At 68.7% G+C, this 93,605-nt stretch carries 83 protein-coding genes and 2 pseudogenes; 32 read left to right on the top strand and 53 right to left on the bottom strand.

The window, feature by feature from the left end; genetic code table 11:
- Positions 1–124 precede the first annotated feature (124 nt).
- On the bottom strand, positions 125–2,479 hold the full coding sequence (locus JJB11_RS23860) for a DUF3482 domain-containing protein (RefSeq protein ID WP_201177512.1): 2,355 nt from the start codon (positions 2,477–2,479) through the stop codon (positions 125–127).
- A gap of 128 nt (positions 2,480–2,607) precedes the next feature.
- Positions 2,608–2,787 (bottom strand): DUF3606 domain-containing protein, encoded by a 180-nt coding sequence (locus tag JJB11_RS23855; protein WP_201177510.1) that lies wholly within the window; start codon positions 2,785–2,787, stop codon positions 2,608–2,610.
- Positions 2,788–2,996: 209 nt separating this feature from the next.
- Between JJB11_RS23855 and JJB11_RS23850 the strand changes: the two genes are divergently transcribed.
- The gene (locus JJB11_RS23850) at positions 2,997–3,200 is read left to right on the top strand and encodes a hypothetical protein (protein ID WP_201177508.1); all 204 of its coding nucleotides are present in this window, start codon (positions 2,997–2,999) and stop codon (positions 3,198–3,200) included.
- Between the two features lie 207 nt (positions 3,201–3,407).
- On the top strand, positions 3,408–4,028 hold the full coding sequence (locus JJB11_RS23845) for a DUF2059 domain-containing protein (protein WP_201177506.1): 621 nt from the start codon (positions 3,408–3,410) through the stop codon (positions 4,026–4,028).
- A 71-nt stretch (positions 4,029–4,099) separates the two neighbouring features.
- Here JJB11_RS23845 and JJB11_RS23840 read toward each other — a convergent pair whose 3' ends face one another.
- Positions 4,100–6,253, bottom strand: coding sequence for an AAA family ATPase (locus JJB11_RS23840; RefSeq protein ID WP_201177504.1), 2,154 nt, complete (start codon positions 6,251–6,253; stop codon positions 4,100–4,102).
- A 430-nt stretch (positions 6,254–6,683) separates the two neighbouring features.
- Here JJB11_RS23840 and araD point away from each other — a divergent pair, with 430 nt between their 5' ends.
- The 4 genes from araD (at position 6,684) to JJB11_RS23820 (ending at position 10,242) form a co-directional block, all read left to right on the top strand.
- On the top strand, positions 6,684–8,414 hold the full coding sequence (araD, locus tag JJB11_RS23835) for an L-arabinonate dehydratase (protein ID WP_201177502.1): 1,731 nt from the start codon (positions 6,684–6,686) through the stop codon (positions 8,412–8,414).
- Between the two features lie 293 nt (positions 8,415–8,707).
- The gene (locus tag JJB11_RS23830; protein WP_201177500.1) at positions 8,708–9,034 is read left to right on the top strand and encodes a hypothetical protein; all 327 of its coding nucleotides are present in this window, start codon (positions 8,708–8,710) and stop codon (positions 9,032–9,034) included.
- 103 nt (positions 9,035–9,137) lie between these two features.
- Complete coding sequence (locus JJB11_RS26240) at positions 9,138–9,608, top strand: J domain-containing protein (RefSeq protein ID WP_201965072.1); 471 nt, start codon at positions 9,138–9,140, stop codon at positions 9,606–9,608.
- Positions 9,609–9,723: 115 nt separating this feature from the next.
- A complete protein-coding gene (locus JJB11_RS23820; RefSeq protein ID WP_201177498.1) occupies positions 9,724–10,242 on the top strand; it encodes a YXWGXW repeat-containing protein in 519 nt (172 codons plus the stop codon).
- Here JJB11_RS23820 and JJB11_RS23815 read toward each other — a convergent pair.
- From JJB11_RS23815 to JJB11_RS23785, 7 genes are all read right to left on the bottom strand, one after another.
- Entirely contained in the window at positions 10,199–10,678 is a 480-nt protein-coding gene (locus JJB11_RS23815; protein WP_201177496.1) for an SRPBCC family protein, read from the bottom strand. The two genes, JJB11_RS23820 and JJB11_RS23815, sit on opposite strands and share 44 nt — an antisense overlap.
- Positions 10,576–11,010 carry an ArsR/SmtB family transcription factor gene (locus tag JJB11_RS23810; protein WP_201177494.1) on the bottom strand — a complete coding sequence of 145 codons (435 nt, stop codon included), beginning with the start codon at positions 11,008–11,010 and terminating at the stop codon, positions 10,576–10,578. The genes JJB11_RS23815 and JJB11_RS23810 overlap by 103 nt, the downstream gene beginning before the upstream one ends.
- 7 nt (positions 11,011–11,017) lie before the next feature.
- Positions 11,018–11,410 carry a VOC family protein gene (locus JJB11_RS23805; RefSeq protein ID WP_201177492.1) on the bottom strand — a complete coding sequence of 131 codons (393 nt, stop codon included), beginning with the start codon at positions 11,408–11,410 and terminating at the stop codon, positions 11,018–11,020.
- A gap of 59 nt (positions 11,411–11,469) precedes the next feature.
- Positions 11,470–11,817 (bottom strand): GFA family protein, encoded by a 348-nt coding sequence (locus JJB11_RS23800; RefSeq protein ID WP_201177490.1) that lies wholly within the window; start codon positions 11,815–11,817, stop codon positions 11,470–11,472.
- A 76-nt stretch (positions 11,818–11,893) separates the two neighbouring features.
- Positions 11,894–12,361 (bottom strand): tellurite resistance TerB family protein, encoded by a 468-nt coding sequence (locus JJB11_RS23795; RefSeq protein ID WP_201177488.1) that lies wholly within the window; start codon positions 12,359–12,361, stop codon positions 11,894–11,896.
- Between the two features lie 5 nt (positions 12,362–12,366).
- Positions 12,367–13,530, bottom strand: coding sequence for an acyl-CoA dehydrogenase family protein (locus tag JJB11_RS23790; protein WP_201177487.1), 1,164 nt, complete (start codon positions 13,528–13,530; stop codon positions 12,367–12,369).
- A 69-nt stretch (positions 13,531–13,599) separates the two neighbouring features.
- On the bottom strand, positions 13,600–16,044 hold the full coding sequence (locus tag JJB11_RS23785; RefSeq protein WP_201177485.1) for a DUF6351 family protein: 2,445 nt from the start codon (positions 16,042–16,044) through the stop codon (positions 13,600–13,602).
- 214 nt (positions 16,045–16,258) lie between these two features.
- On the opposite strand from JJB11_RS23785, the gene JJB11_RS23780 reads away from it, so the two are divergent.
- The 6 genes from JJB11_RS23780 to JJB11_RS23755 all read left to right on the top strand — a co-directional run bounded on the left by JJB11_RS23780 (position 16,259) and on the right by JJB11_RS23755 (position 22,882).
- A complete protein-coding gene (locus JJB11_RS23780; RefSeq protein ID WP_201177482.1) occupies positions 16,259–17,464 on the top strand; it encodes an acetyl-CoA C-acetyltransferase in 1,206 nt (401 codons plus the stop codon).
- A gap of 8 nt (positions 17,465–17,472) precedes the next feature.
- Positions 17,473–19,620 (top strand): 3-hydroxyacyl-CoA dehydrogenase NAD-binding domain-containing protein, encoded by a 2,148-nt coding sequence (locus tag JJB11_RS23775; RefSeq protein WP_277988875.1) that lies wholly within the window; start codon positions 17,473–17,475, stop codon positions 19,618–19,620.
- Positions 19,621–19,894: 274 nt separating this feature from the next.
- On the top strand, positions 19,895–20,821 hold the full coding sequence (locus tag JJB11_RS23770; protein WP_201177478.1) for a bifunctional helix-turn-helix transcriptional regulator/GNAT family N-acetyltransferase: 927 nt from the start codon (positions 19,895–19,897) through the stop codon (positions 20,819–20,821).
- Positions 20,803–21,714: a DMT family transporter gene (locus JJB11_RS23765; RefSeq protein WP_242529097.1), complete on the top strand. Its 912-nt coding sequence runs from the start codon at positions 20,803–20,805 to the stop codon at positions 21,712–21,714. The genes JJB11_RS23770 and JJB11_RS23765 overlap by 19 nt, the downstream gene beginning before the upstream one ends.
- A gap of 8 nt (positions 21,715–21,722) precedes the next feature.
- On the top strand, positions 21,723–22,310 hold the full coding sequence (locus JJB11_RS23760) for a chromate transporter (protein WP_201177474.1): 588 nt from the start codon (positions 21,723–21,725) through the stop codon (positions 22,308–22,310).
- Positions 22,307–22,882 carry a chromate transporter gene (locus JJB11_RS23755; RefSeq protein ID WP_201177472.1) on the top strand — a complete coding sequence of 192 codons (576 nt, stop codon included), beginning with the start codon at positions 22,307–22,309 and terminating at the stop codon, positions 22,880–22,882. Before JJB11_RS23760 ends, JJB11_RS23755 begins: the two co-directional genes overlap by 4 nt.
- Here the strand turns inward: JJB11_RS23755 and JJB11_RS23750 are convergent.
- The 3 genes from JJB11_RS23750 to JJB11_RS23740 are packed head-to-tail and all read right to left on the bottom strand — an operon-like array spanning position 22,879 to position 25,035.
- On the bottom strand, positions 22,879–23,601 hold the full coding sequence (locus tag JJB11_RS23750; protein ID WP_201177470.1) for an NAD-dependent protein deacylase: 723 nt from the start codon (positions 23,599–23,601) through the stop codon (positions 22,879–22,881). The genes JJB11_RS23755 and JJB11_RS23750 overlap by 4 nt on opposite strands.
- The gene (gene rlmB, locus JJB11_RS23745; RefSeq protein ID WP_201177468.1) at positions 23,598–24,332 is read right to left on the bottom strand and encodes a 23S rRNA (guanosine(2251)-2'-O)-methyltransferase RlmB; all 735 of its coding nucleotides are present in this window, start codon (positions 24,330–24,332) and stop codon (positions 23,598–23,600) included. Before rlmB ends, JJB11_RS23750 begins: the two co-directional genes overlap by 4 nt.
- A 7-nt stretch (positions 24,333–24,339) precedes the next feature.
- Positions 24,340–25,035, bottom strand: coding sequence for an ABC transporter ATP-binding protein (locus JJB11_RS23740; RefSeq protein WP_201177467.1), 696 nt, complete (start codon positions 25,033–25,035; stop codon positions 24,340–24,342).
- Here JJB11_RS23740 and JJB11_RS23735 point away from each other — a divergent pair.
- Positions 25,034–25,711 carry an arylesterase gene (locus JJB11_RS23735; RefSeq protein WP_242529092.1) on the top strand — a complete coding sequence of 226 codons (678 nt, stop codon included), beginning with the start codon at positions 25,034–25,036 and terminating at the stop codon, positions 25,709–25,711. The two genes, JJB11_RS23740 and JJB11_RS23735, sit on opposite strands and share 2 nt — an antisense overlap.
- Positions 25,708–26,763, top strand: coding sequence for a tRNA 2-selenouridine(34) synthase MnmH (gene mnmH, locus JJB11_RS23730; protein ID WP_201177465.1), 1,056 nt, complete (start codon positions 25,708–25,710; stop codon positions 26,761–26,763). Before JJB11_RS23735 ends, mnmH begins: the two co-directional genes overlap by 4 nt.
- 27 nt (positions 26,764–26,790) lie before the next feature.
- Here mnmH and JJB11_RS23725 read toward each other — a convergent pair whose 3' ends face one another.
- From JJB11_RS23725 to JJB11_RS23620, 22 genes are all read right to left on the bottom strand, one after another.
- On the bottom strand, positions 26,791–27,585 hold the full coding sequence (locus JJB11_RS23725; protein ID WP_201177464.1) for a DUF2189 domain-containing protein: 795 nt from the start codon (positions 27,583–27,585) through the stop codon (positions 26,791–26,793).
- A gap of 54 nt (positions 27,586–27,639) precedes the next feature.
- A complete protein-coding gene (locus JJB11_RS23720; RefSeq protein ID WP_201177463.1) occupies positions 27,640–28,857 on the bottom strand; it encodes a PLP-dependent transferase in 1,218 nt (405 codons plus the stop codon).
- A 176-nt stretch (positions 28,858–29,033) separates the two neighbouring features.
- Positions 29,034–29,558, bottom strand: coding sequence for a phosphoribosyltransferase (locus JJB11_RS23715; RefSeq protein WP_201177462.1), 525 nt, complete (start codon positions 29,556–29,558; stop codon positions 29,034–29,036).
- A gap of 16 nt (positions 29,559–29,574) precedes the next feature.
- Positions 29,575–30,906, bottom strand: a complete 1,332-nt coding sequence (locus JJB11_RS23710; protein WP_201177461.1) for an adenylosuccinate synthase — start codon at positions 30,904–30,906, stop codon at positions 29,575–29,577.
- Positions 30,907–30,939: 33 nt separating this feature from the next.
- Entirely contained in the window at positions 30,940–32,103 is a 1,164-nt protein-coding gene (locus JJB11_RS23705) for an ATP phosphoribosyltransferase regulatory subunit (RefSeq protein WP_201177460.1), read from the bottom strand.
- 327 nt (positions 32,104–32,430) lie between these two features.
- The gene (locus JJB11_RS23700; RefSeq protein WP_201177457.1) at positions 32,431–32,619 is read right to left on the bottom strand and encodes a DUF2065 domain-containing protein; all 189 of its coding nucleotides are present in this window, start codon (positions 32,617–32,619) and stop codon (positions 32,431–32,433) included.
- A gap of 3 nt (positions 32,620–32,622) precedes the next feature.
- A complete protein-coding gene (gene hflC, locus JJB11_RS23695; protein WP_201177455.1) occupies positions 32,623–33,546 on the bottom strand; it encodes a protease modulator HflC in 924 nt (307 codons plus the stop codon).
- Between the two features lie 85 nt (positions 33,547–33,631).
- Positions 33,632–34,966 carry an FtsH protease activity modulator HflK gene (gene hflK, locus JJB11_RS23690; protein WP_201177447.1) on the bottom strand — a complete coding sequence of 445 codons (1,335 nt, stop codon included), beginning with the start codon at positions 34,964–34,966 and terminating at the stop codon, positions 33,632–33,634.
- Between the two features lie 54 nt (positions 34,967–35,020).
- The gene (hflX, locus tag JJB11_RS23685) at positions 35,021–36,196 is read right to left on the bottom strand and encodes a GTPase HflX (protein WP_207190127.1); all 1,176 of its coding nucleotides are present in this window, start codon (positions 36,194–36,196) and stop codon (positions 35,021–35,023) included.
- Positions 36,197–36,260: 64 nt separating this feature from the next.
- The gene (hfq, locus tag JJB11_RS23680; protein ID WP_417715653.1) at positions 36,261–36,509 is read right to left on the bottom strand and encodes an RNA chaperone Hfq; all 249 of its coding nucleotides are present in this window, start codon (positions 36,507–36,509) and stop codon (positions 36,261–36,263) included.
- A gap of 161 nt (positions 36,510–36,670) precedes the next feature.
- Positions 36,671–38,008: a ribosome biogenesis GTPase Der gene (gene der, locus JJB11_RS23675; protein ID WP_201177432.1), complete on the bottom strand. Its 1,338-nt coding sequence runs from the start codon at positions 38,006–38,008 to the stop codon at positions 36,671–36,673.
- 11 nt (positions 38,009–38,019) lie between these two features.
- Positions 38,020–39,168 carry an outer membrane protein assembly factor BamB gene (bamB, locus tag JJB11_RS23670; RefSeq protein WP_201177430.1) on the bottom strand — a complete coding sequence of 383 codons (1,149 nt, stop codon included), beginning with the start codon at positions 39,166–39,168 and terminating at the stop codon, positions 38,020–38,022.
- A complete protein-coding gene (locus tag JJB11_RS23665) occupies positions 39,165–39,842 on the bottom strand; it encodes a YfgM family protein (protein WP_201177428.1) in 678 nt (225 codons plus the stop codon). Before JJB11_RS23665 ends, bamB begins: the two co-directional genes overlap by 4 nt.
- Positions 39,843–39,900: 58 nt before the next feature.
- Positions 39,901–41,220 (bottom strand): histidine--tRNA ligase, encoded by a 1,320-nt coding sequence (gene hisS / locus JJB11_RS23660; protein ID WP_201177426.1) that lies wholly within the window; start codon positions 41,218–41,220, stop codon positions 39,901–39,903.
- Positions 41,221–41,269: 49 nt separating this feature from the next.
- Positions 41,270–42,565: a flavodoxin-dependent (E)-4-hydroxy-3-methylbut-2-enyl-diphosphate synthase gene (gene ispG, locus JJB11_RS23655; RefSeq protein WP_201177424.1), complete on the bottom strand. Its 1,296-nt coding sequence runs from the start codon at positions 42,563–42,565 to the stop codon at positions 41,270–41,272.
- A 1-nt stretch (position 42,566) separates the two neighbouring features.
- Positions 42,567–43,526, bottom strand: coding sequence for a helix-turn-helix domain-containing protein (locus JJB11_RS23650; RefSeq protein ID WP_201177422.1), 960 nt, complete (start codon positions 43,524–43,526; stop codon positions 42,567–42,569).
- Positions 43,519–44,349 (bottom strand): type IV pilus biogenesis/stability protein PilW, encoded by an 831-nt coding sequence (gene pilW / locus JJB11_RS23645; protein ID WP_201965070.1) that lies wholly within the window; start codon positions 44,347–44,349, stop codon positions 43,519–43,521. Before pilW ends, JJB11_RS23650 begins: the two co-directional genes overlap by 8 nt.
- Before the next feature lie 6 nt (positions 44,350–44,355).
- On the bottom strand, positions 44,356–45,582 hold the full coding sequence (rlmN, locus tag JJB11_RS23640) for a dual-specificity RNA methyltransferase RlmN (protein WP_201177420.1): 1,227 nt from the start codon (positions 45,580–45,582) through the stop codon (positions 44,356–44,358).
- 14 nt (positions 45,583–45,596) lie between these two features.
- Complete coding sequence (gene ndk / locus JJB11_RS23635) at positions 45,597–46,022, bottom strand: nucleoside-diphosphate kinase (protein WP_201177413.1); 426 nt, start codon at positions 46,020–46,022, stop codon at positions 45,597–45,599.
- 205 nt (positions 46,023–46,227) lie between these two features.
- Positions 46,228–47,730 (bottom strand): pseudouridine synthase, encoded by a 1,503-nt coding sequence (locus JJB11_RS23630; RefSeq protein ID WP_242529091.1) that lies wholly within the window; start codon positions 47,728–47,730, stop codon positions 46,228–46,230.
- 2 nt (positions 47,731–47,732) lie between these two features.
- Positions 47,733–48,443 (bottom strand): SMC-Scp complex subunit ScpB, encoded by a 711-nt coding sequence (gene scpB, locus JJB11_RS23625; RefSeq protein WP_201177411.1) that lies wholly within the window; start codon positions 48,441–48,443, stop codon positions 47,733–47,735.
- A 96-nt stretch (positions 48,444–48,539) separates the two neighbouring features.
- A complete protein-coding gene (locus JJB11_RS23620; RefSeq protein WP_207190131.1) occupies positions 48,540–49,580 on the bottom strand; it encodes an RluA family pseudouridine synthase in 1,041 nt (346 codons plus the stop codon).
- Between the two features lie 45 nt (positions 49,581–49,625).
- On the opposite strand from JJB11_RS23620, the gene JJB11_RS23615 reads away from it, so the two are divergent.
- A complete protein-coding gene (locus JJB11_RS23615) occupies positions 49,626–50,429 on the top strand; it encodes an outer membrane protein assembly factor BamD (protein ID WP_201177409.1) in 804 nt (267 codons plus the stop codon).
- A 46-nt stretch (positions 50,430–50,475) separates the two neighbouring features.
- On the opposite strand, the gene yoaA is transcribed toward JJB11_RS23615, so the two are convergent.
- Positions 50,476–52,545, bottom strand: a complete 2,070-nt coding sequence (yoaA, locus tag JJB11_RS23610) for a DNA repair helicase YoaA (protein WP_201177407.1) — start codon at positions 52,543–52,545, stop codon at positions 50,476–50,478.
- Positions 52,545–52,748, bottom strand: coding sequence for a YdcH family protein (locus tag JJB11_RS23605; protein ID WP_201177514.1), 204 nt, complete (start codon positions 52,746–52,748; stop codon positions 52,545–52,547). Before JJB11_RS23605 ends, yoaA begins: the two co-directional genes overlap by 1 nt.
- Before the next feature lie 96 nt (positions 52,749–52,844).
- Here JJB11_RS23605 and JJB11_RS23600 point away from each other — a divergent pair, with 96 nt between their 5' ends.
- On the top strand, positions 52,845–53,615 hold the full coding sequence (locus tag JJB11_RS23600; protein WP_201177405.1) for a PP2C family protein-serine/threonine phosphatase: 771 nt from the start codon (positions 52,845–52,847) through the stop codon (positions 53,613–53,615).
- A gap of 7 nt (positions 53,616–53,622) precedes the next feature.
- Here JJB11_RS23600 and JJB11_RS23595 read toward each other — a convergent pair whose 3' ends face one another.
- From JJB11_RS23595 to JJB11_RS23565, 7 genes are all read right to left on the bottom strand, one after another.
- Positions 53,623–54,312, bottom strand: coding sequence for a PspC-like choline-binding domain-containing protein (locus JJB11_RS23595; protein WP_201177403.1), 690 nt, complete (start codon positions 54,310–54,312; stop codon positions 53,623–53,625).
- Entirely contained in the window at positions 54,309–55,406 is a 1,098-nt protein-coding gene (gene zapE / locus JJB11_RS23590) for a cell division protein ZapE (RefSeq protein WP_201177400.1), read from the bottom strand. Before zapE ends, JJB11_RS23595 begins: the two co-directional genes overlap by 4 nt.
- A gap of 110 nt (positions 55,407–55,516) precedes the next feature.
- The gene (lpdA, locus tag JJB11_RS23585) at positions 55,517–56,935 is read right to left on the bottom strand and encodes a dihydrolipoyl dehydrogenase (RefSeq protein ID WP_201177398.1); all 1,419 of its coding nucleotides are present in this window, start codon (positions 56,933–56,935) and stop codon (positions 55,517–55,519) included.
- A gap of 90 nt (positions 56,936–57,025) precedes the next feature.
- Complete coding sequence (gene odhB, locus JJB11_RS23580; RefSeq protein WP_201177396.1) at positions 57,026–58,291, bottom strand: 2-oxoglutarate dehydrogenase complex dihydrolipoyllysine-residue succinyltransferase; 1,266 nt, start codon at positions 58,289–58,291, stop codon at positions 57,026–57,028.
- 108 nt (positions 58,292–58,399) lie between these two features.
- Positions 58,400–61,270, bottom strand: coding sequence for a 2-oxoglutarate dehydrogenase E1 component (locus tag JJB11_RS23575; protein ID WP_201177394.1), 2,871 nt, complete (start codon positions 61,268–61,270; stop codon positions 58,400–58,402).
- A gap of 191 nt (positions 61,271–61,461) precedes the next feature.
- Positions 61,462–63,354, bottom strand: a complete 1,893-nt coding sequence (locus JJB11_RS23570; RefSeq protein ID WP_201177393.1) for a propionate--CoA ligase — start codon at positions 63,352–63,354, stop codon at positions 61,462–61,464.
- A gap of 84 nt (positions 63,355–63,438) precedes the next feature.
- Positions 63,439–64,047 (bottom strand): isochorismatase family protein, encoded by a 609-nt coding sequence (locus JJB11_RS23565; RefSeq protein ID WP_201177385.1) that lies wholly within the window; start codon positions 64,045–64,047, stop codon positions 63,439–63,441.
- Between the two features lie 198 nt (positions 64,048–64,245).
- Here JJB11_RS23565 and JJB11_RS23560 point away from each other — a divergent pair, with 198 nt between their 5' ends.
- Positions 64,246–65,340: an ATP-binding response regulator gene (locus JJB11_RS23560; protein ID WP_201177383.1), complete on the top strand. Its 1,095-nt coding sequence runs from the start codon at positions 64,246–64,248 to the stop codon at positions 65,338–65,340.
- A gap of 16 nt (positions 65,341–65,356) precedes the next feature.
- Entirely contained in the window at positions 65,357–66,010 is a 654-nt protein-coding gene (locus tag JJB11_RS23555) for a response regulator (RefSeq protein ID WP_201177381.1), read from the top strand.
- Between the two features lie 111 nt (positions 66,011–66,121).
- Here the strand turns inward: JJB11_RS23555 and JJB11_RS23550 are convergent, their stop codons facing one another.
- On the bottom strand, positions 66,122–67,267 hold the full coding sequence (locus JJB11_RS23550; RefSeq protein WP_201177379.1) for a PQQ-dependent sugar dehydrogenase: 1,146 nt from the start codon (positions 67,265–67,267) through the stop codon (positions 66,122–66,124).
- A 134-nt stretch (positions 67,268–67,401) separates the two neighbouring features.
- Here JJB11_RS23550 and JJB11_RS23545 point away from each other — a divergent pair, with 134 nt between their 5' ends.
- Together JJB11_RS23545 and JJB11_RS23540 are read left to right on the top strand one after the other, a co-directional pair.
- Positions 67,402–67,995 (top strand): C40 family peptidase, encoded by a 594-nt coding sequence (locus JJB11_RS23545; RefSeq protein ID WP_201177377.1) that lies wholly within the window; start codon positions 67,402–67,404, stop codon positions 67,993–67,995.
- 56 nt (positions 67,996–68,051) lie between these two features.
- A complete protein-coding gene (locus tag JJB11_RS23540) occupies positions 68,052–68,558 on the top strand; it encodes a pilin (protein WP_201177375.1) in 507 nt (168 codons plus the stop codon).
- A 3-nt stretch (positions 68,559–68,561) separates the two neighbouring features.
- On the opposite strand, the gene lpdA (JJB11_RS23535) is transcribed toward JJB11_RS23540, so the two are convergent.
- The 4 genes from lpdA (JJB11_RS23535) to aceE form a co-directional block, all read right to left on the bottom strand.
- The gene (gene lpdA, locus JJB11_RS23535; protein ID WP_201177373.1) at positions 68,562–70,382 is read right to left on the bottom strand and encodes a dihydrolipoyl dehydrogenase; all 1,821 of its coding nucleotides are present in this window, start codon (positions 70,380–70,382) and stop codon (positions 68,562–68,564) included.
- Between the two features lie 85 nt (positions 70,383–70,467).
- Positions 70,468–71,058 (bottom strand): Ntn hydrolase family protein, encoded by a 591-nt coding sequence (locus tag JJB11_RS23530; RefSeq protein ID WP_201177372.1) that lies wholly within the window; start codon positions 71,056–71,058, stop codon positions 70,468–70,470.
- A gap of 14 nt (positions 71,059–71,072) precedes the next feature.
- Positions 71,073–72,746 (bottom strand): dihydrolipoyllysine-residue acetyltransferase, encoded by a 1,674-nt coding sequence (aceF, locus tag JJB11_RS23525; RefSeq protein WP_201177370.1) that lies wholly within the window; start codon positions 72,744–72,746, stop codon positions 71,073–71,075.
- Between the two features lie 51 nt (positions 72,747–72,797).
- Positions 72,798–75,503, bottom strand: a complete 2,706-nt coding sequence (aceE, locus tag JJB11_RS23520) for a pyruvate dehydrogenase (acetyl-transferring), homodimeric type (RefSeq protein ID WP_201177369.1) — start codon at positions 75,501–75,503, stop codon at positions 72,798–72,800.
- Positions 75,504–75,682: 179 nt separating this feature from the next.
- On the opposite strand from aceE, the gene JJB11_RS23515 reads away from it, so the two are divergent.
- The 9 genes from JJB11_RS23515 (at position 75,683) to JJB11_RS23475 (ending at position 87,699) form a co-directional block, all read left to right on the top strand.
- Positions 75,683–78,220 carry a PAS domain-containing sensor histidine kinase gene (locus JJB11_RS23515; RefSeq protein WP_201177367.1) on the top strand — a complete coding sequence of 846 codons (2,538 nt, stop codon included), beginning with the start codon at positions 75,683–75,685 and terminating at the stop codon, positions 78,218–78,220.
- Between the two features lie 58 nt (positions 78,221–78,278).
- Complete coding sequence (locus JJB11_RS23510; protein ID WP_201177366.1) at positions 78,279–78,905, top strand: response regulator transcription factor; 627 nt, start codon at positions 78,279–78,281, stop codon at positions 78,903–78,905.
- Positions 78,906–79,051: 146 nt separating this feature from the next.
- Positions 79,052–79,903 carry a bifunctional methylenetetrahydrofolate dehydrogenase/methenyltetrahydrofolate cyclohydrolase gene (locus tag JJB11_RS23505; protein ID WP_201177364.1) on the top strand — a complete coding sequence of 284 codons (852 nt, stop codon included), beginning with the start codon at positions 79,052–79,054 and terminating at the stop codon, positions 79,901–79,903.
- A 150-nt stretch (positions 79,904–80,053) separates the two neighbouring features.
- Positions 80,054–81,397 carry a substrate-binding protein gene (locus JJB11_RS23500; RefSeq protein WP_201177363.1) on the top strand — a complete coding sequence of 448 codons (1,344 nt, stop codon included), beginning with the start codon at positions 80,054–80,056 and terminating at the stop codon, positions 81,395–81,397.
- Positions 81,398–81,428: 31 nt separating this feature from the next.
- A complete protein-coding gene (locus JJB11_RS23495; RefSeq protein WP_201177361.1) occupies positions 81,429–82,304 on the top strand; it encodes a branched-chain amino acid ABC transporter permease in 876 nt (291 codons plus the stop codon).
- Between the two features lie 14 nt (positions 82,305–82,318).
- A complete protein-coding gene (locus JJB11_RS23490; protein ID WP_201177360.1) occupies positions 82,319–84,169 on the top strand; it encodes a branched-chain amino acid ABC transporter ATP-binding protein/permease in 1,851 nt (616 codons plus the stop codon).
- 46 nt (positions 84,170–84,215) lie between these two features.
- Positions 84,216–84,914 carry an ATP-binding cassette domain-containing protein gene (locus JJB11_RS23485; RefSeq protein ID WP_201965067.1) on the top strand — a complete coding sequence of 233 codons (699 nt, stop codon included), beginning with the start codon at positions 84,216–84,218 and terminating at the stop codon, positions 84,912–84,914.
- Between the two features lie 73 nt (positions 84,915–84,987).
- The gene (locus JJB11_RS23480; protein WP_201177357.1) at positions 84,988–87,009 is read left to right on the top strand and encodes a M3 family metallopeptidase; all 2,022 of its coding nucleotides are present in this window, start codon (positions 84,988–84,990) and stop codon (positions 87,007–87,009) included.
- Between the two features lie 33 nt (positions 87,010–87,042).
- Positions 87,043–87,699 (top strand): glutaredoxin family protein, encoded by a 657-nt coding sequence (locus JJB11_RS23475; protein ID WP_201177355.1) that lies wholly within the window; start codon positions 87,043–87,045, stop codon positions 87,697–87,699.
- Between the two features lie 72 nt (positions 87,700–87,771).
- On the opposite strand, the gene rpiA is transcribed toward JJB11_RS23475, so the two are convergent.
- On the bottom strand, positions 87,772–88,443 hold the full coding sequence (gene rpiA / locus JJB11_RS23470; RefSeq protein ID WP_201177353.1) for a ribose-5-phosphate isomerase RpiA: 672 nt from the start codon (positions 88,441–88,443) through the stop codon (positions 87,772–87,774).
- Positions 88,444–88,484: 41 nt separating this feature from the next.
- On the opposite strand from rpiA, the gene JJB11_RS23465 reads away from it, so the two are divergent.
- Positions 88,485–89,564 carry a quinone-dependent dihydroorotate dehydrogenase gene (locus JJB11_RS23465; protein WP_201177351.1) on the top strand — a complete coding sequence of 360 codons (1,080 nt, stop codon included), beginning with the start codon at positions 88,485–88,487 and terminating at the stop codon, positions 89,562–89,564.
- Here JJB11_RS23465 and JJB11_RS23460 read toward each other — a convergent pair.
- Positions 89,509–90,630, bottom strand: coding sequence for an NAD(P)/FAD-dependent oxidoreductase (locus JJB11_RS23460; RefSeq protein WP_201177349.1), 1,122 nt, complete (start codon positions 90,628–90,630; stop codon positions 89,509–89,511). The two genes, JJB11_RS23465 and JJB11_RS23460, sit on opposite strands and share 56 nt — an antisense overlap.
- A complete protein-coding gene (locus JJB11_RS23455; RefSeq protein ID WP_201177347.1) occupies positions 90,630–91,481 on the bottom strand; it encodes an N-formylglutamate amidohydrolase in 852 nt (283 codons plus the stop codon). Before JJB11_RS23455 ends, JJB11_RS23460 begins: the two co-directional genes overlap by 1 nt.
- A gap of 222 nt (positions 91,482–91,703) precedes the next feature.
- Between JJB11_RS23455 and JJB11_RS23450 the strand changes: the two are divergent.
- Together JJB11_RS23450 and JJB11_RS23445 are read left to right on the top strand one after the other, a co-directional pair.
- Positions 91,704–92,723 (top strand): annotated as a pseudogene (locus JJB11_RS23450) (D-alanyl-D-alanine carboxypeptidase family protein); the annotation flags it as partial.
- A gap of 459 nt (positions 92,724–93,182) precedes the next feature.
- Entirely contained in the window at positions 93,183–93,425 is a 243-nt protein-coding gene (locus JJB11_RS23445) for a hypothetical protein (RefSeq protein ID WP_201177343.1), read from the top strand.
- 78 nt (positions 93,426–93,503) lie between these two features.
- Here JJB11_RS23445 and JJB11_RS26235 read toward each other — a convergent pair.
- A pseudogene (locus JJB11_RS26235) lies at positions 93,504–93,605 on the bottom strand (IS110 family transposase); the annotation flags it as partial.

The raw sequence follows: 93,605 nt of genomic DNA, 5'->3' as shown, positions 1-93,605 counted from the left end.
CAATCGGAGTCAATGCTGCATTCTTGGGTCTGTTCATCCGTCCTCTCCCGAGATGGTTGGCTGGGCTTGGTAACCACAGCTTCCCAAATCAGGGACGGATGAACAACCTATTGAGACATCACACCTAGCGGCGCGGCGGCCCTTCCAGGCGCGCGAGCAGTCCGCGCGCGATGCCCTCCAGCTCGCGCGCGAGCGCAGCGGACGCGAACTGCGCATCGTCGGCGACACGCAGCTGCTGCCAGAGCTCGCCCAGCACCGGCCGCCGCGCTGCAACGGCAGCGACCACCTCGCTGCGCCAGGCATCTGGCACCCCCGCTTCGCCGGTGCCAATCGTCCGGTGCGCCGTGACGAGATACGCGAGCAGCAGTCCTTCCGCCACGGTCTCGAGCAACTCGTCGCCCAGTTGCACCTGCGGCGGCCCGCTGGCGCTGCCCCGGTTCTTCCAGGCGGCGGCCGCATAGGCGGCACCGCCGCCGATCATCGCGCCGAGGGCCGTGGCCGCGCCGAGCGTCAGCCCACCGGTGAGCAGGTCGATGCCCGCGCCCATGGCAGCGCCGGTCGCCGCGCCGGCCATGCCGGCTTGCGGCGAGTCCACTGCGCGCTGTTCGTGGAAGCCACCGGCCATGCGCCCGGCGGCCAGGGCGGCGACCGGAGCGCCCGCGCGATGCAGTTGCACCAGTTCCGAGAAAACGCGGGACTCGCCCTCGCGCACGCGCACCAGCAGCGCCGCGCGCGCCGCCTCGCGGGCGCGCTGCGTCGCATCGCGTTCGGCGGGGTTCACGAGCTGTCGCAGGCCCACCGGCGCTCCGCCGGTCTCCTCGCTGTCGCGGGCCGCGCGCGTGAGCTCGCCCGCGAGCAGGCGCATCGCGTGCGCAAACCGCGCCGCGTTGCGCTCCTTCCAGGCCGCTGCCACGCGGTCGAATCCCGCGCGCTTGCTGCTCGCCATGCTCTTCGCCATCGCCTGCAGCAGCGCGGGATCACGCAGCCAATGGCCCAGGCTGTGCGCGAGCGGCAGCACTTCGGCGGCAAGGCCGAGCCGCTGCACGGCGGTCCGGTAGGGAACGTCGTCGCCCGCGACCAGCACCAGCGCGGGCTGGGCCACCCAGTGCAGCAGCCGCTTCGCATCCTCCAGGTCCACGGGGCTGCCGGGCAGCAGCAGCACGAGGTCGGTCTCCGCGAGCAACGCGGACACCGGATCGCCTTGCTCGCGCGGCATCGTCTTGAAGCGTCCCAGCAGGTCCTGCAGCCACACCTGGGCCGCACCGGCGCCGCCGGCATGCGCAGCGACCGCCGGCGCGGGAGCCCGGTACCCCGAAGGCACCTCGAAGACCCGCAGCTCGTCTCCGCGGCCCGTGGTGAGCACGCTCCAGGCGCCCTCGCGCGGCGCGGGATGGTCCGCGACTTCGCGCAGCAGGCGCAGCAAGGCCTCGCGGCTCGCGCCCTCGCTCGCGAACACCCCCAGCGTCACGCAGGCCGGACTGACGCGCGCCAGCAGCTGGGCGAAGTACGGGTCGCGCAAGTCGATGCGAACGGCGCGCCCGAGGCGACGGCGCCGCCATGACGTCCAGGCGGCGAGCAGCAGCCGCGGCACGATCACGACGACGAACAGCAGCGCGACGTACATCCAGACCCAGCGCCGCGCCTCGTCGACGCCGATCGCGGCGCCGGAACGGAAGGCCATGCGCTGCAGGTCGGCGACGCTGAATGCATCGAAGGGCAGCAGCGCGACCACCGGGGCGAACAGCGCCGCCAGCAGCGCGTGCACCTGCTGCACGTCCAGCAGCGTGCTTTCCCAGCCGACGCGGTACTCGCGCACCACCCCGCCCAGCACGATCGACAGCGCGAGTCCCAGCGCCCACCCGGCCGCGCATACGTGCAGGAGCTGTTCGCCCCACAGCCATTGCTGCGGGCCCGTGACCTTCAGCCACTGCGCGTGGAAGCCCGCGAGCACCTCGGCGCGCAAGCGGCCCGCGCGTCCGGTGCGCAGGGGCAGGCCGGAGATCCAGCGCTGCATCCGCTCGATGCCGCGACCGCGGTGGGGCTTGCGGGGCCGCCAGACCGTCGCGGCGATGAGCAGGTACACCAGCAGGTTCCACGCCAGCACGCCCAGCAGCGGCGGGGACAGCATGTTGACCTGGTGCGGGTGGTCGATGTGATCGAGCAGCATGCCGAGCACGCACGCCAGCAAAGGCAATGCCACCAGCAGCATGGGGCGCCAGGCTTCCGGCTGCTGAAGGCTCGCGATGCGCGGATTGCGCAGTTCGACCTTGGCGAGCACGCGGCGGGCGCGCTGCTGCAGGTATTCAGCGGGATCGACGCGGCCGCCGGGTTCGCGGCTGGCATCCAGCGCTTCGCGTTCGGCCTGCTCGCGCTCGGCTTCGCCGACCAGCCGGCCTTGCGGGTCGGCGGCCTCGATCGCGCGCACCAGCACCAGGCGACGCGCACCGGGTTCGTCGAGATGCAGGATGCCGTCTTCCACCGTCCCCATGAGTCTAGGCGTCCGCCTGCCCGCCCGTCCCGCGGCGACACAAGCGGTAACCCTTATACGTGCTGCGTTCGGGCGAAGGGACGGCTCGCGTCAGCGGCCGCCCGGGCCGCTGATGCCCCTCAGCGCGCTTGCCGCAGGAAGCGCCGCACGTTGTCCGGGTCGTGCCCCACGTACGTCACCGCGTGCTCCAGTTCGTCTTCGCTGCAGCCCAGCCACTTGCACCAGTTGCGGCGCTCCCAATCCGGTTCCAGGTGGATCAGCAGCGCCTCCGCCGCCATCTTGTTTGCATCTTCCGACATGGTCAGTTCCTCCTTGCCGATGTCTCCAGACTAGGCGTTGGACCGCAAGGCCGCGGCAGGACGACCCTGCGCGATGGCGTGCGTGCGCGCTCGGCGCGGCTGTAGGAGCGAGGACGGCTGACCCGCCGCGCGTCCTGCCCCCGTCATGGCTCTGCGACTACAAGCCGGCGTGACGATCGCCTCGACCATCCCTGGATCGAGGAGACCCCATGTTGCTGCGCAAGCTGATCGTCTACGCTGTCACCGGTGGCCTGGCCCGGAAGGCCTGGAAGCAGGTCCGCAAGGCCCCGCCCTACCTCCCTGTCGACCTCACGGACGTGATCGCGCGTCCGGTCGCCAGCGCCGACCCGGCGCAGCGGCGCGGCACGCTCCGCGTCGGCGCTCGCCGGCGACGCCAGGGGGCGAACGGCTAGCGCAGGCGGCCTGGAGTTCCTCGCCGGCTGCGGGTGCGTGGCAGGCGGACGGTGAGTTGTAGGCTGACGGTGAGCGAGAGCGAACCCCAGCGCTTTCGCGCATCGCTGGGGTTCCTGCGTCACCCCAGCCTACGGGGCCGCAGCCCGCCCGACCGCGCACTGGCTCACGGTCAGGGAGCGGCAAGAGGCAGGGATTACACTGGGACGATGTTCCAGAAATCCCTGTTGATCCTCGCGATCACCGCCGCCTGCGCCGGCGCCCAGGCGCAAAGCGCCACGCCCCAGGCGCCTGCCTCCAATGCTTCTTCTCCCGCCAAGAAGGAACTGGTCGCGCGCATCCTCAAGATCCAGCAACCCGCCATCGACAACATGGCGCAGTCCCTCGTGCAGGAGCCGCTCGGGCCCTTGCTCGAACGCGCGGACGCCGCCCTGCAGCAGCGCGTTCCGCCGGAGAAGCGCGACGCCGTGGCCAAGGGCATCCAGGAGGACACGCGCAAGTTCGTGCAGGACACCGTGCCCATCGTGCGGGACCGCGCGACCAAGCTGGCGCCGACCGTGATCGGTCCGATGCTCGAAGAGAAGTTCACCGAGGACGAACTGAAGCAGGTGGTGGCGATGCTCGAATCGCCCGTGCTCGCCAAGTTCCAGGCCGCCGGCGTGGACATCCAGCGTGCCCTGGCCGAGAAGGTGATCGCCGAGACGCGCCCGCAAGTGGAGCAGCGCTTCCGCAGCCTGGAGGACAGCATGGCCAAGCGCCTCGGCGTGCCCCCGCCCAACGCCTCCGGTGGCGCTCCCGCTCCGTCCACCGGCAAGCCGGCGAAGAAATAGGCAGGGCCCTGCACCCATGAAAAAAGGCGGTCCATGACCGCCTTTTTTCTTGTCGGGCCTGGCCCGGACGCTCAGGACGCCGGATCGGGCGCGGGCAGCGCATTGCCGGCGCCGTTGAGGCCCACGCGGCTGTCGAAGCTCTGGCAGGCAGCCTCGAACGCGCGGATCTCGTGCAGCGCGTCGCGCAGGCTCATCTCGCCCTGCTCCATCAGCTTGCCGGCCAGGTGCTCGGTCAGCGGCTTCAGCCGGGAGAGCGTCGCCTTGGTCTCGCCGTAGAGGCGCTCGCTCTGCATCTCCATGATCGAGCGCGTTTCCTCGTCCACCGTGCGGCTGCCGGAATCGTTCAGCGCCCCGAAGTTCAGGCGGGTCTTGCGGTACATGCCCATCTCGGCGACGGCATGGTGCAGCAGCTTGGTGACGCGCGTGATGTCGTTGTGCGCGCCGTTGGTGGTGCCCTCTTCGCCGAAGAACAGTTCCTCGTTGGCCATGCCGCCCAGCAGCACGCGCACGTCGTGCTCGATGTCGGCCTTGGTCTTGAGCAGGTTGGATCCCTGCTTGTGGAACACGAAGCCCAGCGCGTTGTTGCGCGGGTTGGCCTTCAGCGAGATCTTGATGGTCTTCATCTCGGCCAGGATCTTTTCCCAGTCGCTGCCGGCGCGCTTGCGCTCCAGCTCGAAGTCGACCAGGAAGTGGCCCCACTCGTGCACGGCGATGATGCGGCGGTCGCGCTCGCGTTCCTTGGTCGTGTTCGCGTTGACGTTGCCCACCAGCACGCGCTCGGCCGCCTGCATCAGCGTGTCGGCGTCGATCAGGATGCCGGCCTGCACCGCGGTGATGCCCGCCTGCGTGACGATGGTCTCCAGGTCGGCGGGGCTGCGGCCCTCGGTGATCTCCACCATGTGGCGCAGGTCGAGGTCCGGCGCGACCTTCTCGGAGCGTTCCTGCAGGTAGTGCTCGATGATGGCGCAGCGCTCTTCCTTGTTGGGCAGCCGGAAGTCCACCTTCATCTGGAACCGGCGCAGCATGGCCTCGTCCATGGGCATGGACTCGCTGTTGAAGTTGGACGCGACGATCCAGATGATCTCCGCATCGCTCTTCGTGCGCACGCCGTCCAGGATCGCCAGCAGCATGTTCTGCGTGTCGTCATCGAACTTGCGGTGGCCGCCGCGCTTCATGAACAGGTCCTGCGCCTCGTCCAGGAACACGATGCAGCGGCGGCGGCGTTTGGCCATGGAGGCGATGCGCGCCAGCGTGTTGGAGCCCCCGGCCACGTACCCGGTCTCGAGGTTGGCCGCGGAGTGGAACAGGATCGGCAGGCCCAGCTCCTTGGCCAGGTAGCTGGCCAGCTTGGTCTTGCCGGTGCCGGCCGGTCCGCTGAACATGACGTTGAACGGCTTGTTGATACCGTACTCGGCGTACTCGGCGCGCCGCTCATACTGGTCCTTGATCTGGCGCACCTCGGACTTGATGTCATCCATCCCGACCAGGTCTTCGATCGAACCGTGCACCTGGCTGGGCTCGATGAAGCGCAGCGACTTGAACTGGCCCTTCAGGTGGAACGCCAGGAAGCCGAGCAGGCCCAGCGTCAGCGCAGCGGAGAGCACGCCGCTGACGCCCGCCTTCCAGCCGTCCTTCTCGGACTGAGGACGCGCACCGGAGAAGCGCTCATCCAGCTTTTCCAGCATGTCCTGGTTGACCGCGGAGAGCTCCGAGCGCGGGATGAAGTCGATCTTGCTGCCCCAGGACGCGTTCACGGCCCTCTCGGTGAAGATCTTCGTCTCCATGTCACTGGGGTAGTACGCGTACTGCTTGCCCCCGGACTCGATCAGCACGATCCGCTCGGACACGTTCCACATCAGCGGCTTGTAGACGACCGTGATGCGGTCGACCGGGTGCTGTTCGATGAACCCCAGCACCGAGCCCGAGCCGAAGACGACCGGCAGCTTCTCGTTGAAGGACCACATGGCGTTCGCGCCGGTCTGGCCTGCCATGGCCTTGACCTGTTCGGCGACCGCGGCCTGGCGCTGCCAGATCGTGAAGGAGTAGATCCCCGTGACGGGGATGGCGATCAGCACGGCCAGCACCATGGCCTTGAGCGCGGGTGACTGGATGCTGAACCAGTCGGACAGCCGGGCGCCCAGCTTTTTCAGATTGAGCCACGGGGTGGGCGGAGATGCGCCGGTGGCGGCATCCACGGCGTCTTCCTTGGCGGCGAGTTCGGACATCGTGTTCCTGCTCGAAAGCGGCTGGCGCGACCGGCGCCAGCACGAAAAAGGGTTCAGAGGACCTCCACGAGGGAGGCTACTCTTGTCAGAGTCATCCTACAGAAAGGGTTCCTGAGACGCGAGTTCGAAAATGTTTCGCTGGCTCGGGCGCGAGGGGTCACGTGACAAATTCACGAACGCCCCGTCGCTGGCGCGCTGCACCGTTGCGCTCTTGGCACCCGCAAGGGAACCCAGGCACGGGTTGTGCAGTCTCACGAGGGAGCCGGGTTCTTTTTCAAGTTTCTTTCCCGGCTACTTATCCCCTCGGGGCCCCTGCGGTCCCGGGGGATTTTTTATTGTGCGCCGCGCACCGTGCCGGCGCACCGCGCGGGGGAGGCGCCCCTACACGGCGCCAAGGCTTGCAGGGCATGGCTTGCTACAGTGGCGCGCTATGGCACGCCTGCAGAAACTCCGCAGCCAGCGCTGGCTGGATCGCGACGACTTTCGTTCGTTCAACCATCGCTCGCGCATCATGCAGATGGGCTATGACGCGAAGGACTGGGAAGGCAAGCCCGTCATCGCCATCCTGAACAACTGGAACGACTACAACCCCTGCCACCAGCACTTCAAGCAGCGGGCCGACGAGGTCAAGCGCGGCGTGCTGCAGTCGGGCGGCTTCCCGCTGGAGCTGCCGACGGTCTCGCTCGGCGAAGCGATCATCAAGCCCTCCGCCCTGCTCTATCGCAACTTCCTGGCGATGGAAGTCGAGGAGATGATCCGCGCCTACCCCGTGGACGGCGTGGTCCTCATGGGCGGCTGCGACAAGACCACGCCCGCGATGCTTCTCGGCGCCACCAGCGCCGACGTGCCGGCGATCTTCCTGCCCGCGGGCCCGATGCTGCGCGGCATGGCCCGGGGGCAGACACTGGGTTCGGGGTCGGATGCCTTCAAGTACTGGGACGAGCGCCGCGCCGGCACGATAGCCGAGCCGCAATGGCAGGCGATCATGGGCGGCATCGCGCGCAGCGCCGGCACCTGCATGACGATGGGCACGGCCAGCACGATGACCTCCATCGCCGAGGCGATCGGCATGACGCTGCCCGGCGCCGCCTCCATTCCCGCGGTGGAAGCCGGCCACCAGCGCATGGCGGCGCAGTGCGGCCGGCGCATCGTGGAGATGGTCCACGAAGACCTGCGGCCGTCGATGATCCAGACGCGCGAGGCCTTCCTCAACGCGATCGCGGTCGCGATGGCCCTGGGCTGCTCCACCAACGCGATCATCCACGTCATCGCGCAGGCGCGCCGCGCCGGCCACGAAGTCGGCCTCGACGACTTCGATCGCATCAGCCGCGAGGTGCCGGTGCTGGCGAACATCCGCCCGAACGGCGCGAGTTCCTACCTGATGGAAGACTTCCATTACGCAGGCGGCCTGCCCGCGTTGATGGCGCGCATCAAGCCTTTCCTGCGCCTGGACCAGCGCACCGTGAACGGCCGCACGCTGGGCGAGAACATCGAAGGCGCGCAGTGCTTCAACGACGACGTGATCCGGCCGCTGCACGAGCCGGTGTACGCCGAAGGCGCGCTCGCGGTGCTGCGCGGCAACCTGGCGCCCGACGGCTGCGTGATCAAGCCTTCGGCCATGAGCAGCAAGTTCCTGCGGCACGCCGGCCCCGCGATCGTGTTCGACGACTATCCCAGCCTGAAGAAGATGCTGGACGACCCGGATGCGGACGTCACCGAGGACCACGTGATCGTCCTGCGCAACGCCGGCCCGAAGGGCGGCCCCGGCATGCCCGAGTGGGGAATGATCCCCATGCCCGTCAAGCTGCTCAAGGAAGGCAAGCGCGACATGCTGCGCATCAGCGACGCGCGCATGAGCGGCACGAGCTATGGCGCCTGCGTGCTGCACGTCGCGCCCGAGGCCTTCGTGGGCGGCAACCTGGCGCTGGTGCGCACGGGCGACCGGATCAGCGTGGACATTCCCCAGCGCAGCATCCACGTGGAGATCGACGACGCGGAACTCGCGCGCCGCCGCGCCGCCTGGAAGCCGCTTCCCCCGCGCTTCGCGCGAGGCTACGGCTGGATGTTCACGCAGCACATCCTGCAGGCGGACCAGGGTTGCGACATGGACTTCCTGCGCACCGAGTTCGGCGAGCCTGCGGGTGAGCCGGATATCTTCTGATCGCCTGCCGCGACCACGAACACCAACTACCAACAACCGGACGCAGAGGACGCAGAGGTTGCGCAGAAGACGCAAAAGAAATCCTTTTTCAACTGGCTGTTCTTCTGGGACCTCTGCGTAACTTTTGCGTCTTCTGCGTCCGGTTGTTTGGTTTTTTTACTCCGCGCGGCTTGAGGGCGCTGACGAGCGGCCGAGCGCTGTAGGACCGCGCCGCAAAACGCCGTCCCGTGCACCACGGCCCAGCTCCTGCTGAAGCAGACTCCTGAGCCTGGCAAGCAGGACAGGAGAACGCCATGGAAAGGATCTGGGGGCCGGTGAACGGCTTCTACGTCGCGGCCTACGCGGCGCCCATGGGCGACGGCGGGCGCTATTGCAGCTACGCGAAGGTGTGCTGGACGCAGCCCGAGTCGTACTGGGAAGCGGATTGCGCCTTCAAGATCTTCGGCGGCGAACACCATCAGTCGCTCGAAGGCGCGCTCGGCGCGGTGAGCGACGAAGCGCGCAACGAGATCTCCTACCTGCCGCGGCATGCGCGCAGCCTCGCCGAGCAGCGACAGCACGACTCCACGCCCGTGCCGCGCCTGTTCGTCACCTCCCTCCTGCGCCATCGCTGGACGTGACGCGGGCTCAAGCTGCTGTTTTTGTAGCAGCGAACCCACAGGGCGCACCACGACGCCAGCTTTTGCTGGACGGCGCGGCGGCGAAGCTATGAAAATCGTAGCGATGGCCGAGACCATGCCCACCTACTACGACGTGCTGCAGGTCGAGCGCGACGCCAGCGCGGAGCGGGTGCGCGCCGCCTATCGCAAGCTGGCCCAGAAATACCACCCGGACAAGATGCCGGGCAACCCGAATGCGGCGCGCGCGATGGCCGCCATCAACGCGGCGTACGACGTGCTCTCCGATCCGCACCGCCGCACCGAGCACGACCTATGGATCCGGCGCGCGGAACGGATGGCGCGGCCCCTGCCGGCCCGTCCCGCCGTCCCTGCGCACCTGTGGGCCTACCTGCACCCCGCGATCAGCTGGCCGTGGTACCTGCTGTTCGGCACGCTCGTGGTCGCGATCGGAACCGTCGCCACGGCGATGTACCTCACCGCGATGCCCGCACGTGCCGCGACCGCCGCGCCTGCACTGGTGCCGCCCTGCCAGCAGGTCGCCGAAGCCGCGGCCTGCCCCGTCCCTCGCAGCTGATCCGCACTGCGGCCAAGCGCCAAGCCAGACAACGCCGACGAGCAGAACCGTAGCGGTCCGATGCCGTTCGGGCGAGCGCGGCCGCACCTTGTCACCATACGACAAGGAGTACGACATGAACCGCAAGAAGATGCTCGCCCTGGCCGTGGCCGCCGGCTCGCTGGCCGGCCTCGCCTCGATCGCGCAGGCTACCCCCGCCGTCGTGGCGGGCACCGTTCCCTACACCCAAGGCGCAGCGCCTTACTACGGTGCGCCCGCCTACAGCAACGGACCCCAGGTGATCATGGGCAACTCCGGGTATGTCGTGCAGTCGCCGCCGCCGGCGCCTGTGGTCGAGACCGTGCCGGCTCCCCGCCCGGGCCAGGTCTGGGCGCCCGGCTACTACACCTTCGAGGATGGGCGCTACATCTGGCACGGCGGCGCCTTCGTCGAGGCGCGGCCCGGCTACGCGTGGCAGGCCGCACACTGGCAGCAGCACGCCGACGGCTCGTGGTACCTGCAGCCGGGGCACTGGGTGCGCGGCGACGGCTACGCGGAATACGACAACAGCCGCCGGCGTCGCTATGGCGATCGCGACGGCGACGGCGTGATCAATCGCGACGACCGCTATCCGCGCGACCCGAACCGCTATTGATCCACGCGTCCAGCTTCGCGATGGTGGCAGTCCAGCCGCGACGATGGTTGTCGCCGGCAGCCGCATCGTGGAAGCGGTCGTGCAGCAGCTCCAGCTCCGTGCCGCCCGGCACGGGGCGCAGCGTCACGCTCACGCGGGACACGCGCTCCGGCGTGCTGTGCCACGCCCAGCTGAAGACCAGCCGCGCGTTGACTTCGACGAATTCGTACGTGCCGCCCACTTCGTGTTCCCCGCCGTCCTGCGTGCGGAAGCGGATGCGGTAGTTTCCGCCCGGACGCACGTCCAGCTCCGCGACCAGCACCGAATGCGGTTCGCCGGGCCCGAACCACGCACTCAGCGCCTGCGGGTCGGTCCAGGCTTGCCAGACTTTTTCGGCGGGGACGCCGTAGCGTCGCGTGATGCGGAGCTGCGCTTGCGCGGCGGCCGGGCGGTCCATGGATGTACCTCCTGCTCGTGATACAGGTAGCGGCCCAGTGCGTCGAGCCGGGCGCTCCAGAATGCTTCGTACTGCGCCAGCCACATCGCCGCATCCTCCAGCGCGCGCGGCGCCAGTTCGCAGCGCACCGTGCGCCCTTCCTTCGTGCGCACCAGCAGGCCCGCGTCCTCGAGGACCCGCAGGTGCTTCATGAAACCCGGCAGGGACATGCCGTGCGGGTGCGCGAGCTCCGTGATGCTCGCGCGGCCCTGCGTGAGCCGCGCGATCACGCCGCGGCGCGTGGCATCGGCCAAGGCCCCGAACACCTGGTCGAGGTCAGCTGCGGGCGTCATCCGCCGCTCAGGAGCGCGGCAAGGGCTGCAGCATGCTCACCCGGTTGCGCTCCGTGTCGTGGAAAGCCACGTACTGGCCGACGCCGGGGATCTCCATGGGCGTGCCCAGCACCTCGCCGCCGGCCTGCTTCACCTTCGTCATGGCCGACTGGATGTCGCCGACGGCGATGACTATCGAAGGATGCTGGCCCGGCATCTCCGGACTGCGCGGGAAGAAGCCACCGTTGATGGCGCCCCGCTGGCCGTCCGGCCTCGCATCCGCTTCCGCGGTGGTCGCGAGAACGTAGTGCCCCATCTCGGCCCCGAGCCTCTGCAGCTTCCAGCCGAACGCCTGTTCGTAGAAACGCGCGATGCGCGCGGCGTCGTCATAAGGCATCTCGAAATGGACAACAGGATCCATGGCAATTCTCCTGGGTGCATGCGGCGCGCTGCCGCGAAACCGGAATGGCGCCCGAGGGGTCAGGTCGAACGACCGTCGTAGTGCTTCACCGGCACGCTGTCCAGGTCGAAATTTTCCAGCGTGCGCAGGTTGATGGCGGCCATCGCGCGGCCGTCCGGCCCCTGTGCTTCGCCGAAGGCGTGGATGCCGCACTTCGCGCAGAAGCGGTGCCGGATCACGTGCTTGTTGAACAGGTACGTGGACACCGCGTCCTCGCTCGTGAGCAGGCGCAGCTTGTCCCTGGGCACGAACCACAGCAGCGATGCGCGCCGCGCGCACATGGAGCAGTTGCAGGCAAGCCCGCTGTCGACCTCGCCATCCACCTCGAATCGGATGCCGCCGCAATGGCAGCTGCCGGTGTAGCTCATTCATTTCCCCTGTTACTTAACCATGCGGTTAAGTTTAGGAGCGGCGCCCGCCCCGGTCAAGCGCCGCCCGTCAACCTCAGGGCGCGCCGAGTCCCGCCGCCTGCTTGGCCCGCAGCTTGGCGGCTATGTACTCGCCGTGCGTGACGTGCAGCAAGCCGGCGACGCGCGAGATGACGTGGTTCTCGCCCTCGTCGATGCGGCCATCGGCATAGGCCACCTGCCACATGAATTCGATCACGCCGATCTTCTGCTCCTGGCTGAAGTGCTCGTTCAGCGTGGACGTGAAGGCGAAGAAATCGTTGGCCGTGCGCGAGGTCTGCTCGGCGAGTTGCAGCAGCCGCTGCAACGCATCGGATTCCAGCGGGAACTGCCGGTGCAGCGCGGCCAGGATGGCCGCGCGCTCGGCGGGCTGCACGGCGGCATCGGAGCGCATCACCTCCACCAGCAGGACGGCCGTGGCCAGTTGCAGCTGGTGCTCCTGCTCGGCCGGAGAGAGGGAGGGAGCGACAAACGAATCGAAGAGGTCTTGCAGGGCGCGCAGCATGCGCCCTATTTTCCTCCCAGCCCCATGGCCCGGGTGATCACCTCCTTCATGATCTCGTTGGTGCCGCCATAGATGCGCTGGACGCGGGCGTCGGCGTAGGCCCGCGTGATCGGGACCTCCCACATGTAGCCGTAGCCGCCATGCAGCTGCACGCATTCGTCCATCACCTTGCATTGCAGGTCGCTGGTCCAGTACTTGGCCATGCTCGCGGTCGCGGTGTCGAGCTGGTCCTGCAGCACGAGCTCGAGGCACTTGTCGACGAACACGCGCGCGACCTGCACCTCGGTCTGCAGCTCGGCCAGCTTGTAGCGCGTGTTCTGGAACGCGGCCACGGGCTGGCCGAACACGCGCCGGTCCTTCACGTACTGCACCGTCCAGTCGATCGCCGCCTGCGCCGACGCGACCGCCGTGATCGCGATCTGGATGCGCTCCCAGGGCAGCTGCTCCATCAGCGCGATGAAGCCGCGGTTGACCATGGACTCGCCACCCAGCAGGCTGGCCGCGGGCACGCGCACGTTGTCGAAGAACAGCTCCGAGGTGTCCTGCGCCTTCAGGCCCAGCTTCTTCAGGCGCTTGCCTTTCTCGAAGCCCGCCATGCCGCGTTCGACCAGCAGCAGGCTCGTGCCCTTCGCGCCGGCCGCGGGATCCGTCTTCGCCACCACGATCACCAGGTCGGCATGCCAGCCGTTGGTGATGAAGGTCTTGCTGCCGTTCAGGAGGTAGCTGCCGTCGGCCTGGCGCAGTGCGGTGCTGCGAATGCCCTGCAGGTCGCTGCCGGCCGCGGGCTCGCTCATGGCGATCGCACCGACCATGTCGCCGCTGGCGAGCCGGGGCAGGTAGCGCTGCTTCTGTTCCTCGGTGCCGTAGTGGAGGATGTACGGCGCGACGATCTCGCTGTGCAGCCCGAAGCCCACGCCCGTGAAGCCGCCGCGCGCGAGCTCCTCCATCTGGATCACCGAATACAGCTTGTCCACGCCGGCGCCGCCGTAGGTCTCCGGCATCGTCGGACAGAGATAGCCGTTCGCGCCCGCCTTGTTCCACAGCGCGCGGTCGACGTAGCCCTGCTCCTCCCAGTCCGCGTGGAAGGGCGCGACCTCCTTGTCCACGAAGCGCCGGAAGGCATCGCGGAAGGCTTCGTGGTCGGCGTTGAACAGCGTGCGTTCGATCATCTTGCGCATCCCCGGAAACGAAAAGAAAAGGCCGCCGTCCTCTCGGACAGCGGCCACCAGCTTAAGCGCTTACAGGCGCGAAGACGTCGGTGCGTCGCCCAGCGGTTGACCGCCCGGACCGGCCTTGAACGTCAGCGGGCTCTGTGCGGCCTGCTGGCCCACGCCGGGCTTGCTCCAGTCGCACACGCCGGTGCCGAACACCGCCTGCAGGCGCGAGAACTGCGCCGGGGTGAAGGTGTTGCTCGGGTAGTCGAACTGCGAGAGCGGCTTGAGCTGGCACTTCAGCACGTCCTCGGAGCGCGGGCCGCCGGCCACCTGGCGCGGCGAGGCCGCGGGCTTGAGGAACGGATCGGCGTCGCAGGTCGCCTGGTCGAAGATCTTCGTGCTCTGCGTGGTGTCGCTGGTCAGGTAGCAGAAGTCCTTCGAGCTCGCCGGACGCGCCGCGCGCACCTTCTGCTCGATGGAGCGGTTGCTCGGGTCCGTCACGAGCGTGGTCAGCCACTGGTCCATGTTGTTGAACGCGTCCAGGCTCATGGCCGGCGACGCCGGCATCGCGCCCCGCGCGAAGCGCCACAAGGCCTGGTTGTCGGCGTCGCCCGCATCGCGCGTGATCCGGTCGCGGATCGCCCAGCTGTACCACTGGTGGTGGATGCCGAACAGCGTGACGAAGAGGGTGCTTCCGGGCGGCGTGGTGATCAGCGAATCGTCCCAGCCACGCTCGTCGATGATGGCCGCCTTCGCCAGGTTCTTGCCCGAGGCGACGATGCCGGAGCGGTAGGCGATGGCGAGCGCGTCGGTGTCTGCGCTGGTGCGTGCCGCCGTCGGCGTCGTATCGTGGTCGGTCCCGCCGATCACCTCGTTGAGCGTGACGAACTCCTCCGCCGAGATCCTGCCGGCCAGCAGCGCGCCCAGGCCGTACTGCACGCCCACGTTGTCACGCGTGTCCTTCGCCGCGGGAGACCCGCTCACCGTGCCCCAGATCGACGCGCCCCAGGACCACGCATTGCAACGCGGCAGCGTGGCCGTCGCGACCGGATTCGCCGGGTCGTACACGGCGCTGTTCGGCAGCTCGCAGTTGTTGGTCGGCGTCGCGGCCTCGCTGATGGCTCCCGTGTTGTTGTCGGTCACCGTCCGCATCTTGTAGAGGCCGGCCTTGCCGTTGCTGCCGAACAGGTTGAACCATGCCTGGCAACCCGTCTGGTCCGGATGGCCGTTGATGGCGGCCTCCTTGGCGTTGATGTCCGACTGCAGCATGCCGCTCCAGAGAGCCTGCATCTGCGGCTTCTGGTAGGCCTCCACCAGCAGCGTGCAGTCCCCGACCTCGAGCGAGGTCGTTTCGGAATCGGGATAGGTGCAGTTCGTGACGACGCCGTCCAGGTTGCCCGGCATGATCGAGAGGTTCATGTTGGAGTTGATCGAGCCGCCGGAGCAGCCGGTGCCGAGCGTGTAGCGGATCGACCCGTAGGTGTCGCCTATGTGCTCCTTCATCATCATCACGGTCTCGGACATGACGACGCGATTGGAGTTGCGCAGCGAGTCGGTCATGCTGTTGGACACGACGATCCAGCCACGCTGCAGTTGCAGCTCCAGCTGGCTCCAGGCCGTAGCCGTGGAGCGGGCCTGCCGCCGCGGCTGGCCGGTGCTGGCGCCGAAGCTGTAGAACACCTTGCCGTTCCACTGCGCTTGCGGGGCCACGGGAGTCCAGGGCTTGGCAGGATCGAACAGCACCGCGAGGTCATAGATGCCGCGGTTCATCGTGCCGCGTTCGAGGCGCACGATGAAGGGAACGATCTGGCCGTTGTCGGTGGTCGCCGTCGCCATGTCCGCCGGCGTGGTGCCGGGCGTGTACGGCTTCCAGCACGAGTTCGCCGGCGCGGTCGGTGCCGCCGGAATCGCGCCGGTGAGGCCATTGCTGTTCCAGACCGGGTCGGGCAAGGCCGTGGAGCAGGCGCCCGTGCCGGTGCTGGCCGCGGTGGTGCGGTAGTAGAGCTTGGTTTCGGTCGCGATGTTGCAGTTCGCGTCGGGCTGCCCCGAGAGCCCGCTCGCGTTGGTCGCCGGGGTGGTGCCCGACTGCGGCTGCGGCGTCGGCGTGGCGCAGTAGTAGGGAGTGATCTGCGCACCCGACAGCACCGGCCCGCTGCGCGGCGCATTCGTGATGGTGAGCCTGGCGCCCGGCGGCGAGCCCCTGTTCGTTTCGGCTTCCACCACGTTGGCCCCCGTCTTCAGGCCGGTGACCACGCCCAGCATCTTGCCGTGGCCCTGGTCGGTGAAGGCGCTCGTGACGTCGCTGCCATTGAGCTTGATGGTGAGGTCCTGCTTGGCCAGGCCCGGGGGCGCAGTGACCTCCACGAGCGCATCGCCATCGCTGATCAGGTCCGCGCGGTTGGACACGGTGCGAATGCTCAGCGGCGTGCCGTGGTCGCCGTTGCCGCCGCCGCACGAGCTGAGCGCGACGGACACGATCACCAGGCCGAGCGCATGCCAGACCGCGGCCCGCGGTCTCCTTTTCTGCAATTGGGGTACCACAGATGTCTCCTTGAACGGCCCGCGTGACATCGCGGGCTCGGTGGCAATCTAGGCCTGCGCGTTCCCGCGTCGGTCTGAGGCAAACCCGCAGAGCGTCACGTGAGCGACATGCAGCAGCGCGACCGTTACCCGGCGCTCCTGTTCCTGCCGAGCAATCGCCGGATGCGACCCCTATACTGCGGCGCATTGCCAGGAGGACCCCATGAGCGAAGCTTATGTGTACGACGCGATCCGCACGCCGCGCGGCAAGGGCAAGAAGGACGGCAGCCTGCACGAGGTGAAGCCGGTCAACCTGCTGGCCGGCGTGCTGTCCGAACTGCAGAGGCGCAACGACTTCGACACGGGCCAGGTCGATGACGTGGTGATGGGCGTCGTCTCGCCCATCGGCGAACAGGGTTCGGTGATCGCCAAGGTCGCGGCGCTCAAGGCCGGCTGGGACTGGCGCTGCAGCGGTGTGCAGCTCAATCGCTTCTGCGCCTCGGGGCTGGAAGCGGTGAACATGGCGGCGCAGAAGGTGCGCTCCGGCTGGGAAGACCTGGTGGTCGCCGGAGGCGTCGAGAGCATGAGCCGCGTGCCCATCGGCTCCGACGGCGGCGCCTGGTCGCAGGACCCGGAAACGAATGCGGCGACGGCCTTCGTGCCGCAAGGCATAGGCGCGGACCTGATCGCGACCATCGAAGGATTCACTCGCGAGGACGTGGACGCATTCGCGCTGGAGTCGCAGCGGCGCGCGGCCCGCGCTCGCGAAGGCGGCTTCTTCGCCGGCAGCGTGGTGCCGGTCAGGGACTTCCTCGACCAGGTGATCCTCGACCAGGACGAGTTCATCAAGCCGCGCACCACGATGGAAGGCCTCGCGGCGCTCAAGCCCGCATTCGAGCAGCTCGGCGCCCTGGGCTTCGACCAGGTGGCGCTCAGCCGCTATCCGCAGGTGGAGCGCATCCACCACGTGCACCACGCCGGCAATTCGTCGGGCATCGTCGATGGCGCGGCGGCGGTGTTGGTCGGCAGCGAAGCGGCGGGCAAGGCCCATGGCTTCACGCCGCGCGCACGCATCGTGTCCGCCGCGCTCTCGGGCGCCGATCCGACCATCATGCTGACCGGCCCGATGCCCGCGGCGCGCAAGGCGCTGGCGAAGGCAGGCATGACGGTGGACCAGATCGACCTGTTCGAAGTGAACGAGGCATTCGCCGCCGTGCCCATGCGCTTCATGAAGGAGATGGGCGTGCCGCACGAGAAGGTGAACGTGAACGGCGGCGCGATCGCCATGGGCCATCCGCTGGGCGCCACCGGCGCCATGATCCTGAACACGCTGATCGACGAGTTGCACCGGCGCCAGCTGCGCTACGGCCTCGCCACGCTCTGCGTGGGCGGCGGCATGGGTATCGCCACGATCGTCGAGCGCATCTGAGAATGGCCATGAAGACGATCCGCTACGAACTCGCCGAGGGCATCGCCACCCTCACCTTCGACGAGCCCGGCTCGCCCGTCAACACGATGTGCGCGCAATGGCAGGAGGACCTCACGGCCGCCGTGCAGCAGGTGGTGCAGGACAAGGACGCGATCCGCGGCGTCGTGCTCGCCTCGGCCAAGAGCACCTTCTTCGCCGGCGCGGACCTGAAGGGCACGATGCGCCTCAAGCCCGAGGATGCGCCGCAGGTCTTCCGCGAGATCGAACAGACCAAGAAAAACTTCCGCACGCTGGAGACGCTGGGCAAGCCCGTGGTGGCGTGCCTCAATGGCGCGGCCCTGGGCGGCGGCTGGGAAGTGGCCCTGGCGGCGCACCACCGCGTCGCCGTCGACAACCCGAAGATCCAGCTCGGGCTGCCGGAGATCACGCTGGGACTGATCCCCGGCGCATCGGGCATCACCAAGATGACGCGCCTGCTGGGACTGCTGGGAGCGCAGCCCTACATCCTGGAGAGCAAGCTGTTCTCCCCGCGCGAAGCGCTGGAGCTGGGCCTGGTCCACGAGCTCGTGCCCGACGCGGCGGCTTTGCGGCAATCGGCGCTCGCCTGGATCGCGGCGAATCCGCAGGCGCAGCAACCCTGGGACGCCAAGGACTACCGGATGCCGGGCGGCACCCCGAGCAACCCCAAGATCGCCGGCATGCTGGCCGTCGCCCCGGCGGCGCTGAAGCAGAAGACGCGCGGCCTGTACCCCGCGCCGGAATACGCCCTCGCCTGCATGGTCGAGGGCGCGCAGGTGGACTTCGACACCGCGCTGCGCATCGAAAGCCGCTACCTCGCCAAGCTGATCGTGTCGCCGGTGGCGAAGAACATGATCAACACCTTCTTCTTTAACATGAACGCGATCAAGGCTGGCCAGTCGCGTCCGAAGTGGGACGGCAGGTACAAGCCGCAGAAGGTCGGCATCCTCGGCGCCGGCATGATGGGCGGCGGCATCGCCTATGCCCAGGCGAGCCGCGGCATCGCGACGGTGCTGAAGGACGTCTCGCAGGACAAGGCCGAGGCCGGCAAGGCCTACTCGGCGAAGATCACGCAGTCGCGCATCGAGAAGGGCCGCATGAGCCCGCTGGAGCAGCAGGCCCTGCTCGCACGCATCACGCCCACCGAGTCGGTGAAGGACTTGCAGGGCTGCGAGCTGATCATTGAAGCGGTGTTCGAGAACCGCGAACTGAAGGCGAAGGTCACGAAGGAAGCGGAGGCCATGCTCGCGCCGGGCGGCTTCTTCGCGAGCAACACCTCCACCCTGCCGATCACGGGCCTTGCGAAGGCCAGCGCCCGGCCGGAGAAATTCGTCGGCATCCACTTCTTCAGTCCCGTGGACAAGATGAAGCTGGTGGAAATCATCCGCGGCCAGGCCACGGACGACGAGACTGTCGCCCGCGCGTACGACTACGTGCAGGCCCTCGGCAAGATCCCCATCGTCGTGAACGATGCGCGCGGCTTCTTCACCAGCCGCGTGTTCGGCACCTTCGTCATGGAGGGCGCCGCCATGGTGGGCGAAGGCATCCCCGCGCCCGTGGTGGAGCAGGCAGGCCTGCAGGCGGGCATGCCGGTGGGACCGCTGGCCGTGCTGGACGAGACCGCCCTGTCGCTCTCGGTGCACGTGCTGGACCAGACGCGCGCCGACGCGCGTGCCGAGGGGCAGACCTACATCGCGACGCCGGGCGAGTTGCTCGTCGAACGCATGGTCAAGGAGTTCGACCGCAACGGCCGCGCCGCGGGCGGCGGCTTCTACGAGTACCCACAGGAGAAAGGCGCGAAGAAGTTCCTGTGGCCGAAGCTGAAGGAGTTGTTCGAGCAGCTGGGCGTCGAGTGGAACCTGCAGGATCTCAAGGATCGCCTGCTGTACCGGCAAGCGATCGAGACCGCGCGCTGTCTCGCCGAAGGCGTGCTCACCAGCGTGCACGACGCGAACATCGGGTCCATCTTCGGCATCGGCTTCCCGGGCTGGACGGGGGGCGCGATGCAGTTCATCTACGGAACCGGCATCGACGCGTTCCTGCACCGCGCGGAGGTTCTCGCGTCGAAGTACGGGCCGGGGTTCGTGGTGGCACCCCAGGTCAAGGACGCGATCCGGCGGTTCGAGCCGAAGTACTGAGCCGCACTCGCGCGTTTGCGTCCGCGCGAGTTTGCCGGACCGGGACGGAGCAACCCGTCCCTGCGAATGTCCCCCGGCTCGGGCTTTGACAAGCCCGAGCTTCCGCCTTTGTTTCGCCGAGCCGGGCTGCCCCCTCCCGATCCTGCGGTGTAGCCCAGGTGTGCTTCGACGCAGAGGGAGCCGACGCTCTCATGCACCATCCCGACGCCAAACACCCCCGACTCCCCAGACCCATTTCGTTGACTCCGGCAAGGATCCCGGCGAAACTGCGCCCATGGTTGCCGGAGTCAACAAATCGCAGGTGAAGGCAGTCCGCGCCTTCAACCGCTTCTACACGCAGCGCATCGGCGTGCTCAAGCGCTACCTCGACACCGACTTCACGCTCACGGAGGTGCGCGTGCTGTACGAGTTGGCGCACCGTCCCCCGCTCACTGCGCGCGAGCTCGTGCGGGACCTCGAGCTCGACGCGGGCTACCTCAGTCGCATCCTGCGGCGCTTCGAGGACCGCGGCTGGATCGCCCGCGAGGCGGCTGCGCACGACGGGCGCCAGCAGTTGCTGCGGCTGACCGAAGCCGGTTATGCGGTGTTCAGCCCGCTGCAGCAGAAATCGCGCGACGAGGCAGCCGCCCTGCTCGCGGCCGTCCCGCGCGAGGCTCGGCCGCGGCTGATCCAGTCGCTGGAGACGGTGCACCGCCTGCTGGACCCGCCGCCCGCCGGATCGCGCCGCATCGTCCTGCGCGACCCGCAACCCGGCGACCTCGGCTGGGTGGTGCAGGTGCATGGCGAGCTGTACGCGCGCGAGTACGGCTTCGACGCCACGTTCGAAGCGCTGGTGGCGGAGATCGTCGCCCGCTTCGTCCATAAGCTCGACCCGGCCTGCGAGAAGGCCTGGATCGCCGAAGTGGATGGGGAGCGCATGGGCTGCATCTTCGTGGTGCGCAAGTCCGCGACGGTGGCGCAATTGCGGCTGCTGATCGTGCGTCCGGAGGCGCGCGGGCTCGGGCTCGGCGGGCGCCTCACTGACGCATGCATCGCCTTCGCTCGGGCCGCGGGCTACAGGCGCATGATGCTGTGGACCCAGAGCAACCTCACGGCGGCGCGCGCCATCTATGCGTCGCGCGGCTTCGCGCTCAAGGAAAGCGAGCCGAACGAGGCGTTCGGGCAGTCGCTGGTCAGCGAAATCTGGGAGCGGCGGCTCTGAACCTCGCCCTCGCCGCGGCCGCCGCCACGGGCGTGCAGGTGGGCGCGGCGATCGTCGCGTCGCGCTTCGTGGTCGGCGAAGTGCCGCCGCTCACGCTGGCCATGCTGCGCTACGCGATCGGCTTCCTGTGCCTGCTGCCCTTCGCCTGGCCCGCGCTGCGCCGGCTGCCCGCGCGACCGCCGGCCCGCGATCTCTGGGCCATGGCAGCCCTGGGCACCGGGCAGTTCGGCATCCTCATCGCGCTGCTGAACTGGGGCCTGCAGACGGTGCCCGCCGCGCCGGCCGCCTTGATCTTCAGCCTGTTCCCGCTGCTCACGCTGCTGCTGGGCGCGGCGCTCGGCCGCGAGCAGGTCACGCCGCAACTGCTCGCGGGCGTCCTGCTGTCCATCGCGGGCGTTGCCGTCTCGCTGCTGTCCAAGCTGCAGGCGCTGCACGCGGGTGCCTGGTGGGGCGAGCTGGCCGTGCTGGCCTCCGCCTGCGTGGGCGCGGTGTGCAGCGTGTTGTACCGGCCGTACCTGCGGCGCTATCCGACCGTGCCCGTGTCGGCGTTTGCCATGCTCGCGTCGGTGCTGTTCCTCGCGGTCATCGCATTGCACGAGGACTGGCCTGCCCGCACGCGAAGCCTGTCGCCGACGGCCTGGGGCGTCGTGGCCTTCGTGGGCCTGTCCAGCGGCATCGGCTACTTCTGGTGGCTGTATGCACTGAAGCACGAGACGCCCACCCGCGTGACCGTGTTCCTCGCGCTCAATCCGGTCACCGCCACGCTGCTGGCGTGGCCGCTGCTGGGCGAGGTCCCGGCGCCACGAACACTGGCGGCGCTGGCCCTCATCGCCCTGGGACTCGCGCTGGCGACCCGCTCGCCGTCGGGCACGAGACAGGCTCGGTCGCGATAATCGCGGCAATGTCGTTTCCTGCCCAAGCCGTGGCCCCCGACGAGGTGCTGCGCCCCCGCAACCTCACGGACCTCTTCCTCTCGTTCACCTGGCTGGCCCTGCAGGGCTTCGGCGGCGTGCTGGCGGTGGCGCAGCGCGAGCTCGTGGAGAACAAGCGCTGGATGACGCGCGAGGACTTCGTCGAGGAATGGGCCGTCGCGCAGATCATGCCCGGGCCGAACGTCATCAACCTGGCGATCACGCTCGGCTCGCGCTACTTCGGCTGGCGCGGCGCGACCGTCGCGCTCGCGGGACTCATCATCGCGCCCCTGCTGCTGCTGCTCACGCTGGCGGTGGCCTACGCGCGGTTCGCCTCCAGTCCGCAGGTCGCGGGCGCCCTGCGCGGCATGGGCGCGATCGCCTCGGGACTGATCATCGCCACCGGGCTCAAGCTCGTGCCCGCTCTAGAGAAGAACGTGCTGGGCATCCCGCTCGCTGCCTTGCTCGGCGCCCTCGCCTTCGTGGCCATCGCCTTGCTGCGCCTGCCGCTCGCGTGGGTGCTGCTGGCGCTGGGCGGCACGGCCTTCACCGTCGCCTTCGTGAGGCTGCGCGGATGATGCCGGTCACGCTGGGCGCCGCCGACTGGCTGTCGCTGTTCGTGCACTATGCCTCGCTCTCGCTGCTGTGCGTCGGCGGCGCGATCACCACCGCGCCCGACATGCACCGGTTCCTGGTGGACGAAAGGGGCTGGCTCACCGATCCGCAATTCAGCGCCTCCATCGCTCTCGCCCAGGCGGCGCCCGGACCCAACGTGCTGTTCACCGCGCTCATGGGCTGGAACGTCGGCCTGAACGCCGGCGGCTTCTGGACCGCGCTGCTCGGCATGCTGCTGTGCCTCGGCGGCATCATGCTGCCCAGCTCCGTGCTGGTCTACTTCACTTCGCAATGGAGCCACCGCAACCGCGACCTGCGCGCGGTGCGCGCCTTCAAGCAAGGCATGGCGCCGCTGGTGATCGCGCTGCTGCTGTCGACGGGCTGGATCCTCACCACCGCCCAGGGTTACGCGCTGGCGCACTGGCGGATGTGGGCGGTGACCGCGGTCGCCGCGGTGCTCGTGTGGCGCACTCGGGTGCACCTGCTCTGGCTGCTGGCCGCGGGCGCGGTGCTGGGCTGGTTCGGCTGGGTCTAGGGCGCACCCAGCAGCAGTTGCGGCAGCAGCGCCGCGGCAGTGCCTCGCAGGACGGCGTGCGCCGCGTCGTCGAGTTCGGACGCGTGCGGATTCACCACCACCACGCGACCGGCCGTGGCACGCGCCAGTCCCGCGGCCGGATAGACCACGCCGGAGGTCCCGACCACCAGCATCAGGTCGCACGCAGCCGCCGCCTCTTCCGCCTGCCGCAGCACCTGCGCCGGCAGCATCTCGCCGAACCACACGACCGCGGGGCGCCGCAGGTTGCCGCAGATCGCGCAGCGCGGCGGCCGACCTGCCTCGATGTTCTCCGGCACGCAGCAGGATCGCGCGCGGTCCAGCCAGCGGTCCTCGGCGATGTTGCCGTGCAGCGCGAGCACGCCGGGCGAGCCGGCCCGCTGGTGCAGCCCGTCCACGTTCTGCGTGACGACGGTGAGCCGGCCGGGATGCCTCCGCTGGAACTCCGCGACGGCGACGTGACCCGCGTTCGGCGTCACCTGCGCAATCATCTCGCGCCGCGATGCATACCAGTCCCACACCCTCTGCGGATTCGCGCGGAAGGCGTCCTCCGTCGCGAGCTCCTCGGGCCGAAAGCGCGCCCACAGCCCGGTCTGGGCGTCGCGGAAGGTCGGCACGCCCGATTCGGCGCTCATGCCCGCGCCGCTCAGGAGCACGATGCGGCGGGCGTCTCGCACCCACTCGGAAACAGCCTGGTTCACAGCCGCTGGCGCACCGCCTCGTACAGGCAGATGCCGCTCGCCACCGAGACGTTCAGGCTCTCCACCGCGCCGCGCATGGGGATGGACACCAGCGCGTCGCAGGTCTTGCGCGTGAGCTGGCGCAGGCCCGTGCCCTCGGCGCCCATCACCAGCGCCGTGGGGGTCTTCAGGTCGGACTGGTAGATCGTTTCCGTGGCCTCGTCGCTCAGGCCCAGGCACCAGATGTTGCGCTCCTTCAGCTCGCCCAGCGTGCGGGCGAGATTGGTCACCATGAAGTACGGCACCGTCTCGGCGGCGCCGCTCGCGACCTTCGCCACCGTTGCATTGATGCCCACGGCATGGTCCTTCGGGGCGATCACCGCGTGCGCGCCGGCCCCGTCCGCCACGCGCAGGCAGGCGCCCAGGTTGTGGGGGTCGGTCACGCCATCGAGCACCAGCAGCAGGGGCGGCTCGGGGATGGCGTCGAGCAGGTCGTCCAGCGAGTGTGTCAGGGCCAGCGCCTCCACGCGCGCGACCACGCCCTGGTGGCCCGCGCTGCCGGCCAGGCGGGCCAGCCGCGAGCCGTCGGCTTCGACCGGCTTCAGCCCGGCCTCCTGCGCCTTCTGCACGAACTGGCGCATGCGCGCGTCCCTGCGCGTGGCGTCGACGTAGAGCTCGAGGATGGTCTTGGGGGCGGTGCGCAGGCGCACGCCCACCGCATGGAAGCCGAACAGGACTTTGGGCGTGGACATGCCCGGATTATCCCGGTGCCGCGACGCGCTCCTGCTGCGCGATGCGGCCGGCCTCGATCGTGATGCGCCGCTCGCAGCGTTCGGCGATGGCGCGGTCGTGCGTCACCAGCAGCAGCGTGGTCCCCTGCTCGCGGTTCAGGTCGAACATCAGGTTCATCACGCGTTCGCCCGTGGCGAAGTCCAGGCTGCCGGTCGGCTCGTCCGCGAGCAGCACGGCGGGGTGGACCACGAAGGCGCGCGCGAGCGCCACGCGCTGCTGCTCGCCGCCGGAAAGCACGCGGGGATAATGGCCCAGCCGCTCGGACAGGCCGACCCGCGCGAGCATCTCGCCGGCGGCCTTGCGGGCGTCGCTGCGCCCGGCCAGCTCCAGCGGCAGCATCACGTTCTCCAGCGCCGTGAGGTTGCCCATCAGCTGGAAGCTCTGGAACACGAAGCCCACCTGCCGCGCCCGCAGTTCCGCGCGGTCGTCCTCGCCGAAGGCGAAGAGGTCCTGGCCGGCCAGGCGCACGGTGCCGCGCGTGGGCGTGTCGAGGCCGGCGATGATGGACAGCAGCGTGCTCTTGCCCGAGCCGGAGGCGCCCACGATGGCGGCGGTTTCCCGCGGCGCCAGGGAGAAATCGATATCGCGGAGAATGTCCAGCGTTCCCGTGGAGTCGGTGACCGACTTGAAGACGTGTTCGACGGAGATGATGGATTCAGACATGCGTTGGGTTTCCTGGCGGCGGCGTGAGCTGCTGGCCTTCTTGCTGGCAGCCGTGTACGCGGCCGCAGCGCCGGCCGCGGCCCCGCCGGTCATCCTGGTGCTCGGGGATTCGCTCAGCGCGGAGTATGGCCTGAAGCGCGGCAGCGGCTGGGTCGCGCTGCTCGAAGACCGCCTGGCGCGCGAGCGCATTCCGGCCCGCGTGATCAATGCCAGCATCAGCGGCGACACGACCTCGGGCGGTCGCGCCCGCCTGCCCGCCCTGCTCTCGCAGCACAAGCCCACGCACGTGATCATCGAGCTGGGTGCCAACGACGCGTTGCGCGGCCTGCCGCTGGCCGGCACCGAAGACAACCTCGCGCAGATGACGCAGGCGGCCCAGAAGGCCGGCGCCCGCGTCCTGCTGGTGGGCATGCAGGTGCCGCCGAACTACGGCTCCGACTACACGAAGAAGTTCGCCGCCCTGTTCGCGCAGGTCGCGGCGCGCTTCCACGCGGGCCTCGTGCCCTTCCTGCTCGCCGGCGTGGCCGATGCGCCGGATGCGCGCACGCTGTTCCAGTCCGACGGCATCCATCCCCGGGCAGAGGCGCACCCGCGCATCCTGGACAACGTCTGGCCCGAGCTGAAGAAGCAGTTGCCCGACGCCGCCCGGCAGCGCCAGCCTGGGTCCGCGTCATGAGCGTGCGTCCTGTTCCGGCCACCGAGGCGATCGCGCGACTCGCCGAGTTCGACGCGATCATCGATGCGCGCAGCGAGAACGAGTACGCCGAGGACCACCTGCCCGACGCGGTGAACTGGCCGTCGCTGGACAACGCGCAGCGGCACGAGGTGGGCACGCTCTACAAGCAGGTCAGTCCCTTCGAGGCCCGCAAGCGCGGCGCCGCGCTGGTGTCGGCGAACATCGCCCGACACATCGAACAGCACGTGATCGACAAGCCCAAGGGCTGGAAGCCGCTCGTGTACTGCTGGCGCGGCGGCCAGCGCAGCGGCGCGCTGTCGCTGGTGCTGGGCCAGATCGGCTTCAACGTGACGCTGGTCGAAGGCGGCTACAAAGCCTTCCGCGCCGCCCTGCTGGCGGAGCTCCCGTCGCTCGCGCAGCGCCTGTCGTTCCGCGTCGTGTGCGGCCCGACCGGCTCGGGCAAGACGCGGCTGCTGCAGGCGCTGGAAGCCGCGGGCGCGCAGGTGCTGGACCTCGAAGCGCTGGCCAGCCATCGCAGCTCGGTGCTGGGCCTGATCCCGGGGCAGCCGCAACCGACGCAAAAGCGCTTCGATACCCTCGTGTGGGAGAAGCTGCGCGGCTTCGACGCGGCCCGTCCGGTGTACGTGGAAAGCGAAAGCCGCAAGGTGGGGAACGTCGCGGTGCCCGAATCGTTGATCGCGGCGATGCGCACCAGTGCCTGCCTGCGGCTGGACCTGCCCGACGACGAGCGCGTGCAACTGCTGCTGGAGGACTACGCCTTCTTCAGCCGCGACCGGGAGCTGTTCTGCCAGCGCCTAGCTGCCCTGGTGCAATTGCGCGGGCGCGAACAGGTGGAACGCTGGCAGGCGCAGGTGCGTGCGGGCGAGATCGAACCGGTCGTGCGCGAACTGCTGTTGAAGCACTACGACCCGGGCTATGCCAGTTCGACGGAGCGCAACTTCCGGCAGTTCGCGCAGGCGAGGAGCATCGCGCCGCACGACCGCTCGCCCGAGGCGATGGCAGCGCTGGCGCAGGAGCTGGCGGCCTCGTGAGAGCGTGGCTGCGCGAGGCCGCCCGCCTCACGCGTCCCAGCCCACGGCTTCGCGATACGCATGCCAGCTGGCATGCCCCAGCCACGGGCCGACGATCAGGATGCCCAGCGCCCACGGCCACAGCGCCAGCAGCGTGAGCCCGACCACCAGCGCGCCCCACAGCAGCATCGTCGCCGTGTTCTGCAGGACCACGCCGAAGCTGGTGATGGCGGCGGTCACCGCGTCGGTGTCGCGGTCCAGGATCATCGGGATCGACACCACCGTGCTGCAGAACACCAGCACGGCGAAGATGCTGCCCACCACCGTGTAGACGGCCAGGAACTCCCAGTTGCGCGGGTTGAACACGGCCTGCAGCACGCTCGCCGTCGAGGGCATGCCGGTGTTGAAGAACACCGCGAACACCACCAGCGAGGCGCGGCCCCACAGCAGTTCCAGCACCGTCAGCACGAGCACCAGCAGGCCCATGCTGCCCAGGTGGCGGTCCCAGCAGGTGAGCGAGTCGGGCAGGCTGGGCGGCTCGCCGCGTTCGCGCTTGCGGCTCACCTCGTACAGGCCCATCGCCAGGAAGGGGCCGACCAGCAGGCAACCCGACACGATCGTCATCGTGTACTCGGGACTGTGCTGGAACACGAGCGCCAGCGTGACGGCCATCATCCAGAAGGCGACGCCGTAGAACGCCGCGATCCAGGGGTGCGCGCGCAGGTCGCGCGCGCCCCGCGCCAGCCAGCGCAGCGGCGCGGCGAAAGCGAGATCACGCACCTGCGGCCGGGGCGGCGCGGCGACCGGCGCCCCGCCTTCGCTGTCGGGAACGGGATGCTCCATGCGGTGCTCCTCCGGGCCCAGCGTAGCTCCGGCGCGAGCCCGCGTCCTCGGGGTTCACCCGCGCTGCAACGCCTCCAGGGCCTGTGCCAGGTCGGCCTGCAGGTCCTCGGGATCCTCCAATCCGACGGAGAAGCGCACCAGCACGCCCTTGTGGGTCCAGGTGCCCAGGGTGCGGCTGCGCATGGAGGGAATGTCGTAGGGAACCACGAGCGACATGGGTCCGCCCCAGGAGTAGCCCAGCTTGAAGAGCTTCAGCGCGTCGCAGAAGGCGTCGACCTGCCGGGTCGCGAAGCGCTCGTCGAACACCACCGAGAACAGGCCGGCGGCCAGGCCATCCTCGCCGCACAGGGCCTGCCAGTGTTCGTGGCCAGGGGAGCCGGGCAAGGCCGGGTGCAGCACCTGCGAGATCTCCTCGCGTCCTTGCAGCCAGCGCGCGAGCTGGCGCGCGGCGGCGTCGTGCGCACGGTAGCGCACCGCCATGCTGGGCAGCGAACGCAGCACCGCCTCGGCATCGTTGCCGCCCACGCCGAAACCCGTGCGCATATGCGTGAGCTTCAGTGCCTGGTGCAGCTTCTCGTCGCGCGTCACGATGCTGCCCATGAGGACGTCGCCGCCGCCGCTGGGGTATTTCGTCAGCGCCTGCACCACGATGTCGGCGCCGCTGCCCGCCGCGAAGCGGGCGCCCCGGCCGAGATCGAAGCCGTTGAAGGCCAGGCCCGCGCCCCAGGTGTTGTCGAGGGCGCTGGTCACGCCGCGCTGGCGGCAGATGTGGGCCAGGTGCGCCAGCGGCGGGAACTCCATGGTCACCGAGCCCGGCGCTTCCAGCCACACCAGCTTCGTCTTGCCGCCGATGCGTGCCTCCAGGTCTTGCGGCTTCATCGGGTCGTAGAGCTGGTGCGTGATGCCCCAGCCCTGCAACTCGCCGTCGGCGAGCGCGCGGCTGGGGCCGTAGACGTTGTCCGGCAGCAGGACCTCGTCGCCCGACTTCAGCAGCGCCATGGCGACGTTGGCGATGGCCGCCAGCCCGCTGGGCACCAGCACGCACTGCGCGCCGCCTTCGAGCGCCGCGATGCGCTCCTCCAGCAGGAAGGTCGTGGGCGTGCCGTGCAGCCCGTAGGTGTAGCCGGTCTTGTGCTTCCAGTCGCGCGCCCGCATGGCGGCAACGTTGGCGAAGATGACCGTGGAAGCCTTGTAGACGCCCGGCTGGGGCGCCTGGAAGCCCGCGGGCGGCTGGTAGGGATGGTGGATGAGATCGGTGACCGGCTTGCTCATGCCGTCATCCTACCCGGGGCTGCGTCCGTAGACGCTGACGGAGAAACGACCAACATCCGGACGCAGAGGTTTCGCAGAGGACGCAAAAGGACTTCCATTTCAGGAAGGTCTTTTTTGCGACCTTTGGCTGTTCCCTTTTGCGACCTCTGCGTCCGGTAGTCCGCTCCCGCTTTCGCTCAGACCTTCCACTTCTCCAGCAGCTTCTCCGGGCGCATGTTGTCGTACGTCTCGAACGGCTGGTGGATCCAGGGATTCGTCGGCAGGAACTCCACCGAGTAGTCCGCCGAGAACTTCGACAAGCCCTTGGTCCAGAGAACGGCGGTGCGCAGTTCGGTCACCTTGGGGTACTTGCTGCGCAGCATCTCCACCACCTTGTGCAGCGTGTGGCCGGAGTCCGCGAGGTCGTCGACCAGCAGCACCTTGCCCGCGATCTCGCCGCGCGGCGTGGTGATGTAGTGCGCGATGTCCAGGTGCCCCTGCACCGTGCCCGCCTCGGCGCGGTACGAGCTCGTGGACATGATCGCCAGCGGCTTGTCGAAGATGCGCGACAGGATGTCGCCGGGACGCATGCCGCCGCGCGCCAGGCACAGGATGGTGTCGAACGCCCATCCCGACTGGTGGACCTTGATCGCGAGCTTCTCGCAGAGGTTGTGGTACTCGTCGTAGCTTACGTACAGGTGCTTGCCGTCTTCCGTCAACATGCTCTTGTTCCTCTGCTCAATCGGCCAGGTAGGGGTGCCGCATCATGATCGTGTGGTCGCGATCCGGGCTGGTCGAGATGATATCGACGGGCACGCCCGTGACCTGCTGGATGCGCTGCAGGTACAGGCGCGCATTCAGCGGCAGCTTGTCGTACTGGGTCACGCCCACGGTGGACTCGCTCCAGCCTTCCATGGTCTCGTACACCGGCTTGCAGCGCGCGATCTCGTCGGCGCCGAGCGGCAGGATGTCCGTGTACTCGCCATCGAGCTCGTAGCCGGTGCACAGCTGCAGTTCCTTCAGGCCATCGAGCACGTCCAGCTTGGTGATGCACAGGCCCGACAAGCCGTTGACCTGCGCGCTGCGCTTGAGCAGCGCCGCGTCGAACCAGCCGCAGCGACGCGAACGTCCCGTGGTCACGCCCTTCTCCGCGCCCACCGTGGACAGGTGATAGCCCACCGTGCCGGGCTTCTCCCAATCCAGCTCGGTCGGGAACGGCCCGCCGCCCACGCGCGTGCAGTAGGCCTTGGTGATGCCCAGGATGTAGTGCAGCATGCCCGGGCCGACGCCGGCGCCCGCCGAGGCATTGCCCGCCACGCAGTTGCTGGAGGTGACGTAGGGATAGGTGCCGTGGTCCACGTCCAGCAGCGTGCCCTGGGCGCCCTCGAACAGCAGGTTGTCGCCGTGCAGGTGCGCCTCGTTCAGCTCGCGCGAGACGTCGGCCATCATCGGACGCAGGATCTCGCCGTGGCGCAGCGCCTCGTCCAGGACTTGCTGGTAGTCGACGGGCTGGGCATGCAGGTACTGCGTGAGCATGAAGTTGTGCAGCTCCAGCAGTTCCTTCAGCTTCGCGGCGAAGCGTTCGGGGTGCTTGAGGTCCTGCACGCGCAGCGCGCGCCGTGCGATCTTGTCTTCGTAGGCCGGGCCGATGCCGCGGCCGGTGGTGCCGATCTTCTCGCTGCCGCCCTTCTCGCGGAACGCTTCGCGCGCGATGTCCAGCGCCGCGTGGAAGGGCAGGATCAGCGGGCAGGCATCGCTGATGCGCAGGCGCGAGCGCACCTCCACGCCGGCCTTCTCCAGGCCTTCCATCTCCTCGATCAGCTTGCCGGGGGACAGCACCACGCCGTTGCCGATGTAGCACTTCACGCCGGGCCGCATGATGCCGCTGGGAATGAGGTGCAGCGCCGTCTTCACGCCGTTGATCACCAGCGTGTGGCCGGCGTTGTGGCCGCCGTGGAAGCGCACCACGCCCTGCGCCATCTCGGTCAGCCAGTCGACCAGCTTGCCCTTGCCTTCGTCGCCCCACTGGGTGCCGACCACGACCACATTGCGGCCCTTCGTCTTCGTCATGACTTGCTCTTCGCGAAAAGAATGTTGGGAGGATCAGAGGGAGCGGACGGCCCAGCGGCCGGCCGCATCGCGCGCGAGTTCGCGGTCGCAGTGGAACTCTTCCACTTCGCTGTCGTGCCCGGGCAGCGCACACACCACGACTTCGCCGGCGTGGCGCAGCGCGGCGATGGCGGCGCGCAGTTCGGCGCCGCCGGCGCCCGTGTCCGGCCAGGGCGCGCGAATGGCCGCCTTCAGCGGCCGCTTGCCGGCCACGCCGACCAGCTCGCGCACGTCCAGGCTGAAGCCCACGGCCGGCCGGTTGCGGCCGAACACCGCCCCGACTTCGTCGTAGCGGCCGCCGCGCACGAGCGCATCGCTCGCGCCCGGCGTGTAGATGCCGAAGCGCACACCGCTGTAGTAGGCGTAGCCGCGCAGGTCGGCGAGGTCGAACGAGACGCGCGCGCCTTCCACGTGGCCGGCCAGCCATTGCAGGTGCTCCAGGCCCTGCCGGATGCCGGGCGTCGGCGGCAGCACCTTCGCGGCCTCGGCCAGCACCTTCGCGTCGCCGTAGAGGCCGATCAGGGCCAGCAGCGCCTCGCGCGTGGCCTGGGGCAAGTCGCGGGTCAGCGTGGCGAGCTCGGTGGCGTCCTTTGCCGCGAGCGCCGCATGCAGCGCAGCGAGGCGGTCGCTGCCCAGGGCCGTGCCGGAGAGCAGCGAACGGACGATGCGTGCGTCCGCCATGTCCAGCGTGAGCGGCTCCACCTTGGTCGCCCGCAGGCAGTCGAGCGCGAGTTGCAGGATTTCCAGGTCGGCCTCGAGGCCGGCATGGCCGTAGATCTCCGCGCCGAACTGCAAGGGCTCGCGCGTAGCGTGCGGGCGGTCCGGCCGCGTGTGCAGCACGGGCCCGCAGTAGCACAGGCGGGCGACGCCCTGGCGATTGAGGAGGTGCGCATCGATGCGCGCCACCTGCGGCGTGGTGTCGGCGCGCAGGCCCAGCATGCGGCCGGAGAGCTGGTCCACCAGCTTGAAGGTCTGCAGGTCCAGCGCCTCGCCGGTGCCGGTCAGGAGCGACTCGAGGTGCTCCAGCATCGGCGGCATCACCAGCTCGTAGCCATAAGCACGTGCGGTGTCGAGCAGCTCGCGGCGCAGTTCTTCGATGTGCCGGGCCTCGGAAGGCAACACATCGGCGATGTGATCCGGCAGGACCCAGGCGGACATGGAAAGCGGTGGGCTGTTAAAACCGTGATTCTACCGGGGTGCGCCGAATGGATGACCTGGCGGCGTCGGCGCTGGTGAGGAGCGTCCGGGAATGAGGGCTGGCGCGAGATCGGGCAGGTGAACGCAGAGGGCGCAGAGGTTACGCAGAGGACGCAGAGAATCTCAGATGCAAGGATATTCTTTGGACGCTACGCGCAGCATTCCTGCGGCAACGAGGTGCGCAGGTTGAGGTCCTCTTCCTGAAGGAATTCCTCTGCGTAACCTTTGCGTCCTCTGCGTTCTCTTGCCCGCGCCCACGCCGTGTTCAAGATCAGCGCAACGCGATGCTCAATTCAGCAGCCACAGCGTGAGCACGCCGATCAGGATGGCGGTGAGGCCGAAGAAGCGCAGCTGGCCGTCGCGCAGTTCCATCAGCTTGAGGAAGGTCTGGCGCCAGCCGCCGGGGGACAGGAAGGGGAAGAGCCCTTCCAGCACCAGGACGAGCGCCAGCGCCGTCCAGAAGGTGTTGCTGTCCAAGGCTCAGCGGCGTGTGCCGGTCGCGGGCGCAGTCGGCGTCGTGCCCCCCGAGCCGCCGTTGCGGAACGTGCGGAAGAAGTCGCTGCCCTGCGGATCGACCACCACCACGTCGCTCTTCTTGTTGAAGCTGGCCTTGTACGCCTCGAGGCTGCGATAGAACTGGGCGAACTGCGGGTCGCGCCCGAAGGCCTCGGCGTAGATGGCCGCGGCCTGCGCATCGCCCTCGCCCTTCACCTTCTGCGCGTCGCGGTAGGCGTTGGCCACGGTGACTTCGCGCTGGCGGTCGGCGTCGGCGCGGATCTTCTCGCCTTCCGCGGCGCCGGTGGAACGCAGCTCGTTGGCCACGCGCTTGCGCTCGGCCTCCATGCGGCGGTAGACGGACTCGGTGATCGCCTCGACGTAGTCGGCGCGCGTGATGCGCACGTCCACGATGTCGATGCCCCAGGGCTTGGCGCCCTTCACCGCGGCAGTCACCTCGCGCTTGACGTCGGACATCAGCTGCTCGCGCTTGTCGGACAGCAGTTCGCGCACGGTGAAGCGGTTGATCTCTTCCTGGAAGGAGTTGCGCACCACGCGATTGAGCTGGTTCGCGCCCGCCGCTTCGTCGAGGCCGACGTTGCGGATGTACGCGAGCGGGTCGGCGATGCGCCAGCGCACGTACCAGTCGATCACCACGCGCTGCTTTTCCGCGGTCAGCATGGGCTCGGTGTCGACGCTGTCCAGCGTCAGCAGGCGCTTGTCGATGTAGCTCACGTTCTGCAGCGGCGGCGGCAGCTTGAACTTCAGGCCGGGCTCGCTGATGACTTCCTTCACCTGTCCGAGCGCGTAGACCACGCCGAACTGGCGCTGGTCGACGACGAACAGCATGGAGCTGAGCAGCGCGAGCGCGACCAGCAGCAGGGTAACGATGAAACCGATGCGATTCATGACGGCCTCCGCCGAGCCGCCTCAAGGAGGCCGGGCGCCCCCTCGGGGGGCAGCGAGTGAACGAAGTTTCGAGCTTGGGGGCGCATTACCTGCCCTCCCTGTCGCGGCTGCGGCCGTTGTCGCGCGCACGCGCGTCGGATGCGCTCGTGGACGAGCTCGGCGTGGCGCCGGGCAGCGGCACCGACGCATCCGGCGCCGGCGCAGGCGCCGGTGCGGGCTGCTGCTGCTGCGCGGCTCCGGCGGACGAGACCTGCTGCAGGATCTTGTCGAGGGGCAGGAACAGCATGTTGCCGCCCGCGCGGGTCTCCACCATCACCTTGGTCACGTTGCTGTAGATCTGCTGCATGGTGTCGATGTACATGCGGTCGCGCGTCACCTGCGGCGCCCGCTGGTATTCGGCGAGCAGCGACTTGAAGCGCTGCGCGTCGCCCTGTGCCTGCGCGACGATGCGCGACTTGTAGCCGTCGGCCTCCTGCTGCAGGCGCGAGGCGGCGCCCACCGCGCGGGGGATCACGTCGTTGGCGTAGGCCTGCGCTTCGTTCTTGGCGCGCTCGCGTTCCTGGCCGGCGCGCAGCACGTCGTCGAACGCCGCCTGCACCTGCTCGGGCGGACGCGCGCCGCCTTGCTGCAGGTTGACTCCGACCACCTCGACGCCGATCTTGTAGCGGTCCAGGATCTGCTGCATCAGCGCGCGCACGCGCGGCGCGATCTGGTCGCGCTCTTCCGCAAGCGCCGAGTCCATGCGCATCTTGCCGACCACCTCGCGCACCGCCGTCTCTGCGGCCTGCACCACCGCTTCCTGCGGGTTCTTGCTTTCGAACAGCCAGGCGCGCGCGTCGTTCAGGCGGTACTGCACGGCGAACTTGATCTCGACGATGTTCTCGTCCTCGGTCAGCATGGCCGAGTCCTTCAGGCCGGTGGCGCGGATCACGCTGTCGCGGCCCACGTCCACGGCGCGGATCTGGGTGACGCTGACGATCTCGTGCCGCTCGATCGGGTACGGCAGCCGCCAGTTGAAGCCCGCGCCCACGGTGGCGCTGTAGCGGCCGAAGCGCGTGACGACGGCCTGCTGCCCTTCCTGCACGATGAAGATGCCGGTGCCCATCCAGATGACGACCACCACGATGGCGATCAGGCCGGCGCCGACGCCGGCGCTCTTCATGTCGGGCTGGAAGTTGCCGCCGTTGCCGCCGCCGTAGTTGCCGCCGCCGCGCCGGCCGAACAGGCCGCCGAGCTTGCGGTTGAAGTCACGCCAGAGCTCGTCGAGGTCCGGCGGCCCCTGGTTGGGACCCTTGCCCTCGGAGCGCTGGCCTTCGTTCTTGTCGTCGCCGCGCCCCCACCGGGGATCGTTCAGGTTGAACATCCCCCGCAGGCGGCCTTTCAGCCCGGGCAAGTGCAGGCTGCGGAACAAAAAGTTCATTCGTTGGTTTTCTTTCGGTGGTCGGCGGCCCCATTGTGCCCAATCGGCCTGACGTCAGGATGAGCCTGGCGCGCTGGCCTCGGCCGGCGGCGGCGGCGCGGCCGCGTGGACGATGCGCGCCAGTTCGCTGCGCAGCGCCCCCAGGCCCTCGCCCGTGCGGCTGCTCACGAACACGCGCGGCACCTGCACGCCCTCGACCTGGAAGGCGTCGACGGCGGTGCGCGGCTGCTGCTCGGGGGGCAGCGCATCGATCTTGTTGAACACCACCAGCTGCGGCACGTCAGCCGCGCCGATCTCGTGCAGCACGCGCTGCACTTCCTCGATCTGCTCGGGGTGGTGCGGGTTGGCGGCATCGACGACGTGCAGCAGCAGGTCCGCATCGGCAGCCTCCTGCAGCGTGGCCTGGAACGCGTCGATCAGGCCGTGCGGCAGGTCGCGGATGAAGCCGACGGTGTCGGACAGCGAGACCGAGCGGCCGCCGCCGCCGGCGTTCTCGTCCTGCAGGAACAGCTGGCGGGTCGTGGTGTCGAGGGTCGCGAACAGCTGGTTGGCCGCGTACGCCCGCGCCTTGACGAGCGCGTTGAACAGCGTCGACTTGCCGGCGTTGGTGTAGCCGACGATGGAGATGGCGAAGGTATCGCGCCGCTCGCGCTGCCGGCGCTGGGTGGCGCGCTGCTTCTTCACCTTCACCAGGCGCTCGCGCGTGCGCTTGATCGCGTCGTCGATCATGCGCCGGTCCAGTTCGATCTGCTTTTCGCCCGGGCCGCCGCGCACGCCGGCGCCGCCGGTCTGCCGCTCCAGGTGCGACCAGCGCCGGACCAGCCGCGTGCTCAGGTACTGCAGGCGCGCCAGTTCCACCTGCAGCTTGCCCTCGTGGCTGCGGGCGCGCTGGGCGAAGATCTCCAGGATCAGCAGGGTGCGGTCGTTGACCGGCAGGCCCATGTGACGCTCGAGGTTGCGCTGCTGCGCCGGGCTGAGCGACTGGTCGAACAGGATCTCGCTGGCACCCATGGCCTCGGCCAGCTGCTTGATCTCGTCGGCCTTGCCCTTGCCCACGAACAGCGCGGCATCGGGGGCCTTGCGCTTCGCGGTCACGCGCGCCACGGGCTCCATGCCCGCGGTCTGGGCGAGTTGGCCCAGCTCCTCGAGCTCGGAATCGAAATGGGGCAGGCCCAGGTCCACCCCCACCAGGATGGTGGCGGCGGCCGGGCGGTCGGTAGATGCGGTCAAGCCGTCAACCAGGAGGGGGCAACAGGAAAGCGCCCGCGGCTGCGGGCGGGTGGGGACAGCAGCGTCAGGTGGGGGCGCCCTCGCCCGTTTCCGCAGGCGAGAAGTTCACCGCGCGGCCGGGGACGATGGTGGAGATTGCGTGCTTGTAGACCATCTGCGTGACGGTGTTGCGCAGCAGGACGACGTACTGGTCGAAGGACTCGATCTGGCCCTGCAGCTTGATGCCGTTGACCAGGTAGATCGAGACCGGCACGTGCTCCCTGCGCAGCGTGTTGAGGAAGGGGTCTTGTAGTAGCTGCCCTTTATTGCTCACGATATTCTCCGTGTTCCGGCGTTGTTGGAAGTTGCACATTACCACAGCAAACCGCCGCGGCGGGCAACCTGTGACGGACCAGTTGACGCCGTTCGGGCGGAAAACAAGACCGGCAGGCGGCCGCCTGCCCCTGGTCGGTGCGGGCCGCGGGCCGGCGGCCCTCAGTCCTTGTCGGCGTACGGGTTTCGGGAGGTGCGCATCTCGATGCGCAGCGGCGTGCCCACGAGCTTGAATTCCTTGCGGAACCGGCCTTCCAGGAAGCGCTTGTAGGCGTCGGTGACGTGCTCCAGCGAGTTCCCGTGCACCACGATGACCGGCGGGTTCATGCCGCCCTGGTGGGCGTAGCGCAGCTTCGGGCGGAACATGCCGGCGCGCTTGGGCGCCTGGAACTGCACGGCCTCCTGCACCAGCCGGGTGAGCACCGGGGTGGACATCTTCACCGTCGCCGACTTGTACGCGTGGGTGATGGAGGCCCACACGGGCCCCAGGCCCTGGCGCTTCTGCGCCGAGATGAAATGCAGGTCGGCGAACTTCAGGAAGGCCAGGCGCTGCTCGATCTGCCGCCGCACCAGCTCGCGCTGGTAGTCGTCCACGGCATCCCACTTGTTGATCGCCAGCACCACGGCGCGGCCCGACTCGAGGATGTAGCCGGCGATGTGCGCGTCCTGGTCGGTGACGCCCTGGGTGGCGTCCAGCAGCAGCAGCACGACGTTGGCCGACTCGATGGCCTGCAGCGTCTTCACCACCGAGAACTTCTCGATCGCCTCGAACACCTTGCCCTTGCGGCGCAGGCCGGCGGTGTCGATCAGCTCGAACTTCTGGCCCTGGCGCTCGAACGGCACCGAGATCGCATCGCGCGTGGTGCCCGGCAGGTCGAAGGCGACCAGGCGTTCCTCGCCCAGCCACGCGTTGATCAGCGTGGACTTGCCGACGTTGGGGCGGCCGGCGACGGCGAGCTTGATGGTCCCGGCTTGCTGCTCTTCCCCGCCCTCCTCTTCCTCCGGGAGGTTCAGCGGCTCGAACGCGGCGTCCACCAGGCTGCGGATGCCCTCGCCGTGCGCGGCGGAGATGGCATGCATCTCGCCCAGGCCCAGTTCGTAGAACTCGGCGAGCTGCGGGCCTTCGTGCATGCCTTCGGCCTTGTTGGCCGCCAGCACGGTGGGCTTGCCCAGCTTGCGCAGGTACTTCGCGATGTCGTGGTCCTGCGCCGAAACGCCGGCGCGGGCATCGACCACGAACACCACCACGTCGGCTTCGGCGACGGCCTGCTTCGTCTGCTTGGCCATCTCCTTGTAGATGCCCGACTCCGCGGTCGGCTCGAAGCCGCCGGTGTCGATCACGATGAACTCGTACCGACCCTGCTTCGCGTTGCCGTAGTGGCGGTCGCGCGTGAGGCCGGCGAAGTCCGCCACGATGGCGTCGCGCGTCTTGGTGAGCCGGTTGAACAGCGTCGACTTGCCGACGTTGGGGCGGCCCACCAGGGCCATGACCGGCTTCATCCAGGCACCTTTTACTGCGGGACGAAGGCGAACACGCCCCCGTTGTGCGTGACCACCAGCAGGCTGTTGCCCGCCGCCGTCGGCGCGGCAGCGATCGCCGAGCCGTCGGTGGCAAGGCGCGTCAGCAGCGTGCCGTCCTCGCGCGAGAGCAGGTGCACGAAGCCGAATTCGTCGCCGACCACGACCGAGCGGCCGAGCGCGAGCGGCGTGCCCACCCCACGGTGCAGGAGCTTGTCGTTGACCCAGGCGCGCTGGCCGTTGTCGCGGCGCCAGGAGACGACGCGGCCGTCGCTCTCGGTGCCGAACACCGAGGCGGCATCGCCGGAGACGCCTTCGCCGCCGTTGGCCCTTTGCGTCCAGACGACCTGGCCGCGCGCGGTATCCACGCAGCCCACGGCGGCCTGGAAGGCCCGGGCGCACACCGAATCGCCGACGCGGCTCACGCGCCCGACGAGGTCCACGAGGCGCTCGATGTCGTTGATGCCGCGCGCGGTGGCGATCGGCGCCTCCCAGCGCACGCTGCCATTGAGGGGGTTCAGGCCGGCGAGGCGGCCGGCCTGGCCGACCACCAGCGTGTCGCCCACGGCCAGCATCACGCCGGCCTGGCGCAGCACCAGCGGCTCGCCCTGGCGCGTCTGCTGCCACAGGCGGCGGCCGGTGCCGCCGTCATAGGCGCTGACGGAACGGTCGCCGGCCAGCACGAACACGCGCGCGCCCGCCACCAGCGGCGGCGTGTACGACAGCGCGCCGAGCTTCTGCCGCCACGCCTCCTTGCCGCTCACGAAGGTGACGAGCTCGTTGTCGCGCGTGATCACGGCGGCGGTGCTGCCGTCGAAGCCGACGCCGGCGGCGATCGGCGCCTTGGCGCTGCCGCGCCATTCTTCGCGGCCGGTCGCCGCGTCGAAGCCGACGAGGCTGCCGTCGCCCGAGGCGACCACGGCCACGTTGCCGCTGACGGCGATCGCCAGCGGAAAGTCGACCTTGCCGACATGGGCCGACCAGGCCTGGCGCACGCCCAGCAGCTTGGGATCGGGTTGCAGTTCCGCCGGCTTGGGCTTCTCCGAGCCGCCCCAGCTGGCGGGCAGCAGCGAACAGGCGGACAGCGCCAGCAGGCTGCCGGCGGCAGCGACGCGCAACGTCAGGGCCAGGCCCGCCCTCATGACTTCGCGCCTTCCGGTGCCGCCTTCAGCGTGGACGTGTCCACGCCGAGCGCGGTCAGCTTGACGGCGACCAGGCCACGGTACTCCGCGTCGTTGCCCAGGCCCTGCCACGCCTTGATGTATTCGGCGCGCGCCTGGTCCTTCTTGCCCTGCAGGTTGTAGATGTCGCCGCGGCGGTCGGCCGCGAGCGCCTGGAACTGCGCGGGGATGCCGCTGGACAACTGCTTCAACGCGTCGTCGTAGCTCTTGGACTCGACCAGCAGGCCGGCCAGGCGCAGGCGCGCCAGCGCCTGGTACGCGTCGTCGGAACCGTGCTCCGCCACCCACTGTAGGGCGGCCTTCGCCGCGTCGGGCTTGCCTTTTTCCGCGAGCGCCTTGCCGGCGAGCAGGCCGGCCTGCGCCGCGTAGGCGGTGCGGCCGAACTTGTCCTGGATGTCGTGCACGGCCTGCTCCACGCGCGTGGTGTCGCCGGCGCCCGCGGCGCGCTCCACCTCGTCGTACAGCACCGAGGCTTGCGCCGCCTGCGAGCGTTGCCAATATTGCCAGCCGTTCCAGGCCGCGAAGGCGCCCAGCACGACGATCAGCAACCACGTGATGAGGTTGCCGTACTGCTTCCAGAAGTGCTTGAGGTCGTCAAGCTGCTCCTGTTCTTCGAGGTCGAGGTGTGCTGCCATATTGTTCAGATCGAGCGGGGGATTGTAGGGGACACCTCGCTCCGAGGCCGCCGCAGCCTCAGGCCAGCAAGGACGCGGCCCAGGACGCAGGATTGTCGATCGCTTGCGCGACCTGCGCTCCCGCCGGATCGCGCAGCGGCTTGACGGCCACCTTGCCCTGCGCGACTTCGTCGGGACCGAAGATCAGCGCGAAGCGCGCGCCGCTGGCGTCGGCCCGCTTGAACTGCGACTTCATGCTGCCCGGGCCGTCGGCGCCGCCGGCGGCTTGCACGACACGCACACCCGCGGCCCGCAAGGCCTCCAGCGTCGCCATCACGGGCGCGAGCGGCACGCCGGGCGGCACCACGGCGAAGGCGTCGCACGCCGTATCGGGCACCGGCACGGCCAGCTCCTGCAGCAGCAGCAACAGGCGTTCGATGCCCAGGCCGAAACCGACCGCAGGCGCGGGCTTGCCACCGAGCTGTTCGATCAGCCCGTCGTAGCGGCCGCCGCCGCAGACCGTGCCCTGGGAACCGAGCTGGTCCGTGACCCACTCGAACACGGTGAGGTTGTAGTAATCCATGCCGCGCACCAGGCGCGGGTTGACGCGGTAGGCGAGGCCGACGGCGTCGAGCGCGCCCTGCACCGCCTGGAAGTGCGCGCGCGAACCCTCGCCCAGGAAGTCGATCAGCCGCGGCGCGCCCTCGATCAGCGCATGCATCGCCGGATTCTTGCTGTCCAGGATGCGCAGCGGGTTGCTGTGCAGGCGCCGGCGTGCGTCCTCGTCCAGCACGTCGGCATGCTGCTCGAAGTAGCGGACCAGCGCATCGCGGTGCTGATGGCGCTCGGCAGGCTGTCCCAGGCTGTTGATCTCCAGGCGCACGTCGCGGCCCTCGACCAGTCCCAGCTCGCGCCAGAGCGCGCGCGCCATCAGGATCATCTCCGCGTCCACATCCGGCCCGGCGAAGCCCAGGGCCTCCACGTCGAGCTGGTGGAACTGCCGGTAGCGCCCCTTCTGCGGCCGCTCGTGGCGGAACATCGGGCCGATGGTCCACAGGCGCAGCGGGCCGTTGTACAGCGCGTTGTGCTCGTTCATCGCGCGCACGATGCCCGCCGTGGCCTCGGGTCGCAGCGTGAGCTTGTCGCCGTTCATGGAATCGGTGAAGGAGTACATCTCCTTCTCCACGATGTCGGTGACTTCGCCGAGACCGCGCACGAACAGCGCCGTCGGCTCGACGATCGGGGTCAGCAGGTACTGGTAGCCGTAGCGGCGCATCACGGTGCGCACGCTGGTCTCGAACCACTGCCACAGGGCCGAATCCGGCAGCTTCTCCTTGCGCGGCACGGACGCCGGCAGGATGTCGTTCATGCCTTTGACGGCACTGAGTTTCTCAGCCATGGTGATGACGGATGAATCGCTTCGCTTCAATGACAAATGACGAATCCGGTCACTCGTCATGCAGGGCAAGGCCCGCGTCGCTGGTCATCGTGCCGAAGCGCTTCTCGATGTAGGTCTCGACGATCCGGTGGAATTCGCGGGCGATATTGTCGCCGCGCAGGGTCATCGCCTTCTGCCCGTCGATGAAGACCGGCGCGGCAGGCGCCTCGCCCGTGCCGGGCAGGCTGATGCCGATGTCGGCGTGCTTGCTCTCGCCGGGGCCGTTGACGATGCAGCCCATCACGGCCACCTTCATCCTCTCGACGCCCGGGTACTTCGCGCGCCAGACCGGCATCTGCGCGCGCAGGTAGTCGTCGATCTGCTTGGCGAGTTCCTGGAAGGTGGTGCTCGTGGTGCGGCCGCAGCCGGGGCATGCGGTCACGCTGGGCACGAAGCTGCGCAGGCCCAGGGCCTGCAGGATTTCGGAGGCGATCACCACCTCCTGCGTGCGGGACTCGCCCGGCTGCGGCGTGAGCGACACGCGGATGGTGTCGCCGATGCCTTCCTGCAGCAGGATGCCCATGGCCACCGACGAAGCGACGGTGCCCTTGGTGCCCATGCCGGCCTCGGTGAGTCCCAGGTGCAGCGGGTAGTCGCAGCGGCGGGCCAGTTCCCGGTACACGGAGATGAGGTCCTGCACGCCGCTGACCTTGCACGACAGCAGCACCTGCTCGTGGCGCATGCCCAGTTCCTCGGCCAGCTTCGCAGACTCGATCGCGGAGGTGATCAGCGCCTCGTACATGACCTGCTTCGCGTCCCAGGGCTGCGCGCGGCGCGCGTTCTCGTCCATCAGCTGCGCGAGCAGTTCCTGGTCCAGGCTGCCCCAATTGACGCCGATGCGCACCGGCTTGTCCCACTTGAGCGCGGCCTCGATCATCTGCGCGAACTGGCGATCCTTCTTGTCGCCCTTGCCCACGTTGCCGGGGTTGATGCGGTACTTGGAGAGCGCTTCGGCGCAGGCCGGGAAGTCGGTGAGCAGGCGGTGGCCGTTGTAGTGGAAGTCGCCGATCAGGGGGACGGCGATGCCCATGCGATCGAGCTGCTCGCGGATGTAGGGCACCTGCGCCGCCGCCTCCGGCGTGTTGACCGTGATGCGCACCAGTTCGCTGCCGGCCAGCGCGAGTTCCTTCACCTGGATGGCCGTGCCGATCGCGTCCACCGTGTCGGTGTTGGTCATGGACTGCACGCGCACCGGCGCGTCGCCGCCCACCGTGACCACGTTCGCGCCCCAGGCCACGCGGGCCTGGGCGGAGCGGCGCGCCTTGGGCGCCGCGGGTTCGATGGGCAGGCAGCTTGCTTGGATCACTTCACTTCACTTCGAAACGGGCCACGTTGTCGCGCGCCACCGGGGCCAGGTTGTAGGGTTGCCCGCGCACCTGCACCTCGGTCGCCGCGACGCTGCCGATGGTGACCGACAGCGGCGGCGTGCCGGAGGCGCCGGCGCTCTCGCCCGCTTGCATCAGCTTGCGCAGGACGGTCGCGCCCGTGGCATCGGTCACCTGGACCCAGGAGGGACCGCTGGTGCGGAAGGTGACGATGCCGCGCGCGGCGACGGAACCGGAGGCGGCCTGCTGCGGCGACGCAGCGGCGGGCTCGCTCGCGGCCAGGCGAGCGGCGGCCACGGCGCTGCTGTCCGCGGATGCAGCGGGACGCGCCGCAGTAGCGATGGATGTCGCCGCGGGTGCGGCGGGTGCCACTCCCACCGGTGCAGCGGCAGAGAGCTGCGCGGCGGGTTCAGCCCCCGACGCAGGCTCCAGCGGCTGCGGCGCTTCGGCCACCGGGGTCTCGACGGCCGGTGGCGACGCCGGCTCGGGCCCGGCCGCCTGCCTGACAGCCTCGTAGCCGCGTTGCGCGAGCGGCAGGAAGACGATGACCAGCGCACCCAGCAGGAGCACCATCACCGTCAGCACGACGGGACGCGAGAGCTGGTCCAGCAGGCCCGGGGACGGACCGTCGCTCGGGGCGCGGAACGGCGCATTGATGCGCTCGCCTTCCGGCGCGAGCCGCGGCGATGCAGTCTGCGGCAGCCGCTGCAGCACCGGTTGCGGATCCACCTTCAGCGTCCGGCAGATGCTGGAAGCCAGGGCGCGCACGAAGACGGCGTCGCCCAGCTGGTCGTACTGGTCGTCCTCGAGCGCTTCCAGCTTGCGCACTGGCACCTTGAGGTTCGCGGCCAGCGTGGCCACGTGCAGGCCGGCCTGCTCGCGCGCCTGGCGCAGCAGCGTGCCCGCCGTGACTCCATCCACCGTAGCGGCCGCCTCACTCATCGAAGGCCTTCCGGTCCAGCGACGCGCGCTGCGGCGATTGCGGGAAGCGCTTGCGCAGCTGCTCCGCGAGCTGGCCCATCGCCTGGGTGTCGTTCAGGCGGTTCTCCACCTTGATGCCCAGCCACAGCGACTCGGCGTTCGCGAGCTCGCTGTTGTTAATGCGGCGGATGTAGAAGCGGGCGCGCTCGTACTGGCGCTGGTCGTACAGCACGCGCGAAAGGGTGTAGCCCGTGACCGGGTTGCCCGCATCCAGCTCGTAGGACTTGGCGAGGCTGCGCTGCGCCGCCGCCAGGTCGCCGGCGCGCGACTGGCAGATGCCCAGGGTGAGGTAGGTCTTGGGACGGCCGCCGTACAGCGGGTTCTGCAGGGCCTGGTTGAAGCTGCGCTCCGCGTCCTGGTAACGGCCTTGCTGGCACTGCAGCCAGCCGTAGTTCTGGAAGGTATCGGAGTTGCGCGGGTCCAGCGCCACCGCGTGGCGGAAGCTCTCCTCCGCCTGCGCCGGGTCGCCGAGCCGCATGTAGATCAGGCCGCGCAGGTTCCACGCGTCCGCGTAGCTCGGGTCGGTGACCAGCACCTGCCGCAGTTCGTCGAGCGCGATCTCGGTCTTGCCTTCCTCGAAGTAGCTGGAGGCCAGCTCGAGGCGGATGTGCGCCCGCTTGCGCACGTCGGACTCGACGTTCGGCGCGGTCACGTCGGTGCGCGCCCCGGACTGCGGCGCGCTGCTCGCGCAGCCCGCGAGCATGGTGGTGAGCAAGCCTGCCAGCGCAACGGCCGCCAATGCTCCCGCCGTGGAGCGGCATCGCGCCGCCATGGCTATCGTCATGATCCCCTAAGCCTCCTTCGTCGTGTCGGCGGGGACCTGTTTGAGCATCACCGTGCGCTGCTGCGCGATGCGCTGGTCGACCCGCGTGCGGTCCTTGACGTCGCCGGCCAGCTGGCCGCAGGCGGCGTCGATGTCGTCGCCGCGGGTCTTCCGCACCGTCGTCACGATACCAGCATCACTGAGGATTTTCGCGAAAGCCTGCACGCGCTGTTGCGGGGAACGCACCAGCCCGGAGGCGGGGAAAGGATTGAAGGGAATGAGATTGAGCTTGCAGGAGACGCCGCGCCCGCCGTGCGCCTGCACCAGGCGCGCCAGTTCCCGCGCGTGCTCGGGCGAGTCGTTCACGCCATCGAGCATGCAGTACTCGAAGGTGATGAAGTCGCGCGGCGCATGTTCCAGGTAGCGGTTGCACGCGTCCAGCAGTTCCGCGATCGGATACTTTCTATTGAGCGGCACCAGCTTGTCGCGCAGCGGATCGTTCGGCGCATGCAAGGACACGGCCAGGGCCACCGGGCAGTCCTGCGCCAGCCGGTCGATCATCGGCACCACGCCGGAGGTCGAGACCGTCACGCGGCGTCGCGACAGGCCGTAGCCGTGGTCGTCGAGCATGATGCGCAGCGCCGGCACGAGCGCCGCATAGTTCTGCAGCGGCTCGCCCATGCCCATCATCACCACGTTGGAGATGACGCGCTCGCCCTTCGTTTGCAGGTGCGCACGCAGGAAATGCTCGGCGAACCAGAGCTGGGCGACGATCTCGCCGGTGGAGAGGTTGCGCGAGAAGCCCTGGTGGCCGGTGGAGCAGAAACGGCAGCCGACGGCGCAGCCCGCCTGCGAGGACACGCAGAGCGTGCCGCGGTCGAGGACTGACGGCCCCCAGCCGCCTCCGGCGGCAGCCCCCCGAGGGGGCGGTACGGCGCCTTGGGGCGGCCCGGCGTCGCCGTACTCGGGAATGAACACCGCTTCGACGGCGTCGCCGCCACCGACGTCGAACAGCCACTTGATGGTGCCGTCGGAGGACTCGTGCTGCGAGAGCACGGACAGGCCCTCGATGCGGGCGCTGCCCTCCAGCTTGTCCCGCAGCGACTTGGCCAGGTCCGTCATCTGGCCGAAATCGCGGGCGCCCTTCTGGTGGATCCAGCGGAACAACTGGGTGGCGCGGAAGCGCTTCTCACCCAGCGAGGCGCAGAAGGCGGCCAGACCCTCGAGGTCGTAATCGAGCAGGTTGGCCGTCATCGCATGGGTCTTCTTCAGCGCGAGTAGATGTTCATCGCCGGGAAGAAGAAGGCCACTTCGTTCTTCGCCGTTTCGGCCGCGTCGGAGCCATGCACCGCGTTGGCGTCGATGCTGTCCGCGAAGTCGGCGCGGATCGTTCCGGGGGCGGCCTTCTTCGGGTCCGTGGCGCCCATCAGGTCGCGGTTCTTCAGGATCGCGCCCTCGCCTTCCAGCACCTGGATCATCACCGGGCCGGACACCATGAAGTCCACCAGGTCCTTGAAGAAGGGACGCTCCTTGTGCACGGCATAGAACTGCTCCGCTTCGCGGCGCGACAGGTGCGCCATGCGCGCGGCGATGACCTTCAGGCCGGCGGCTTCGAAGCGGGCGTAGATCTGGCCGATCACGTTCTTGGCGACGGCGTCGGGCTTGATGATGGAGAGGGTGCGTTCGATGGCCATGTGGGGTCCTGGACTTGTGTTTTAGGGTTTCGCCGGAAGCAGAAAGTTCGGCAAAGCCCGCAATTCTAGCTTGCGGGCATGACAAATGACTCGGCTGGGGCCGGGAGTACGAAGGAGCGAAGGGGCAAAGGCGCGCTGGCGCCCAGCCCCTGTCCAGTCATTCGGCGCCAGTCATTCGCTCACGGCCGCGCCGTGGCGACGCACGTCAGCGGCCGCGACCGCCGCCACCGCCACGGCGGCCGCCCCGGCCGCCACCACCACCACCACCACCGCCACCACCGGGCATCCCGCCACCGCCCGGGCCGCCGGGCCCGCCGCGGCGCTGGCGATTGAAGCTGTCCGCGCCGATGTAGCCGACCGAGGTCTTCATCGGATCGGGCTGGCTGTTGCCGGCGCCCCCGCCGCCGCCGCCACCGCCACCGCCCGGCTTGCGCCGGCCCGGGTTCTGCTGCGGATTGCCCTGGCGTGCCGGCGGGCCACCTTGCGGCCTGGGTCCGTCGCCGCGCGTGTTGCCACGCCGCTTGTTGCGGCCGCCGCCTCCCGCGCCATCACCACCGTGCTCGCGACCTTCCGGCCGTCCCGGCCCGGGCAGGCCGGCGGCACGGGTGAGCGCGAGGATGTCGCGCTCGTCCAGTTCCATCCAGGCGCCGCGCTTCAGGCCGCGCGGCAGCAGCATGGCGCCGTAGCGGATGCGGATGAGGCGGCTCACCGCATGGCCCACGGCCTCGAACAGGCGCCGCACCTCGCGGTTGCGGCCTTCGCTGATCGTGACCCGGTACCAGACGTTGGAGCCCTCGCCGCCGCCCTCCTCGATCGAGGAGAACGCGGCCCGGCCGTCGTCGAGGTCGACCCCGTCGGTGAGCCTCTGGCGTTCCTCGTTGCTGAGTGCGCCCAGCACGCGCACGGCGTACTCGCGCTCGAGCCCGAAGCGCGGGTGCATGAGCTTGTTGGCGAGTTCGCCCGAGCTCGTGAACAGCAGCAGGCCTTCGGTGTTGAGGTCGAGCCGGCCGACGGATTGCCACTTGCCCTGCTGCAGCTTGGGCAGCTTGCGGAACACCGTGGGGCGGTTCTGCGGGTCGTCGTGCGTGACGACCTCGCCCACCGGCTTGTGGTACGCGATCACGCGCGCCGGGGGCGGCGCGATGCGCACGCGGATCGGCTTGCCGTTGACCTTGATCTGGTCGCCGAACTGGATGCGCTGGCCGATGTGGGCGGGCTCGTTGTTCACCGAGATCCGCCCCTCCATGATCAGCTGCTCCATCTCCAGCCGCGAGCCCAGGCCGGCTTGCGCCAGCACCTTGTGCAGCTTCGGCTGTTCGGGCTGCGGCGCCAGCACACGCTTGAGCGGGGCGGCTGGCGCGGCCTCCTCCTCGGCGTCGAAGCGGCCAGTGACCACGTCCTCGAAGCGGATGCCCGGGACCTTGGCCTGCGCCGCACGCCCCCTGCCCTGCTCTGCGTCTTCGCGTGAGCGCTCGCCGGGCTGGGCGTCGTCGTCACCATCTTCGTCTTCGTCGTCCTCGTCGCGATCTTCATCGCGGTCCTGCCCGTTGCCGTCGGCGGCTTCCGCTTGCGAATGCACGGGATCGGGCGGCTCGACTGGCTCCTGCGCCGCGGGCGGCGCCGCGGTGGCGAGCGGCTTGTGCGCGTCGTCCTCGGGCGAACTGTCTTCGGAGGGCTGGCGCGCCATCGCGTCGCTCGGGTCGGTCATGGTCAGGTCTCGATGGCTTGCGCCGGGTCGTGGTCGCCGATGCCGGCGGCAGGAGGCGGGCCGGCGTGTTCGCCGGTGTCGGAGTCGGCCGCTGGCACGGCGGCTGTGGAGTCGCCCTCGGCGGCCGGCGATTCTTCGGCCATCGCCAGCTCGGGCTGCGGTGCGCCGGCGCGTGCGAACGCCTCGAACACCCCCTCGCGCGTCGGGCCCTGCAATTCGGGCAACTGGTCGAGCGAAGCGAGGCCGAGGTCGTCGAGGAACTGGCGCGTAGTGGCGTAGAGCGCGGGCCGGCCGACCGCCTCGCGGTGGCCGATCACCTCGACCCAGCCGCGGTCTTCCAGCTGCTTGAGGATCTGCGTGTTGATGGTGACGCCGCGGATGTCTTCCATGTCGCCGCGCGTGACCGGCTGGCGGTAGGCGATGATCGCCAGCGTCTCCAGCGCGGCGCGGCTGTAGCGCGGCGGCTTCTCGGGATGCAGCCGGTCGAGGTACTCGCGCATCTCCGGGCGGCTCTGGAAGCGCCAGCCGCTGGCCACGCACACGAGTTCGACCCCGCGTTGCGCCCACTCGGCCTGCAGCTCGCCGAGCAGCTCCTTCACTGTGTCGGCCCCGAGCTCGTCGTTGAAAAGCACCCGCAGCTCCCGCACGGTGAGCGGCTGCTGCGTGCAGATCAGCGCGGTTTCGAGGACGCGCCTGGCATCCGCCGTATTCATCGTTTCGTCGTGTGGAAGAGTGCCTCGCGAGGCAAAGCTATCTCGGCCCAGGGCTTGGTGGTTGTCGTCGCGGCGCGGACTCCTCCCGGGGTCACGCTACGCGCTGGCCGGGCCGGGTCCGCCATCGAGGGCGGCCGCCGCCGGCTGGCTCGTGAGCCATTCGGGTTCATTGTAACGCAGGCCCCAGGCGGCCCACGCGGCTCGAAGGTCAGCGGGCATCGGTGCGTGGAACGCAAGCGACTGGCCCGTGACGGGATGCGCAAACGCGAGCCGGAACGCGTGCAGACCCTGGCGCGCGAGGCCGGCCACCTGCGCTCCGCCGTACAGCGGATCGGACGCGATGGGATGGCCGATGTGCGCGAGGTGCACGCGGATCTGGTGGGTGCGCCCTGTCTCCAGCATGCACAGCACGCCGCAGCCCTCGGCGCCCTGCTCCAGCAGCCGGAAGACGGTGGCGGCGGGCTTGCCGGAATGACGATCGAGGTCGACCACCGCCATGCGCAGCCGGTTGCGCGGGTCGCGCCCGATCGGCGCATCGACACGTCGCTGCACCGGCCCCTGCCACGCCCGGTGTGCAAGCGCGAGGTACTGGCGCGACACTTCGCGCGCGGCGATCATCGCCACCAGCCGGTCCATCGCCATGCGCGTGCGGGCGACCACCATGAGCCCGCTCGTGTCCTTGTCCAGGCGGTGCACGATGCCGGCGCGCGGCAGCAGCCGGGCCTGCGCATCGCGTCCCAGCAGGCCATTGAGCAGCGTCCCGCTCCAGTTGCCGGGCGCGGGATGCACGACGAGGCCGGCCGGCTTGTCGATCACGAGCAGGTGCTCGTCCTCGTGCACCACGGCCAGCGGCATGGCCTCGGGCTGGAAGGCCTGGCTCTGCGGCGTGGGGCGCAGCACGATGTCGCCGGCTTCTCCCGCCTTCACGCGTTGCGCGGCCTTGGTCACCGTGGCGCCGCGCAGGCGCACCGCGCCGCTTTCGATCAGCTGCTGCAGGTAGCTGCGCGAGAACTCCGGCACCAGGCGCGCCAGCGCGCGGTCCAGCCGCTCGCCGTGATCGGCCGCCTCGATCGCGAAAGGACGCGTCTCCGCCTCGGCGCCGGGCTCGTCGAGCAGGTCCTCCGTGGGGGACTGCAGGGGGTCGGTCGATATAATGGCTCGCCCTTCGGTCAAGAGAGTTGCATGCTTGCTCGCGCCAAATTATCGGTGGTCCCCGTCGTCCTCGCCGCGTCCGTGCTGGCGGGCTGCTCCAGCCTGAAGGACGAGGACAAGACCGCCACGTGGAGTCCGAACCGCATCTACTCCGAGGCGAAGGACGAAATGAACTCGGGCGCCTACGACAAGGCGATCCCGCTGTACGAGAAGCTCGAAGGCCGTGCCGCCGGCACGCCGCTCGCGCAGCAGGCGCAACTGGAGCGCGCCTATGCCTACTACAAGTCCAACGAGCAGGCGCAGGCGCTCGCCACCCTGGACCGCTTCATCAAGCTGCATCCGGCCAGTCCCGCGATGGACTACGCGCTGTACCTGAAGGGCATCGTCAACTTCAACGACAACCTCGGCCTGTTCTCCTTCATGACGAAGCAGGACCTGTCGGAGCGAGACCAGAAGGCCGCCAAGGAGTCGTTCGAGGCGTTCAAGGACCTGGCCGCGCGCTTTCCGGACTCGAAGTACACGCCGGATGCGCGGGCGCGGATGACGTACATCGTCAACTCGCTGGCCCGCTACGAGGTGCACGTCGCGCGCTACTACTACAGCCGCGGCGCCTACGTGGCCGCGATCAACCGCGCGCAGACCGCGCTCGCGGAGTACCGCGACGTGCCCGCGCTGGAAGAGGCATTGTTCATCCTGGTGCGCAGCTACGACGCACTGGGCCTCGTGCAGCTGCGCGACGACGCCAAGCGCGTGCTGGAGAAGACGTACCCGCAAAGCCCGTATCTCACGGGCGACGGCAAGGGCCCCGACTCCCCCTGGTACAAGTTCTGGTGAGTCGCCAGGACTCGTCATCACGCAAGGGCCGCATAGCGGCCCTTTTTCATTCTGGCGCCAGCTGGTCCAGCGCCTCCTCGAATTGCGCTTCGTCCTGCAGGCGCCGCATCGGCGGCAGCGCGGCGAGCAGCCTCCGGCCGTAGCCCATTTGCGCCAGGCGCGTGTCGCAGACCACCAGCAGTCCCCGGTCGCTCTCGCGGCGGATCAGGCGGCCGGCACCCTGCTTCAATGCGACCGCCGCCTCCGGCACGAAGTAGTCGTTGAAGGGGCTGCGGCCCTGCGACTCCAGCCGCTGGCCGCGGGCTTCCACCAGCGGGTCGCCCGGCGGCGGAAAGGGCAGCTTGTCGATGATCACGAGCTGCAATGCGTCCCCCGGGACGTCGACGCCTTCCCAGAAGGAAGCGGACGCGACCAGCAGGCAGCCCGGACGGCCCTCGCCCGCGCCCTCGCGGAAGCGTTCGATCAGCCGCCGCTTGGGCCACTGGCCCTGGACGAGCACTTCCACCTCGCCCGAACCGTCGAAGCGCGCCTGCAGCGGCTCGCCGATGGCGCGCAAGGCGCGCAATGTGGTCGTAAGCACCATGGTCCGGCCGCCGATGCGGCGGGCCGCGGCTTCCGCGACCCGCGCGACCGCGGCGCTGTGGCCGGGGTCGTTCGGGCGCGGCAGGTCGCGCGGAAGGTAGAGGGCCGCCTGGGTCGGGTAGTCGAACGGACTCGCCACCCGCAGCACCTCGGCCTCGCCCAGTCCGCAGGGCTCGGTGAACCAGGACAGGCGCGCATCGTCGCCCAGCGTGGCGGAGGTGAAGATCCAGGCGCGGCGCGCGCTCTCGTTCTCCGGGTCCTGCCCGGTCTTGAGCAATTTCTGCTGCACGGCCTCGGCGATGTCCAGCGGCGACTCCACCAGCCGCAGGTGCGTGCCAACGTCGAGCCAGCGCACCGCGCCCGCTTCGGCCGGCTGGTCGAAGGCGCGCACGCGCTGCGCGAGCAGCGTCGCGCGTTCGTGCAGCCGCACGAAGTCCGGGGCGATCTCGCTGACGGTCGCCAGGCCTTCGGCGGCCAGCTGCAAGGCCGTCTCCAGCGCCGCCAGTGCTTCGCCCCAGGCGACGTCGGACACGCCTTCGGGCGCCGCGCTCACCCAGCGCAGGCGCGCGCCCGGCACGGTGCGGCCCACCACCAGCCGCAGCTCGCGCGCGGCGCGCTCGGTGGCACCGGCGATTTGCTGCCAGTCCACCAGCCCGCGCGCGAACTGCAGGCCCGCGCCCAGCAGGTCGCGCGTGAAGTCCAGGACCTGCCCGGTGCCCAGCTGGCGGCCGAGGAACTGCACGCCGGTTTCATTGAGCTGGTGCGCCTCGTCGAAGACGACCACGCGCACGCTGGGCAGCAGTTCGGCCATGCCCGACTCGCGCACCGCCAGGTCGGCGAAGAAGAGATGGTGGTTGATCACCACGACGTCGGCGGCCATCGCCTCGCGGCGCGCCGCGTTGACGTGGCAGGTGCGGAACTTGGGGCATTGCGAGCCCAGGCAGTTCTCGCGCGTCGAGGTCACCAGCGGCAAGACCGGTGAGCGTTCGTCCAGGCCCGGCATCTCCGCCAGGTCGCCCGTGCGCGTCCCCTGGGCCCACTGCTCGATCTTCGCCAGCGTGCGCAGCGCACTGCGGTCCGGCAGGCTGGCATCCTGGCGCGCGAGTTCGAGGCGATGCGTGCACAGGTAGCTGCCGCGGCCCTTGAGCAGCGCCATGCGCACCGGCAGGCCCAGCGCCTGGGCCAGGCGCGGCAGGTCGCGCGCGAACAACTGGTCCTGCAAGGTCTTGGTCGCCGTCGAGAGCAGCACGCGCTCGCCGCTCAGGAGCGCGGGCACCAGGTAGGAGAAGGTCTTGCCGACGCCCGTGCCGGCCTCGACGACCAGAGCGCCGCCCGCGGTGATGGTGCGGGCCACGGCCGCCGCCATCTCGGTCTGGCCCGGCCGCGGCCGGAACGCATCGGCGGCGCGCGAAAGCACGCCGCCCGGCACGAAGGCTTCGCGCGCGAGTTGCTCGAGATCCTGCGCCGGCGCGGGTGCCCAGGCGCCGGCGGGCTCGTCGGGGTGCCCCGCAGGCGCGACTGCCGAATCCGTCATCACGCCGGTTCTTTGGGATCGAGCGCGAGTTCGAGCCGCGCGATCTGGTCGCGCAGCGCCAGGCGGCGCTTCTTCAGGCGGCGCATCATGAGCTCGTCGACCGGGGATTCCTCCGCGGTGCGGTCGATCAGCGCGTCCAGGTCGGCGTGCTCCATGCGCAGCTCGATCAGGCGCCTTTCGGGAGAGTGGAGATTGGAGTCCAAGGGATGAACGGCAGAGCGCCGCCACGGTTCGTTCAATAATACGTCCTCGACCGGCAATAATCGAGCGAACGCGCTCCAGCGCTTCACTTCTCGTCCATGAGCAGCACCAGCGACGGCTATCGACTCACCGCCTCCACGGGCATCCACAAGGGAGACCGGGAGTACCAGCAGGACCAGATCGCCCTGATCGCGCACCCGCGCGTGAACGGTTGCGTTCTCGGCGTGGTCGCCGACGGCATGGGCGGACGCAGCGGCGGGCGCAAGGCGTCCGACCAGGTCATGATGACCTGCAAGCAGCTCTTCGAGCGCTACTCCCCGGCGCGCGAAGACACGCCCAGCATCCTGCGGCAGATGGTGCAGGAGTCGCACGTGGTGATCAAGCTCACCGCGATCTCCTCCGAGCAGGAGCCGCACAGCACCATCGCGGTCTTCATCATCAACCCGAACGGCGAATGCCACTGGGCCCACGCCGGCGACTCGCGCATCTACCACTTCCACGGCAACGCGCTGGTGAAGCGCACGATGGACCACTCCTACGTGCAGACGCTGGTGGACCGGGGCGAGCTGACCGAGGAAGAGGCCAACGTCCATCCGCAGTCCAACATCCTCATGGGCTGTCTCGGCGCCGAAGACGACCCGCGGGTCGACCTGCATTTCATCCCCAAGCTGCGCCCGGGCGACTCGCTGCTCGCCTGCAGCGACGGCGTGTGGCACTACTTCAGCAACGAGGAACTGGGCTCGGTCCTGTCCTCGCTGTCGCCGCGCGAAGCCAGCGAGTTCCTGATCGAGAAGGCCCGCGCGCGGGCCCACGGCGGTGGCGACAACCTGTCGCTGGTCATCGTGAAGCTCGAGCCCCTGGCCGGCTGAGGCCGGCCTACTGCGGGGGCGGCAGGTCGGCCGCGGCCGGCTTCTTGCGTTGCGCATTGCGCGCAGCGACTTCCGCCTTGTGCTTCTCGGCTTCCTGCAGCCGCTCCTCGTAGGCCGCCCGATTCCTGACAGCCTCTTCGGGCGTGGGCCCGTGGGCCTCGGGCGCGTGCGGATCGCGCGGGCTGCCTTGCGGGCCCGGCTCGCCCCTGGGCGTCTTGACCTGGACGCCGCGCTTCGCATGCTCCGCCTCGTCGGCACTGCGCTTGGCTGCCTTTTCCGCCGCGCGGGCCTCGCGCTCCTGCTGGTCCGCCAGCGACTTCGCGCGCTTGGCAGCCTCCTGCTGCTGGTGCTCGGGCGAGTTGCGCTCGTCGATCTCCTTCTGGCGGGCAGCGGCGCGCTGCTTGCGCTGGACATCGTCGAGGATGCGCTCCTGCCGCTTGAGTTCGCCGACCGTCGCGTTGTACTCGCGCCGCGCCTTGTCGAGGCAGTCGTTGACGGCGAACTTCGCGCGACAGGCCTTCTGCGCCTCGGCCAGGCGCTTGTCGGCCGAGGCGTGCTCGCTGTGCAGCCGTTCCCGCTCCGCTGCTTCGTTGGGCACCTGTTGCGCATGCACCGCCGCCGACGCGAGCAGCGCCAGCGCGAGGAGGCCGCGGCGCGGCAGCCAGGCGTGGAACGTTCGGTGCAGCTGGGTCGTCATGTCAGGCGGGTGTCGACGGTGCGGTGTTCGAGGGCGAGGAAGTCGGCGGACTGCATCTCGGCCAGGCGGGACACGGTGCGCGGGAACTCGTGGGCCAGCGGCCCCTCGGTGTACAGCGCCTCCGGCGGCACCGCGGCCGACAGGATCAGTTTGACACGGCGATCGTAAAGGACGTCCACCAGCCAGGTAAATCTTCGTGCCTCGGAAGCGTTGCGGACCGACATGCGCGGCACGTCGCTGAGCAGCACGGTGTGGAACTGCGTGGCGATCTCGAGGTAGTCGTTCTGCGAGCGCGGGCCGCCGCACAGGGTGCGGAAGTCGAACCACACCACCCCGCCGGCCTTGCGGCGCGCTCGGATCTCGCGGTGCTCGATCTGCAGGACCGGATCCTCGTCGCGCGAGGCGGCGAGCTGCGTGAAGGCCTGGTCCATCTCGGCGTCGGCTTCGGGCCCGAGCGGCGTGTGGTACAGCTTCACCTGCTCCATGGTGCGGCGCCGGTAGTCGGTGCCGTTGTCCACGTTGACGACTTCCAGCTTCTCGTTCAGCAGCGCGATGGCGGGCAGGATGCGATCGCGGTGCAGGCCGTTCGGGTAGAGATCGTCCGGGCAGAAATTGGACGTGGTGACGAAGCCCACGCCGTTGTCGAACAGCGCGACCAGCAGCCGGTGCAGGATCATCGCGTCGGTGATGTCCGCGACGTGGAACTCGTCGAAGCAGATCAGGCGATAGCGCTTGGCGATGCGCGCACCGAGCGCGTCCAGCGGATTCACGGTGCCCTGCAGCTCCGCGAGCTCGCGGTGCACCTCGCGCATGAACTCGTGGAAGTGCAGGCGGGTCTTGCGCACCACCGGCACGGCCTGGAAGAAGCAGTCCATCAGGAAGCTCTTGCCGCGCCCCACCCCGCCGTACAGATAGACGCCGCGCGGAATCGGCGGCCGGTTGATCAGCTTCTTGATCGCATTGGAGCGCTGCCCCTTGTACTGCGACCACTCGGTCGCGCACCGGTCCAGCGCATTGACGCCACGCAATTGCGCGGGGTCGCTGTCGTAGCCGCGCGCCTTCAGCTCGTCGTAATAGACGTCGCGGACGCTCATTGGACAGGTGAACGCAGAGGACGCAGAGGTTTCGCAGAGGACGCAGAAAAATTCATGATGGTCTTCTCTGCGTCCTCTGCGTCACCTTTGCGCACTCTGCGTTCACTTTCTCAAAAGTTGAGCGTGCGTTTATCCACGGCCAGCGCGGCTTCCTTCGTCGCTTCGGAGAGCGACGGGTGCGCGTGGCAGATGCGGGCGATGTCTTCCGCGGAGGCCTTGAACTCCATCGCCACGACGGCTTCGGAGATCAGCTCGCTGGCCATGGGGCCCACGATGTGCACGCCCAGGATCTCGTCGGTCCTGGCGTCCGCGAGGAACTTGACCATGCCCGTCGTGTCGCCCAGCGCACGTGCGCGGCCGTTCGCCAGGAAGGGGAAGGTGCCGGCCTTGTACTGCACGCCGTCGGCCTTGAGCTGCTGCTCGGTGCGGCCCACCCATGCGATCTCGGGGCTGGTGTAGATCACCCACGGGATGGTGTTGAAGTTGACGTGCCCGTGCTGGCCCGCGATGCGCTCGGCCACCGCGACGCCCTCTTCTTCGGCCTTGTGCGCCAGCATCGGGCCGCGCACGACGTCGCCCACGGCCCAGACATTGGGCAGGTTGGTGCGGCACTCGGCATCGACCACGATGGCGCCGCGTTCGTCCAGCTTCAGGCCCACGGCCTCCGGCTTCAGGCCATTGGTGTTCGGCACCCGGCCGATGGAGACGATCACGCGGTCGGCCTGCAGCACCTGCTGCTCGCCCTTGGCCGTGGTGTACGCCACCGAGACGCCCTGGCCCGCCGTCTTGATCTCGCCGACCTTCACGCCCAGCTCGATCTTCAGGCCCTGCTTGGTGAACGCCTTCTGCGCCTCCTTGGCGATCTGCTCGTCGACCGCGCCCAGGAAGGTGGGCAGCGCTTCCAGCACCGTCACTTCCGAGCCGACGCGACGCCACACGGACCCCATCTCCAGCCCGATCACGCCCGAGCCGATCAGCACCAGCTTCTTGGGCGCCGAAGGAATGCGCAGGGCGCCGTCGTTCGAGAGGATCTTCTCCTCGTCGAAGGGCACGCCGGGCAGCGCGCGGGGGTTCGAGCCGGTGGCCACGATCACGTGCTTGCCGACCACGGTCTCGTCGCCCACCTGGATCTCGTAGCCGGCCTCCGTCGCCTTGGCGAACGAGCCGCGGCCATGGAAGAAGGTGACCTTGTTCTTCTTGAACAGGTACAGGATGCCGTCGTTGTTCTGCTTCACGACGGCGTCCTTGCGCGCGACCATCTTGCCGATGTCGATCGCGAGGTCCTTCATCGAGATGCCGTGGTCGCCGAAATGCTTCGCGGCTTCCTCGTAGTTCTCGGACGACTGCAGCAGCGCCTTGGACGGGATGCAGCCGACGTTGGTGCAGGTGCCGCCCGGCGCGGGCTTGCCGTCCTGGGTCTTCCACTCGTCGATGCAGGCGGTGTTGAAACCGAGCTGCGCCGCGCGGATGGCGGCGATGTAGCCGCCCGGGCCGGCGCCGATGACGACGACGTCGAATTGTTTGCTCATGGTGAGGGGCTAGGTTCTAGGGCCTAGGGTCTGGGGAGGAACCGGCTGTTGCCCTGGTCCCTAGCCTCTAGCCCCTAACCCCTGGTTTTCTCAGATATCGAACAGCAGCCGCGCCGGATCTTCCAGCGCTTCCTTCATCGCCACCAGGCCCAGCACGGCTTCGCGGCCGTCGATGATGCGGTGGTCGTAGGACATGGCGAGATAGTTCATCGGGCGGATGACGATCTGCCCGTTCTCCACCACCGCGCGGTCCTTGGTCGCGTGCACGCCGAGGATGGCGGACTGCGGCGGGTTGATGATGGGAGTGGACAGCATCGAGCCGAACACGCCGCCGTTCGAGATCGAGAACGTTCCGCCGGTGAGTTCTTCCAGGCCCAGCTTGCCGTCGCGCGCCTTGGCGCCGTACTCGGCGATCTTCTTCTCGATGTCGGCGAAGGACATCTGGTCCGCATTGCGCAGGATGGGCACCACCAGCCCGCGCGGCGAGCCCACGGCGATGCCGATGTCGAAGTAGCCGTGATAGACGATGTCGTTGCCGTCCACCGAGGCGTTGATCACCGGGTACTTCTTGAGCGCGTGCACGGCCGCCTTCACGAAGAAGGACATGAAGCCGATCTTGACGCCGTGTTCCTTCTCGAACTTGTCCTGGAAGCGCTTGCGCATCTCCATCACCGGGGCCATGTTGACCTCGTTGAAGGTGGTGAGGATGGCGTTCGTGCTCTGCGACTGCAGCAGGCGCTCGGCCACGCGCGCGCGCAGGCGCGACATCGGCACGCGCTGCTCGGGGCGATCGCCCAGGTCCGCGCCGCCCACGGGCGCGGCGACCTGCGCCAGCGGGGCACGCGCGGCAGCCGGGGCCGGGACGGGAGCAGCGACCTTGGCGGTGGCGCCGCCGGCCAGTGCGCCGATCACGTCGCCCTTGGTCACGCGGCCGTCGCGGCCGGTGCCGGCGACGGAACCCGTGGCCAGCTTGTTGTCCGCCATCATCTTGGCGGCGGCGGGCATGGCCACGTCGGACCTGGAGCCTCCGGTGGCCGGGGCAGCGGCGCTCGCGGCAGCGGGAGCCGGAGCAGCCGCCTTCGCAGTCGCTGCCGGCGCCGCGGCGCTGGCCTTGCCTTCGGTGTCGATCTTCGCGATCACCTGGTCGGCGGTGACAGTGGCTCCGTCGGCGACCACGATCTCGGCGAGCACGCCGGCGCTGGGGGCAGGCACTTCGAGCACCACCTTGTCGGTCTCGATCTCGATCAGGATCTCGTCCACCGCCACGGCCTCGCCGGCCTTCTTCTTCCACTGCAACAGGGTCGCTTCTGCAACCGACTCGGACAGTTGCGGGACCTTTACTTCAACGATAGCCATTGGAGTTCTTTCTAGATTCGATTGGGTGCACCCGCGCGCGGTGACCGGCCACCAGGTCCGTGTCGACCGCGCGCAGACATTTCCGCGCCGGAGGCGTCGGAAACATCGCTACTTGGAGAGGACGAATCCCTTCAGCTTCGCGAAGGCGGCATCCACCAGCGCCTTCTGCTGCTCCGTGTGCAGGTGCGAATAGCCCACGGCGGGCGATGCGGAGGCCGCCCGGCCGGCATAACCCAGCTTCTGGCCTTCCTGCATGTTCTCGTGGATGTTGTGCTGGATGAAGAACCACGCGCCCTGGTTCTGCGGCTCGTCCTGGCACCACACGATGTCGGTCACGTTGGGATACTTCTTCAGCTCCGCGGCGAACGCCTTGTGCGGGAACGGATACAGCTGCTCCACGCGGATGATGGCGACGTCGTCGGCGCCCTTCTCCTCGCGCTTCTTGGCCAGGTCGTAGTAGACCTTGCCCGAGCACACGACCAGGCGCTTGACCCTGTCGGCCTTCAGTTCCTTGTTCTCCGGGATCACCGTCTGGAACGTGCCCTTGGTGAACTCCGCGAGCGGCGAGGTGGCGTCCTTGTTCCGCAGCAGGGACTTGGGCGTCATGATCACCAGCGGCTTGCGCAGGTTGCGCACCATCTGCCGGCGCAGCAGGTGGAAGATCTGGCTGGCCGTCGTCGGCTGGCAGACCTGCATGTTGGCGTCGGCCGACAGCTGCATGAAACGCTCCAGGCGCGCCGAGCTGTGCTCGGGACCCTGGCCCTCGTAGCCGTGCGGCAGCATCAGCGTGATGCCGTTGACGCGGCCCCACTTCACTTCGCCCGAGGCGATGAACTGGTCGATCACCACCTGCGCGCCGTTGGCGAAGTCGCCGAACTGCGCTTCCCAGATGACCAGCGTGTTCGGGTCGTTGGAGGCGTAGCCGTACTCGAAGCCCAGCACCGCCTCTTCCGACAGGATGGAGTCGATGACGACGAAGGGCGCCTGGTTGTCGGCGACGTGTTCCAGCGGCACGTAGGTGCCGACGTCCCAGCGCTCGCGGTTCTGGTCGTGCAGCACGGCGTGGCGGTGCACGAAGGTGCCGCGGCCCACGTCCTCGCCGGACAGGCGCACCGGGTAGCCGGAGGCGACCAGCGAGGCGAAGGCCATGTGCTCGCCCATGCCCCAGTCGACGTTGACCTCGCCGCGGCCCATGGCCGCGCGGTCTTCCAGCACCTTGCGCACCAGCGGGTGCACGGTGAAGTTCTGGGGCACGGTCGTGATGCGCTCGGCCAGGCGCTTCCACTCGGCCAGCGGGATCGCGGTGTCGGCCGCGTCGGTCCACTTCTTGCCGAGGAAGGGCGCCCAGTCGACGGCGTACTTGCTCTTGAAGTTGGACAGCACCGGGTCGACCGTGTGCTTGCCGGCGTCCATGGCGGCGCGGTAGGCCTTGACCATGTCGTCGCCCAGCGTGTCGCCGAGGCCCTGCGCGGCCAGCTTGTCGGCGTACAGCCTGCGCGTGCCGGGGTGCGCCGCGATCTTCTTGTACATCAGCGGCTGCGTCAGCGCCGGCGTGTCCTGCTCGTTGTGGCCCAGCTTGCGGAAGCAGACGATGTCCACCACCACGTCCTTGGCGAATTCCTGGCGGTACTCCAGGGCGAGCTGCGTCGCCAGCACCACGGCTTCCGGGTCGTCGCCGTTCACGTGCAGCACCGGCGCCTCGATCATCTTGACCACGTCCGTGCAATACAGCGTGGAGCGCGAGTCGCGCGGGTCGGAGGTGGTGAAGCCGATCTGGTTGTTGATGACGATGTGCACCGTGCCGCCCGTGAAGTAGCCACGGGTCTCGGCCAGCGCGAGCGTCTCCTGCACCACGCCCTGGCCGGCGATGGCCGCGTCGCCGTGCACCAGCACCGGCAGCACCTGCTTGCCCTGGTCATCGCCACGGCGGTCCATGCGGGCGCGTGCCGAGCCCTCGACCACCGGGTTGACGATTTCCAGGTGCGAAGGGTTGAAGGCCAGCGACAGGTGCACCGGGCCGCCAGGGGTGCTGACGTCGGAGCTGAAGCCCTGGTGGTACTTGACGTCGCCGGCGGGGAGGTCTTCCGGCGCCGTGTGCTCGAACTCGGCGAACAGGTCAGCGGGCATCTTGCCGAGCGTGTTGACCAGCACGTTCAGGCGGCCGCGGTGGGCCATGCCGATCACCACTTCCTGCACGCCCTTGGCGCCGGCCTGCTGGACCAGCTCGTCCATCGAGGCGATGAAGCTCTCGCCGCCTTCCAGCGAGAAGCGCTTCTGGCCCACGTACTTGGTGTGCAGGAAGCGCTCAAGCCCTTCGGCCGCGGTAAGGCGGTCGAGGATGTGGCGCTTCTTCTCGGCGTCGAAGTTTGGCTTGGAGCGGATCGACTCCAGCTTCTGCTGCCACCAGCGCTTGCGGTTCTGGTCGCTGATGTACATGAACTCGGCGCCGATGGTGCCGCAGTACGTCTCGCGCAGCGCGTTGATCAGCTCGCGCAGCGACATCGACTCCTTGCCGAAGAAGGTGTTGCTGGTGTTGAACACCGCTTCCTGGTCGGCGTCGGTGAAACCGTAGAAGGACGGCTCGAGCTCCGGGATGTTCTCGCGAACGTCGCGCTTGAGCGGGTCGACGTCGGCCCAGCGCACGCCCACGTTGCGGTAGGCAGCGATCAGCTGCTGGACCGCGGTGCGCTTGCGGGCGAGTTCGAGGTCGGCGCCACCGGCGATGACGACCTTGGTGCCGCCCTGCTTGGCGCGTTGCGCGAAGGCGTTGACGACCGGAAGGTGGGGGACGTCCTTGGCGTTGCTGCCGTCGACGGCAGGAACGTGCTGGAGGGCGTCGAAGTACTCGCGCCAGTGGTCCGGCACGCTGCCGGGATTGGCGAGGTAGTTCTCGTACATCTCCTCGACATAGGGCGCGTTGCCCCCGAAGAGATACGAGTTGCCTTGATAGGCAGTGTAGACGGAGCTGTGGTCGCTCATCCTTCGCTACTTTCCGCTCCCCTGCAGGGAGCCTGAGCTGGTTGGAAAACCCTCCGCGGCACGGCTTTACCGGTTGGCGGATGCGACTGTGGCTGGAAGGGGCCTTGTTGCGGTCCGGATTGTGCCACCGAATACGGGTTATCACCAAGGTATGGTGATTCCCGCCCAATGCAAGCGGAGCGCAGCCGCGCTCAGGCCTGCACGAGGTCCTTGATCTGCTGCAGGGCCGTGGGGTCCTCGATGGTGGTGAGGTCGCCGGCGTCGCGGCCTTCGCACACCGCCTGGATCGCCCGGCGCAGGAGCTTGCCGCTGCGGGTCTTGGGCAGCACGGTCACGAAGCGCACGCGTGCGGGCCGCGCCACGGCGCCGAGCGTGTCGTCCACCAGCTTCATCACCTCGCCCTCGAGCTTGAGCGCCGCCTTCGCGTCGCCGAGCGCCGAGGCGTCCTTCACGACCGCGAAGGCCATGGCCACCTGGCCCTTGAGCGCATCGGCCACGCCGACCACCGCGACCTCGGCAATGTTGGGATGGCTGGAAATGCTCTCCTCGATCTCGCGCGTGCCCAGGCGGTGGCCCGCCACGTTGATCACGTCGTCGGTGCGTCCGAGGATATAGAAATAGCCGTCCTCGTCGCGGATGCCCCAGTCGAAGGTGCTGTACACCTGCCGGCCCGGGATGCTGGACCAGTAGGTCTTGACGAAGCGCTCGTCGTCCTTCCACACGGTCTGCATGAAGCCGGGCGGCGTCGGCCCCTCGATCACGACCACGCCCTTCTGGTCCGGGCCCGTGAGTTCCTCGCCGGTGGACTCGTGCACGATGCGCACGTCGTAGCCGTACACGGGCACGCCGGGGCTGCCGAACTTGCTGTGCTGCCTTTCGACACCGTTGGCGATCGTGAGGATGGGCCAGCCGCTCTCGGTCTGCCAGTAGTTGTCGATCACGGGCACACCCAGGCCGTCGTTGATCCAGCGCGCGGTGGGCTCGTCGAGCGGCTCGCCGGCCAGGAACAGCGCTTTCAGGCTGGAGAGGTCGTACTTCTTCAGGAAGGCCGGATCCTGCTTCTTCAGCACGCGCACCGCGGTCGGTGCGCTGAACATCGAGGCGACCTTGTACTTCTCCACCAGGCTCCACCAGATGCCGGCGTCGGGCCGGATCGGCAGGCCTTCGTACAGGATGGTCGCCATGCCCGCGATCAGCGGACCGTAGACGATGTAGCTGTGGCCCACGACCCAGCCGATGTCGCTGGTCGAGAAGTAGGTCTCGCCGGGCTCGCCCAGGAAGATGTGCTTCATGCTCGCGGCGAGCGCCACCGCGTAGCCGCCGACGTCGCGCTGCACGCCCTTGGGCTTGCCCGTGGTGCCGCTGGTATAGAGCGTGTAGCTGATGTCGGTCGCATCCAGCCACGCGCAGGGCACCTGGGTATCCCGGTGCAGGGCGGACAGCGTCGCCCAGTCATGGTCGCGACCGGCCACCGTCTCCATCGGCGCGAGCCCGCGATCGACCAGCAGCACCGCATCCGGCTTGTGGCTGGAAAGACGCAGGCCTTCGTCCAGCAGCGGCTTGTACGGCATCACCTTGCCGCCGCGCGAACCCGCGTCGGCGCTGACGACGACGCGCGGGGTCGCGTCCTCGATGCGGGAGGCGAGCGAATGGGAGGCGAAGCCGCCGAAGACCACGGCATGGATCGCCCCGATGCGCGCGCACGCGAGCATCGCGAACACCGCCTCCGGAATCATGGGCATGTAGATCAGCACGCGGTCCCCCTGGCGCGTGCCCAGGGCCTGCAGCACCGCCGCCATGCGCTGCACCTCGGCATGCAGTTCACGGAAGCTGTAGACGCGCTCCTTCCCCGTTTCGGTCGACACGTAGATCAATGCGGCCTGGTCGCCGCGCGCGGACAGGTGCCGGTCCACCGCGTTGTGGCACAGGTTGGTGCGCCCGCCGGCGAACCAGCGGTAGAACGGCGGCCGGCTGGCGTCGCAGATCTGCTGCGGCGCCACGTGCCAGGCTATCAGTTTCGCCTGATCGGCCCAGAAGGCGTCGCGATCCTCGATCGAGCGACGGTAGAAGTCCGCATATGCCATGCCTGTCCCCGGTGGAGCGTTGAACGTGGAGCGTCCGCCACGCAGCTTGCGGGCGCCTGACGCTTGCGGTCGGACGCCGGGCTTCTATTTGACGATGCCGAGGACTTCCTTGAACCGGGGATGTCCCGCATCCCGCAGCCATTCGAACGCGACCATCTCCGTGGTGACGAGCTCCGCGCCCGCGCCGGCGAGGCGGTCGAACGCCGCGTCCCGGTTGCGCTCGCTGCGCGAACTGCACGCATCCGTGACGACCCAGACTTCCACTTCCTCCTCCAGCAGGCCCAGCGCGGTCTGCATCAGGCACACATGCGCCTCGCAGCCGGCCAGCACGATGCTCTCGCGTCCTGCATCGGGCGGCGGCGCGGCCTTCTGCAGGTGCTTGGGCAGGCTGCGCGCGTTGCCCCCGCCCTGCTGGCGCGGCGCGGGCTTGAGCCGGGGCAGCAGCACGCTGGTGGCGTCGAACTCCATCTTGGACAGCACGCGCCCGGCCACCAGCGGCTGCAGGACTTCCACGGTGCCGCCCAGTCCGTCCGGGTTTTCCTCGGTGGCCCACACGGGCACCTGCAGCAGTTGCGCGATGCGCGCGAGCCGCACGGCGTTCTCCACCACGCGGTCGCCCTCGTGGATGGAGGGCATGAGGCGTTGCTGGTAGTCGACCAGCACCAGTTGCGATTCTTCGGCGTCCAGCAGCATAGGGAGTCCTTCGCCGGGGATTATCCGCGCGCCCGGACCGGCCGCAGGGCGGCCGCATGGTGGGCGCCGCGATCCGCTGCGATCCATCCGCCCGAACCACGCGCTTCTGTGAATCCCCTCGGACACATGTGGACGCACTCATAGGGAACTCGCCTAAGTGGAGTGCATCGAGCCCGACGGTAAACTTTCGCGCACCCCATGTCCAGCCGCGCAGTTCCCGACAATCCACCCATCCGGCTGCTGTGCGTCGAAGACAACCCGGATGACGTGGAGCTCATGGGCATCGCGCTGGAGCGGGCCGATCCCGCGCGGCGCTACGAGTTGCACCGCGTGGACAATGCCGCCAGTTTCGTGGCGGCCCTGGACGGCGGCTGGGACGTGATCCTGTGCGATTTCAACCTCCCCCGTTTCTCGCCCTACGCCGCGCTGCAGATCCTGATCACCCGGCGCAGCAACGTGCCCCTGATCGTGCTCACTCGGGCCATCGGCGAGGAGGCGGCGGTGCACGTCCTGCGTTGCGGCGCCAAGGACTACCTCACCAAGGACAAGCTGGGCACCCTGCCCCAGATCATCGGCCGGGTGCTGGAGGAGCGGCGGCGGGCGCAGGAAAAGGAAAAACTCGACGCGGAGCTGCAGGGCGCGTACGCCCGGCTGAAGGAACTCTCGGCGCGATTCGTCCTGGCACAGGAGAGGGAACGGTCCCACATCTCCCGCGAACTGCACGACCAGCTCGGACAGACCTTGACGGCGGTGGTGATCCACCTGCACGCTTCGGAACGCGCGGGAGATACCGACGCGCGGCGCAAGCACAGCTCCACCGCGGCCGAACTCGCGAACGGCGCGCTGCAACAGCTCAAGACCCTGTCGTTCTCGCTGCGCCCGGCGCAGCTGGACCTGCTGGGACTGGTGCCGGCGGTGCAGTCGGCGATGCAGCGCATCGCGGAGCCGGCCGGCGTGCAGTGCGTGCTCAGCACGCGCGGCGCGGAGCCGAAGAAGCTGGAGGAGAACGCTGCCGTCGCCGTGCGCCTGGTGCAGGAGGCCCTGACCAACACCGTGCGGCACGCGAACGCGTCGATGGTGTGGGTGCGCCTGCGTTTCCTGCCGGGCGGGCGCATCAGCCTGCTGATCGTCGATGATGGGGTGGGCTTCGACAAGCCGGCGGTCCTGAATGGCCGCCAGAGCGAGAGAAACATCGGCCTCTACGGCATGATCGAACGGACGGAGCTGGCCGGCGGCCGGCTCCACATCCGCACCCGCGAAGGCGGCGGGGTGGCGATCCGTGCGGTCCTGTGACAATGAGGCGGGCAACATGATCCAGAAAAACTTGAACGCTTCCCTTCCCATCCAGGTGGTCCTGGCGGACGACCACGACCTGGTCCGGTCCGGCATCCGGGCCCTGCTCTCCACCGTGGAAGGCGTGCAGGTGATCGCCGAGGCGCGCAACGGCAACGAACTGCTCCAGCTGCTGGAGTCCGTGAAGCCCGACGTCGTCATGACCGACATCTCCATGCCCGGCATGGACGGCATCACCGCGATCTCCGAGATCCACAACCGCTTTCCCGACGTGAAGGTCATCGTGCTGTCGATGTACGACACGGTGGACTTCGTCAAGCGCGCCGTGGCGAACGGCGCGTGCGGCTACCTGATGAAGGACGCGCCGCCCTTCGAGCTGGAGCAGGCGCTGCGCGGCGTGATGGCAACCGGCAGCTACTTCAGCGCCGCGGTGGCGCAACGCCTGCTGCAACCGTCGGAGCCGACCGTGGACGACGAGCTCACCACGCGGCAGGTGGAGATCCTGACGCTCATCGCGCAAGGAAAATCGGCCAAGGAGATCGCCTTCGAGCTCGGACTGAGCCCGAAGACCGTGGACGTGCACCGCGCGCGCATCATGGAGCGGCTGCGCCTGAACGACATCGCGAGCCTCACGCGCTATGCGGTGCGCAAGGGGCTGGTGAAGGCCTGACCGCCATCGCTGGGGTTCGCTTCGCTCACCGCCAGCCTACGAGGAACCCGCCAGCGTACGAGCAAGTCGTTGGCTTGGTAGGCTGGCGGTGAGCCGCAGGCGAACCCCAGCTCACTGCGGCAGCAGCCGCACCAGCTTCCCGTCGCTCTCGTCGGTGAGGAGGTACAGCAGCCCGTCGCGGCCTTGCCGCACGTCCCGCACCCGGCCGATGCCCTGCAGCAGTTTCTCCTCGCGCGCGACCTTGCCGCCCGCGAGCACGATCCGATCGAGGTAGGCGAATTTCAGCGAGCCCACGAACAGGTTGTCCTGCCACTCGGCGCCGTAGCGGTCGCTGGTGAGGAAGGCCATGCCGGAGGGTGCGATCGAGGGCACCCAGTAGTGCAGGGGCTGCTCCATTCCGTCCTTGTGCGTGATGCCCTCGCCGATCTTGCCGCCGCCGTAGTTCTCGCCATACGTGATCACCGGCCAGCCGTAGTTGCGGCCCGGCTGGATGACGTTGATCTCGTCGCCGCCTTGCGGGCCGTGTTCATGGGTCCACAGCGCCCCCTCGGGCCCGAGCGTCGCGCCTTGCGGATTGCGGTGCCCGTAACTCCAGATTTCCGGGCGGGCGCCGGACCGGCCCACGAAGGGGTTGTCCTGCGGCACGCTGCCGTCCTTGGCGATGCGCACGATCTTGCCCAGGTCGTTGTCCAGCGTCTGCGCCTGCTCCTTCGGATAGAAGCGGTCGCCGACGGTGAGGAAGAGCGTGCCGTCCTTCGCCTCCACGATGCGGCAGCCGAATTGCAGGCTGCTGGAAAGGCGCGGCACCGCGGTGAACAGCACGCGGACGTCCACCAGGCCCTTGCCGCCCTGCGGCAGGCGCGCGCGCGCCAGTGCGGTGCTGCTGCCCCCGGGCCCCGGCTGCGAGTAGCAGAAATACAGCTGGCGGTTGCTGGCGAACCTGGCATCGACAACGAGGTCCAGCAGGCCGCCCTGCCCGCCGCGGACCACCTCGGGGACGCCCGTGAGCGGCGGGCCCACACGACCCTCCGCGCTCACGATGCGCATGCGCCCGGGGCGCTCCGTCACGAGGTAGCCGCCCTCGGGCAGGAAGGCGACGGCCCAGGGATGCTCCAGGCCGGAGGCGACGGTCTCGGGCTTCACGCCGGCGGCCCAGGCCGGCTGAGCCAGCAAAGCTGCCAGAATGGCGGCCTTGCCGTTTGCGGCCAGACCTCCGGAGAGCAGGCGGCCGCACAGGGTTCGAATCTTGCTGCGCATGTGGCTGCATTGTTTCCCAACCGCCACAGTTCCGGGGCCGCCCCGCGCGCCGGCAGGAAATCGAAACAAATCAAGAACTTGGAATCAACTCATCACTTGACGCGCGGCGCAGCCGCCGGCTACCCTCCGCAACCATGAAGCCTTGGCTGAGCTTGCTGCTCCTTGCTGCCGCCGCCACCGCGCACGCCGCGCCGCCGGCCAGCGCCGAAGACGACGTCGGCCGGTTCATGGCGGAAAAGCGCCTGTTCGATCGCCTGGAGGAAGTCCGGGCGAACGTCGGCAACCGGGTCAGCGACAGTGCGAGCCACGTCGCCAACCGGGCCTCCGAACTGGTCGTGAACGCGATGGGTTACCTGGGCGTGCCCTATCGCCGCGGCGGCAATTCCGCCGCCACCGGGTTCGACTGCAGCGGCTTCGTCAAGGCGATGTACGAGCAGACGGTGGGCATGATCCTGCCCCGCCGCGCCAAGGAACAGGCCGCGGCCACGCAGAAGATCGAACGGCAGGACCTGCAACCGGGCGACCTGGTGTTCTTCAACACCTTGCGTCACGCCTTCAGCCACGTCGGCATCTACATCGGCGACAACAAGTTCATCCACTCTCCGAAGCCCGGCGCCCAGGTCCGGGTCGAGGACATGGCCGTGCCTTACTGGTCCTCGCGCTTCGACGGCGCCCGGCGCGTGCTGCAACCGGCCGAAGCGCCGGCGACCGCCGCGGCTCAGCAATAGGCACCGCTGCAGGCGCACTGCGCGTGCGCAATCCGGCACGGCTGCAGTCCACCCCCGTGAACGCGTCCGCTTCCCACCGCCGCGCGAGGCGGGCGGAGCCGGGCTTCACCCTGCTGGAGCTGATGATGGTGCTGGTCGTGGTCGGCATCCTGGCGACGATCGCGCTGCCCAGCTACATCGAACGCATGGAGCGCGACCAGGTCGCGCAGGCGCTGTCCCTGGCGGATGTGGCGAAGCCGGCCATCCAGGCCGCGTGGTTGCTGGGCGAGCCGCTGCCCGCCGACAACGCCGCGGCGCACCTGCCTGCCGCGGAGAAGATCGTGAACGAGCGGGTGCGGTCCGTCACGGTCAGCAACGGCGCGATCCACATCACCTTCGGCAACCAGGCCAGCAAGGCCTTGCAGGGCCAGGTGCTCACCGTGCGCCCCGCCGGCGTGCCGGACGCGCGCGTGGTTCCGCTCGTGTGGCTGTGCGGACGTGCAGGGCCGCCCGCCCCGATGCAGGCGCAGGGCGAGGACCGCACCAGCGTGCCCGCCGGCCTGCTGCCCCCGCGCTGCCGCTGAGCGCTACTTGCGCGGCGGCGGCACGTCCGTGCAGGTGCCGTGCGCGATCTCCGCGGCCATGCCGATGCTTTCGCCCAGCGTGGGGTGCGGGTGGATGGTCTTGCCGATGTCGATCTCGTCGGCCCCCATCTCGATGGCCAGCGCCACCTCCCCGATCATGTCGCCCGCGTGCGTGCCCACGATGCCGCCGCCCAGGATGCGGTGCGTTTCCGCATCGAACAGCAGCTTGGTGAAACCCTCGTCGCGCGTGTTGGCGATCGCACGGCCCGACGCGCTCCAGGGGAAGTGCCCCTTCTTGATCGCGATGCCCTGCTTCTTCGCCTCGTCCTCGGTGAGGCCCACCCACGCGACCTCGGGGTCGGTGTAGGCGACGCTCGGGATGACGCGCGCGTTGAACGCGCTCTTCTCACCCGCGGCGGCTTCGGCGGCGACGTGCGCCTCGTGCACGGCCTTGTGCGCGAGCATGGGCTGCCCCACGATGTCGCCGATCGCGAAGATGTGCGGCACGTTCGTGCGCATCTGGATGTCCACCGGGATGAAGCCGCGGTCGGTGACGTTCACGCCCGCCTTCTCGGCGCCGATCTTCTTGCCGTTCGGGCTGCGGCCCACGGCCTGCAGCACGAGGTCATAGACCTGCGGCTCCTTGGGCGCCTGCTCGCCCTCGAAGCGGACCAGGATCCCGTCCTTCGTCGCTTCGGCGCCGACGGTCTTGGTCTTGAGCATGATGTTGTCAAAGCGCGGCGTGTTCATCTTCTGCCACACGCGCACCAGGTCGCGGTCGGCGCCCTGCATGAGGCCGTCGAGCATTTCCACCACGTCCAGGCGCGCGCCCAGCGTGGAGTACACCGTGCCCATCTCGAGGCCGATGATGCCGCCGCCGAGGATCAGCATGCGCTTCGGGGCCGTCGCGAGTTCCAGGGCGCCGGTGGAATCCACCACGCGCGGATCCTTGGGCATGAAAGGCAGCTGCACGGCCTGCGAGCCGGCCGCGATGACCGCGGTCTTGAAGCGGATCACCTGTTTCTTGCCGGTGGTTTCGGCGCCGGTGCCCGTGGTCTCCTGCACCTCCACGTGATGGGCATCCAGGAAAGTGCCGATGCCGCGCACGGTGGTGACCTTGCGCATCTTGGCCATGGCGGCGAGGCCGCCGGTCAGCTTGCCGACCACCTTGTCCTTGTGCGCCTTGAGCTTCGCGCGATCGACCGTCGGTTTGCCGAAGGAAATGCCGAGCGCGTCGAAGTGGCTCACTTCGTCCATCACCGCGGCCACGTGCAGCAGCGCCTTGGACGGGATGCAACCGACGTTGAGGCACACGCCACCCAGGGTGGCGTAGCGCTCGACGAGCACGGTCTTCATGCCGAGGTCGGCCGCGCGGAACGCGGCGGAATAGCCGCCGGGGCCGGCGCCCAACACCAGCATCTCGCATTCGAGATCCACGCCGCCGGAGTAGGAGCCGGCGGCCTGGGGACTCTTGCTCCCTCCCCCGCTGGGGGAGGGTTGGGGTGGGGGCGCCGCGGCCGTACTGCCTGCAGGAGCGGCTTGCGCCGCCGCCCCGCCCTTCGCGGCAGGGGACGCAGCCGCAGCGGCAGCCGCCTCGACCAGCGCGATCACCGTGCCTTCGGCCACCTTGTCGCCGACCTTCACCTTCAATTCCTTCAGCACGCCCGCGTGCGAGGAAGGAATCTCCATCGAGGCCTTGTCGCTCTCCACCGTGATGAGCGACTGCTCCGCCTTGATCGTGTCGCCGGGCTTCACCAGCACCTCGATCACGGCCACTTCCTTGAAGTCCCCGATGTCGGGAACCTTCACTTCCGTCAGTGCCATTGCTGCTCCTGCAGGGCCGCCCCACAGGGACGGCAGGCCCCCTCCGGGGCCAGCGGCGCATCCCGCGCCGCGAGGGGCCACAAATTCATTTGGGCTCTTTTTGCTTCAGGGTGAAGATGTCGCACGGCAGTTCGGAGTTGCGGTCGAACTCGCAACCCGCGGCGATGCCGGCCTCCGCGACTTCCTTCGCGGTCTTCGCGCGGCCGTAGGCCGCGTGCATCGCACCCAGCGCGAAGCTGCGCCCGGAGCCGATGCCCCAGAACTCCTTGAACTCGAAGACTTCGCGGTAGCTGTAGAGCCCGAAGATGCCGCTCGCGTTGGCGATCACCACGCTGAACTGGCTGGACTCGTACGGATCGCTGTCCTCTTCCTTCGTCTGGAGGAAGAAGTTGTCCTTCAGGTAAGGATGCAGCTTCGTGAAGGTGTCGAAGACCTCGTCCTTGCCCGAGAGCTTCAGGATCTCCCGGGGCATGGAGCCCATGGCCTTGCGCAGCACCGGGAAGTGGGCCACCGTGCCGGCCATGCCGATGTAGCTCGGGCCCTCGTCGGTGTCGACCTTGAAGATCTTGGTGTTGTCCTCGTAACGGTGCGCGAGGCGGGTGTCACCGAAGGTCACCAGGGTGTCGGCCGCAATCGCGATCTGCCCGGCTTTCTTCACCACCACAACAGTTGTCATCGAACTTGTTTTTGTTAGAGAAGCACGCGGCGGAAGTCCGCCAGGATCTGCCCCAGGTAAGCGTTGAAGCGCGCGGCGGCTGCGCCGTCGATCACCCGGTGATCCCACGACAGCGACAGCGGCAGCATCAGCCTCGGCTGGAACTGCTTGCCGTCCCAGACCGGCTCGGTCTGGCTGCGGCAAACGCCAAGGATAGCGACTTCCGGCGCGTTGATGATCGGCGTGAAGTAACGGCCGCCGATACCGCCGAGTGACGAAATTGTGAAAGTGGCGCCCGACATGTCGGCAGGGCCGAGCTTGCCGTCGCGCGCCTTCTTGGCGAGCTCGGCCATTTCCTGGCTGATCTGCAGCACGCCTTTCTTGTCCGCGTCCTTGATCACCGGCACGACGAGGCCGTTGGGCGTGTCCGCCGCGAAGCCGATGTGCCAGTAGTTCTTGTAGACCAGGTCGTCGCCGTCGAGCGAGCTGTTGAACTCGGGGAATTTCTTCAGCGCCGCGACGCAGGCCTTGATGAGGAAGCCGAGCATGGTCACCTTGATGCCGGACTTCTCGTTTTCCTTGTTGGTCGCGACGCGGAAGGCCTCGAGTTCGGTGATGTCCGCGTCGTCGTGGTTCGTGACGTGCGGAATCATCACCCAGTTGCGATGCAGGTTGGCCGCGCTGATCTTGCGGATGCGCGCGCGCTCCTTGCGCTCGATGGGGCCGAACTTCGCGAAGTCGACCTTGGGCCAGGGCAGCAGGCCCAGGGCCTCGCCGCCGCCCGCCGCCGGCGCCTTCGCGGCCGCCGCCTTCGTGCGGGTGTCGCCAGCCATCACCTGCTTGGTGAACGCCTGGACGTCTTCCTGCGTGATGCGGCCCTTGGGCCCCGTGCCCTTCACTTCCTCCAGCGGAACGCCGAGCTCGCGCGCGAACTTGCGCACGGAGGGCGAGGCATGCGGCAGGCTGCCGGTGGGCGTGGTGGGTTCGTGCGGAGGCAGCGCCGCGGTCGGCGGCGCGCGGTCCGCGGACGGCGTAGCAGCCTGGGCGGGAGTGGCAGCCTGGGCCGGTGCTGCGGCTTGCTCTTCCTTCTGCGGCGAGGGGCTCGCAGCGGCCGCGGCACCCTGCCCTTCGACCACCGCAATCAGGTCACCGATGTTGACCTTGTCGCCCACCTTGACCTTGAGCTCCTTCAGCGTGCCGGCCGCGGACGAGGGAATCTCCATCGAGGCCTTGTCGGACTCGACGGTGATCAAGGACTGCTCCTGCTTGATCGCGTCACCGGGCTTCACCAGGACCTCGATCACGGCAACGTCCTTGAAGTCGCCGATGTCGGGAACGCGCACGTCGATCGACCGGCTCGCGCCCCCTCCCGTGGAGGGTTGGGGTGCGGGCGCCGAGGCGACAGCGGCCGCAGGAGCGGCTCTCGCCGCCGCCCCCTTGCCCTGCGCCGGAGCGGGAGCGGAAGCTGCGCCCGCCGCTTCCACCAGCGCGATCACCGAGCCTTCGGCCACCTTGTCGCCGAGCTTCACCTTGAGCTCCTTCACCACCCCTGCGGTGGAAGAAGGAATCTCCATCGATGCCTTGTCCGATTCGACGGTGACGAGCGACTGCTCCGCCTGGATGGTGTCGCCGGGCTTCACCAGCAGTTCGATGACGGCCACTTCCTTGAAGTCCCCGATGTCGGGAACCTTCACTTCGACCAGAGCCATGTTTCTTGTTCTCCGTGGCCCGAACGCGGGCCTTCTCGTTTTGGGGAGCCGTCAGGCGTACAGGGGATTGATCTTGTCGGCCTTGATGCCGTAGCGGTGGATGGCCTCGGCGACCTTTGCCACCGGCAGCGCGCCGTCCTCGGCCAGCGCCTTCAGCGCCGCGACGGTAATGTAGTGGCGGTTGACTTCGAAATGCTCGCGCAGCTTGCTGCGGAAGTCGCTGCGCCCGAACCCGTCGGTGCCGAGCACCTTGTACGCGCGGCCCTTCGGGATGAAGGCGCGGATCTGGTCGACGAACTGCTTGATGTAGTCGGTGGACGCCACCACCGGACCGGCATGCTTCTCCAGCTGCTGCGTGACGAAGGGCACGCGCGGCGCCGCCGTCGGGTGCAGCAGGTTGTGGCGCTCGCAGTCCAGGCCGTCGCGCGCCAGCTCGTTGAAGCTCGGGCAGCTCCAGACGTCCGCGTGCACGCCCCAGTCCTTCGCCAGCAGCTCCTGGGCGGCCAGCGACTCGCGCAGGATGGTGCCGCTGCCCAGCAGCTGCACGCGCAGCTTGCCGGCCGCGCCGGGCTTGCACAGGTACATGCCCTTGACGATCTGCTCCTCCGTCCCGGCGATGAGGCCCGGCATGGGGTAGTTCTCGTTCAGCAGGGTGATGTAGTAGAAGACGTTCTCCTGCCGCTCCACCATGCGCTTGAGGCCGTCCTGCATGATGACGGCCACCTCGTGCGCGAAGGTCGGGTCGTAGCTGCGGCAGTTCGGGATGGTCTGCGCCAGCACCTGGCTGTGCCCGTCCTCGTGCTGCAGGCCTTCGCCGTTGAGCGTGGTCCGCCCGGACGTGCCCCCCAGCAGGAAGCCGCGCGCCTGCATGTCACCCGCCGCCCACACCAGGTCGCCCACCCGCTGCAGCCCGAACATCGAGTAGTAGATGTAGAACGGGATCATGATGCGGTTGCTGGTGCTGTACGACGTCGCCGCCGCGATCCAGCTGGCCATGCCACCCGCCTCGTTGATGCCTTCCTGCAGGATCTGGCCCTGTTCGCTCTCCTTGTAGTAGGAGACCTGCTCGCGGTCCTGGGGCGTGTACTTCTGCCCTTCGTGGTTGTAGATGCCGATCTGCCGGAACAGGCCTTCCATGCCGAAGGTACGGGCCTCGTCGACCAGGATGGGCACCACGCGCGGGCCGACTTCCTTGTCGCGCAGCAGCGTCGTGATGAAGCGCACGTACGCCTGCGTCGTGGAGATCTCGCGGCCTTCGGCCGTCGGGTCGGTCACGGACTTGAAGGCATCCAGCGCCGGCACGTGCAGCTGCTCGTCGGCCTTGGCGCGGCGATGCGGCAGGTAGCCGCCCAGCGCCTGGCGGCGCGCGTGCAGGTATTCCATCTCCGGCGTGTTGTCGGCCGGCTTGTAGAACGGCAGATCCTTCAGCTGGTCGTCCGGGATCGGGATGTTGAAGCGGTCGCGGAAGGTGAGGATGTCGTCGTCGCCCAGCTTCTTCGCTTGGTGCGCGATGTTGCGGCCTTCCCCGGCCTTGCCCATGCCGAAGCCCTTGACGGTCTTCACCAGCAGCACGGTGGGCTGCCCCACGGTGTTCGCCGCGCGGTGGAACGCCGCATACACCTTCTGCGGATCGTGGCCGCCGCGGTTGAGGCGCCAGATGTCCTCGTCGCTCATCTTGGAGACCATCTCCAGCAGGCGCGGGTCGCGGCCGAAGAAGTTCTTGCGCACGAAGGCGCCGTCGTTCGCCTTCATGGCCTGGTAGTCGCCGTCGACCACGTCCATCATCACCTTGCGCAGGATGCCTTCCTTGTCGCGCGCGAGCAGCGGGTCCCAGTAGCTGCCCCAGATGAGCTTGATGACGTTCCAGCCGGCGCCGCGGAATTCGCCTTCGAGCTCCTGGATGATCTTGCCGTTGCCGCGCACCGGCCCGTCGAGGCGCTGCAGGTTGCAGTTCACGACGAAGATGAGGTTGTCGAGCTTCTCGCGCGCGGCGACGCCGATGGCGCCCAGCGATTCGACCTCGTCCATCTCGCCGTCGCCCAGGAAGGCCCAGACCTTGCGCTTCGACGTGTCCGCGATGCCGCGGGCGTGCAGGTACTTGAGGAAGCGCGCCTGGTAGATCGCCATCAGCGGGCCCAGGCCCATGGAGACCGTGGGGAACTGCCAGAACTCCGGCATCAGCTTGGGGTGCGGATAGCTGGAGAGGCCCTTGCCGTCCACTTCCTGGCGGAAGTTCAGCAGTTGCTCCTCGCTGATGCGGCCTTCGAGGAAGGCGCGCGCATAGATGCCGGGCGCACTGTGACCCTGGATGTAGAGGCAATCGCCGCCGTGGTCGGCGCTCTCTGCGTGCCAGAAATGGTTGAAGCCCGCACCCAGCATGGTGGCGAGCGAGGCGAAGGAGCTGATGTGGCCGCCCAGGTCGCCGCCGTCCTCGGGGTGCAGGCGGTTGGCCTTCACCACCATGGCCATCGCGTTCCAGCGCATGTAGGCGCGCAGGCGCTCCTCCATCTCCAGGTTGCCCGGGCAGCGCTCCTCGTCCTCGGGCTCGATGGTGTTCACGTAACCCGTGGTGGCGGAGAACGGCATGTCGATGCCTTCCTGCCGCGCCTGCTCCAGCAACTGTTCGAGCAGGAAGTGCCCGCGATCGCGGCCCTCGCTCGCGATGACCGCCGATAGCGCGTCGAGCCACTCACGGGTCTCTTGCGCGTCGGGATCGTTGGCTGCCGAACCGAACAGTTGGTCGGGCTGTGCGGACATGATGTCTCCTTGGGGCGTTCGTGAATTTAGTACGGGCGGGCCGTGCCCGGGCGAGTGTCGCACAAACGGTAGCTCATTTCAAATGGTGCTTGACCATTTCATAATGCGGTTTCACTCAGGGGCACCTTGTGCTCGCGCCCTGGTCTCACCAGGGGCGCGCCCCTAAACTATGGCCACTCATGCATGACTCTCCCGCTTCGGAACTGCCTTCCGAAGGTCCCATCCCGAACTGGTGGCGCCACTGGTGGCGCCGCCAGACGCCCACCCGCCAGGACCGCTACGCGATGCTCGCACCGCTCGCGGCCGTCTTGCTGTTCCTGGCCGCGATCGTGTCCGCCTTCTCGTACCTGCGGCTGGAGGAAATGGACCGCGAACAGGAAGCGGTCAAGCGCGACGTGGAGTACGGACAGCAGCGCATGCGCCTGCGCCTGCTCGAGCGGCAGGAGCAGTTGATGCGCATGGCCCGGGACATCTCCAACAAGGAGGTGGACCCGCAGGAGTTCGTGGGACGCGCGGAGTCGATGATCGCGCAGTACCCGGAGCTGCTGATGCTCACGTGGATCGACGGGCATCGCCGCGTGCTGGCGTCGTACGCGGCCCCGAGCCTGAGCGCGTCGCAGGTGCGCACGCGCGGCGACACCTTGCGGCCCGGGGAGACCGAGGCGATGTACAGCCTCGCGCGCGACCTGCAGCAGCCGGTGTACTCGCAGCCCGTCGCGGGGCCGGACAGCTCGGGCCTGCTGCAGCTGCACGTGCCGCTCGCCGACCAGGGCAAGTTCGACGGCGTGATCCTCGGCGAATACTCCATCGACGGGCTCTTGCGCTACGGCATCCCGGCGGAGATTTCGGCCAAGTACGCGGTCGCCCTGCTCGATGGCAAGGGCCGGGTGCTCGCGGGCACCTCGGTGCCTCCGCGCAATCCCGCGACGCAGTTCGTGCCCTGGGCTGCGCAGCCCAACGAGTACGAGGTGCCGGTCTCGCCCGTGGGCAACGGTCTCGTCGTGCGTGCGCAGGCCTATCGCACCGGCCTCGGCGTGATCGGCAGCGGCCTGTTCTGGCTGGTCGGCGCGCTCTCGGCGATGACCGCGTGGATGCTGATCGCGAACTGGCGCCACACGCGCCGGCGCATGAAGGTGCAGCAGGCGCTCATGGCCGAAACCAATTTCCGCCGCGCGATGGAGAACTCGATGCTCACGGGCATGCGCGCGCTGGACATGCACGGGCGCATCACCTACGTGAACGCCGCCTTCTGCCAGATGACAGGCTGGAGCGAAGCGGAGCTCGTGGGCCGCACGCCGCCCTTCCCCTACTGGCCCGACGAGGACCGCGAACTGCTGGCGGCGCGCCTGGACGACGAACTCAATGGCCGCACGATCCAGGGCGGCTTCCAGGTGCGCGTCAAGCGCAAGGACGGCAGCCTGTTCGACGCGCGCCTGTACGTGTCGCCGCTGGTGGATGCGCGCGGACACCAGACCGGCTGGATGACGTCGATGACGGACATCACCGAGCCGACGCGCATCCGCGAGCAGCTGCAGGCCTCGCATGAACGCTTCACCACCGTGCTCGAGGCACTCGATGCGTCCGTCTCGGTCGCGCCCCTGGGCAGCGAGGAACTGCTGTTCGCCAACAAGCTGTACCGGCTGTGGTACGGCGGGCGTGCGGCGGGCCACCTGCAGATGGTCGCGCAAGCGGGCATGTCCGACACACCGAGCCCGTCCAACGAACCGCTCGACGATGTCGATGTCTTCGTGGGCCTGCCCACCAACTCGCTCACCTCGGCGACTTCGGAGAACGCGGAGATCTACGTCCCAGAGCTCGATAAATGGCTGGAGGTGCGCTCGCGCTACCTGAACTGGGTGGACGGGCGGCTGGCGCAGATGGTGATTGCCACGGACATCACGTCGCGGCGCGTGGCGGAGGAACAGGCGGCGGCCCAGGCGGAGCGCGCGCAGTCCGCGAGCCGGCTGATCACGATGGGCGAGATGGCCTCGAGCGTCGCGCACGAACTGAACCAGCCGCTCACGGCCATCAACAACTACTGCCATGGCCTGGTCTCGCGCATCAAGAGCAAGCAGATCACGGAGGAGGACATGCTGGCGGCGCTGGACAAGACCGCGCGGCAGGCGCAGCGCGCCGGCCAGATCATCCAGCGCATCCGCAGCTTCGTGAAGCGCAGCGAGCCGAACCGCGCCCCCTCGGACGTGAGCCTGATCGTGAGCGAGGCGCTGGAGCTCGGCGAGATCGAGCTGCGCCGGCGCAACGTGCGGCTCTCGCACTACGTCGCCGCGCGGCTGCCGCAGCTCATGGTGGACCCGATCCTGATCGAGCAGGTGCTGGTCAACCTGCTGCGCAACGCGGCGGAGGCGGTCGAACACGCGGGCCGCTCACCGGGCCGGCGCAGCGTGGAACTGCGCGTGGTGCCGAAGCAGGAGCACGGGCAGCCCGTGGTGGAGTTCGCCGTGACGGACTCGGGACAGGGTCTCGCGCCCGAAGTGATGGACCGGCTCTACGAAGCGTTCTTCTCCACCAAGCCCGAAGGCATGGGGATCGGCCTGAACCTGTGCCGCTCGATCGTGGAGTCGCACCAGGGAAGGATGCAGGCGGAGAACATCTACAATGGTGCGGAAGTCGCCGGCTGCCGGTTCTCCTTCTGGATCCCGGTCTCGGGCGCAAGCCATCCGATCGTCGGCAAGAACACGGGAGTGACCACGGCATGAGGCGCCAGGCCGCCCCCGGGCGAACAGAAGCGAAGCGCGCAGTGCGGAGGTTTTCCTGATGTCTCTGATCCCGAAAAAGGGCACGGTGTATGTGGTCGACGACGACGAGGCCGTGCGCGACTCGCTGCAGTGGCTGCTCGAAGGCAAGGACTATCGGGTCCGCTGCTTCGACTCCGCCGAGTCCTTCCTCTCCCGCTACGACCCGCGCGAAGTCGCCTGCCTGATCGTCGACATCCGCATGGCCGGCATGACCGGGCTGGAACTGCAGGACCGCCTGGTCGAACGCAAGTCGCCGCTGCCGGTCGTCTTCATCACCGGCCACGGCGACGTGCCCATGGCCGTGAACACGATGAAGAAGGGCGCGATGGATTTCATCCAGAAGCCCTTCAAGGAAGAGGAGCTGGTGAGCCTGGTCGAGCGCATGCTCGAACGCGCCAAGGACACCTTCGCCGAATACCAGAGCGCGGCCAGCCGCGACGCGCTGCTGTCGAAGCTCACCTCGCGCGAAGCGCAGGTGCTGGAACGCATCGTCGCCGGCCGCCTGAACAAGCAGATCGCCGACGACCTGGGCATCAGCATCAAGACGGTGGAAGCGCACCGCGCCAACATCATGGAAAAGCTCAACGCCAACACGGTCGCCGACCTGCTGAAGATCGCGCTGGGCCAGACGCCGCCGAAGGCCTGAAAAAACCCAACATCCGGACGCAGAGGACGCAAAGGATACGCAGAAGACGCAGAAGGAATCCCTGAAAGGATTTCGAGGGTTTTCGTTTTGCGTCCTTTGCATTTGTTCTGCGTCCTCTGCGTCCGGAAGTCCGTATTCCGTTCCCCATGACCGCCCAAATCATCGACGGCAATGCGCTCGCCAAGAAGGTGCGCGAAGAAGTCGCCGGCCGCACCGCTGCCCTGAAGGCCAGAGGAATCCAGCCGCACCTCGCGATCATCCTGGTCGGCGAGGATCCGGCCAGCCAGGTCTACGTGAAGCACAAGGTCGCGGACAGCGAGCAGACGGGGCTGAAGGCCACGCTCGAGCGCTACCCGGCGACGATGGCGGAAGCGGACCTGCTGGCGCGCGTACGCGCACTCAACGCCGATGCGTCGGTCCACGGCATCCTCGTGCAGTTGCCCCTGCCGAAGCACATGGACACCCACAAGGTGATCGAGGCGATCTCGCCCGCCAAGGACGTCGACGGCTTCCACGTGGCGAGCGCCGGCGCGCTGTTGGTTGGCCAGCCGGGCTTCTGGCCCTGCACGCCGTACGGCTGCCTGAAGATGCTGGACTCCATCGGCTACGACCTCAAGGGCAAGCACGCCGTAGTGATCGGGCGCAGCAACATCGTCGGCAAGCCGATGGCCATGATGCTGCTGGGCCGCGATGCGACGGTCACGATCTGCCACTCGCGCACCACGAATCTCGCTGAATTCACGCGCCAGGCCGATGTCGTCGTGGCGGCCGTCGGCCGGCGTGACGTGCTGACCGCCGGCATGGTGAAGCCCGGGGCGGTGGTGATCGACGTGGGCATGAACCGCAACGACGAGGGCAAGCTCTGCGGCGACGTCGACTTCGCGGGCGTGAAGGAAGTCGCGGGCTGGATCACGCCAGTCCCTGGCGGCGTCGGTCCCATGACGCGCGCCATGCTGCTCGTCAACACCATCGAGGCGGCCGAGCGCGCCGCGGGCTAGCGCCCGGACGCTCCTGCCGTCGCGCCACGCAGCGCGGCCGTCGCGCATCCCTTAGGGCTTGTGCGGATGAACCTCTCTATCGCGCGTCGATACACTTTGTTCAAAGCTAATGGTGCGACAGAAGCCCTCGCTCGACAACAAGGAGACCCGATGACCGATGTTCCGCGTTCCTCCCTCAACCGTCGCACCGTGTTGCGCGCAGGCCTCGGGGCCGCGGGCGGCCTCACGCTGCCTGGGCTGGTGCTGCCGGCCCACGCCGCCGACCAGCCACCCATCGGCACTTGGCCGGCCGGCGCCTCCGGCGACTCGGTGTTCATCGGCATCTCGGTGCCGCGCACGGGAACTTACGCAGTACAGGGCGAGGACGAGCTCAAGGGCTACCAGCTCGCGATCGAGCACATCAACGAAGGACACCCGCTCATCAAGGCCATCTCGCCCAAGACCACCAAGGGCGTGCTCGGCAAGCAGCTGAAATACGGCGTGGCCGATTCTGCGGCCAAGCCGAACGACGCGGTGCAGGCGCAGCAGCGCTTCATCACGGAGAACAAGGCGATCATGATCACGGGCGGCACCTCCAGTGCGGTGGCGGTCGCGCTGAACAAGCTGGCGCAGCGCGAGAAGGTGCTGTTCGTCTGCGGCATCTCCGGCTCCAACGACACGACGGGCAAGGACTGCGTGCGCTACGGCGTGCGCCAGAACTTCTACGGCGAGACTGCGGCCAACGCCATCGGCCCGGCCCTGATCAAGGCCTACGGCAAGAACCGCAAGGCGGCGTTCATGACGCCCGACTACACCTACGGCCACACGGTCACCAAGTCGGTCAACGACTACCTCACCGAGCACGGCGGCTGGAAGATGGTGACCAACCAGGTGTCACCGCTGGGTGCGCCCGATTTCAGCTCCTACCTCACCAACATCGCGAACTCGGGCGCCGAGATCCTGGTGAACGTGAACTGGGGCCACGACGCGGTGCTGTCGATCCAGCAGGCCAAGCAGTTCGGGCTGCTGCCCAAGATGAAGCTGGTCGTGCCCTACCAGGTGCCCTTCCTCGCCAAGGAAGTCGGGCCCGAGGTCACCGAGGGCGTCTACGCCGCGACGGACTTCTGGTGGACGATGGAAGACAAGTACCCGCTGGCCAAGCAGTTCGTCGACACCTTCGAGAAGAAGTTCGGCTACAAGCCCGAGTGGGGCGCGGAGAACGCGTACATGGAGTTCGCGCTGTGGGCCGAGGCGGTGGAGCACGCCGGCACCTTCTACCCGCCGGACGTGATCAAGTCGTACGAGTCGCCGCGCAAGCTGAACTCCTTCGTCGGCGAGGTGAGCTGGCGGGCGCAGGATCACCAGCTGATCCGCCCCGTCGTCATCGTGCGCGGCAAGAAGCCCAGCGAGATGCGCAACAAGGAAGACTACTGGGAAGTGGTGGAAGTCGTTCCCGGTGCGGGGCTGATGCAGAAGCCGGATGCGTTCGGCTGCAACCTGGGGTCCTACACCTGACCTCGGCCTGGGGCGACCCGGCGTTTGCTGCATGATCACCTGGTCGAACTTCCTCTCGCAGCTGTTCAACGGACTCGCGCTCGGCGCCCTGCTGGCGCTGATCGCGTCCGGGCTCACCATCATCTACGGCACGCTGGGCGTGCTGAACCTGGCGCACGGCGCGATGTTCATGGTGGGCGGCTACGCGGGCTACGCGGCGTGGCAGGCGAGCGGCTCGTTCGTCGTCGCGCTGCTCGCCGGGACGCTCTTCGTGGGCTTGCTGGGCGTGCTGATGGAGCGGGTGATCATCCGGCACTTCTACCAGCGGCCGGGCGAAGACCAGCTGCTCGTGACCTTCGGCCTGGCGATCTGCTTCGTGGAGCTGGTGCGCCTGGTCTTCTCCAGCCTGTCGAAGACGGTCACGCCGCCGACGCTGCTCTCGGGCATCACCAATCTCGGCGTGATGTTCTATCCGACCTACCGTCTCGGCGTGGTGGGCATCGTCGCGGTCGCCCTGCTCGCGCTCTACATCGTCCTGTACCGCACGCGACTGGGACTGATCGTCCGCGCGGGCATCGATGACGCCGTGATGGTCGATTCGCTGGGCATCAACGTCTACCGCGTCTTCATGGTCGTCTTCGGCATCGGCTCCATGGCGGCCGGTTTCGCCGGGATCGTGAACGCACCCGTGGTGTCGCTCACCCCCGAGGTAGGCGAGACCATCCTCGTGCAGACGTTCGTCGTCGTGGTGATCGGCGGGGTGGGCTCGTTTCCCGGCGCCATCCTCGGCGGCCTGATCGCCGGCGAGATCATCAGCCTCACCTCCATGGTGAACCCCGGCTATGCCTACGTGATGCTGTTTGCCGCCATGACCCTGGTGCTGCTGGTGCGCCCGCACGGGCTGCTGGGTACGCGGGGGCGCGAATGATCCGGCCGGTGCGCATGAGCCGGCGAGCTTCCTGGCTGCTCGAAGCCGTCGCCGCGGTCTGCCTGATCGCCGCGCCGTTCGTGCTGCCGCTGCTCGGGGCCGCACCCAACACCGTGAACCGCGTGCTGGTGTGGGGCCTGTTCGGGCTGGGCTTCGACATCCTGTTCGGCTACACGGGACTGCTCTCCTTCGGGCAGTCGGCCTTCTACGGCACCGGCGGCTTCGTGGCGGCCTACCTGCTGACACGCGCCGGCTTCCCCAGCGTGATCCTCGCGCTGGTCATCGGCATGGTGGCGGCCGCGGTGGTCGGCTACCTGATCGGCCTGATGTCGCTGCGGCGCACCGGCATCTACTTCGCGATGATCACGGTGGCCATCGCGGAGATCTTCTTCTTCGTCGAATTCAACCCGCTGTCGGATTGGACCGGCGGAGAGAACGGCCTGCCCGGCGTGCCCACGCCGGTGCTGAACCTGGGGTTCACGACGCTGCACTTCACGTCCGGCTGGTCGCTCTATCCCTTCCTCGCGTTCTGCTATTTCCTGGGGCTGGTGATCGCGCTGCGCATCGTCCGCTCGCCGGTGGGCGCGGTGCTGATGGCGATCCGGGAGAACCCGTTGCGCGCCGAAGCCGTCGGCCATGACGTGCTGGCGTACAAGCGCACGGCCTTCGTCATCGCCGCTGCCTACGCGGGCATCGCCGGTGGGCTACTGGGTGTCCTCCAGGCCTTCATGCCGCCCGACGCCTTCATGTTCGACACCTCGGGCCAGCTGATCATGCAGACCGTCATCGGCGGCCGCGGCACCCTCGTGGGGCCGCTGGTGGGCGCGGCCGTCTGGCTGTTCCTGCAGGACTTCCTGCAGGCGACGCTGGGACTGGGCGCCGCGTGGAAGCTGGTGCTCGGCATCGTGTTCGTGCTGCTCGTGTGCTTCCTGCGCCAGGGCATCATCGGCGGCCTGCGCGACCTGTGGGAGCGCATGTCGCGCGACCGGCACCCGTCCGAAGAGCCGGCGCCCGTCGCAGTGCCCTCGCCTGCTGCTACGCCGGCCCCGGCGCGACTCACCCCCCTGCGGGCGGCGCACCACGCTAACAAGGACTACACCGGCCCGATCCTGCAGGCGACCGGCCTGACCAAGCGCTTCGGCGGCGTGGTGGCCAACGAGGGGATCGACTTCACGGTGCGTGCCGGCGAGCTGCGCGGCATCATCGGGCCGAACGGCGCCGGCAAGTCGACGTTCTTCAAGATGCTCACCTGCGAGATCGCGCCCACGGCGGGCCGGATCGTCTTCGAGGGACGCGACATCACCGGGCTGCGGGTGACCGACGTGTGCCAGCTGGGCCTGACCAAGAGCTACCAGGTCAACCAGCTGTTCAACCGGCTCACGGTCCGCCAGAACATCACGGTTGCCGCCCTCGCGGAGCTGCGGGGCAAGTTCAAGCTGGACCTGCTGCGCGGCCTGGACCACGTCCGTGGACTGCGCGAGCAGGTGGAGCACACGCTGGAACTCGTCCACCTGACGCAGCGCGCCGACGCGCCGGTCTCGCAGCTCGCCTATGGCGAGAAGCGCCGGCTGGAGATCGGCCTGGCGCTTGCGTCCTCGCCGACGCTGCTGCTGCTGGACGAACCGCTGGCCGGGATGAGCCCGGCGGAACGCGTGGAGACCGTCGCCTTGCTGAAGTCGATCGCGCGCGGCCGCACGCTGGTGATCATCGACCACGACATGGACGCCTTGTTCGAGCTGGCCGAACGCATCACGGTGCTGCAGGAAGGCCGGCTGCTGGTGGAAGGCACGCCCGAGGAGATCAAGGGCAATGCGCAGGTCCAGGAGGCCTACCTGGGCGGCGTGCACGAGGCGCTGGCAGCATGAGCTCGCGCGCAGCCGTCGCACCAGGCGCACTTCGGAGGACGCTGCCGTGAGCCTGTTGGAAGTCAGCGGCCTCAACAGCTACTACGGGGACTCGCACATCCTGTTCGACATCGGCCTGCGCGTCGAGAAGAACGAGGTGGTCGCGCTGCTCGGGCGCAACGGCGCCGGCAAGAGCACGACGCTGAAGAGCCTGATGGGCGTCGTCACGCCTCGCTCGGGCTCGGTGCTGCTCGATGGCGTGCAGCTCGCGGGCCGCAAGAGCCATGCGATCGCGCGCGCCGGCATGCAGCTGGTGCACGAGGAAAGGCGCATCTTCGGCAGCCTCAGCGTGGAGGAAAACCTGGTGATCGCGGGCCTCACCGCGCCGGAGCGCTGGCCGCTCGCGCGCGTCTGGGAGATGTTCCCGCGCCTGAAGGAGCGGCGCAACAGCCGCGGCACCGACCTGTCCGGCGGCGAGCAGCAGATGCTTGCCATCGGCCGCGCGCTGATGCGCTCGCCCAAGATCGTGCTGCTGGACGAGCCTTTCGAAGGGCTCGCGCCCGTGATCGTCCAGGACCTGATGAAGGCCTGCCGCACGCTGGCGGACGCGGGCCAGACCATCGTGCTGGTGGAGCAGAACCTGGCCGCCACCCTGCAGCTGGCCCAGCGCGTGTACATCATCAACAACGGCCACCTGGCCCACGAGGGCACGGCGGGCGAGCTGCGCGCCAATCCGGACGTCCTGCACCGCTACCTGGGCGTCTGAGCGGATCGCGCTGATTGCCATTGCCAATGGCCCGCGGGATTGAAGAGCCCGTGCCTGCCGCAAAATGGGGACCATGAGCAATCCCCTTCTCGATTTCAACGACCTGCCCCTGTGGGACCAGGTGCGGCCGGAACACGTCGCGCCGGCGGTGGACGAACTGCTGGGCGAAGCCGACCGGGCGCTGGCCACCGTGACGGCGCCGGAATTCCCTGCGGACTGGAACGCGATCGCCAAGGTGCTGGACGTCGCCACCGAGCGCCTGGGCCGGGCCTGGGGCATGGTGGGCCACCTGAACGCGGTGGCGGACACCCCCGAGCTGCGCGCCGCCTACAACGAGGCCCTGCCCCGCGTGACCGAGTTCTGGACGCGCCTGGGCGCCGACGAGAAGCTCTACGCCAAGTACAAGGCCGTCGACCCGTCCAAGCTCACCCCGGAGCAGCGACAGGCGCTGAAGAACGCGCTGCGCAATTTCGTGCTCTCGGGCGCGGAGCTCACCGGCGCCGCGAAGGACCGCTTCGCCGCGATCCAGGAACGGCAGGCCGAACTGAGCCAGAAGTTCAGCGAGAACGCACTGGATGCCACCGACGCGTTCAGCTACTACGCTTCCGAGGAAGAACTCGATGGCGTCCCGCCGGACGTGGTGCAGGCCGCGCGTGCCGCCGCGGAAGCCGAGGGCAAGCCGGGCTACAAGCTCACGCTGAAGATGCCCAGCTACCTGCCGGTGATGCAGTTCGGCCGCAACCGCGGGCTGCGTGAGCGCCTCTACCGCGCGTATGTCACGCGGGCCAGCGACCAGGGCGATCCCCGGTTCGACAACACCCCGCTGGTGCGCGAAATCCTGGCGCTGCGCCAGGAGGAAGCGAAGCTCCTGGGCTACGAGAACTTCGCCGAAGTCTCCGTCGTGCCCAAGATGGCCGATTCGCCCGCGCAGGTGAAGCAGTTCCTGCGCGACCTCGCCAACCGGGCGCGCCCTTATGCGCTGAAGGACGTCGAGGACATGCGCCGCTTCGCCGCGGAGAAGCTGGGGCTCGAGGATCCGCAGGCCTGGGACTGGTCGTATGTCGCCGAGAAGCTGAAGGAGGAGCGCTACAGCTTCAGCGAGCAGGAGGTCAAGCAGTATTTCACCGCGCCCAAGGTGCTCGCCGGCCTCTTCAAGATCGTCGAGTCGCTGTTTGAGGTGGCGATCCGCAAGGACTACGCGCCGGTGTGGAATCCCGGCGTGGAGTTCTATCGCATCGAGCGCGGCGGCGAGCTGGTAGGCCAGTTCTACCTCGACCCGGCTGCGCGGACCGGCAAGCGCGGTGGCGCCTGGATGGACGACGTGCGGGCCCGCTGGCTGCGCCCCGACACGGGCCAGCTGCAGACGCCGATCGCGCACCTGGTGTGCAACTTCGCCGATGGCGTCGACGGCAAGCCCCCCCTGCTCACGCACGATGACGTGATCACGCTGTTCCACGAGTCGGGCCACGGGCTGCACCACATGCTCACGCGCGTGAACGAGCGCGACGTCTCCGGCATCAGCGGCGTCGAGTGGGACGCGGTGGAGCTTCCCAGCCAGTTCATGGAAAACTTCTGCTGGGAATGGGGCGTGCTGAAGCACATGACCGCGCACGTGGAAACGGGCGAGCCGCTGCCGCGAGAACTGTTCGACAAGATGGTGGCGGGCCGCAATTTCCAGAGCGGTCTGGCCACGCTGCGGCAGATCGAATTCGCCCTGTTCGACATGCTGTTGCATTCAGAACACGATCCGGCGGCGGATTTCATGCCTCTTTTGCAACAGGTCCGCTCCGAAGTGTCGGTGCTGCAGCCGCCTTCCTTCAACCGGATGGCGCACACCTTCAGCCACATCTTCGCGGGCGGCTATGCGGCCGGCTACTACAGCTACAAGTGGGCCGAAGTCCTCAGCGCCGACGCGTACGCCGCCTTCGAGGAGACGGCGGGCGACGACGGCATGCCCAGCGTCCAGACCGGCCGCAAATACCGGCAGGCAATCCTGGAAGCAGGCGGCAGCCGCCCCGCGATGGAGTCCTTCAAGGCCTTCCGCGGGCGCGAGCCGACGCTCGATGCCTTGTTGCGCCACCAGGGAATGGCCTGAGACAATCCCCCCAAACCAGATTGGGGGATGGAGATGTCAACTGTCCGTTGCGCGGCCCTGGCCGCGTTTCTCGCGAGCGCGGCGCTCTGGGGCGCCTGCGCGCATGCCCAGGTCTATCGCATCGTCGGCCCGGACGGCAAGGTAACCTTCTCGGACCGGCCGCCGCCGGACGCGAAGGCGGCGCCGGCCCAGGCGCTGGCGCTGCGCTCCGGTCCTTCGTCCGGCTCCGGCACGGGCACGCTGCCCCTCGAACTGCGCCGCGTCACCGGCCAGTACCCCGTCGCGCTGTACACGGCGAAGGACTGCGACCCCTGCGCTTCCGGGCGTGCCTACCTGCGCCAGCGCGGCATCCCGTACACCGAGTACACCGTGCTGACGCGCGAAGACTACGCCGCCCTGCAGCGGCTCTCCGGCGCGGGCAACGTGCCCTTCCTGACCATCGGCGGACAGCACGTGCCCGGCTACTCGGAGCAGGAGTGGTCGCAGTACCTGGATGCCGCCGGTTATCCCAAGACCTCGCAGCTGCCGGCCGGCTACCGCAATCCCGATCCGGCGCCGCTCGTGGCGGTGAAGGCCGCGCCCGTTCCGGCGCGCACGGCGACCGCACAGCAGCCTGGCGGCCAGCCCGCGGCCCCCGCTGCCGCGGCAGACGAACCCGGTCCCACCAACCCGGCGGGCATCCGCTTCTGAGGCCGCTGCGGCGGCTCGCAGGATCCGTAGGCTGGTGGTGAGCGAAAGCGAACCCCAGCGATCCGCCCAAGCCTAATACGCGATCGTCTGCACGCCGCTGGCGGTGCCGAGCAGGCACACGCTGGCCTTCTGGTGCGCGAACACACCCACGGTGACCACCCCCGGCCACTGGTTCACTTCGCTTTCGAAGGCGAGCGGTTCGCGGATGGCGAGGCCGGTCACGTCGAGGATGTGCTGGCCGTTGTCGGTCACCAGCGGCTTGCCATCCTTCAGGCGCACGGTGGCCGTGCCGCCCAGCGCGCGGAACTGGCGCACGATGCGCTGCGTCGCCATGGGGATCACTTCCACCGGCAGCGGAAAGCGCCCGAGCACGTCGACGCGCTTGGACTCGTCGGCGATGCACACGAAGCGCCGCGACTGGGCCGCCACGATCTTCTCGCGCGTCAAGGCGGCCCCGCCGCCCTTGACCATGTAGCCGCGGCCGTCGATCTCGTCGGCGCCGTCGATGTACACGGCCAGCTCGCCGACCTCGTTGGCGTCGAACACGCGGATGCCCAGGGCCTGCAGCCGTTCGGTGGAGGCCACCGAGCTCGAGACCGCACCCGGGATGCGGTCCTTCATCGCGGCGAGCGCCTCGATGAACTTGTTCACCGTCGAGCCCGTGCCCACGCCGACGATTTCGCCGGCCACCACATAGTCCAGGGCCGCGCGGCCCACCAGCGTCTTGAGTTCATCCTGCGTCACGCGACAATCCCCGGTTCGATCTGCAAAGCCGGAATTATCGGATGTCCCTCCTGCCCTACGCCCTCGCCCGTCCCTTCCTCTTCGGCCTGGACCCTGAAACCGCCCACGAACTGACGCTGGGCTCGCTCGCGCGCGTGCAGGGGACCCCTCTGCAGTGGGCCTACTGCAACGGCTTCGTGCCCGACCCCGTGGAGCTCGCCGGGCTGCGCTTCCCCAATCGCGTGGGGCTGGCCGCCGGCCTGGACAAGAACGCACGCTGCATCGACGCGCTGGGCGCAATGGGTTTCGGCTTCGTCGAGGTGGGCACCGTGACGCCGCGCGCGCAGCCGGGCAACCCGCGGCCGCGCATGTTCCGGCTGCCGCAGGCGCATGCCCTCATCAACCGGCTGGGCTTCAACAACGAGGGGCTGGACGCGTTCATCGCCAACGTGCAGCGCTCACGCTTTCGCCAGCAGGGGCGGCTGCTGGGCCTGAACATCGGCAAGAACGCGGCCACTCCCATCGAACACGCGACGGACGACTACCTGGCCTGCCTGGCCGGCGTGTACCCGCACGCGGACTACGTGACGGTGAACATCTCCAGCCCGAACACGAAGAACCTGCGCGCGCTGCAGTCGGACGAGGCGCTCGACGCCCTGCTCTCCGCCATCGCGGCGCGGCGCGCCGAGCTGGCCGCACAGCACGGGCGGCGCGTTCCCATCTTCGTGAAGATCGCGCCCGACCTCGACGAGGCCCAGGTGGAGGTGATCGCCGCCACCCTGCGCCGCCACGGCATGGACGGCGTCATCGCCACCAACACCACCATTTCGCGCGAGCTCGTGAAGGGACTGCCGCATGCCGAGGAAGCCGGCGGCCTGAGCGGCTCGCCGGTGCTCGCGGCGAGCAACCGGGTGATCGCGCAGCTGCGCGCGGCGCTGGGTGCGGGCTATCCCATCATCGGCGTGGGCGGCGTGCTGAGCGCGCAGGATGCGCTGTCCAAGCTGCACGCCGGCGCCGACGTCGTCCAGATCTACACGGGCCTCATCTACCGCGGGCCGGCGCTCGTCAACGAGATCGCCCGCGCCTTCAGGCAGGAAGCAGCAGCCCGCGCGCCAGCTCCGCGATCGCCAGCGCGCTCGTGAGTCCGGGCGACTCGATGCCGAACAGGTTCAGCAGTCCAGTCACGCCGTGCAGGCCCGGTCCGTCGATGCGGAAGTCCGGCGCCTTCTCGTGCGGGCCGTGGATCTTGGGCCGCACGCCGCTGTAGCTGGGGGCCAAGGCGCCGTCCGGCAGCCCGGGCCAGTAGCGCCGCACTTCGGCATAGAAGCCGTCGGCCCGCGCCGGATCGACGCGGTAGTCGATCTCCTCGGGCGTGCGAACGTCCAGCCATTCGATGTCGGGGCCGAACTTCGCCTGGCCGCCCAGGTCGAGCGTGAGGTGCGTTCCCAGGTGCGCATCGGCGGGCGCGGGATAGATCAGGTGCGTGAAGGGCACCCGCCCGCTCAGGGCGTAGTAGTTGCCCTTGGCAAACCACTCGCGCGGCACGTAGCGCGCATCGAGCCCGTCGAACTGCCGCGCGAGCGCGCATGCGTGCAGCGATGCGGAGTTCACGACCAGGTCGCAGGCCAGCTCGGTGCCGTCGGCGAAGTGCAGCACGTGCGGCTCGCCAGCGCGCCGCGCCAGGCGCGCGCCCGTCGCCTGCGTGCCGAACGCCACCATGCCGCCGGCGCGTTCCAGGTCCCCCTGCAGCGCCAGCATGAAGCCGTGGCTGTCCACGATGCCGGTGGAGGGGGAATGCAGGGCCGCGATGCAGCGCAGCGCCGGCTCGAGCGAGTGCGCCTGCGCGGCGTCCAGGAAATGCGCCTCCACGCCATTGGCGCCGGCGCGGTCCTGCAGCGCGCGCAAGGCGCGCACCTCCGCCTCGTCGTTGGCGACCGTGAGCTTGCCGCAGCGCCGGTGCTCCACGCCGTGCGAAGCGCACAGCGCATACAGCAGCTCCTTGCCGCGCACGCACAGGCGCGCCTTGAGCGAACCGGGCGCGTAGTACAGGCCGGCGTGGATCACCTCGCTGTTGCGCGAGCTCACGCCCTGGCCGATGCCGTCCTGCGCCTCCACGACCAGCGTCTCGCGCCCGGCTTGCGCCAGGGCCCGGCCCACGGCCAAGCCCACGGCGCCGGCGCCGACCACCACCGCATCGATCCGGTCCATCAGGCGAGCGTCCGCGGGTCCACGGCCAGCAGCCGCTGCACCATCTGCTGCAGGTGCCCCCGCAGCTGCTCGAAGCCTGCGTGGACGGCCAGGCTGTCCTCGTCCATGTAGAGCTTGCGGTTGACTTCCACCTGGATGCTGTGGCGGTCGTGCGCAGGGTCGCCGTAGCGGCGCACGAGCTCCACGCCCTTGTAGGGATGGTTGTACTCGACGCTGTAGCCGAAGCCGCGCAGCAGCTCGCACACCCAGCGTGACAGTGCCGGGGCCGCGGTGCTCCCGTCACGGTCGCCGATCACGAAGTCTGCATGCACCAGGCCCGGAAACTCGGTCGCGTTCTGCGCGGCCACGGCCGGCATCGAATGGCAATTCAGGTGGATGCTGTAGCCGTGACGCGCGTGCGCCTTGGCGATGGCGTCGGCCACGGCCGCGTGGTAGGGACGCCAGCAGCGCTCGATCCGGGCGCGGACTTCGGCGGCACTGAGCTTGCGGTCGTAGAGGGGCTCGCCGTCATCGGTGCAGCGCCAGACCAGGCCCTTGCCCAGCCGGATCTTGCTCAGCTGCGCGGGATCGGTTTCGACCGGCTCGTCCCAGGCGTCGGCGAGCAGTTGGACGTCGAGCTCCGTGGTGTTGCGGTTGGCGTCGAGATAGCTGCGTGGGAACAGCGCCTCGATCCAGGCCACGCCCAGGCCCGGCGCGAAGTCGTACAGCTTCTCCACGTGCGTGTCCTCCGCCTTGCGCAGGACGGCAGGATCGCAGCAGGAGCGGAAGTCTTCGGGATAGTCCACGCCGCTGTGCGGCGAATCGAGCACCAGGGGGGCGCTGCCCGGGAGGTATCGGATCAGCGATGACATGCAGCGATTGTCGCCGAGGCCGGGCGTGCGCCCCCGTCCCGCGCTGGTGCAAGGGGCGGCGGCGTTCGCAGGTGAGAACGAAAGCATTGCCGCGACAGCGTCCGTCCGGGGATTGTGAAAGCCTGCCCGCGTGCAGCATCGCCCGGCGCCTACACCAGCTTCGTCCGGATGGCCCGGTTGGTCCCGGCTGCGCTGGGTACATTTGCGGCGAAGGACCCGACCATGGCCGCCAACAAGAACAGAAATCCCCGCCTCGTGCTTCTCGTGGCTGCGCTCGTCGCCGCCGGCTCGCTGCTGCCGATGGCCTACTGGCACCGCGACGAGGACAGTGCCACGAGCCAGGCCGCGGTGGCGGCAGCCACTGCCGCGTCGGCGTCCACTGCGGAACCGCCCCTGCCGCCCGTGCCTCCGGGTGCCGAGCAGGTGCCCCCGGAGGAGAACGAGCCGGAGCACGCAACCGCGACGGGACCGACCGAGTCGTTCGCGCGCGCCCAGGGCCTCAACCGCACGCCCGACCCCCTGCGCCTGAGCGCGAGCGCCGCCCTGCTGCTGGATGCCGACAGTGGCGAGGTCCTGCTGCACAAGAACGATCAGGCCGTGCTGCCCATCGCCTCCCTGACGAAGCTCATGACCACGATGCTGGTGCTCGAAGCGAAGCAGCCGATGGACGAGGTGCTCACCATCACCTCGGACGACGTGGACACGCTGCGCCACAGCCGCTCGCGCCTGCGCCCCGGCACCACGCTCACGCGCGAGGAAGCCCTGCACCTGGCCCTGATGTCCAGCGAGAACCGCGCGGCGCACGCACTCGGCCGCAATTACCCGGGCGGGCTGGCCAAGATGGTCGAGGCCATGAACGCGAAGGCGAAGCAGCTCGGCATGAAGGACACGACGTACGTCGATCCCACGGGCCTGTCGAACAGGAACCAGTCCTCGGCGCGCGACCTCGCGCTGCTGGTGCGCGCGGCCAACCAGAACCCGCTGATGCGGACCTTCTCCACGACGCCCTCGCACGTCGCCAGCCTCGGCGGACGCACCCTGCAGTACATCAACTCGGACCGGCTCGTGCGCAACACGCGCGCCGGCTGGGACATCGACCTGCAGAAGACCGGCTACATCGTCGAGGCGGGACACTGCCTCACCCTCGCGACGCGGGTCGCGGGGCACAACCTCATCATGGTCCTGCTTGACTCCGGCAGCAACGGAACGCGGGTGAGCGACGCGGAGCGCCTGCGGCACTTTGCGCTCGTCCGATGGGGCGCGCCGGACGTCTATGCGCAGTCCCGGTCCGCGCAGCCCGCACACGGGCTTGCAGCGATGGGACATGCGATGGCGGCCCGCATGCACAAGGCGAAGCTGCGCGAGCACCGGAAGGATACCGAGCGCGACAGCGAAGAGTCCGCGCCCAAGCCCACCGTGGCGAAGAAGGAACCCGGGCACGCGGCAGCAGCGGCGAAGAAGGAGCGGGCCGAGCCAGGCGAGCCGCACACCAAGGTCGCGGACACGAACGAAGCCGGCCCGAAGCACAAGGAGGGCGGCAAGGCCGGCCGGGTGCATCAGTCGTTCGCCGCGGCCCACGCGGAACCGAAGAGCTGAAGCATTTCCCTTAAAGGGACAGCCCTGATTCACGGGACGCCGTCCCCGGCAGGAAACTGCCCTCGCGAGCGCACCCCAAGGAGGCAGGCGCCGCGGGAGAAACGCATGATTCCAGTGAAGACGCCGGCCGGCCAGCAGGTGCTCAAGGACCGCTCGGTGCCGCTGACGCTGCGCCAGCGCGCCGCGCTGATCGTCATCGACGGCAGGCGCACCCTCACCGAACTGCTGCAGGGCTCGGGCGTGACGGCGGAAGACCTCCAGCACCTGTTCCAGCTCGGACTCGTAGCCGAGACGGCAGGGGGCGCCGGCGGCGAATCGACCGTTCCGGCGCCGCTGCGGCGCAGCTGAGACATGTTCCCGCTGCAGGCTCAGGCGCCTACAGCGTTGCGGCGGTTGAGGCGGAAATCGTAGATACTGTGTTCTCCGTCAAGCGGAGTGGAGTGCCGGATTGAATGGAAGTCCGGATTTCAACACTCCGTAGGCGATCGCCACCAGCTTGCGCATCAGAGCTCCGAGAACGAGCTTCTT

It is taken from the genome of Ramlibacter ginsenosidimutans (assembly GCF_016654015.1).
Classification (GTDB): Bacteria; Pseudomonadota; Gammaproteobacteria; order Burkholderiales; family Burkholderiaceae_C; genus Ramlibacter; species Ramlibacter ginsenosidimutans.
This window is presented reverse-complemented; position numbering and strand designations above follow the sequence as displayed.

Coding starts and splice junctions, on each gene's coding strand:
- JJB11_RS23855 (WP_201177510.1), bottom strand. CDS start 2,787: ATGTCGGAAGATGCAAACAAGATGGCGGCGGAGGCGCTGCTGATCCAC.
- JJB11_RS23850 (WP_201177508.1), top strand. CDS start 2,997: ATGTTGCTGCGCAAGCTGATCGTCTACGCTGTCACCGGTGGCCTGGCC.
- JJB11_RS23845 (WP_201177506.1), top strand. CDS start 3,408: ATGTTCCAGAAATCCCTGTTGATCCTCGCGATCACCGCCGCCTGCGCC.
- JJB11_RS23840 (WP_201177504.1), bottom strand. CDS start 6,253: ATGTCCGAACTCGCCGCCAAGGAAGACGCCGTGGATGCCGCCACCGGC.
- araD (WP_201177502.1), top strand. CDS start 6,684: ATGGCACGCCTGCAGAAACTCCGCAGCCAGCGCTGGCTGGATCGCGAC.
- JJB11_RS23830 (WP_201177500.1), top strand. CDS start 8,708: ATGGAAAGGATCTGGGGGCCGGTGAACGGCTTCTACGTCGCGGCCTAC.
- JJB11_RS26240 (WP_201965072.1), top strand. CDS start 9,138: ATGGCCGAGACCATGCCCACCTACTACGACGTGCTGCAGGTCGAGCGC.
- JJB11_RS23820 (WP_201177498.1), top strand. CDS start 9,724: ATGAACCGCAAGAAGATGCTCGCCCTGGCCGTGGCCGCCGGCTCGCTG.
- JJB11_RS23815 (WP_201177496.1), bottom strand. CDS start 10,678: ATGGACCGCCCGGCCGCCGCGCAAGCGCAGCTCCGCATCACGCGACGC.
- JJB11_RS23810 (WP_201177494.1), bottom strand. CDS start 11,010: ATGACGCCCGCAGCTGACCTCGACCAGGTGTTCGGGGCCTTGGCCGAT.
- JJB11_RS23805 (WP_201177492.1), bottom strand. CDS start 11,410: ATGGATCCTGTTGTCCATTTCGAGATGCCTTATGACGACGCCGCGCGC.
- JJB11_RS23800 (WP_201177490.1), bottom strand. CDS start 11,817: ATGAGCTACACCGGCAGCTGCCATTGCGGCGGCATCCGATTCGAGGTG.
- JJB11_RS23795 (WP_201177488.1), bottom strand. CDS start 12,361: ATGCTGCGCGCCCTGCAAGACCTCTTCGATTCGTTTGTCGCTCCCTCC.
- JJB11_RS23790 (WP_201177487.1), bottom strand. CDS start 13,530: ATGATCGAACGCACGCTGTTCAACGCCGACCACGAAGCCTTCCGCGAT.
- JJB11_RS23780 (WP_201177482.1), top strand. CDS start 16,259: ATGAGCGAAGCTTATGTGTACGACGCGATCCGCACGCCGCGCGGCAAG.
- JJB11_RS23775 (WP_277988875.1), top strand. CDS start 17,473: ATGAAGACGATCCGCTACGAACTCGCCGAGGGCATCGCCACCCTCACC.
- JJB11_RS23770 (WP_201177478.1), top strand. CDS start 19,895: ATGGTTGCCGGAGTCAACAAATCGCAGGTGAAGGCAGTCCGCGCCTTC.
- JJB11_RS23760 (WP_201177474.1), top strand. CDS start 21,723: ATGTCGTTTCCTGCCCAAGCCGTGGCCCCCGACGAGGTGCTGCGCCCC.
- JJB11_RS23755 (WP_201177472.1), top strand. CDS start 22,307: ATGATGCCGGTCACGCTGGGCGCCGCCGACTGGCTGTCGCTGTTCGTG.
- rlmB (WP_201177468.1), bottom strand. CDS start 24,332: ATGTCCACGCCCAAAGTCCTGTTCGGCTTCCATGCGGTGGGCGTGCGC.
- JJB11_RS23735 (WP_242529092.1), top strand. CDS start 25,034: ATGCGTTGGGTTTCCTGGCGGCGGCGTGAGCTGCTGGCCTTCTTGCTG.
- JJB11_RS23740 (WP_201177467.1), bottom strand. CDS start 25,035: ATGTCTGAATCCATCATCTCCGTCGAACACGTCTTCAAGTCGGTCACC.
- mnmH (WP_201177465.1), top strand. CDS start 25,708: ATGAGCGTGCGTCCTGTTCCGGCCACCGAGGCGATCGCGCGACTCGCC.
- JJB11_RS23725 (WP_201177464.1), bottom strand. CDS start 27,585: ATGGAGCATCCCGTTCCCGACAGCGAAGGCGGGGCGCCGGTCGCCGCG.
- JJB11_RS23720 (WP_201177463.1), bottom strand. CDS start 28,857: ATGAGCAAGCCGGTCACCGATCTCATCCACCATCCCTACCAGCCGCCC.
- JJB11_RS23715 (WP_201177462.1), bottom strand. CDS start 29,558: ATGTTGACGGAAGACGGCAAGCACCTGTACGTAAGCTACGACGAGTAC.
- JJB11_RS23710 (WP_201177461.1), bottom strand. CDS start 30,906: ATGACGAAGACGAAGGGCCGCAATGTGGTCGTGGTCGGCACCCAGTGG.
- JJB11_RS23705 (WP_201177460.1), bottom strand. CDS start 32,103: ATGTCCGCCTGGGTCCTGCCGGATCACATCGCCGATGTGTTGCCTTCC.
- hflC (WP_201177455.1), bottom strand. CDS start 33,546: ATGAATCGCATCGGTTTCATCGTTACCCTGCTGCTGGTCGCGCTCGCG.
- hflK (WP_201177447.1), bottom strand. CDS start 34,966: ATGAACTTTTTGTTCCGCAGCCTGCACTTGCCCGGGCTGAAAGGCCGC.
- der (WP_201177432.1), bottom strand. CDS start 38,008: ATGAAGCCGGTCATGGCCCTGGTGGGCCGCCCCAACGTCGGCAAGTCG.
- bamB (WP_201177430.1), bottom strand. CDS start 39,168: ATGAGGGCGGGCCTGGCCCTGACGTTGCGCGTCGCTGCCGCCGGCAGC.
- JJB11_RS23665 (WP_201177428.1), bottom strand. CDS start 39,842: ATGGCAGCACACCTCGACCTCGAAGAACAGGAGCAGCTTGACGACCTC.
- hisS (WP_201177426.1), bottom strand. CDS start 41,220: ATGGCTGAGAAACTCAGTGCCGTCAAAGGCATGAACGACATCCTGCCG.
- JJB11_RS23650 (WP_201177422.1), bottom strand. CDS start 43,526: ATGAGTGAGGCGGCCGCTACGGTGGATGGAGTCACGGCGGGCACGCTG.
- pilW (WP_201965070.1), bottom strand. CDS start 44,349: ATGACGATAGCCATGGCGGCGCGATGCCGCTCCACGGCGGGAGCATTG.
- rlmN (WP_201177420.1), bottom strand. CDS start 45,582: ATGACGGCCAACCTGCTCGATTACGACCTCGAGGGTCTGGCCGCCTTC.
- ndk (WP_201177413.1), bottom strand. CDS start 46,022: ATGGCCATCGAACGCACCCTCTCCATCATCAAGCCCGACGCCGTCGCC.
- JJB11_RS23630 (WP_242529091.1), bottom strand. CDS start 47,730: ATGACCGACCCGAGCGACGCGATGGCGCGCCAGCCCTCCGAAGACAGT.
- scpB (WP_201177411.1), bottom strand. CDS start 48,443: ATGAATACGGCGGATGCCAGGCGCGTCCTCGAAACCGCGCTGATCTGC.
- JJB11_RS23615 (WP_201177409.1), top strand. CDS start 49,626: ATGCTTGCTCGCGCCAAATTATCGGTGGTCCCCGTCGTCCTCGCCGCG.
- yoaA (WP_201177407.1), bottom strand. CDS start 52,545: ATGACGGATTCGGCAGTCGCGCCTGCGGGGCACCCCGACGAGCCCGCC.
- JJB11_RS23600 (WP_201177405.1), top strand. CDS start 52,845: ATGAGCAGCACCAGCGACGGCTATCGACTCACCGCCTCCACGGGCATC.
- JJB11_RS23595 (WP_201177403.1), bottom strand. CDS start 54,312: ATGACGACCCAGCTGCACCGAACGTTCCACGCCTGGCTGCCGCGCCGC.
- zapE (WP_201177400.1), bottom strand. CDS start 55,406: ATGAGCGTCCGCGACGTCTATTACGACGAGCTGAAGGCGCGCGGCTAC.
- lpdA (WP_201177398.1), bottom strand. CDS start 56,935: ATGAGCAAACAATTCGACGTCGTCGTCATCGGCGCCGGCCCGGGCGGC.
- odhB (WP_201177396.1), bottom strand. CDS start 58,291: ATGGCTATCGTTGAAGTAAAGGTCCCGCAACTGTCCGAGTCGGTTGCA.
- JJB11_RS23575 (WP_201177394.1), bottom strand. CDS start 61,270: ATGAGCGACCACAGCTCCGTCTACACTGCCTATCAAGGCAACTCGTAT.
- JJB11_RS23570 (WP_201177393.1), bottom strand. CDS start 63,354: ATGGCATATGCGGACTTCTACCGTCGCTCGATCGAGGATCGCGACGCC.
- JJB11_RS23565 (WP_201177385.1), bottom strand. CDS start 64,047: ATGCTGCTGGACGCCGAAGAATCGCAACTGGTGCTGGTCGACTACCAG.
- JJB11_RS23560 (WP_201177383.1), top strand. CDS start 64,246: ATGTCCAGCCGCGCAGTTCCCGACAATCCACCCATCCGGCTGCTGTGC.
- JJB11_RS23555 (WP_201177381.1), top strand. CDS start 65,357: ATGATCCAGAAAAACTTGAACGCTTCCCTTCCCATCCAGGTGGTCCTG.
- JJB11_RS23550 (WP_201177379.1), bottom strand. CDS start 67,267: ATGCGCAGCAAGATTCGAACCCTGTGCGGCCGCCTGCTCTCCGGAGGT.
- JJB11_RS23545 (WP_201177377.1), top strand. CDS start 67,402: ATGAAGCCTTGGCTGAGCTTGCTGCTCCTTGCTGCCGCCGCCACCGCG.
- lpdA (WP_201177373.1), bottom strand. CDS start 70,382: ATGGCACTGACGGAAGTGAAGGTTCCCGACATCGGGGACTTCAAGGAA.
- JJB11_RS23530 (WP_201177372.1), bottom strand. CDS start 71,058: ATGACAACTGTTGTGGTGGTGAAGAAAGCCGGGCAGATCGCGATTGCG.
- aceF (WP_201177370.1), bottom strand. CDS start 72,746: ATGGCTCTGGTCGAAGTGAAGGTTCCCGACATCGGGGACTTCAAGGAA.
- aceE (WP_201177369.1), bottom strand. CDS start 75,503: ATGTCCGCACAGCCCGACCAACTGTTCGGTTCGGCAGCCAACGATCCC.
- JJB11_RS23515 (WP_201177367.1), top strand. CDS start 75,683: ATGCATGACTCTCCCGCTTCGGAACTGCCTTCCGAAGGTCCCATCCCG.
- JJB11_RS23510 (WP_201177366.1), top strand. CDS start 78,279: ATGTCTCTGATCCCGAAAAAGGGCACGGTGTATGTGGTCGACGACGAC.
- JJB11_RS23505 (WP_201177364.1), top strand. CDS start 79,052: ATGACCGCCCAAATCATCGACGGCAATGCGCTCGCCAAGAAGGTGCGC.
- JJB11_RS23500 (WP_201177363.1), top strand. CDS start 80,054: ATGACCGATGTTCCGCGTTCCTCCCTCAACCGTCGCACCGTGTTGCGC.
- JJB11_RS23495 (WP_201177361.1), top strand. CDS start 81,429: ATGATCACCTGGTCGAACTTCCTCTCGCAGCTGTTCAACGGACTCGCG.
- JJB11_RS23490 (WP_201177360.1), top strand. CDS start 82,319: ATGAGCCGGCGAGCTTCCTGGCTGCTCGAAGCCGTCGCCGCGGTCTGC.
- JJB11_RS23480 (WP_201177357.1), top strand. CDS start 84,988: ATGAGCAATCCCCTTCTCGATTTCAACGACCTGCCCCTGTGGGACCAG.
- JJB11_RS23475 (WP_201177355.1), top strand. CDS start 87,043: ATGTCAACTGTCCGTTGCGCGGCCCTGGCCGCGTTTCTCGCGAGCGCG.
- JJB11_RS23465 (WP_201177351.1), top strand. CDS start 88,485: ATGTCCCTCCTGCCCTACGCCCTCGCCCGTCCCTTCCTCTTCGGCCTG.
- JJB11_RS23460 (WP_201177349.1), bottom strand. CDS start 90,630: ATGGACCGGATCGATGCGGTGGTGGTCGGCGCCGGCGCCGTGGGCTTG.
- JJB11_RS23455 (WP_201177347.1), bottom strand. CDS start 91,481: ATGTCATCGCTGATCCGATACCTCCCGGGCAGCGCCCCCCTGGTGCTC.
- JJB11_RS23445 (WP_201177343.1), top strand. CDS start 93,183: ATGATTCCAGTGAAGACGCCGGCCGGCCAGCAGGTGCTCAAGGACCGC.